The 115343-nt window shown below is 64.2% G+C and carries 91 protein-coding genes and 1 tRNA gene (2 of these 92 only partly in view); 49 read left to right on the plus strand and 43 right to left on the minus strand.

Going from position 1 to position 115343, the window contains the following annotated elements:
- Positions 1-1082, minus strand: partial view of a tyrosine-type recombinase/integrase gene (locus B9N93_RS13430; RefSeq protein ID WP_176225255.1) — the 5' portion only. 289 nt of this gene lie to the left of the window's left edge; only the first 1082 of its 1371 coding nucleotides appear in the window; it begins with the start codon at positions 1080-1082; its stop codon lies off the left edge, out of view.
- 1034 nt (positions 1083-2116) lie between these two features.
- Here B9N93_RS13430 and B9N93_RS13435 point away from each other — a divergent pair.
- From B9N93_RS13435 to B9N93_RS13445, 3 genes are read left to right on the plus strand one after another with little or no spacing between them, the layout of a single operon-like run.
- Positions 2117-4747 carry a chemotaxis protein CheB gene (locus B9N93_RS13435; RefSeq protein ID WP_085214471.1) on the plus strand — a complete coding sequence of 877 codons (2631 nt, stop codon included), beginning with the start codon at positions 2117-2119 and terminating at the stop codon, positions 4745-4747.
- A gap of 56 nt (positions 4748-4803) precedes the next feature.
- The gene (locus B9N93_RS13440; RefSeq protein WP_085214473.1) at positions 4804-6453 is read left to right on the plus strand and encodes an ATP-binding response regulator; all 1650 of its coding nucleotides are present in this window, start codon (positions 4804-4806) and stop codon (positions 6451-6453) included.
- A gap of 44 nt (positions 6454-6497) precedes the next feature.
- Positions 6498-6692 carry a hypothetical protein gene (locus B9N93_RS13445; protein WP_085214475.1) on the plus strand — a complete coding sequence of 65 codons (195 nt, stop codon included), beginning with the start codon at positions 6498-6500 and terminating at the stop codon, positions 6690-6692.
- 31 nt (positions 6693-6723) lie between these two features.
- Here the strand turns inward: B9N93_RS13445 and B9N93_RS13450 are convergent, their stop codons facing one another.
- Positions 6724-7923 carry a class I SAM-dependent rRNA methyltransferase gene (locus B9N93_RS13450; RefSeq protein ID WP_085214477.1) on the minus strand — a complete coding sequence of 400 codons (1200 nt, stop codon included), beginning with the start codon at positions 7921-7923 and terminating at the stop codon, positions 6724-6726.
- A gap of 118 nt (positions 7924-8041) precedes the next feature.
- Between B9N93_RS13450 and B9N93_RS13455 the strand changes: the two genes are divergently transcribed.
- The 7 genes from B9N93_RS13455 to B9N93_RS13485 are packed head-to-tail and all read left to right on the plus strand — an operon-like array spanning position 8042 to position 12761.
- The gene (locus B9N93_RS13455) at positions 8042-8440 is read left to right on the plus strand and encodes a F0F1 ATP synthase subunit delta/epsilon (RefSeq protein WP_085214479.1); all 399 of its coding nucleotides are present in this window, start codon (positions 8042-8044) and stop codon (positions 8438-8440) included.
- A 3-nt stretch (positions 8441-8443) separates the two neighbouring features.
- Positions 8444-8716 carry an AtpZ/AtpI family protein gene (locus B9N93_RS13460; RefSeq protein ID WP_085214481.1) on the plus strand — a complete coding sequence of 91 codons (273 nt, stop codon included), beginning with the start codon at positions 8444-8446 and terminating at the stop codon, positions 8714-8716.
- Positions 8717-8719: 3 nt separating this feature from the next.
- Positions 8720-9415 (plus strand): F0F1 ATP synthase subunit A, encoded by a 696-nt coding sequence (locus B9N93_RS13465; RefSeq protein ID WP_085214482.1) that lies wholly within the window; start codon positions 8720-8722, stop codon positions 9413-9415.
- On the plus strand, positions 9416-9682 hold the full coding sequence (locus tag B9N93_RS13470) for a F0F1 ATP synthase subunit C (RefSeq protein WP_085214484.1): 267 nt from the start codon (positions 9416-9418) through the stop codon (positions 9680-9682). It abuts the gene before it with no gap.
- Between the two features lie 16 nt (positions 9683-9698).
- Positions 9699-10451, plus strand: coding sequence for a F0F1 ATP synthase subunit delta (locus tag B9N93_RS13475; RefSeq protein ID WP_085214486.1), 753 nt, complete (start codon positions 9699-9701; stop codon positions 10449-10451).
- Positions 10438-11925, plus strand: a complete 1488-nt coding sequence (locus B9N93_RS13480; protein WP_085214488.1) for a F0F1 ATP synthase subunit alpha — start codon at positions 10438-10440, stop codon at positions 11923-11925. The genes B9N93_RS13475 and B9N93_RS13480 overlap by 14 nt, the downstream gene beginning before the upstream one ends.
- On the plus strand, positions 11922-12761 hold the full coding sequence (locus tag B9N93_RS13485) for a F0F1 ATP synthase subunit gamma (protein WP_085214490.1): 840 nt from the start codon (positions 11922-11924) through the stop codon (positions 12759-12761). The genes B9N93_RS13480 and B9N93_RS13485 overlap by 4 nt, the downstream gene beginning before the upstream one ends.
- Here the strand turns inward: B9N93_RS13485 and B9N93_RS13490 are convergent.
- Together B9N93_RS13490 and B9N93_RS13495 are read right to left on the minus strand one after the other, a co-directional pair.
- Positions 12754-13269, minus strand: a complete 516-nt coding sequence (locus tag B9N93_RS13490) for an EF-hand domain-containing protein (protein WP_085214492.1) — start codon at positions 13267-13269, stop codon at positions 12754-12756. The two genes, B9N93_RS13485 and B9N93_RS13490, sit on opposite strands and share 8 nt — an antisense overlap.
- Positions 13270-13480: 211 nt before the next feature.
- Positions 13481-15061 carry a GMC oxidoreductase gene (locus B9N93_RS13495; RefSeq protein WP_085214494.1) on the minus strand — a complete coding sequence of 527 codons (1581 nt, stop codon included), beginning with the start codon at positions 15059-15061 and terminating at the stop codon, positions 13481-13483.
- A 536-nt stretch (positions 15062-15597) separates the two neighbouring features.
- On the opposite strand from B9N93_RS13495, the gene B9N93_RS13500 reads away from it, so the two are divergent.
- The 5 genes from B9N93_RS13500 (at position 15598) to B9N93_RS13520 (ending at position 24230) form a co-directional block, all read left to right on the plus strand.
- The gene (locus B9N93_RS13500; protein ID WP_085214496.1) at positions 15598-16158 is read left to right on the plus strand and encodes a protoglobin domain-containing protein; all 561 of its coding nucleotides are present in this window, start codon (positions 15598-15600) and stop codon (positions 16156-16158) included.
- A gap of 93 nt (positions 16159-16251) precedes the next feature.
- A complete protein-coding gene (locus B9N93_RS13505) occupies positions 16252-17262 on the plus strand; it encodes an efflux RND transporter periplasmic adaptor subunit (protein ID WP_085214498.1) in 1011 nt (336 codons plus the stop codon).
- Positions 17263-17277: 15 nt separating this feature from the next.
- Positions 17278-20379, plus strand: coding sequence for an efflux RND transporter permease subunit (locus B9N93_RS13510; RefSeq protein WP_085214499.1), 3102 nt, complete (start codon positions 17278-17280; stop codon positions 20377-20379).
- 143 nt (positions 20380-20522) lie between these two features.
- The gene (locus B9N93_RS13515) at positions 20523-21431 is read left to right on the plus strand and encodes a restriction endonuclease (protein WP_085214501.1); all 909 of its coding nucleotides are present in this window, start codon (positions 20523-20525) and stop codon (positions 21429-21431) included.
- 21 nt (positions 21432-21452) lie between these two features.
- Complete coding sequence (locus tag B9N93_RS13520) at positions 21453-24230, plus strand: Hsp70 family protein (protein ID WP_085214503.1); 2778 nt, start codon at positions 21453-21455, stop codon at positions 24228-24230.
- A 119-nt stretch (positions 24231-24349) separates the two neighbouring features.
- Here B9N93_RS13520 and B9N93_RS13525 read toward each other — a convergent pair whose 3' ends face one another.
- The gene (locus B9N93_RS13525) at positions 24350-25585 is read right to left on the minus strand and encodes an amidohydrolase family protein (protein ID WP_085214504.1); all 1236 of its coding nucleotides are present in this window, start codon (positions 25583-25585) and stop codon (positions 24350-24352) included.
- A gap of 287 nt (positions 25586-25872) precedes the next feature.
- Here B9N93_RS13525 and B9N93_RS13530 point away from each other — a divergent pair, with 287 nt between their 5' ends.
- Positions 25873-26313, plus strand: coding sequence for a glycine zipper 2TM domain-containing protein (locus B9N93_RS13530; protein ID WP_085214506.1), 441 nt, complete (start codon positions 25873-25875; stop codon positions 26311-26313).
- A gap of 11 nt (positions 26314-26324) precedes the next feature.
- On the opposite strand, the gene B9N93_RS13535 is transcribed toward B9N93_RS13530, so the two are convergent.
- Positions 26325-27932, minus strand: a complete 1608-nt coding sequence (locus B9N93_RS13535; protein ID WP_085214508.1) for a glycosyltransferase family 2 protein — start codon at positions 27930-27932, stop codon at positions 26325-26327.
- Between the two features lie 173 nt (positions 27933-28105).
- Between B9N93_RS13535 and B9N93_RS13540 the strand changes: the two genes are divergently transcribed.
- Entirely contained in the window at positions 28106-28783 is a 678-nt protein-coding gene (locus B9N93_RS13540) for a response regulator transcription factor (protein WP_085214510.1), read from the plus strand.
- The gene (locus B9N93_RS13545) at positions 28783-30138 is read left to right on the plus strand and encodes an ATP-binding protein (RefSeq protein WP_085214512.1); all 1356 of its coding nucleotides are present in this window, start codon (positions 28783-28785) and stop codon (positions 30136-30138) included. Before B9N93_RS13540 ends, B9N93_RS13545 begins: the two co-directional genes overlap by 1 nt.
- Positions 30139-30186: 48 nt before the next feature.
- Here B9N93_RS13545 and B9N93_RS13550 read toward each other — a convergent pair whose 3' ends face one another.
- The 3 genes from B9N93_RS13550 to B9N93_RS13560 all read right to left on the minus strand — a co-directional run bounded on the left by B9N93_RS13550 (position 30187) and on the right by B9N93_RS13560 (position 33170).
- Positions 30187-30441, minus strand: a complete 255-nt coding sequence (locus tag B9N93_RS13550) for a cysteine rich repeat-containing protein (protein ID WP_085214514.1) — start codon at positions 30439-30441, stop codon at positions 30187-30189.
- 191 nt (positions 30442-30632) lie between these two features.
- A complete protein-coding gene (locus tag B9N93_RS13555; RefSeq protein ID WP_085214516.1) occupies positions 30633-31862 on the minus strand; it encodes a DUF5610 domain-containing protein in 1230 nt (409 codons plus the stop codon).
- A gap of 114 nt (positions 31863-31976) precedes the next feature.
- Positions 31977-33170, minus strand: a complete 1194-nt coding sequence (locus B9N93_RS13560) for a pyridoxal-phosphate-dependent aminotransferase family protein (protein WP_085214518.1) — start codon at positions 33168-33170, stop codon at positions 31977-31979.
- A 273-nt stretch (positions 33171-33443) separates the two neighbouring features.
- Here B9N93_RS13560 and B9N93_RS13565 point away from each other — a divergent pair, with 273 nt between their 5' ends.
- The 7 genes from B9N93_RS13565 to B9N93_RS13605 all read left to right on the plus strand — a co-directional run bounded on the left by B9N93_RS13565 (position 33444) and on the right by B9N93_RS13605 (position 47813).
- A complete protein-coding gene (locus tag B9N93_RS13565; protein WP_125468981.1) occupies positions 33444-33905 on the plus strand; it encodes a DnaJ domain-containing protein in 462 nt (153 codons plus the stop codon).
- Between the two features lie 131 nt (positions 33906-34036).
- Complete coding sequence (locus B9N93_RS13570) at positions 34037-35677, plus strand: NAD(P)-binding protein (protein WP_085214519.1); 1641 nt, start codon at positions 34037-34039, stop codon at positions 35675-35677.
- 207 nt (positions 35678-35884) lie between these two features.
- Entirely contained in the window at positions 35885-36664 is a 780-nt protein-coding gene (locus B9N93_RS13575; protein WP_085214521.1) for a bestrophin-like domain, read from the plus strand.
- Positions 36665-36969: 305 nt separating this feature from the next.
- Positions 36970-40200, plus strand: coding sequence for a hypothetical protein (locus B9N93_RS24755; RefSeq protein WP_125468982.1), 3231 nt, complete (start codon positions 36970-36972; stop codon positions 40198-40200).
- 196 nt (positions 40201-40396) lie between these two features.
- Positions 40397-43750: a transglutaminase family protein gene (locus tag B9N93_RS13595; protein WP_085214528.1), complete on the plus strand. Its 3354-nt coding sequence runs from the start codon at positions 40397-40399 to the stop codon at positions 43748-43750.
- Entirely contained in the window at positions 43747-47121 is a 3375-nt protein-coding gene (locus tag B9N93_RS13600; RefSeq protein WP_085214530.1) for a transglutaminase family protein, read from the plus strand. The genes B9N93_RS13595 and B9N93_RS13600 overlap by 4 nt, the downstream gene beginning before the upstream one ends.
- Positions 47122-47411: 290 nt before the next feature.
- Positions 47412-47813, plus strand: a complete 402-nt coding sequence (locus B9N93_RS13605) for a transcriptional regulator (RefSeq protein ID WP_085214532.1) — start codon at positions 47412-47414, stop codon at positions 47811-47813.
- 11 nt (positions 47814-47824) lie between these two features.
- On the opposite strand, the gene B9N93_RS13610 is transcribed toward B9N93_RS13605, so the two are convergent.
- Genes B9N93_RS13610 through B9N93_RS13630 form a run of 5 tightly spaced genes read right to left on the minus strand, consistent with a single transcriptional unit; the run spans position 47825 to position 53977 of the window.
- Positions 47825-49858 (minus strand): methyl-accepting chemotaxis protein, encoded by a 2034-nt coding sequence (locus B9N93_RS13610; RefSeq protein WP_085214533.1) that lies wholly within the window; start codon positions 49856-49858, stop codon positions 47825-47827.
- Positions 49845-51158: an ABC transporter substrate-binding protein gene (locus tag B9N93_RS13615; RefSeq protein ID WP_085214535.1), complete on the minus strand. Its 1314-nt coding sequence runs from the start codon at positions 51156-51158 to the stop codon at positions 49845-49847. The genes B9N93_RS13610 and B9N93_RS13615 overlap by 14 nt, the downstream gene beginning before the upstream one ends.
- Positions 51158-51481, minus strand: a complete 324-nt coding sequence (locus tag B9N93_RS13620; protein WP_085214537.1) for an STAS domain-containing protein — start codon at positions 51479-51481, stop codon at positions 51158-51160. The genes B9N93_RS13615 and B9N93_RS13620 overlap by 1 nt, the downstream gene beginning before the upstream one ends.
- 55 nt (positions 51482-51536) lie before the next feature.
- Positions 51537-53276, minus strand: a complete 1740-nt coding sequence (locus tag B9N93_RS13625) for a uracil-xanthine permease family protein (RefSeq protein WP_085214539.1) — start codon at positions 53274-53276, stop codon at positions 51537-51539.
- The gene (locus B9N93_RS13630) at positions 53276-53977 is read right to left on the minus strand and encodes a carbonic anhydrase (RefSeq protein ID WP_085214541.1); all 702 of its coding nucleotides are present in this window, start codon (positions 53975-53977) and stop codon (positions 53276-53278) included. The genes B9N93_RS13625 and B9N93_RS13630 overlap by 1 nt, the downstream gene beginning before the upstream one ends.
- A 141-nt stretch (positions 53978-54118) precedes the next feature.
- Here B9N93_RS13630 and B9N93_RS13635 point away from each other — a divergent pair, with 141 nt between their 5' ends.
- The 8 genes from B9N93_RS13635 to B9N93_RS26720 are packed head-to-tail and all read left to right on the plus strand — an operon-like array spanning position 54119 to position 61452.
- Positions 54119-54583 carry an ATP-binding protein gene (locus tag B9N93_RS13635; protein WP_085214543.1) on the plus strand — a complete coding sequence of 155 codons (465 nt, stop codon included), beginning with the start codon at positions 54119-54121 and terminating at the stop codon, positions 54581-54583.
- A 5-nt stretch (positions 54584-54588) separates the two neighbouring features.
- The gene (locus B9N93_RS13640) at positions 54589-55038 is read left to right on the plus strand and encodes a chemotaxis protein CheW (protein WP_085214545.1); all 450 of its coding nucleotides are present in this window, start codon (positions 54589-54591) and stop codon (positions 55036-55038) included.
- Positions 55035-56267, plus strand: coding sequence for a CheR family methyltransferase (locus tag B9N93_RS13645; RefSeq protein ID WP_085214547.1), 1233 nt, complete (start codon positions 55035-55037; stop codon positions 56265-56267). The genes B9N93_RS13640 and B9N93_RS13645 overlap by 4 nt, the downstream gene beginning before the upstream one ends.
- Entirely contained in the window at positions 56264-56950 is a 687-nt protein-coding gene (locus B9N93_RS13650) for a chemotaxis protein CheW (RefSeq protein WP_085214549.1), read from the plus strand. Before B9N93_RS13645 ends, B9N93_RS13650 begins: the two co-directional genes overlap by 4 nt.
- Entirely contained in the window at positions 56947-57510 is a 564-nt protein-coding gene (locus B9N93_RS26340; RefSeq protein WP_254899393.1) for an Hpt domain-containing protein, read from the plus strand. Before B9N93_RS13650 ends, B9N93_RS26340 begins: the two co-directional genes overlap by 4 nt.
- Positions 57507-59186: a hybrid sensor histidine kinase/response regulator gene (locus B9N93_RS13655; protein WP_254899394.1), complete on the plus strand. Its 1680-nt coding sequence runs from the start codon at positions 57507-57509 to the stop codon at positions 59184-59186. Before B9N93_RS26340 ends, B9N93_RS13655 begins: the two co-directional genes overlap by 4 nt.
- Entirely contained in the window at positions 59183-60229 is a 1047-nt protein-coding gene (cheB, locus tag B9N93_RS13660; protein WP_085214550.1) for a chemotaxis-specific protein-glutamate methyltransferase CheB, read from the plus strand. The genes B9N93_RS13655 and cheB overlap by 4 nt, the downstream gene beginning before the upstream one ends.
- A 41-nt stretch (positions 60230-60270) precedes the next feature.
- Complete coding sequence (locus tag B9N93_RS26720) at positions 60271-61452, plus strand: SpoIIE family protein phosphatase (protein WP_085214552.1); 1182 nt, start codon at positions 60271-60273, stop codon at positions 61450-61452.
- A gap of 4 nt (positions 61453-61456) precedes the next feature.
- On the opposite strand, the gene B9N93_RS13670 is transcribed toward B9N93_RS26720, so the two are convergent.
- The 3 genes from B9N93_RS13670 to B9N93_RS13680 all read right to left on the minus strand — a co-directional run bounded on the left by B9N93_RS13670 (position 61457) and on the right by B9N93_RS13680 (position 66381).
- Positions 61457-62893 (minus strand): malic enzyme-like NAD(P)-binding protein, encoded by a 1437-nt coding sequence (locus B9N93_RS13670; protein ID WP_085214554.1) that lies wholly within the window; start codon positions 62891-62893, stop codon positions 61457-61459.
- 128 nt (positions 62894-63021) lie between these two features.
- A complete protein-coding gene (locus tag B9N93_RS13675; RefSeq protein WP_085214555.1) occupies positions 63022-64059 on the minus strand; it encodes an Rpn family recombination-promoting nuclease/putative transposase in 1038 nt (345 codons plus the stop codon).
- 3 nt (positions 64060-64062) lie between these two features.
- Positions 64063-66381: a Tex family protein gene (locus B9N93_RS13680; RefSeq protein WP_085214557.1), complete on the minus strand. Its 2319-nt coding sequence runs from the start codon at positions 66379-66381 to the stop codon at positions 64063-64065.
- Positions 66382-66537: 156 nt separating this feature from the next.
- Between B9N93_RS13680 and B9N93_RS13685 the strand changes: the two genes are divergently transcribed.
- Positions 66538-67431, plus strand: a complete 894-nt coding sequence (locus B9N93_RS13685; RefSeq protein ID WP_085214558.1) for an OBAP family protein — start codon at positions 66538-66540, stop codon at positions 67429-67431.
- Positions 67432-67532: 101 nt separating this feature from the next.
- Here B9N93_RS13685 and nhaD read toward each other — a convergent pair whose 3' ends face one another.
- The 8 genes from nhaD to tpiA all read right to left on the minus strand — a co-directional run bounded on the left by nhaD (position 67533) and on the right by tpiA (position 74892).
- Positions 67533-68963: a sodium:proton antiporter NhaD gene (nhaD, locus tag B9N93_RS13690; RefSeq protein ID WP_085214560.1), complete on the minus strand. Its 1431-nt coding sequence runs from the start codon at positions 68961-68963 to the stop codon at positions 67533-67535.
- Positions 68964-69151: 188 nt separating this feature from the next.
- A complete protein-coding gene (gene secF, locus B9N93_RS13695) occupies positions 69152-70084 on the minus strand; it encodes a protein translocase subunit SecF (protein ID WP_085214561.1) in 933 nt (310 codons plus the stop codon).
- Between the two features lie 12 nt (positions 70085-70096).
- A complete protein-coding gene (gene secD, locus B9N93_RS13700; protein ID WP_085214563.1) occupies positions 70097-71941 on the minus strand; it encodes a protein translocase subunit SecD in 1845 nt (614 codons plus the stop codon).
- A 63-nt stretch (positions 71942-72004) separates the two neighbouring features.
- Complete coding sequence (yajC, locus tag B9N93_RS13705) at positions 72005-72352, minus strand: preprotein translocase subunit YajC (RefSeq protein ID WP_085214564.1); 348 nt, start codon at positions 72350-72352, stop codon at positions 72005-72007.
- A 101-nt stretch (positions 72353-72453) separates the two neighbouring features.
- A complete protein-coding gene (gene tgt, locus B9N93_RS13710) occupies positions 72454-73560 on the minus strand; it encodes a tRNA guanosine(34) transglycosylase Tgt (RefSeq protein ID WP_085214566.1) in 1107 nt (368 codons plus the stop codon).
- Positions 73561-73635: 75 nt separating this feature from the next.
- Positions 73636-73720 (minus strand) — tRNA-Leu (locus tag B9N93_RS13715).
- Positions 73721-73749: 29 nt separating this feature from the next.
- Positions 73750-74121, minus strand: a complete 372-nt coding sequence (gene secG, locus B9N93_RS13720; protein ID WP_085214567.1) for a preprotein translocase subunit SecG — start codon at positions 74119-74121, stop codon at positions 73750-73752.
- An 18-nt stretch (positions 74122-74139) separates the two neighbouring features.
- The gene (tpiA, locus tag B9N93_RS13725; protein ID WP_085214569.1) at positions 74140-74892 is read right to left on the minus strand and encodes a triose-phosphate isomerase; all 753 of its coding nucleotides are present in this window, start codon (positions 74890-74892) and stop codon (positions 74140-74142) included.
- Positions 74893-75405: 513 nt separating this feature from the next.
- Here tpiA and B9N93_RS13730 point away from each other — a divergent pair.
- Both B9N93_RS13730 and queG read left to right on the plus strand, forming a co-directional pair.
- Positions 75406-75804, plus strand: a complete 399-nt coding sequence (locus tag B9N93_RS13730) for a hypothetical protein (protein ID WP_085214570.1) — start codon at positions 75406-75408, stop codon at positions 75802-75804.
- 87 nt (positions 75805-75891) lie between these two features.
- On the plus strand, positions 75892-76953 hold the full coding sequence (gene queG, locus B9N93_RS13735) for a tRNA epoxyqueuosine(34) reductase QueG (protein WP_085214572.1): 1062 nt from the start codon (positions 75892-75894) through the stop codon (positions 76951-76953).
- 8 nt (positions 76954-76961) lie between these two features.
- On the opposite strand, the gene B9N93_RS13740 is transcribed toward queG, so the two are convergent.
- Positions 76962-77378 carry a DUF2845 domain-containing protein gene (locus tag B9N93_RS13740; RefSeq protein ID WP_085214573.1) on the minus strand — a complete coding sequence of 139 codons (417 nt, stop codon included), beginning with the start codon at positions 77376-77378 and terminating at the stop codon, positions 76962-76964.
- A 106-nt stretch (positions 77379-77484) separates the two neighbouring features.
- On the opposite strand from B9N93_RS13740, the gene soxZ reads away from it, so the two are divergent.
- From soxZ to B9N93_RS13760, 4 genes are all read left to right on the plus strand, one after another.
- The gene (gene soxZ, locus B9N93_RS13745; protein ID WP_085214575.1) at positions 77485-77796 is read left to right on the plus strand and encodes a thiosulfate oxidation carrier complex protein SoxZ; all 312 of its coding nucleotides are present in this window, start codon (positions 77485-77487) and stop codon (positions 77794-77796) included.
- 85 nt (positions 77797-77881) lie between these two features.
- A complete protein-coding gene (locus B9N93_RS13750; RefSeq protein WP_085214577.1) occupies positions 77882-78271 on the plus strand; it encodes a hypothetical protein in 390 nt (129 codons plus the stop codon).
- A gap of 162 nt (positions 78272-78433) precedes the next feature.
- Entirely contained in the window at positions 78434-79141 is a 708-nt protein-coding gene (locus tag B9N93_RS13755; protein ID WP_085214579.1) for a DUF2760 domain-containing protein, read from the plus strand.
- A complete protein-coding gene (locus tag B9N93_RS13760; RefSeq protein WP_085214581.1) occupies positions 79138-81192 on the plus strand; it encodes an Hsp70 family protein in 2055 nt (684 codons plus the stop codon). The genes B9N93_RS13755 and B9N93_RS13760 overlap by 4 nt, the downstream gene beginning before the upstream one ends.
- 38 nt (positions 81193-81230) lie before the next feature.
- On the opposite strand, the gene B9N93_RS13765 is transcribed toward B9N93_RS13760, so the two are convergent.
- The 4 genes from B9N93_RS13765 to B9N93_RS13780 form a co-directional block, all read right to left on the minus strand.
- Positions 81231-82616: an FAD-binding oxidoreductase gene (locus B9N93_RS13765; RefSeq protein WP_085214584.1), complete on the minus strand. Its 1386-nt coding sequence runs from the start codon at positions 82614-82616 to the stop codon at positions 81231-81233.
- Between the two features lie 5 nt (positions 82617-82621).
- The gene (locus tag B9N93_RS13770; protein ID WP_085214586.1) at positions 82622-83212 is read right to left on the minus strand and encodes a phosphoheptose isomerase; all 591 of its coding nucleotides are present in this window, start codon (positions 83210-83212) and stop codon (positions 82622-82624) included.
- 90 nt (positions 83213-83302) lie between these two features.
- A complete protein-coding gene (locus tag B9N93_RS13775) occupies positions 83303-83671 on the minus strand; it encodes a YraN family protein (protein WP_254899395.1) in 369 nt (122 codons plus the stop codon).
- On the minus strand, positions 83668-85581 hold the full coding sequence (locus B9N93_RS13780; protein ID WP_085214590.1) for a penicillin-binding protein activator: 1914 nt from the start codon (positions 85579-85581) through the stop codon (positions 83668-83670). The genes B9N93_RS13775 and B9N93_RS13780 overlap by 4 nt, the downstream gene beginning before the upstream one ends.
- Before the next feature lie 86 nt (positions 85582-85667).
- On the opposite strand from B9N93_RS13780, the gene rsmI reads away from it, so the two are divergent.
- Positions 85668-86525: a 16S rRNA (cytidine(1402)-2'-O)-methyltransferase gene (gene rsmI, locus B9N93_RS13785; protein ID WP_254899396.1), complete on the plus strand. Its 858-nt coding sequence runs from the start codon at positions 85668-85670 to the stop codon at positions 86523-86525.
- A 16-nt stretch (positions 86526-86541) separates the two neighbouring features.
- Here rsmI and B9N93_RS13790 read toward each other — a convergent pair whose 3' ends face one another.
- Entirely contained in the window at positions 86542-86985 is a 444-nt protein-coding gene (locus B9N93_RS13790; RefSeq protein ID WP_085214594.1) for a hypothetical protein, read from the minus strand.
- A gap of 399 nt (positions 86986-87384) precedes the next feature.
- Between B9N93_RS13790 and B9N93_RS13795 the strand changes: the two genes are divergently transcribed.
- Entirely contained in the window at positions 87385-91992 is a 4608-nt protein-coding gene (locus B9N93_RS13795; RefSeq protein WP_085214596.1) for an ABC transporter substrate-binding protein, read from the plus strand.
- Positions 91993-92011: 19 nt separating this feature from the next.
- Here the strand turns inward: B9N93_RS13795 and B9N93_RS24760 are convergent, their stop codons facing one another.
- The 4 genes from B9N93_RS24760 to B9N93_RS13870 all read right to left on the minus strand — a co-directional run bounded on the left by B9N93_RS24760 (position 92012) and on the right by B9N93_RS13870 (position 102505).
- Positions 92012-100441 (minus strand): PAS domain S-box protein, encoded by an 8430-nt coding sequence (locus B9N93_RS24760; protein WP_176225256.1) that lies wholly within the window; start codon positions 100439-100441, stop codon positions 92012-92014.
- Between the two features lie 43 nt (positions 100442-100484).
- Entirely contained in the window at positions 100485-101618 is a 1134-nt protein-coding gene (locus B9N93_RS13860; protein ID WP_254899397.1) for a response regulator, read from the minus strand.
- 291 nt (positions 101619-101909) lie between these two features.
- Positions 101910-102125 (minus strand): hypothetical protein, encoded by a 216-nt coding sequence (locus B9N93_RS13865; RefSeq protein ID WP_085214598.1) that lies wholly within the window; start codon positions 102123-102125, stop codon positions 101910-101912.
- Between the two features lie 8 nt (positions 102126-102133).
- On the minus strand, positions 102134-102505 hold the full coding sequence (locus tag B9N93_RS13870) for a hypothetical protein (protein ID WP_085214600.1): 372 nt from the start codon (positions 102503-102505) through the stop codon (positions 102134-102136).
- A 168-nt stretch (positions 102506-102673) separates the two neighbouring features.
- Here B9N93_RS13870 and B9N93_RS13875 point away from each other — a divergent pair, with 168 nt between their 5' ends.
- Positions 102674-104032, plus strand: a complete 1359-nt coding sequence (locus tag B9N93_RS13875; protein ID WP_085214602.1) for an HDOD domain-containing protein — start codon at positions 102674-102676, stop codon at positions 104030-104032.
- On the opposite strand, the gene B9N93_RS13880 is transcribed toward B9N93_RS13875, so the two are convergent.
- The 4 genes from B9N93_RS13880 to B9N93_RS13895 all read right to left on the minus strand — a co-directional run bounded on the left by B9N93_RS13880 (position 104029) and on the right by B9N93_RS13895 (position 108040).
- On the minus strand, positions 104029-105570 hold the full coding sequence (locus B9N93_RS13880; RefSeq protein WP_085214604.1) for a long-chain-fatty-acid--CoA ligase: 1542 nt from the start codon (positions 105568-105570) through the stop codon (positions 104029-104031). The two genes, B9N93_RS13875 and B9N93_RS13880, sit on opposite strands and share 4 nt — an antisense overlap.
- Before the next feature lie 101 nt (positions 105571-105671).
- Complete coding sequence (locus tag B9N93_RS25510; RefSeq protein ID WP_085214606.1) at positions 105672-106067, minus strand: glycine zipper family protein; 396 nt, start codon at positions 106065-106067, stop codon at positions 105672-105674.
- A gap of 143 nt (positions 106068-106210) precedes the next feature.
- The gene (locus B9N93_RS13890; RefSeq protein WP_085214608.1) at positions 106211-107428 is read right to left on the minus strand and encodes an FAD-dependent monooxygenase; all 1218 of its coding nucleotides are present in this window, start codon (positions 107426-107428) and stop codon (positions 106211-106213) included.
- A 138-nt stretch (positions 107429-107566) separates the two neighbouring features.
- Entirely contained in the window at positions 107567-108040 is a 474-nt protein-coding gene (locus B9N93_RS13895) for a Spy/CpxP family protein refolding chaperone (RefSeq protein ID WP_176225257.1), read from the minus strand.
- Between the two features lie 177 nt (positions 108041-108217).
- Between B9N93_RS13895 and B9N93_RS13900 the strand changes: the two genes are divergently transcribed.
- From B9N93_RS13900 to B9N93_RS13920, 5 genes are all read left to right on the plus strand, one after another.
- A complete protein-coding gene (locus B9N93_RS13900) occupies positions 108218-108934 on the plus strand; it encodes a response regulator (RefSeq protein ID WP_085214610.1) in 717 nt (238 codons plus the stop codon).
- Positions 108931-110289: an ATP-binding protein gene (locus B9N93_RS13905; RefSeq protein WP_085214612.1), complete on the plus strand. Its 1359-nt coding sequence runs from the start codon at positions 108931-108933 to the stop codon at positions 110287-110289. Before B9N93_RS13900 ends, B9N93_RS13905 begins: the two co-directional genes overlap by 4 nt.
- 107 nt (positions 110290-110396) lie before the next feature.
- On the plus strand, positions 110397-110837 hold the full coding sequence (locus B9N93_RS13910; protein ID WP_125468984.1) for a hypothetical protein: 441 nt from the start codon (positions 110397-110399) through the stop codon (positions 110835-110837).
- A gap of 66 nt (positions 110838-110903) precedes the next feature.
- Positions 110904-111356: a bis(5'-nucleosyl)-tetraphosphatase gene (locus B9N93_RS13915; protein WP_085214616.1), complete on the plus strand. Its 453-nt coding sequence runs from the start codon at positions 110904-110906 to the stop codon at positions 111354-111356.
- An 81-nt stretch (positions 111357-111437) separates the two neighbouring features.
- A complete protein-coding gene (locus B9N93_RS13920; protein ID WP_085214618.1) occupies positions 111438-111665 on the plus strand; it encodes a sulfurtransferase TusA family protein in 228 nt (75 codons plus the stop codon).
- Positions 111666-111674: 9 nt separating this feature from the next.
- Here the strand turns inward: B9N93_RS13920 and B9N93_RS13925 are convergent, their stop codons facing one another.
- Positions 111675-112331, minus strand: coding sequence for a histidinol-phosphatase (locus tag B9N93_RS13925; RefSeq protein WP_085214620.1), 657 nt, complete (start codon positions 112329-112331; stop codon positions 111675-111677).
- A gap of 176 nt (positions 112332-112507) precedes the next feature.
- Between B9N93_RS13925 and B9N93_RS13930 the strand changes: the two genes are divergently transcribed.
- Positions 112508-113047: an RNA pyrophosphohydrolase gene (locus B9N93_RS13930; RefSeq protein ID WP_085214622.1), complete on the plus strand. Its 540-nt coding sequence runs from the start codon at positions 112508-112510 to the stop codon at positions 113045-113047.
- Positions 113048-113056: 9 nt separating this feature from the next.
- Here the strand turns inward: B9N93_RS13930 and cpdA are convergent, their stop codons facing one another.
- The 3 genes from cpdA to dxs form a co-directional block, all read right to left on the minus strand.
- Complete coding sequence (gene cpdA / locus B9N93_RS13935; RefSeq protein WP_085214624.1) at positions 113057-113896, minus strand: 3',5'-cyclic-AMP phosphodiesterase; 840 nt, start codon at positions 113894-113896, stop codon at positions 113057-113059.
- A gap of 131 nt (positions 113897-114027) precedes the next feature.
- A complete protein-coding gene (locus B9N93_RS13940) occupies positions 114028-114552 on the minus strand; it encodes an adenine phosphoribosyltransferase (protein ID WP_085214625.1) in 525 nt (174 codons plus the stop codon).
- Positions 114549-115343, minus strand: the final stretch of a protein-coding gene (gene dxs, locus B9N93_RS13945) for a 1-deoxy-D-xylulose-5-phosphate synthase (RefSeq protein ID WP_085214627.1). Its footprint extends 1125 nt past the window's final position; the window shows 795 of its 1920 coding nt (coding positions 1126-1920); the start codon falls outside the window, past its right edge; its stop codon occupies positions 114549-114551. The genes B9N93_RS13940 and dxs overlap by 4 nt, the downstream gene beginning before the upstream one ends.

A 115343-nucleotide genomic window follows, 5' to 3' on the forward strand; every position in this document is an offset into this window, starting at 1 on the left:
AGGTCGTCCCATGGCTTTTGGAAGTCGGTGATATGCCCACACGCCGCCCGCGAAGGGAAAACCCACTCCCCACCGTTGCCGCGCCTTGCGGCCAAGACTTCCCGCGCTATCGAGGTCAAGGGGATAACCATCGGGTCGCCGCTCTTGGACTTCTCGCCGGGGATCGTCCACAGGCCCGCCGTAAAATCCAGATCGGCCCAGCGCATCGCCAGGACGTTCCCCTTACGTGCGCCGGTCGCCAGGGACAGCAGGATGTAATGCCGGAAGTTATCGCTCTCGCACCGGCCCAGCGCCTCAAAGAACGCGGGCAATTCATGACCTTGCAGGAACCGGGACCGCTCCCGCTCAGGGAACTTGGGGATGCCTTCACAGGGATCATCGCCCACGTAGAGCCGCCATTCCCCCGCCTTCCGGTAGATCGCCCGCAGCAGCGCAAAAGCCTTGTTCGCGGTGCGCGGGCCGATGCCGTCCTTGAGACCCACCATCCAGCGCCGGACTTCCTCGGGCTGGATGCTCGAAAGCTTCCGCCGTTCCCAATCGACCGCGCACTCCGGTTTCTTCGGGGTCGGTCCCATTCCGCCGGGCGGACGGGTCGGCACGATGCCCAGGTAGCGGGCAAAGTCGCCGCGCAGCTCCTCCGCCGTGCGTTTGCCATGGGGAATCAGATGGTCGCGGTAGTAGCGTTCAAAGGCTTGGCGCAAGGTCGGCTCCGCTTCCTTGGCTTGGCGGTTGCGCTTCCGCTCGGTGGCCGGATTGATGCCCCGGTCAAGCTGGACGTTCACGGCGGAAGCCAGCGCCCGCGCCATCCTGATATTCAGGGACGCGGCGTTGCCCACCAAGTCAAGCGGATCGGTGTCGGCGGGTATCTCCCGGTTTCCCGGCGTTCCAGGATCGAAGCGCCCCAGCATGACGCGAACGGGCTTCCCTCCCACCTTGCGGACCACGTAGAAGGTTTTTTCCCCGGAAGGGTGGACGGACACGAACAGGTGCCGCTGTGTGGTGTCGCCGTAGTAGGTCCGGCGCTCGGGTGCGGCCAGGGCGGTTAGGCTGGCTTGGGTGAAGTTGAATTTTGGATCGGACATGGCCCCCATTCCTTCGGGTCGCGCCGGGTTCTCGTGCAACCGTGGTGCAACCTTTTTGCGGTAAACGGGGGTAATTTAGCACTATTTCAGGGTACGGTGTCGAGTCGGAAAGTCCTTTTAAATCAATAACTAGGTATATAGCGGTAAGACACGGTAACACCTAAGTGTCTGATTCCCAAGCCGATAGCGTGGGTTCGATTCCCATCACCCGCTCCACCTCGTCTCCTTCCCATCTAAAGCCTCCTTAAGCTTGAATCAGTGAGCCTGACTAATTTGGGCTCTTGAGGATATCCCCTCCTAAAGGGAAAGACCGTAAGTTCGAATCGTGATCGGAACCCCAGCTTATCAAAGGCGTATCCCTCACCGATGTGGGCTTTTTGTCCGCATGCTCTGATCGCTTGTGTTCGGCCAAGGCTGCTGCTCGCGATTGTTTTCCCATCCCTTTGAATGGCGGTTTCCGGGATTTCTGTACCCACCGGGCGATATCGATGACAGAGCAAAAAATCGAACAAGAATTGATCGAAAAACTGGCCGACCTCTCTCCAAAGGCTTCTCCCTTTCACAAAGGGGGGGCCTTTTTCGTTTGCGGGGCGTTTTCACCCTCCGGCTTACCCTCGTTTGGCTTGAAGGAGGCTGAGGCCGTGGGGGGTGTTGGGTGGGAAAGTTAGTCGCTAAGGTTGCCCAAGGACTCTGCTGACTGGTGTTCGGCCAATCCAGCCATTCGCATTCCGCTTTCATTTGCTTCGAATAGCGGCTTTCAGAAACAGCTTTCGATATTGCGCCGTCCGCCGATAGCGGAGGAAGCGGTCGTTTACCCCATCACGGCGTCAGCCAGACAATCAAAATCCCCCAATTCGGCACAAGGCGGCCCTCGTCGCCACCATAGAATGCGCGCTCAGCATTAAAGTCGCGGGCGCAGGTGAATGGCCGGCACCTGGGCGGCCTCAAGCCATCGGCAGCGAATCGTCCGTGGCTTTATGGAGAAATGCTGATAGCCTGTCGCAATAAACCCAATTGAGCTAGGGACAGCAACCATGGCAAAGCGCAAAAACCCCGATAAGGCAAACCCCCAAGCGGCGATCGAGGACGGAGGCGAAACCCTTCCCGCAGCGGGCGGGGATGCCCAGGATTTCCCCATCGTCGGCATCGGCGCCTCGGCGGGCGGGCTGGAGGCGCTTGAGCAATTCCTGAGCCATGTGCCCGCCGGTAGCGGCATGGCCTACATCATCATCCAACACCTCGACCCGACCCGCCAGGGCATCATGCCGGAGTTGCTGGGGCGGATGACCCCCATGCGGGCGACACAGGCCGAGGACGGCATGGAGGTGGCACCGGATTGCGTCTACGTGATTCCGCCCAACAAGGACCTATCCATCCTGGGCAACGTGCTGTGCTTGCTCGACCCGGTGGAGGCGCGGGGCCTGCGGCTGCCCATCGACTTCTTCCTCCGCGCCCTGGCCGCCGAGCGGCGGGAGCGGGCCGCCGCGGTGATCCTCTCCGGCATGGGCTCCGACGGCACCCTGGGCCTCAAGGCCGTCAAGGAAAAAGCCGGGTTGGTGCTGGTCCAGGACCCGGCCGACGCCAAGTTCGACGGCATGCCCAGGAGCGCCATCGACACCGGCCTGGCCGATATCGTCGCGCCCGCCGAGGCTTTGCCCGCCCGTCTGATCGCCGCCCTCCACCATCCCCCGCCCCTGCCCCTGCCCATCCAGGGCAACCTCACGCCCTTGGAAAGCGCCACCCGCAGCGCCCTGGACCAGGTGGTCATCCTGCTGCGCGTCCGCACCGGCCAGGATTTCTCGCTCTACAAGAAAAGCACGGTGTACCGGCGCATCGAGCGGCGCATGGGCGTCCACCAAATCGACAGGATCGCCACCTATGTGCGTTTCCTGCAAGAAAACCCCGGCGAGGTCAACCTGTTGTTCAAAGAACTCCTGATCGGCGTCACCAGTTTCTTCCGCGACAAGGCGGCCTGGGCCTATCTCCGGGAAGAGGCCTTGCCAACCCTTTTGGTGGAACATCCCGAAGGACGGACGCTGCGCGCCTGGGTGCCGGCCTGCTCCACCGGCGAGGAGGCCTATTCGCTGGCCATCACCTTCCGCGAGGCGCAGGAACAGGCCGATCCCAAGGGCCGCCACAGGCTCCAGGTGTTCGCCACCGACCTGGACCAGGACGCCATCACCAAGGCGCGGCAGGGCTTTTACCCGTCCAACATCGTCGCCGACGTCGAAACGGAGCGGCTGGAACGCTTTTTCACCTCAGACCAGGGTGGCTACCGCGTGGACAAGGAAATCCGCGACATGGTGATATTCGCCCCCCAGAACCTCCTGTCCGACCCGCCCTTCACCAAGCTGGATTTCCTGTCCTGCCGCAACCTGCTGATCTACCTGGAAGCGGAACTGCAAAAGAAGCTGTTCCCCCTGTTCCATTACAGCCTGAACCCCGGCGGCATCCTCTTCCTGGGCAGCGCCGAGACCATCGGCGGCTTCACCGACCTGTTCGCGCCGCTGGATGGCAAGCACCGGTGCTACCGGAGCCTCGGCGGCACCCGGGTGGCGGCGGCGTTCCCGCCCACATCCCTATCCGTTTTGCCCGGCAGGGGCGTGGGCGAACCCGGCCCCAAGGAGGTGGTCAACATCCAGGAACTCATGGATCGCCTGATCCTGCGGCAGTTCGCCCCGGCCGCCGTGCTGGTCAACGAGAAGGGCGATATCACCTATGTCAGTGGCCGCACCGGCAAGTACCTGGAACCCGCCGCCGGCAAGGCCAACTGGAACATCCACGCCATGGCGCGGGAAGGGGTGCGCCACGCGGTGGCGACGGCCTTGCCGCAGGCGCTGCGCCAAGGCCGCAATGTCGATATCGACCACCTCGTGGTGGCCACCGAAGGCGGACCCCGGCATTTCGCCCTCGGCGTGCAGCCCATCGACGCCCCCCCGGAATTGCGCGGCATGGCGCTGGTCGTCTTCCAGGACACGCCCACATCCCTCCCGGCCCCACCGGCGGAAGCCGGGCCGCCGCCCCGGGCGCGCAACAAGCGCATGGCGGAACTGGAAGCCGAAACGACCAGGCTACTGGAAGAGAACCGCGCCCTGCGCGAAAGCATGCAGGCGTCGCACGAGGAGTTGCATTCGGCCAACGAGGAACTGCAATCCATGAACGAGGAAATGCAATCGACCAACGAGGAATTGACCACCTCCAAGGAAGAATTGCAGTCGCTCAACGAGGAATTGCAGACCGTCAACGCCGAGTTGCAAGCCAAGGTGGACGACCTCTCCCATGCCAACAACGACCTGAAGAACCTCTTGAACAGTACGGATATCGCCACCCTGTTCCTCGACGGCCGATTGCGGATCCGGCGCTTCGCCACCCCCGCCACCCGCCTGTTCAAACTGATTCCCGGCGACGTGGGCCGCCCCTTGTCCGACATCGTGTCGGAACTGGACTATCCGGAATTCCATACCGATATCCAGGAGGTGCTGCGCACCCTGGTCTTCTCCGAGAAGGCCATCCCGACCCGTGATGGCCGCTGGCATACGGTGCGGATCATGCCCTACCGCACGCTGGACAACGTGATCGACGGGGTGGTCATCACCTTCGTCGATATCACCGCCAGCAAAGTATTGGAAGCGGAATTGCGGCAGAGTAGAACCCAGGCGTCATAATCGTACCAAACCTTTGGTAGCCGGATATTTGACCACCCCAGGGATGGAGTAGCGGCATGACCCAGCAATCCGGACCCGACCAGCCCCTATCGGACCGCGCCCAAGCCCTTTGGTGCCAGCGGCCACGCGAATCCCGCTCCGACGCGGATGGGCGCAAGCTCCTTCAGGAACTTGAAATCCACCAGATCGAACTGGAGCTCCAGAACGAGGAATTGCGCCTGGCCCGCGCCGAGGCCGAGGCGGCCTTGGCGCGTTACACCGACCTATACGACTTCGCACCCATCGCCTATTTCACCCTCGACCCCACGGGGGCCATCCTGCGGGCCAACTTCGCCGGCGCCCGCCTCCTCGGCACGGAACGCGCCCACTTGATGGGGAAACGCTTCGGGCTGTGGGTGGAAAGCCCCGACCGCCCCGCCTTGGCCGACTTCCTAACACGGGCCTTCGCCACCCCCGGCACAGCCGCTTGCGAGGTGGCGCTGATCTCCCGTGGGGCCGGCCCCACCCTGATCCGTCTCGGGACCAGCCGGGATGGACCGAACCGGGAGTGCCGCGTGGTGGCCGAGGACATCACCGCCCGCGAACTGGCGCGGCAAGCGCTAGAGGCGGCCCATGCCGCAGCCCACGAGGCGAACCAGGCCAAATCCCGCTTCCTGGCGGCGGCCAGCCACGATTTGCGGCAACCGCTGCTGGCCCTGGGCCTGTATATCGATGGCTTGGCGGCGAAGCTCGGCCCCCGCGAGGCCGCCAACCTCGACAAAATGAAATCCTGCCTTTCCGGCCTGGGCGATTTGCTTTCCAGCCTGCTGGAACTGGGCAAGCTGGAAGCAGGCGCCGTCCGCACCCAATGTGGGGATTTTTCGCTGGACGACATGCTCCGGCAGTCTGTCATGGCCCAAGCGCCCAACGCGGACGCGAAAGGGATAGCCCTGCGCCATCGCCCCACCCGCCTGACCGGCCACACCGATGCCGCGCTGTTCAGGCGGATGCTCGGCAACCTGATCGCCAATGCCGTGCGGTATACCGCGCGGGGCGGTGTGCTGGTGGGCTGCCGGCGGCGGCGGGACAAGGTTTGGGTCGAGGTCTGGGATACCGGCGTGGGCCTGTCCCAAGATCAAATCCCCGCCGTTTTCGAGGAGTTCAGGCAACTCGGGAACCCCGGGCGCAACCCGGAGAAGGGCCATGGACTGGGCCTGTCCATCGTCGCCAAAACGGCCGCCTTGCTGGGAGTGCGGGTCCGGGTGCAGTCCCGGCCCGGCGTGGGCTCGCTGTTCGCGCTGGAACTGCCCCTGGGCGGCACCCTCCAACCGGCCAAGGAATCCGCGCCCGCTTGCCGGGCGCTGCGCATCGCCCTGGTCGATGACAATGCCGATGTCAGGGAATCCTTCACCTTCGCGCTGGAGGCCGAAGGGCACCGGGTGGTGGCGGCGGCCGACGGGGCGGAACTCCTCGCCAGGCTCGCGAATGGCCCGCCCGAGGTGCTGGTCGCGGACTACCAACTCGCCGGCGAAGAAACCGGGGTCGACGTGATCCGGTCGGTCAGGGCCGCTTTCGGCGTCCAAGTGCCGGCGCTGATCCTGACCGGCGATACCGATCCCCGTTCCATCCTTGGCCTGGGCGAAATGGGAATCCCCATCCAGCACAAACCCATCGAGTTGGATGATTTGATGGTGCGCATCGCCGAATTGGTGGCCGGAACCGGCTAGCCACCCCCCTTCCCAACCGAGGATCGATCATGCGGAAGAAAGGTATGACGAGCCAACCCTCCCAGCCGGTCATGGATGAATACCTGCGGGAAATCGGGCTGCCGGGCACAGGCATGCTGGTCGAGATCGCCGAAGGCCTGTTGCTGGCGGACAAGCCCGCCATCGCGGAAAAGCTCGGCCAGTTCCACGCCATGGGCATCCAGATCGCCATCGACGGAGAGGTGGCTTATGGATCATAAGCACACACAAGCTATTGATTATAAAAATAAACTAAAGCGCCTGTCCCACCGCGCAGAAGTACGCCTTGAGATAATCGGTCTCCGGGATGGCCGGATGCACCGGATGGTCCGCCGCCTGCCCGCCCCGCCCGAACAATACCAAGTGCCGGTCCAGATGCCGCGCCGTGGCCCGCAACAGATCGTGCAAGACCTCGCGCTGTAAATGGAAGGAGCAGGACGCCGACACCAGCACCCCACCATAGGCCAACACCTGCATCGCGCCCTGGTTCAAGCGCCGGTAGGCTTCGAGACCGGGGTTCATGTCCTTCTTGCGCTTGATGAAGGCGGGCGGGTCCAGCACCACCACATCGTAATGCCGCCGTTCCTCGCGGGCCTGCTTCAGGAACTCGAAGGCATCGGCGGCGATGAAATCCATCCGCTCCGCCACCCCGTTGAGCCGAGCGTTGTCCGCCGCCAGCGCCAAGGCCGCCGCCGAGGCGTCCACGCAATCCACCCGCGCCGCCCCGGCCACAGCCGCCTGCACGCCCCAAGCCCCGGCATAGGCGAACACATCCAACACCCGTTTGCCCCGGCATAATTCCGCCAGCTTGGCCCGGTTGTCGCGGTGGTCGAAGAACCAGCCGGTCTTCTGCCCCTCGACGGGATCGACCCGGAAGCGGGCACCGTTCTCGACGATCTCGACCGGCCCGTCCAGCGTCCCCGCCAGAATGCGGGTTTCGTTCCCCAAACCTTCCAGCGCCCGCAGGCTGGAGGTGTTCTTCAACACCACGGCGCGGGGCGAGAACAGCGTTTCCAGCGCCGCCAGCAAGGGTGCTTGCAGCTTTTCCATCCCGGCGGTATTGGTCTGCACCACGAACACCTCGCCGAAGCGGTCGATCACCACGCCCGGCAAGCCGTCGCTCTCGCCATAGGCCAGCCGGTAGTACGGCCCCGGATAGACCCGTTCGCGCCAATCCCGCGCCCGTTCCAGCCGCTTGACGAAAAACCGCGAATCGATGGACGTGTGGGTGTCGCGGCACAGCAGCCGGGCGGAAATCAGCGAATCGGGATTGACATAGGCCAGTCCCAGGGATTCGCCCTTGGCGTTCTCCACCACCGCCAAATCCCCCGCCGCCAAGGCTTTGAGCGGGGTCGCGGCGATATCGACCTCGTTGCTGAAAATCCAGGCGTGGCCGGCCCTAAGGCGGCGGTCTTCGTTCTTCTTGAGGCGCAAACGGGGATAATCGGTCATGGCGATCCTGATGCGAATAAACGGAAACCGGGGATTATCGCACCGCCCGGCATTTCCCGGTTGTCCGAAACCGGCGCAGCGGCCATGATGATGGCCTCGCCCAGCACCCAGGTAGCCGATGGACACCTTCACCCTGCACCTCCACAGCGCCCTGCGCTCCGAAACCCTCGAAGGCGTGGCAAGCTTCGTGGGCGAGGACGCCTCCGGCAGCTTCGGCCTCCAGGCCCGGCACGAGCGCTTCATGACCGTGCTGGTGTTCGGGCTGGCCCGCTACCGCCCGCGGGGCCAACCCTGGCAATATCTGGCCCTGCCGGGCGGCGTGCTGCGCTTCGCCGACAACCGGCTGACCATCGCCGCCCGCCACTATCTGCGCGGCACCGATTACGCCGGGATCAGCGCCGAACTGACCGGGCAGATGCTCAGGGAAGAACAAGCCCTGGCCGGGCTCAAACGCAACCTGGAACGGCTGGAAACGGCCTTGTTACGGCAGCTTTTAGAATTGAACCGTGGGAGCTGAAGCATGGACGAATCCGACCAACTCCGCCGCGCCATCGAAACCCAAGCCCGGCGCATGGCCCAGGCCGAGCGCGAGCGCCCCACCCTCTTGGCCCAGACCGTGTTCCTGGGCGTTTTGGCCTTGCTGCTGGTGGTGCCGGTGGTGCTGGGGGCTTATCTCGGGCGCTGGCTGGACACCTTGAGCGCGGGCTATTCGGTGCGCTGGACCGTGGGCTTAATCCTCGCGGGGCTGGGGATCGGCCTGTTCAATGTGTATTGGTACATCCGGGAGCATTGAGCCATGGAATCACTGGATTTCGCCCCCTTCCTGGCCTTCGACCTCGGCCCTTGGCATATCGGCCCCACCGTCTTGACCACCTGGCTCATCATGGTCCTGCTCGGCGGCGGGGCTTGGCTCTCGACCCGTAACCTCAGCGTGGACACGCCTTCCCGCTGGCAAACGCTGCTGGAAGGCGCGGTGGGTTCGATGGAAGCCGCCATCGCCGCCGTCGCGCCCAGCGCCTCCGGGCGGCTGCTGCCCTTCATCGGCACGCTGTGGGTCTACACCGTCGCCGCCAACCTCATCGGCTTGATACCGGGCCTGGGTTCGCCCACCGCCGATCTCTCGGAAACCGCCGCCCTCGCCCTCTTGGTGTTTCTCTCGGTGCATTGGTATGGCATCCGCGAGGGCGGCCTCGGCTATTTCCGCCATTACCTCGCGCCCAGCCCGCTCCTCCTGCCCTTCCATCTGCTGAGCGAAATATCCCGCACCCTGGCCCTCGCCATGCGCTTGTTCGGCAATATGATGAGCCTGGAATTGGCGGTGCTGCTGGTACTGTTGGTGGCGGGCTTCCTGGCCCCGGTGCCACTGTTATTGCTGCATATCGTGGAAGCCTTGGTGCAGGCGTATATTTTCGGCATGTTGGCCTTGATCTATATCGCGGGCGGCTTGCAATCGCAGGCCCGGCCCGCCCCTCCATCCGCTAAGGAGCCTTGAATGAGCGATATGCATTGGTTCGTCATCCTGTCCACGGTGGGCGCGGCGCTCGCCATCGCCATCGGCGTCCTGGCCCCAGGGCTCGCCATGGGCAAGGCCATCGCCCAGGCGCTCGACGCCCTGGCCCGCCAACCCGAGGCCGAGAAAGCCATCACCCGCACCTTGTTCATCGGCCTCGCCATGATCGAATCCCTAGCGATCTATGTGCTGGTGGTGGTGTTGATTATCTTGTTCAGGAATCCCTTGATCGAGTATTTGTTGAAATAGGTCCGGTACCCCGCCCATGAACTTCGACTGGACCACCTTCGCCCTGGAATTCCTCAATTTCCTCATCCTGCTGTGGCTACTGCGCCGCTTCCTGTATCAGCCGGTGCTGGAAGTCATCGCCGCCCGCCAGCGCAAGATCGAGGATCAACTCCACGACGCCGAGCGCAGCCGCGCCGAAGCCCAAACCGCCCGCGAAGCTTGCGAACACCAGCAAGCGGCTTGGGCCGATGAACAACTCCAGGCCCGCGCCGAATTGGCGAAGTCCATCGCCGCCGAGCGCGAACGCCTGCTGCGCGGCGTGGCCGACGAGGTCGCCGAGGCCCGCGCCAAATTCCAAGCCCAGGAAGAACGGGAGCGGCAAGATTGGGCGCGGGCCACCGAACAGCGGGCCTTGGCACTCGGCGGACGCTTCGTGGCGAAGCTATTGGAACGCGCCGCCGGGCCGGAACTCGAAGCCCGCTTGGTCAACTGGGCGCTGGCCGATTTGGCGGAATCACCCGCCGGGCAGGCCGAAACCCTCCGCGCCGCCCTGGCCGGGGACGGGCCGGAGGTGGTCAGCGCCTTTCCCCTGGCCGATGGGCAACGCGCCGCGATTAGCGCCGCGCTCGCGCAACTGGCGGGACAGCCGATCCAGGTCACGTTCCGGGAAGACGCCGAGGTGCTGGCCGGGTTGCGCATCCACGCCGGAGCCTGGGTATTGGCGGCCAATTTACGGGACGAGTTGCAATTCTTCCAGGCCGCCGGGGAATCCGAACATGGACCGGATTGATCCGCCCACGCCCCGGTTGGACCGGGTCGCGGAACACGTGGAGCGCTACCGCCCCGCGCCGCGCCTGTCGGAACAGGGCCGGGTGTTGTCGGTGGGCGATGGCATCGCCTGGGTCGGGGGTTTGCCTTCGGCGGCGATGGACGAACTCTTGCGCTTCGGGGACGGCAGCCAAGGTTTGGTGTTCCATCTGGGCCGGGATGCGCTGGGCGCGATTGTGCTGGGGGCGGATGCCCGGCTGGCCGCGGGTGCGCCGGTTTACACCACCGGGCGGCGGCTCGAACTGGGCGTGGGCGATGGCTTGCTGGGACGGGTCGTCGATCCCTTGGGCCGTCCCCTGGACGGCCTGCCCGCCCCGGACCCGGACCAGCGCCGCGAACTGGACCCGTTGTCCCCGCCCCTCGTGGCGCGGGATTTCGTGAACCGTCCCCTGCACAGCGGCATCAAGATCGTCGATGCCCTGATTCCCCTGGGGCGCGGCCAGCGCCAGCTCATCATCGGCGACAACGGCACCGGCAAAAGCGCCCTGGCCCTCGATATGGTGCTGAACCAAAAAGGCCAGGGCGTCTTATGCGTCTACGTCCTCATCGGCCAGAAGCGTTCCGCCACGGTCGGCGTCATCGACCTCCTGCGCCGCCAAGGAGCCTTGGACTACAGCACCGTGGTCGTGGCCGAGGGGAGCGACAGCCCCGGCTTGAAATACCTCGCGCCGTTCGCGGGTTGCGCGGTGGCCGAGCATTGGCTGTGGCGGGGCCGGGATACCCTGGTAGTCTACGACGATCTTTCCACCCACGCCCGCGCCTACCGCGAACTCTCCTTGCTGCTGCGGCGTCCGCCGGGCCGGGAAGCCTATCCCGGCGATATTTTCTATCTGCACTCGCGCCTGCTGGAACGCTCCACCCGCCTCGCCCCCGGCCACGGCGGCGGCAGCTTGACCGCCCTGCCCCTGGTCGAAACCGAACAGGGCGAAATCGCCGCCTACATCCCCACCAACCTGATTTCCATCACCGACGGCCAGATTTACCTGGACCGCCACCTGTTCAGCGCCGGCTTCCTGCCCGCCATCGATATCACCCGTTCGGTCTCGCGCATCGGGGGGCAAGCCCAACATCCCCGCATCAAGCAGGAAGCCGGGCGCATGAAGCTGGATTATCTGCAATTCCTGGAGTTGGAAACCTTCACCCGCTTCGGCTCCAAGCTCGACGCCGGGATGGAGGACAAAATCCGCAAGGGCCGCATCCTCCGGGAAATCCTCAAGCAGGAACGCCTGGCCCCGGTCGCCGCCGAGTCGCAACTGGCCTGGATGATGGCCTATCAGGCCGGCCTGTTCGGGACACCCGACCCCGCCGCCATCCGCCGCACCCTGGACCGGCTGGCACTCGCCCTGCGCGACACGCCGCTGCGCCTGGACGACGACCATACGGCCTGGAACCGCTGGCTGGCGAACCTGTTCCCCGGCGGCAAGGACAGCGCATGAGCCGCCGCGCCCAGGTCGAGGAACACATGGCGCGGCTCGCGGAAATCTCCGGCATCCTGGCCGCAATGAAAACCCTGGCCTCCATCGAAACCCACAAATTCGCCCGTTATATGGCCCAGCAAGCGGCCCTGGTCGAAAATATCGAAACCGCCGCCGCCGATTTCCTGGCTTTCCATCCCGATTTCCGGGACGACGCCACCGCAGCCGACGACGCACGGCGGCTGTGGCTTGTGATCGGTTCGGAACGGGGATTTTGCGGGGATTTCAACGAGGCGGTGGCGGCGGCGCTGGAAGCTTCGCCGGAACCGGGGCCGCGCCTGCTGGTGGTGGGCCGCCGCCTGGCCGGGAAGCTGGAACGGCACCCGCGCCTCGTCGGTTGGCTGGACGGTCCCAATACCGCCGAGGAAGTCCGGCCCGTGCTGGACCGTTTGTTGAATCAATTGCACGCCTTGCGGGAAACACCGCCCGCCTGGACCCGGCTCGGCGTCCTGGCCCACGCCGCGGAGGGCGGTGTCGTCCCGCACACGGTGTTGCCGATGCAGCCGCCGCAGTCCACCCGGCCCGCCTATCCGCCCCGGCTCAACCTCGACCCGGCGGAATTCTTCGCCGGATTGACCGGGCATTACCTCGCCGCCAAGCTGCCCTGCCTATTCCACGGCTCGCTGCTGGCCGAGAACCGCCGCCGCCTGGAACACATGGAACGGGCGCTCCACCGGATGCAAGCCAAGCTCGAAGACCTGGGCCGCGCGCGCAACGCCCTGCGGCAGGAGGAAATCACCGAGGAAATCGAGATGATCCTATTGAGCGCGGAGGCGCGGCTGGGCGGGATCAATTAGCCTTCCGCGCCGATACCGCCTGCAAATATTCGGATTGGGAAATCTGGTCGTCGTCGTCGAGGTCGAGGACGCTGAACAGCCGGATCAGGTCCAGGTTCACCGGCTTCAGCACGTTATATTCGGGCAGCGACAACGCCCCGTCGGTATTGGTGTCGGTGAACTTGAAGGTCTTCTTGGCGATACGCAAGGCCCGGCCCGTGCGGGCATCGACGAATTCCTCGGGACTCAGCAATCCGCTATGGTCGATATCCAATTGGTCGAACTGCTTGCTTTGCTGCTGTTCCAGCCAGGCCTGGACCTCCTCCACACCGAGATAGCCGCTGGCATCGGTGTCTATCCCCATGAACTCCAAAGCCCGGCCGGCCTGGACTTCGTCCTGGGTGATGGTGCCATCGCGGTTGGTGTCGTAATCGGCGGGGAAGAAAGTGTCCGGCGGATGCTTGGCGCAGACGGTGCCGACCGACAGCAGCAAGATCAGCCCGGCGGATAAGCGTTGATGGAGGTTCATGGCGGTTTCTCGGATCGCTGGGGCGCGATGGTGGTGGATGCGGAGGGCCGGCCCGGCGGGATGAGTGTAAAGGCCGATTGTGGCGGAATCATGGAGGCTGGCGGGGCTGCCATCCTGGTGCATGATTGTGGGGGATTCTAACCGGATGGTCCGGTGCCCGCCAGTTCGCGCCACCAATGGCGGCGCAGTCCAAGCTCCGATCCATGGGCTATCACCGCCGCGCCACGCCCTTCAAATGATCCGCCAACCGTAGCGCCAGCGCGATAATGGTCAAGGTGGGATTGGCGAAACCACTGGTCGGAAACACCGAGGAACCCGCGATATAAATATTATCCAAACCATGGATACGGCAGTTTTCATCCACCACGCCCCAGCGCGGATTCACATTCATGCGCGTGGTGCCCATATGATGGCCGGCACCGCTCGCGCCATAGAGTATCTCCGGTTCGTTCTCGGGCATTTCCACCGCCATCCGGCCAAACCCGGAACGCTCCACTTCGGCGGCGATCAAGCGGTGGGCCACGCCGATTCCCTGTTTATCCAAGGCCGAAATCCGCCAATCGATGGTGGCTTTGGGCAAATCCAAGGCATCCCGTTGTTCCGAAAGCCGTATCCGGCTATCCGGGTTGGGCACCTGCTCCACGAAATTGGATAAGCGATAGATCACCGGATATTTTGTCGGTGCATGGGCCTGCACGAATTGCTTGAATATTTTCCGGTATTTCTGGAAGGCCATCAGCGCCACGGTATCGAGGGCGTCGATATCCATGATGTTCTTGCGGGCGTCATGGGCCAATTCAACCAGCTTATCGAACGCCGACGGGGTATTGATGGTGATTTCCGCGCGGAAATCGGGAATCCGATATTGCCTCACCACGGCTTCGGGCAAGGCCAAATGGCATTGCACCCAACCGGCGCGGGATTGCTGCGGCGCTCCGTAGATACGCAAGGGCTGATGCCCGTTATGGGGCAATATCTTCCCGCTGCGATACCAGATATGCTCCATGAAAAACCGTCCGACCAAATCATGATCGTTCCCCAACCCATTCCCCTGGATTTGATTCGACAGCAGCAATAGCCGGGCATTTTCCACGCCCCCCGCCGCCAGCACATAATGCTTGGCCTTCACCGCGAAACGCCTGCCGGTCAAGGTCCGCACCGCGACATCCCGGACATGGGGAGTATCCTTATCGCGATTGATGGCGGCCACATTGGCGTAAATATAAGCGGTAATATTGGCGGCATCCGCGATTTGCCCGCGATAATGGCTACCGAAGCGCCGGGCATCGAACTTGGTCTGGCCCATATAGCGCGACATGACGGTTTCGACCTTATCCGTCGAAAACGGGAACAAACCCAAACCCAACTCCGCAGCCACCTGGGCCGGATCGCAGTCGTTATCGCCCAAGTCCAAGTGTTGCTGGGCACGGGCATAATAAGGCCGCAGGGTCTCGATCCCGAACGGCCAGCCACTATAGGGAATCCAGGACACGCGCTCGAAATTGAGCGCCCGCAACGGCACGCAATGCCCACCCCAAAGATTGGTCGCCCCACCGAAATACCGGGGCCGCAGGAATCTCAAGCCATTATATTTACGCCCCACATTATGGATGGCCTGCAACCGCTGGGTACGCCTGTCCACTTGTAGACCGCCGCTTTCCAAGAGACAGATATCCATGCCACTATGGGCGAATTCCAGGGCGATCATAATTCCAGCCGCCCCCGCCCCGATAATACAGATATCCGTTTCCACCAGCCTATCGTCATCCATATCCCTGGCATCGATCATCATGGGTGTTATTCTGCTCGTTTGGATGTGTTATCGACTATTTCCGGTGAACACGCGCCGCATGGACCCGGAATCCCGCGCCATGTTATCGCAGCCTCCGCATCGCGCGTCGATAGGAAATATCACTGACTTTGGCGGCCTATCCGCCTTCTTTACCGGGAAAACATCCCTCCGCAGGTCCGGCGTCCGCCCCGGTAAGGGATCAAGGCCGCGAGGCCACATCGCCGGACTCCATGCCAGGCCGGAATCGTGGCATCTTTGTCTGTAAGCCGACACACCATCACGCTTCAACAGCATCCACCGTAAAGTCGAAAACGCTTGATCTATCAATGCCCCACCCCGTCAACGGCATGGATGGCACCGAATGTGCTTGAACCTCGGCAACAATCCCACCGATATCGCTTGGAAAGCCACCCGCGCTGGCCACCCCGCCCCGACAACCCCTCGTTGACCCCAGGATAGACCCGCTGGATTCACCCAGCTTCCCGCGCTTGCCAAAAGCCGGGCTGGATTAAACCCATAAGACATGAGTAAGAGCTATGCAAAATTTGAATTATTCCGAACTGACCCAATACGCGAAAGCGCTGGCGAATTTCACCCCGGAACAGGAGCGCGTGGTCATGGAAGCGGGTGCCTTGCTGAAACCCCATTTGGTCGAAGTCACCGAATCCTTCTACGACAAACTGCTGGCCATCCCGGAAACCCGTAGATTCCTGCAAGGGCGTACCGAACGCCTCAAAAACACCCATTTGTCCTGGCTGGATAAAATATTTACCGGACCTTATGACAATGAATATACCGCCTATATGTACATGGTGGGCGTCATCCATGTCCGGGTGGATTTGCCGGTGGAATTCATGGCGGCGGGGATGACTTTGATCGCGGACGCCATCTCCACCAAGCTGAACGCCCTCTACGGCGGCGACCATCGCCAATCCCGCGACACCATGGCGGCGATCAATGGGGTCTTGGGGTATTCCCTCATCGTGATGCAAAAATCCTATCAATCCTCGATGGAGGAACAATTGCAGAAGTTCTTGAAAATCACCGGCATCACCCGTGCGCTGTATCAAAACATGGCCCTGGCTTATAAAGGTTGACCGGGCGGGATCGCCCCGCCCATCCCGTTTCCCCCTGTCCCCGCGCCGGGGGCTGGGTTATAGTGCGCGGCCCTTCCCTGACGCCGCCCGACCGTGCCCGCCGATTCCCACCCGAAAATTCTGTACCGCATCGCGTGGTTGGCCTTGGCGCTGGCCGTCGGCCCCGCCCAAGCCACCGCCCCAGCGGGCGGCGCGACGCCCACGACCGGCGGGGTGGACCTGGATGCCGGGCCAATCCAAGCCGCAGGGCTGGTGGTCGAGCCACTGCGGGCCGTGGCCTTCCAGCCGGAAACCACCGCCTATGGCAAGGTACTGGATATCCAGCCCTTGCTGGAACTCCGGGTTCGCCACCGGGCGGCGCGGGCCGAGGCCGAAGTCGCCGCCGCCGCGCTGGAACTGGCCCAGCGCAACCGCGAGCGCCTGGGCACCTTGCACCGGGAGGACATCGTCGCCGAGCGCGAGTTGATCCACGCCGAGGCGCAATGGCAATCCGACCGCGCCAAAGCCGGGGCCGCCCGCCGCCTGTTGGACGAAATCCGCCACCAAGCCGAGCAAGCCTGGGGGGCCGCCGTGGCGCGGCTGGCTCTGGACGAGGGTTCGGCGCTGTTCGACGAGTTGTTGAGCCACCGCCGGGTATTGCTCCTGGTCGCCCTGCCGCAGGGCTACGCCTTGCCGCAGCGGGAAACGCCGCTGTTCATCGCCAAGGACGCTGAGCGGGCCCAGGCGGTGCGGGCCGAAGCCATCGCCCCCGCCACCCAGACCGATGACTTGGTGCAGGGCGAGACTTGGTTCTACCACGCCGCCGAGCCGGGTTTGCGGTCGGGGATGCGGGTCCAGGTCTGGGCCCCCTTGGCCGGCACCCGACTCAACGGGGTGGCGCTTCCGCTAGCGGCGGTGGTGTGGCAGGGCGGGAAACCTTGGGTTTATCGCCAGACCGGGCCGGGCCATTTTGGCCGGGTGGAAGTCGCGGGCTACCGGGACTATGGCGGGGCGTGGTTCGTCGAGCGGGGCTTCGCGGCGGGCGACAAAATCGTCGTGACCGGGGCGCAGACCTTGCTATCGGAGGAATTCCGCAGCGGCATCCCGGACGAGGACGACGACTGAGGCCCGGCCCACGAGATGCTCTCCGCCATCGTCCGCTTTTCCGTGCATCGGCGCGGGCTGGTGCTGGCCCTGGCCCTGGTGTTGCTGGCCTATGGCGGCTTCGTCCTCAACCGGGCCGGGCTGGATATCTTCCCGGAATTCTCCGCCCCCCGCGTGGTGGTCCAGACCGAAACCCCCGGACTCACCGCCGAACAGACCGAAACCCTGGTCACCCAGCGTATCGAAAAGCATCTGGCCGGGTTGATCGGCCTCGAAACCCTGCACTCCGAATCCATCCAAGGCTTGTCCGTGGTCACGGCCATCTTCCAAGATGGCAGCGATATCTATCGCGACCGGCAGTGGGTGGGCGAACGCCTCGCCGCCCTGGCCGGGGAATTGCCCATCGGCACCGGGCCGCCGGTGGCCGTGCCGCTATCGTCGTCCTCGGCCACGGTGTTGACCCTCGGCCTCAAATCCAAAACCCACAGCCTGACGGAATTGCGCGACCTGGTGGACTGGACCCTGGCTCCCAGGCTGCTGGCGGTGCCGGGCGTGGCCGATGTCAACGTGTTCGGTGGCGAAGTCCGCCAATTGCAAATCCAGCCCGACCCCGACCAGTTACGCCGTTTCGGCCTGGGCATCGAAGATGTCGCGCTCGCGGCGCGGCAGGCCACCGGCATGCCCGGCGCGGGCTTCGTCGAGAACGGCAACCAGCGCATCGCCCTGGCCGTGACCGGATTGCCCAGTGACGCCACCGCGCTCGGGCAGGTGGTCTTGGCCCGCAAGGACGGCGGCAACCTGACCCTGGCCGATGTCGCCAGCGTCAAAACCGCCGCCAAGCCGCCCATCGGTGCCGCCGCCATCGACGGCGAACCCGCCATCGTCCTCATGATCATCGGCCAGTACGGGGCCAACACCCTGAGCGTGTCGCGGAACGTGGAAAGCGTACTGGCGGCTGTCGCCCCGCTGCTCGCCCGGCAAGGAATCGATTTCCACCCCAAGCTGTTCCGGCCGGCGGATTACATCGAACGCTCGTTAAGCAACCTGTCCGGGCATCTGCTAATCGGCGGGGCGCTGGTGGTCCTGGTGCTGTACGCCTTTTTGTTCGATGCCCGCACCGCCTTCATTTCCGCCGTGGCGATCCCGCTGTCCTTGCTCGCCGCCGTGGTGCTGCTGCTGGCCCTGGGCGTGAACCTCAACATCATGGTGCTGGGCGGGCTGGCCATCGCCCTGGGCGAGGTGGTGGACGACGCCATCATCGACACCGAGAACATCTTCCGCCGCCTCCGCGAAAACCGCCTGCGCAACCCGCCCAAACCCGCCTTCCGGGTGGTCTACGCCGCGTCGATGGAAGTGCGGGGTTCGGTGGTCTATGCCAGTTTCATCGTGGCCTTGGTGTTCCTGCCGCTGCTGAGTTTGGGCGGCGTGGCGGGACGGCTGTTCGCGCCCCTGGGCTATGCCTATATCCTCGCCATCTTGATGTCGCTGCTGACGGCACTCACGGTGACGCCCGCACTGTGCTATTCCCTGTTGGAACACCGCGCCGGGGGCGGCCATCCGCCCTTGATCGGCTGGCTACAACCGCGCTACGGCGCTTTGCTCGGCGGGGTGGCGCGGCATCCGGCCTGGGCTTTATGGGGAGGCTTGGCGGTGTGTGGGCTGGCTTTGGCGCTGTTGCCGACGCTGAGCGGCGAATTCCTGCCCGAGTTGCGCGAAGGCCATTACATCGTCCACACCGCTAGCCTGCCGGGCACCGCGCTTACCGAATCCCTGCGCATCGGCGGGCAACTGCGGCGGCAGTTCGCCGAATTGCCGGAAGTGGTGTCGGTCTCGCAATGGGCTGGGCGGGCCGAACGCGGGGCCGATACCTATGGCAGCCATTACAGCGAATACGAAGTCCATCTGAAGCCCTTGTCCGGCAGTGAACAAGGCGCGGTGCTGGAGCGGCTGCGGCGGATATTGAAGAATTTCCCCGGCATCCTGTTCGAGGCCAACACCTTCCTCGCCGAGCGGGTGGACGAGACCATTTCCGGCTATACCTCGCCCGTGGTGGTGAACCTATACGGCCACGACCTGGACCCACTGGACGCAGCGGCCCGCCGCCTCGCCGCCCTAATCCAAACCTTGCCCGGTGCCACCGACGTGCAGGTGCGTTCGCCGCCCGGCACGCCGATGCTGCAAGTCCGCCTGGACCGGGACAAGTTGGCCGCCCATGGCCTGCGTCCCTTGGACGCCGCCGACGCCGTGCAGACGGCCATGCAGGGCCGGACAGTCGGCAGCTATTACCTGGACCACCGAGCCTACGACGTGAGCGTCATCCTGCCACCGGAGGCGCGGGCGCGGGTCGAAAGCGTGGCACGCATCCCCTTGCGCAATCCCGAGGGCGTGCTGGTGGAATTGGGACAGGTCGCCGATATCCGGCAGGTCGGCGGGCGCTACAACATCCTGCACCGGGGCGGACAGCGGGTACAGACCGTGACCGCCCAGGTCGAAGGCCGCGACGTGGTATCGTTCATGGAGGAATTGCGGGCGAAAGTCTTGGGTGATTTGGACCTGCCGCCGGAGATTTACCCGGAATTCACCGGGGCCGCCATCGAGCAGGCCCAGGCGCGGGACGAACTGGTGTTGCATGCGTTGTTGGCGGGCGTGGGCGTGTTGCTGCTGATCCAGGCTGCCCTCGGGAGTGTGCGGCTGATGCTGCTGACCCTCGCCAACCTACCGTTCTCGCTGGCGGGCGGGGTGGCGGCGGCGCTGTGGGCGGGCGGCACCTTGTCGGTGGGGTCGATGGTGGGTTTTGTCACCTTGTTCGGGATCACGGTGCGGAACGCCATCATGCTGATTTCGCATTACCGGCATCTGGTGGAGGTGGAAGGCCATCCCTGGACTACCGCCACCGCCATTTTGGGCGCGCAGGAACGCCTGCCCTCGATCCTGATGACGGCCCTGGTCACGGCCCTCGCCATGTTGCCCATCGCGGTGAACAGCGATAATCCGGGGCGCGAGATCATGGGGCCGATGGCGGCGGTGATTATCGGCGGGCTGGCGTCCTCGACGGTGTTGAATCTGGTGTTGTTGCCGGCGGTGTTGGCGAGGTTCGGGCGGTTCGGGGAGGCGGGGAGCGGGCGGCGGCGTGTGTAAAATGGCGGATAGTGGATGGTTTTGCGAATATGGGAAGCAACAGCAAAGCTGTTATCACCGCATCGCCATCACAACGGAGATGGAAATCCTATTCCGTGAAACAAGGCAACCCATAACCCAATATCAAATAATAAAACCTCATCATGTCAATCCCCGACTTCCAATCCATCATGTTGCCCCTTCTAAAACTCGCGGAAGACGGGCAAGAACACGCCAACAAAGAAGCCAAGGAAAAACTGGCGCTGCATTTTTCCCTATCGGAAGCAGAACGGGAAGAGCTCTTACCCAGCGGGCGACAAACCACTTTTGATAACCGGGTAGCCTGGGCGCGTTCTTACTTGAAGATGGCTTTATTATTAGAAGTGCCGCGCCGTGGCTTTTTCCGTATCACACAACGTGGCAAAAGCGTCATCCAAAAAAATCCAGAGAAAATAAATATAAAATTCCTTGAGCAGTTCCCGGAATTCAGCGCTTTTAAAACACCCGACAAGCCGAATATTAAAGAAGCACTCATTGAACAACCATCAGAAACACAAACCCCCGAAGAAACCTTGGATGCCGCGCATATCAAGCTCAAACAAACCCTTGCCGAGGAATTGATCCAAACCATCAAAGCATGTAGTCCGGCATTCTTTGAAAAACTGGTGGTCGATCTGCTTGTCAGGATGGGCTATGGCGGTACCCGCAAAGATGCCGGGAAAGCGGTGGGTAAATCCGGTGACGGTGGGATTGATGGAATTATCAAGGAAGACCGTTTAGGGCTAGATGCGATATATATTCAAGCCAAAAAATGGGAAGGCACTGTAGGACGCCCCGAAATTCAAAAGTTTGCGGGCGCGTTGATGGGACATGGCGCTCATAAAGGGGTTTTCATTACAACATCCAATTTTAGTAAGGAAGCTATCGACTTCGCTTCCAGCGTCAATTTGAAAATCGTCCTGATCGATGGACAAACCCTAGCCACACTCATGATCGACCACAATGTCGGAGTATCGCCAATCGTCTCTTATGAGATCAAAAAGCTCGATCTCGATTATTTCATCGAAGCCTAATCCACACCGGAAATCAGCGATATGACGACCGCCCCCCACTACCTCATCGGCATCGACCTAGGCACCACCCACACCGTGGCCGCCTACGCGGAGCTGGCCCACGGCACCGCCCACAAGCTCGAACTCTTCCCCATCGAACAATCCATCAAGCCCGGCCAAGTCGCCGCCCGCCCGCTGCTGCCCTCGGCCCGCTACCACGCCGCGCCCGCCGAACTGTCGGACACCGACACCGCCCTGCCCTGGCCCCCCACCGAACCCCCCCAAGACCACCGCCCCGTGGTCGGCGAACTGGCGCGGCTCTTGGGAGCCAAAAGCCGCGGCCGCCTCATCATGAGCGCCAAAAGCTGGCTCTCCCACGCCGGGGCCGACCGCACCGCCGCCATCCTGCCCTGGGGCGCACCGGAAGACGTGCCCAAGATTTCCCCGGTGGACGCCAGCGCCAGCTATCTGCGCCATGTGCGTTCGGCCTGGAACGCCCAACACCCCGAAGCCCCCTTGGAACGGCAAGACCTGGTCGTCACCGTCCCCGCCTCCTTCGACGAAGCCGCCCGCGCCCTGACCCTGGAAGCCGCCCGGCTGGCGGGACTCCCCAAACTGCGCCTGCTCGAAGAACCCCAGGCCGTCTGCTACGACTGGCTGTGGCAACACCGCAAGACCCTGCAAAAGGAACTCGACGGCGTGCGGCTGCTGCTGGTCTGCGACGTGGGCGGCGGCACCACCGACCTGACCCTCATCAAGGTCGAACCCGGCGCGGACGAACCCAAACTGACCCGTATCGCGGTCGGCAACCATCTCATGCTAGGCGGCGACAACATCGACCTGACCCTCGCCCATCTCGCCGAACAGCGGATGCTGGGCGGCGATAAACGCCTGTCCTCCGCCGAGCTCTCGCAACTGGTGGAGCAATGCCGCCTCGCCAAGGAACGCCTCCTGGCCGACGTCGCCCCCGACACCGCCACCGTCACCCTGCTCGGCGCGGGTTCCCGTTTGATCGGCGCGGCGCGTTCGGTCGAACTCGACCGCGACGAAGTCCACCGCATGGTGCTGGACGGTTTTTTCCCCCGTGTGGGACTGCACGAACATCCCGACCGCAAGCGCAGCGGCGTGGTGGAATTCGGCCTGCCCTATGCTGCCGACCCCGCCATCAGCAAGCACCTCGCCGCCTTCCTCAGCCAGCACCGGACCACGGCGGCGGAAGCCCTCGGTTCCAACAGCGAAACGCCGGTGCCCGACGCCCTGTTGCTGAATGGCGGCGTGTTCCGTAGCCCGGTCATCGTGCGGCGCATCGTCGAGCAAATGGCTGAATGGGGCGGCCAAGCGCCCAAAGTCCTACGCAATGAGCGGCCCGACCAAGCCGTGGCCTATGGCGCGGTGGCTTACGGTTTAGCCCGGCGCGGCCACGCCATCCAGCGCATCGGCGGCGGCTCGGCCCGGAGCTATTTCTTGTTGGTGGATACCGGCGCGGACCAAGCCCAGCGCGGCGTGTGCATCCTGCCGCGCGGCACCGAGGAAGGCCGCGAAGTGGTGTTGGCCGAGCGCACCTTCTCGTTGCGGCTAGGCCAGCCGGTGCGGTTCCATCTGGCCTCGTCATCCGGGGATATGCGCTACCAGCCGGGCGAATTGGCCGAGATCGACGAGGAACGCTTCCAGAACCTGCCGCCACTGGCCGTGGCCTTCGACCGCGACAGCGCCCAGGGCGGCCAGGAACAAGCCGTCCGCATCGCCGCCGCGCTGACCGAAATCGGCACCCTCGACCTGCAATGCGTGGCGGTGGACGACCCCGAAAAGCGCTGGAACATCGAATTCCAATTGCGCCGGGGCGCGGCCCAGCCAGTATTGGAAGCCCGCCGCCATCCGCGCTTGGACGAGGCTTTGGAAAAAATCCGGCTGGTGTTCGGCAAGAAGACCAAGACCGCCGATCCCAAGGCCATCAAGGGCTTGCGCAGCGAACTGGAAAAAAGCCTGGGCGGGCGCGGCGATTGGGAGACACCTTTGCTGCGGGAATTGTTCGGTGCCCTGCTGGAAGGCTTGCCGCACCGCCGCCGCAGCGCCGACCACGAGCGGGTCTGGCTCAGCCTGGTGGGCTATTGCCTGCGGCCCGGCTTCGGCTATCCGCTGGACGATTGGCGGGTGGAACAGGTGTTCGCCGTCTACGGGCAGGGCTTGCAGTTCGTCAACGAGCCGCAGAATTGGGCCGAATGGTGGACCCTGTGGCGGCGCATCGCGGGCGGCCTGGACGCGGCGGCGCAGACTGCGGTGTTCCACGACCTGGCCGAGATCATCAACCCGGACACCGCCAAGCGCGGCAACAACGTCACCCTGGCGAAAAAGCGCGGCTACGAGGACATGGTGCGGCTGGCGGCGGTGTTGGAACGCCTGCCCGCTGCGAACAAGGCCGAACTCGGCGGCTGGCTGCTGCACCGGCTGGAAAAATCCAGCGAACCCATGGAAAGCTGGTGGGCCTTGGGCCGCATCGGAGCCCGCGTGCCTTTCCACGGCAGCGCCCACAACGTGGTGCCGGTGGCGACGGTGGAGCGTTGGCTGGAAACGGTCATGGGGCGGGATTTCAGGAAGGAGCCGCATCCCGGCTTCGCCGCCGCGCTCTTGGGCCGGATGAGCGGCGACCGCGAGCGCGATCTGGAACCCGCCACCCGGCACCGGCTGATCGACAAACTCCGCGCCGCCAAGGCACCGGAATCCTGGATTTCGATGGTGTCCGAGGTGAAGGAATTGACCGAGGCCGACGAGCAGCGGATTTTCGGCGAAGCCTTGCCACCCGGTTTGAAGCTGATCGGCTAGGGCATTTTCATATTTTCCGTAGGGTGGGCACGGAATACGTGTCCACCCTACGGAATCCGATCGCCCACAAAAAACGCCCGCGGTTTCCCGGCGGGCGTCGCGTTCCGGTCGGGGCCGGATCACTTCTTGAAGTTGTTCACCACCACCGTGCCCCCGGAAACCACCAAATCCGGGTATTCCAGAATTTTGAAGCGCTCGAAGGCGTTACCGCGCACGGCGATCATATCGGCGGGCGCATCGGGCGTCAGGGTGCCCAGCTTGGCAATCCCGAGATGCTCGCCAGCCCTGGAGGTCGCCGCCTTGAACACGTTCAGCACGTCGGCGAAGTCGATGCCATCGCCGCTGGTCAGGTGCAGCATGAGATGCATTTCCTCGCCGTTCACTCCCCACGGCACGTTGTCGTGGCCGATCTCGGAACCATAGAGATAGCGGTCGTACAGCCCGTGTTCCTCCATGGCGTGGGTCAGGGTGTGGGCATTGGCGAAGATGCCCACGCAGGAAGCAAGCGTGTCGAGGGTGGTCACGAACCGCATATCGGCATGGACGGCGTCGTGCAGGGTGGTTTCGTCGATGGCCGCGCAGGGGATGTGGGCCAATTCATCGACCCCGCCATCGATGGCGGTCCTGAGTCCCGCCGCCTCGCCGACATGGGCCGTCACCCGTTTGCCGAGCCTATGGGCCTCGCTGGTGATCGCCCGCACGGTCGCCAGGTCCAGCACCGGCCAAGGGGTCGCCGGAATGCCGCCGCCATGGTCGTTCATCCAGGGCGCTCCCGGCTCGCCGCCCGGTTCCAGCGCGATCTTGATGACCACCGCGCCGCCCGCCACCAATTGCCGGACCACCGTCCGGGCCTGCTTGGCGGAAGCCACCTCGATACCGATCTTGTCCAGCCCGCCGGTCCCGCCGAAGATGTTCAGCGGATAGCCGCCCGGTGCCTGGATGATGGGACCGGCGCTGACCAGCCGGAGCGCACCATCCCCGCCCTGTGGCGGCAACAGCGGCCCGCCCACGTCGCGCACGGTGGTGACGCCATGCTTCAGCACCACCAGCGGATCGACGTTTTGATAGGTCAGATGCGCGTGCGATTCGATGATGCCGGGCAACAAGGTGGCATCGCCCAGCCTGATCCGTTTCGCGCACTGGGATTTGAGGCTATTGAAAGCGCCAACCTGGGCGACTTTCCCATCCTTGGTCAGCACCGCCGTATCCGTCAGCACATCGTAGCCATCGAACACCCGGTCGGCGGTCACAATCATGCAGCTTTCCGCCGCCACCGCCCCGCCGCCCAATCCCTGCCACAGCAGCGCCGCCACCGCCCAACGCTTGAAACCGCGCCCCCAATGCTTGGAACCCATTGAATCCTCCTAAGACTCGTGTATTTGATGTATCGACGATGTAACACCGGGCCAATCATAGGGACCGCCCGGCGGAACACGGGTCTAAGCACACGCCAAGCCAAACCCCGGAGGCCGGGATTCAACGGCCATCCGTTCCGTCCCGGCCTCCGATATAACGGATATCGCGGGAGGGCATGCGCGATAAGACACACCCCGACGTTCCCCTGCCCAGCCCCCGGATTCAGCCGTCATTCAGCCAGTTCCGCCTAAGCTAGGCCCCGTCCATCCACCCAAGGAGCAAGCCCATGCGCGAACTCATCGTCCTGGCCACCCTCGCCGTCCTGGCCATGGCCCCCACAGCCCATGCCGACGGCGACGGCTGGCGCTGGGAACACGAGCATCATCATCACCATCACGGCGGATATCGACCCGGTTGGGGACCGGGTGGCTGGGGCCGGGCCTACTACCCGCCGCCGCCGGTTTACTATCGACCACCCCCGGTGATCGTCGAACGCTATTACGCGCCCCCGCCACCGCCCCCCCGCGTCATCTACCGGGAAGTGCCGGTCTACCGCCAGCCCATGGCCTATCCGCGCCATCATGGCCGGGCCTCCGAAACCGTGCCCATGGTCGCGGGCGGCATCCTTGGCGGCGCCATCGGCAATCAAGCGGGGCGTGGCGACCCGGTGGCGACCATCGGCGGCGCGGTCTTGGGCACGGTCATCGGTCATGAGGTCGCCGAGTGAGCAGGCCGGGGCTAGCCCGGACGGGGATGGGTAGGTGGATAAGGCATGGGATCGCACACCATGCCTTCCCGCGCCTGGAAACAGGATTGGAATAATCCGGCAAAAAACCCCTCCCCTTTCTGCAAATAGCCTTGATACCAACCCATCCAATGGCTACCGCCCACTTCTTGTTTGCCCAACGCCTCGGCGGCCAGAATCGCCTTGCCACCATTGATGGTTTTCTTCCGCAAATGCTCGGCGGACCGGATTCGGAATTCCCGATAATGCCCGCCCAAACCATAACCGCTCAAATAAGCCACCGCCCCGCTCCCCGCCACGGAGAGATTATGATTACCTTGGGAAATAAGATATTTCGGATCGGCCCTGAGCGCCACCTTGGCCGATACCGGATTGATCGGCGTGCGATATTCCATCCAGTCGAACAATGGGGTTCCTTCCGCCGCCGGTTCCCCCCGGACCGGCATATAGAAACTCTTGGGGAAAATCACGGCATCGACCGCTTCCGGCACACCGGCCAGCATAGCCTCCAAAGGCCGTTCCAGGCAAAGGAACTCATCGGCATCCACCGGAAATACCCAGCGCAATTCCGGCCAGATCGCGCAGGCCAAGCGGAAAGCCCCGGTGGTGAATTCCGACTGCAAATGCGCGACCACCGGGTCTTCGATGATAATCACCGCCGCATCGGCGAATCGCTGTTTAAATACCTCGACCGCCGCCCGGCTGCCATCGGTAGAGCCATTATCGATCAGCACGAATTTCCGAAATCCCAGCGCATAATGCCAATCCAGGTTCAAGCCAATGATATCCTCTTCGTCCTTGATCATGGATACCCAGGCGATATAGGGAATCGGTTCCGCCGTGAATAGCAACTCGTGCTTCCGTTGCAAATCCTTGCCGCGCAAATCGACCTGTAAAGTACGGTACCAATCCAGGCGGTTGGCGTCCTCCTGCTTGAGTACCAGGGGGCTGGTGCCCAATTCGTATCGGCGTTCCCGGTCGAAATAGGCATGGAGGGCCAACCCTTCGCGGACGGCGATGGCAGGGGGCCAAGCCCATTCCTGGTAGGAAAAACCATGTTTCCCATTCCCGATCTTGGTCTTGCGCAAATCCTCGCGGAATATATCGGCATCGACCTTGCCCAAAAGCTGGTTACCGACATAGAAATATACCGGCACGGGTTTATCGAGTTCTTCCGGGTCCATCGCCCAGCCGCAGATTTTACCGTCGAGGGAAATACCATCCAGCCGCCCTGCCAAACGCCGATAGCGCAAATCATGGGCATTGCCCAGCAAGGCATCGATAGCCGCCTGATCCAAGCAAGCCGGGCTATTTTGCAACTCGCGGGTTCCCTGTTCATCGAAATAGGCATGGACCTTATCGCCGGGCCGCCACTGGGCCAATACTTTAAGCGGGGGAATCCACCCAAACCCCAAGGCTTGCCGGGACAAACCGGTGCTTTCTATATCGGGCCTGGGATGGACCGCCGGGACACTCGCCAGCAAGCGTTGCCCGGCGTAGAGATAGATCGATCTTTGCGCCTTGGCATCCCCAGAACCCTCCACCCAACCATAAATCACCCCTTGGGAATGTATCCCCTCGAATACCCCTTTCTCCAACACAACCCCCTATTCTGATGGCAACTATCCAACCGGCCAGAGATAGGTCCGCCGACTACATCATCGAAGCCTGGACCAAACCTCCGCCGCCGGGTTTTCATTTATAACAACAGCCGGGATAATCTATCATATCTCGGCCCACCGGGTTTTTCCTTCCCCATTGCCGACCACCGCCCATGCGCCTCCTCATCATCGAAGACGAAACCGAACTCCGCACCCAACTCCGCTCCGGGCTGCAAGCCCAGGGCTACGCCGTGGACGCCGCCGCCGACGGCCAGGAGGGCCATTATCTCGGCACCGAATATCCCTTCGATCTCGCCATCGTCGATCTGGGCCTGCCGATCTTGCCGGGAATCGAAGTGGTCCGGCGCTGGCGGGCGCGGGGCATCGCCTTCCCGGTCCTGATCCTCACCGCCCAAGGCCGTTGGCAGGACAAGGTCGAAGGTTTGAACGCCGGGGCCGACGATTATCTGGTCAAGCCGTTCCAGTTCGAGGAACTCCTGGCACGGATCAAGGCGCTGCTGCGGCGGGCGGCGGGCGTGGCCCAGTCCAGCCTGCGCTGCGGTCCCGTCGTGCTGGATTTGGCGAGCCAGCGGGTCGAGTCAGAAGGCCGTCCGGTCGAACTCACCGCCCAGGAATACAAGCTGCTGGAATATCTGATGCTGCACACCGGCGAAGTGGTGTCCAAAACCACCCTGACCGAGCATCTCTACGACCAGGATTTCGATCTCGATAGCAATGTGATCGAAGTGTTCGTGGCCCGGCTGCGCAAGAAGCTCGACCCCGACAACCGCCTCAAGCCCATCGAAACCCTCAGGGGCCGGGGCTACCGCTTCACCCTGGCCCGCGGCTGATGGGCTATTCGCTGCAAGCACGGGCCTTGCTGTTCGCCAGCCTGGCCCTGGCGGCGTTCTTGGGACTGACCGGCTTGGTGCTGGACGAAGCTTTCAGCGATAGCGCCGAGGCGGTCATGCGCGACCGGCTGCGCGGCTATGGCGAACCGCTCAAGGCCAGCATCGAAAAAGACCACCTCGACGCCCTCAAAACCCTGCCGCAAACCCTCAACGACCGCTTCGGCCAGCCCGGTTCCGGCCTGTACGCCACCCTGGTCCGGCAAACCGACCAGAAGCGCGAATGGGTATCGGATTCGGCCCAGAACCTCGACATTCCCTGGCCGCCGCTGCCCGGCTATTGGACCGCCCGGCTCGATCCCATCCAACTCGCCAACGGCACCCAACTCCACGTGCTGAGCCTCCGGCTGGATTACGCCACCGCCAAAAACCGCGCCCCCGTCGCCCACATCCTCCAGGTCGCCGAAACCCTGGACGACAAGGAAAGCTACTACTATGGGCGGATGAACCACGTCCGGCGCGACCTGTGGCGCTGGTTCGGCGGCGCGGCCTTGCTGTTGCTGCTGCTACAGGCCTTGATCCTGCGGCGCTGTTTCGCGCCCTTGCGGCGGGTGGCGGCGGATATCCGCAAGATCGAGGCGGGCCGGGCCGAACGGCTGACCGGCTTCTACCCCAGGGAATTACACGGCCTCACCGGCAACCTCAACGCCCTGTTGGACCAGGCCGAATCGCACCTCGCCCGCTACCGCGACGCGCTGGGCGACCTGGCCCACAGCCTAAAAACCCCGCTGGCCGTGCTGCGCGGCAGCTTCGACGCGCCCCAGGAAGACGGCAAAACGGTGGCCCTGGAGCAGATCGAGCGCATGAACCGCATCGTCGAATACCAGTTGAAACGCGCCGCCGCCGCCGGGCGCAGCCACCTGGCCCCGCCGGTTGTCGTGGCCGACAAGGCCCGGCAATTGGTCGCCGCCTTGAACAAGGTCTATGCCGACAAGGGCGTGGTTTGCGAAAGCCGGATCGATCCCGATTTGATGTTCCGGGGCGACGAGGGGGATTTGCTGGAAATCCTCGGCAACCTGACCGAGAACGCCTACAAATGGGCGCGGAACCGGGTGGCGCTGGGTGCCCGCCACGGCGAGGCCGGCCTGGAAATCACGGTCGAGGACGACGGCCCCGGCATCCCGCCCGCGGTGGCCGAGCGCCTCTTGAAGCGCGGCGAGCGGGCCGATCCTTCGGTGCCGGGGCACGGGTTGGGGCTGGCCATCGTCCATTCCATCGTGCGGACCTATGGCGGGCGGCTGGAACTGGGACGCAGCCCCTTGGGCGGGGCCGCCATCGTGGTGAAGGCGCTGGGCTGAACCGGACACGGGGGCGAGCGTCCAGGATTCCCCGCCCCGCGATACGGGCTATTTCTGCTTCATTTCCTTCTTCAATTCCTGCAAAGCCTTGGCGCAGCCGACCGACATCGATTCCTTCTGCGCCATCAGGCATTCCTTGATGCGCCCGCCGCCCGGTTCGACATTGGGACAAAGCCGCTCCACATCGGCCTTGCAATAGGTGCGCAGGGTTTGGGCCTCGTGGGGGTCCAAACCCTGGGCGACGGCCAGCGCTGGCAGCACCAGCAGGGCGGCGGACAGGAACGATACAGCGCGTAGGATCATAGCTTGCCTCCTGGGGATGATGGATGGGGTCGGCCCCGGCGCATCGGCCAGGGCGGCGGGCATGTTGCGCCGGGGACGCGGGACCGTCAAGCGCGGGAGGATGAAACCTCCAGGCAAAAACAAGGCCGCCCGCGGTATCGGGCGGCCTCTCTTCCGGCGCATCTTCCATACGCCCAGTCTCAGGAGGAAACTCATTGTCCCTGGGACAAAGCGTAGTCGCCCCCGGCGAATTGGCCCAATAAATCTTTCACGCGCTGTAAAGCCGGGTCGGTCTCCGGCTGTTGGGTCAGCCCTTGGGCCTGAGCGATGCCGCCGAACAAATCGGACAAGGCCTGGCCGGGATCGGCGAACACCTGCGACGCCTGGGCCGATTGGAACAGCTTGCGCAGGTCGGCGGTGGCGTTCACGGCGTCCTGGATCGACGGGGCCGGGGCAGTGGCGGTCGCGGCGGTGGACTGGTAAGCGGCCACGGCGCGGGTTTCCACGGTCTGGGTCAGCTTGAGCGAGAAACCGGCCAGTTCTTGGTGATCGAAACCCATCTTCGCCGCTTGCTGGAACGCGGCCTGCACATCGCCGTTGAAGAACCGTCCGGCCAAGCCCTGCACATCCTTGACCAAGGCGGCGATGGCCTTTTGCTCGCCCGCGTCCAGATCGCCCTCGACACTGAAATCCAGGCGGCTCGATTGGTATTGGACGAGGCTGGCGCCGGATTCCGCGCCATCCCGGCCCTGGCTGGCGAAGGCGGTGAGGGCCGCGCCTTGTTCGCCCCGGAATTTGAAGTTGATCCGGTCGCCGTCGGCGGTTTGGATCGAGAGGCTGACGGCGTTGGTCTCGACCTGTGCGAAGCTGGCCGCCGCGGCTTGGCTCAGGGAGGTGGCCGTGGCCGGGTCCGTCACGGTCGGGACCGTGTCGGCGGAGCCGCCCCGGCCAAGATGGTCCAGGCCGTCCATCACCCGGCCATAGGTGTCGTCGATGTTCTGCGCCACCCCGCCTTGCAACATCCCCATGCCCTTCAGCACATCACGGGCATCGGCGAAACCCTGCTCGATGCCCTGCCGGGCCTGGTCCAGCAGCGCCGCCCGCTTATCGGCGTCCTCGACCTTGGCGAGGCGCTGGCCGACGAAATCGACGATGCGGCCCGCCACGGCGGCGGGCGAGAAATCCTCGAACCGGGCCGGTTTCGCGGAGGAAGCCGCCTGGGCGTCCTGCCCGTCCAAGGCGGAACGCAGGCGCTGGCCGACATAGGATTCCAGCAGGTCGGGGGTTTTATTGGCGGTCGATGTCGGGGTTCCGGGGCTGTGGCTGGCCTGGGCGGCACCGGAAGCGGACGGGTCCGCGTTGACCACGGTCGCGCCTTGGCGGCGCAAGGTCTGGAATAGGTCCAAGCGCGGCGAGGCGGAATTCTGGGGGAGGATATTCATGGCGGCTTACCCTGGGAACGGGGACGACTCGCCAAGATAACGGCTGGGATGGGGTTTCCTTTAACCCTGGGGCGGGCATCCCTGCCCGCACCCCGATACCAAGACCGCGAAGGCTCAATAACCCTTCGCCGCCAACACCGCCTGCGCGGCGGGCACCGCGACTCCGGCGGCAATAGGAGCCTTCATTTCGCTCAACACGGCTTCCAGCGCGGTCAGGCAGAACACCACGTTCTTGGCCGAAGCGCCGTGGCCCATGAGGCCCACGCGCCAAATCTTCCCGGCCAGATCGCCCAAGCCCGCGCCGATTTCCAGGCCGTAGCGCTTGAGCAGCAAGCCGCGCACCGCCGCGTCGTCCACGCCCTGGGGGATGGTGACGGAATTCAACTGCGGCAGGCGCGAACCTTCCGGCACCACGAAGCTAAGGCCCAAAGCCTCGAAACCGGCCTTCAGGGCTTCGTGCATGTCGGTGTGGCGCTTCCAGGAATGCTCGACGCCTTCTTCCTGCAACATCACCAAGGCTTCGTGCAGGCCATAGAGCCCATTGATCGGCGCGGTATGGTGATAGGCCCGCTTGGTGCCGCCGCCCCAATAATTCATGACCAGGCTCAAGTCGAGGAACCAGCTTTGGCACGGGGTCTTGCGGGCCTTGATCTTCTCCACGGCGCGCGGCCCGAAACTGACCGGCGACAAGCCGGGCGCGCAGGACAGGCATTTCTGCGAACCGGAATAGATGGCGTCGATGCCCCAAGCATCCACTTCCAGCGGCGAACCGCCCAGCGAAGTCACCGCGTCCACGATCACGAGACAGCCCTGGTCATGGGCCAACCGGGTGATGGTTTCGGCATCGGACAGGGCGCCGGTGGAGGTCTCGGCCTGGACGAAGGCCACGATCTTGGCGTCTGGATGCGCGGCCAGGGCTTCGGCCACCTTGTTCGGGTCCACCGGCTTGCCCCATTCGTCCTTGACCATGATGGCGGTCGCGCCGGAGCGCTCGACGTTCTCCTTCATGCGCCCGCCGAACACGCCGTTCTGGCAGACGATGACCTTGTCGCCCGGTTCGACCAGGTTGACGAAGCAGGTTTCCATCCCGGCGGAACCCGGCGCGGATACCGGCAGGGTCAGTTCGTTCCGGGTGCGGAAGGCGTAGTGCAGGAGGCTCTTCATCTCGTCCATCATGCCCACGAACACGGGATCGAGATGGCCGATGGTCGGCCTCGCCATGGCTTCCAGGATGCGGGGATGGACATCGGACGGACCCGGCCCCATCAGCGTGCGGATCGGCGGGTTGAAAGATCGGATAGTCGTCATAGTGGTTTTCTAATGCGGTGGTTGATGGAATCTTCGGGGATATCGGCGAGCCGCCGCCAAGCGACAAAAAAGCCTCCAGGTCCGGCCAGCCGGTGCGATGCCAACGGTTTCCATGGGATTCAAAGGAGGCGGGGCGGTCTCTGCGGGGAGGGCCATCATGCCATAGCGGCGAATCGGCCAGCAAGCCACGCCCCAAAACCCACGGCGCTCCCCTACCCGGCCCGCCGCCGGAGGATTAGACTCCACACCCTTCTTGCCCTATTGGGAAACACCATGCTCCTGCTTGTCCTCGCCTTCCTGGTCCTGGCCCTCGCGTTCTGGGCGGGGCGGCGCTTCCTCGACCCCGCGGCGAACCCCGCCGCCCAAAGACTCCGCGGCGGCCTACCCTGGCTCCTGGTCTTGTTGATGGTGGCGCTCCTCAGCCTGGGCCGGGGCAATCCGCTGGGCGGGTTCCTGTTGCTGGGGACGCTGTTCGGGTTGCCCGCGTTGCGGCTTTATTGGCAACGGCTGGGCCGGGCGTCGCCCGCCTCCGAACCCGGACGCCCCGCCCGGCCGGGAGGGCGGATGGATGTCGAGGAAGCCCGGCAAATCCTGGGCGTCCCGCCCGGTGCCAGCCGCGAGGACATCATCGCCGCCCACCGCCGTTTGATGCAGCGCCTGCACCCGGACCGGGGCGGTTCGGATTATCTGGCGGCGCAAATCAACCAGGCCAAGGCCGTGCTGCTGGGGTCTTGAAGATCGGAAACCCGCCGTCACGCCGATTTCCCCATAAATCCTCCATAATTTCTATATTTCCATCGCACCCCGCCCGAAGCCCACGAACGGGCCTAATCTCAAAGCGATACGATAGCCAAGGAACCACATCCATGAGCAGTATTCCCAAACGCGCCGACCTGACCCGCCCCGCCGATCTGCTAAAGCACGACCACGGCACCGGCCCTTTCCGCACCCAACGCCCCGTCTATCTCGACCTGCTGCCGCCTTGTAACAACGCCTGCCCCGCCGGGGAAAACATCCAGGCTTGGCTGGCCCAGGTGCAAGCCGGTCGCTATCACCTAGCCTGGCAAACCCTGATGCGCGACAACCCCATGCCCGCCGTGCATGGCCGGGTCTGCTACCACCCGTGCGAAAGCGGCTGCAACCGCGCCGGGGTCGATTCCCCGGTCAGCATCCACGCGGTGGAACGCTTCCTGGGCGATATGGCTTTGAAAGAAGCTTGGAAGATCGAACCCGACGCCCCGCCCAGCGGCCAGCGGGTGTTGGTGGTCGGGGCGGGACCGAGCGGCTTGTCCGCCGCCTACCATCTGGCCCGCCTGGGCCACCAGGTGGAAATCCGCGAGGCCGGGCCGGTCGCGGGCGGCATGATGCATTTCGGCATCCCGGCCTATCGGCTCCCACGGGCGGAGCTGATGGCCGAAATCCACCGCATCGAGTCGCTGGGCGTCAAGATCGTGCTGAACCACAAGGTCGAGAACCTCCTGGCCGAGATGCAAGCGGGTGGCTTCGACGCCGCCTTCACCGCCGTCGGGGCGCATCTGAGCAAGCGGGTGGAGATTCCGGCCCGCGACGCCGGGAAGATTCTGGACGCGGTCAGCTTCCTACGCGAGGCCAACCTGGGCGAGGCTCCGTTGCTCGGACGCCGGGTGGCCATATACGGCGGCGGCAACACCGCCATGGACGCGGCCCGCACCGCCAAACGCCTGGGCGCGGAACAAGCCCTCATCATCTACCGCCGCGACCGCGCGCATATGCCGGCCCATTCGTTCGAGGCCGACGAAGCGATCTCGGAAGGCGTCAAGATCAACTGGCTGCGCACCATCAAGGAAATCACCGAGGACCGCATCACGGTCGAAATCATGCAGATCAACGCCGAGGGCTACCCAGAATCGACCGGCGAATTCGAGACCCTGGAAGCCGACGCCCTGATCCTGGCCTTGGGCCAGGACACCGACACGGGGTTCCTCAAGGAGATTCCCGGCATCGCCTTCAAGAAGGACGGCACGGTAGTGGTGGATCAAAACATGATGACTGGGCACGCCGGGATTTTCGCGGGCGGCGACATGGTGCCGAGCGAGCGCACCGTGACCGTGGCCGTGGGCCATGGCAAGCAAGCCGCCCGTTGCATCGACGCCTATTTGCGCGACGCCGTTTATGTGAAAGTACCCAAGCACGAGGTGGTCGGCTTCGACAAGTTGCACCTGTGGTATTTCACCGAGGCCGAGCAGCGCCAGCAGGATGAGTTGGCACTGGAAAAACGCCGCTATGGTTTCAAGGAAGTGGTGGCGGGTTTGGCGGAGGGCGAGGCGGTGTTCGAGGCCAAGCGCTGTTTTTCCTGCGGCAATTGCTTCGAGTGCGACGGCTGCTACGGCGCTTGCCCGGAACAGGCCATCCTCAAACTGGGACCGGGCAAGCGCTACCGCTACGACTATGAGCGTTGCACCGGCTGCATGGCCTGCTTCGAGCAATGCCCTTGCCATGCCATCGAGGTGGAGGCGGAACCGGCCTGAACCTTTTCCCTTCCCGCAACGCGCCCGGTGGTCACACGCCGCCGGGCATAGCCCAAAACCCAAGGTGCGGCGGACCTACGATCCCCTGCGCCTGACCTCCAAGCCCCGTACCCACACCTTCCCACCGATGCTAAGCTGACCCAAAGCCTAGACGTCGCGCCCACTCAACACCCCAAATTTTCAGCATCCCACACGGAGGAATCTGCCATGGGCTATGCCTTTTTCGCCTTCACCCTCACCCTCCTGCTGTTCCTGGGAATGCTGTCCTTGCTGGAAATCGGCAGGCGCATCGGCAACCGGCGGCAGGCGGTGGACCCCGAAGGGGCCAGGGCCGGCACCGGCACGGTCGAAAACGCGGTGTTCGCCCTGCTCGGCCTCTTGATCGCCTTCACCTTCTCCGGCGCGACCCACCGCTTCGACGACCGGCGCGACTTGATCGTCGAGGAAGCCAACGACATCGGCACCGCCTATCTGCGGCTGGACCTCCTGCCGGAAGCGGCGCGGCCCCGCCTGAAGGAATTGCTCCGGCACTATGTGGACACCCGGATCGAGGTCTACCGCAAAATCAGGGACACCACTGCCTTCCAGACGGAACTGTCCCGGTCCAACGCCCTGCAAGGGGAAATCTGGCGGGAAGCGGTCGCGGCCTCCGCAGCCCAAGGCGCGGCGACGGACGCCACCAAATTGCTGCTGCCCGCCCTGAACACCATGTTCGACATCACCACCACCCGGACCATGGCCAACCTGCTACATCCACCCTTCGTCATCTACCTGATGCTGTTCGGCGTGGCCTTGGTCAGCGCCTTGCTGGCGGGTTACGGCATGGCAGGCAGTCGTTCACGCAACTGGCTGCACATGATCGGTTTTGCCCTGGTCCTGGCGGCGGCGGTTTATGTCACCCTCGACCTCGAATTCCCACGCCGGGGCTTGGTCCGGGTGGACGACTTCGACCAAGCCTTGATCGGCCTGCGCAATGGGATGAAATAACCCGCCCGCATCCGGCCTGGATGGCCACGCCCCAACCCCACCGCACACTGTCACCCGGATTGGGCCAAGCTTCCGCCCGCTATGGCCGATCTCATCGCGCCCTATCGATACCCCGCCCTCTTGCTTGACAGCCCCGCCAATTTAATTTGACGGCTATACTTGGAGTGACCCGCCGCGCTCGCCGCCTATCTGATTTTGCAACGCATCAGTGTCGGATCAATACCGACACATCCCCACCCAACCGAGCGGTCATCGGCTCCGGTCACGCCCTTGGAATCCATCCAACCTCAAGGGGGAAACAAGCCATGGCCGAAAACAACCAAAACGATGGCAAATTCGGGTTTCCATTCGCCAATTTGGGCAGCGTATTAGCGCTGGTGCTAGCGGGCACGTTATTCATCGGACAAACCCCCTATAACCAAAGCCGACCCAACGGACCCGATATTCAATCCAAGCCTTCGGAGCCACTGCACGAAGTCGAGGCCCGGCTTTGGCAAGACCCGTTCGAGGCGGCAGAGGCGCATGAGGTGCGGGATAAGGATAAGGATAAAGACGGACATGACGACCACTTTGGCCATGACCTAAAGGCCCTTACCCAGGAAATCCAAAATAAACTCGATGCCAGAGAACAACCACAGGGGGAGCAAAAAGTTATCGCGGTGATGCTGCCGGATGGGCACTATTTCGAGGAAGCAGAGACCCGGCGGCGCTTGCGCTATGCGGTTTTATCTGGTTTCGACGCGGCGAAGCGCTATCAATCCGACGAACCCGAGCATATCCATTACGTTTATTTTTCCCTAGGCAAGGATAAAGAATCCAAAGCCATCTACGAGTGGATGACTTATAAGCCGGTCGGGGAGCATGAAAACCGCCCTCCGGCAAAAAACGAAGAGCTTAAAGAAATATCCAAACCAGATCACCCATCAATTTTAGTTCTATGGCTCAACCAAAAAGACTTCAAAATCACGCCCTATCAAAATTTGATAAGTCTTTTTGAGAAAATTGTTCAATCAGATTTATTCACGCTTAATATCGCGGTACTCGGCCCCAAAGATTCAGAGGGCCTACAGGATTTAACCAATGAAGTATTAACTAGCGCTAACCTTGATAGAAAAAGCTCTTTCGATAATTTATCATGCAAAAAACCCAACCACAATAATCGCCTCGCATTCAGCTTTTATTCCCCCGCAGCAACCGCGCAAGAAAACATTTTGCTAAAAGCCATCGGCGATAATCACAACCTATCTGAATACTTTGAAAATTGCGAAGACAAAATACGCTTTATCAGAACCACCCCGACAGACGAGGCGTTGGGCAGAACACTCAAAATGGAGCTAGCTTTACGCGGCGTACAATCAAACCCGAGAAATCATATAGTATTACTATCGGAATGGGATACTTTGTATTCTTGGCATTTACCACGGACATTCGCGCAACTACTCAATAATAAAGACTCCGGCTGCACGAAAGCTTTAAATTTAGAGCAAATGGCCGGGAGCGATTGCATCCATTTATTCAGATACTTACGCGGCCTGGACGGCGAAAAACGTCAAGATAAAAGCGACGGCAAACCCGATAAAGCCAAAGACAAGAAAAACAGCGGCACAACCAGCGCGGAAAGCCGGGAAAACATGGAGGATGCCGACGGGAACAGCCAATTCGACTATGTGCGACGACTCGCCCAAAAAATTAAAATCTTGGATGGGCACTGGCGTTCGGAAGGCAAAGGCTCGTTGCAAGCGGTAGGAATCCTCGGCAGCGATGTCTATGACAAGCTGTTGATTTTGGAAGCCATGCATGACCTTTTCCCCGATGTGTTGTTCTTCACCAACGACATGGATGCCCGCTATCTCCATCCCAGCCAAAATCAATGGGCACGGAACCTGATCGTGGTCTCCGGGTTTGGATTGGAACTAGAGGCTGGCTTACAGAAGGATATACCGCCGTTTCGGAGCAGTTTGCAGACGGCATATTTCTTGGCGACACAAGCCGCCTTGAACGATCCAGGAATTTCCCAGAAAGCAATTTCAAAGGCGCTAAGCGACAAAGGGGCGAGGATATTCGAAATCGGTAGAACCATGGAATTCCATCTGAATGAACCGCAAAAAATCGGGGAGCCCTGTCAAGACATAAAAAACTGCGATAACATCCATGCCACACCTAAAAACCTCGGGCTACATCTTGCTTGGCAAACTTGGCTGTTAGAATTTTTAAGCTTTACAATACCACTGACTTTTCTTTATACGCTCCCCACCGCTAGAAATTTCATGGGGCAGTTAATTGGCGTTCTGTTTTCAATACACATTGCGATCTACATTTTGCTTTGTCTACTTCTAGCCGAATCAATCCCACTGATCGCCATCGTGTTAACAGCTAGCCTAGCGATCTCGATACTCTCATCCATCAACAGAAATACACCACCAAAGACCAACAAACGCTTTACACATATCACAACATTTATATTTAGTTATTTGATAATATATTCAGCCATCATATTAGTCTTTGTCCAAGCCGGAAGGATCACAGAAGAACCCTTCGCATTTACTGAAGGCGTCAGCATGTGGCCTACAGAGTTACTACGTCTTATCGCATGGATTTTGGCAAGTTATTCCATTATCGATTCATGCCAATTTTCGGAAAGAATGAAAACATGGATAATCAACAAGGCGGGCAAAAGAAATTATGAACACCATCTGAACCCAGACGATCAAGGAGCGTGCTCCGCAAACAATCCCAAAAAAGATCCGCTAGTCAATTGGCTACAGTGGAATACCTCGAAGTGCCGCCTATCCCGCGCATTTTTATTTGCCGCTTTATTTTATTTTGTCTGCTATCTAATCATCCAAATTCACGAACCCAATATTCCATATCGTGGCGAAAACATAAAGACCATCGACCAAACGCTACTGCTAGGATTATTGGTACCCAGCTTCAGTCTATTATTATTCCTCGTGACCGACGCCGCGCAGACCGCGACCCAGTTGATAGAAGCCATCGCCAAATCGGAACACCTGACACAATGGCCACCCTTCGCTTGGAAAGCCTTCGTGGAGGAAATCAAAATCCCCCAGGACAACTTGCACGAATGGATCAGCGTCCATTTCGTCGGGAAACTGACCGAGGAAATCAATACAATCATGGCCTACCCATTTTTGGTCTTGGTCCTCATGGTATTGGCCCGGTCCAGTTATTTCGACCACTGGGTCACGCCCTTGGGTTTGAAATTGGTCATCGGCGCGAGCGCCGCCTATCTACTGTATTGCGATTATCGACTCAAAAAAGCCGCGGACGCGGCCTGCAAGAACGCCCTGAAATGCTTGAACCGGCGGATCATCCAATATAAGGGCGAGAAAAACGACCCCCTGGTCGGCCAGCTCGAATACCTCGTCCCCCTGATCCAGCAATGCAACCAAGGCGCGTTCCGTCCTTTCACCCAAAGGCCGATCTTCCTGAGCAGCCTGCCGCTCCTAGCCGCCATGGCGGTGGACTTCACCGACAACCTGCCGCTGTTGATCAAGCTGTTCGGCTTCGGTTAAAGCGCAGGGGCGGCCAGCGCTCCGCGAGCGCACCACTCCGGTGCAGACCCCGCCCATCCAGTGCGCGCCGCCCCATCTTTTACACCGCCGTCCCCATCCAGCGCGTGATTCCGCCCTGTCTGGCATGTATTCTGCGTTCCGGCATTGCAACGGCCCCCTCTACGCCCCTGGCGCGCCAACCACAAGGAGAACCCCCTTGGCGATACTCGTAGGCATCGAACACAGCACCCATTATCGGTACGACCGACCCATCTCGCTTTCGCCGCATGTGATCCGCCTGCGGCCCGCGCCGCATACCCGGACCCCGGTGCATGAATACCATCTCGACATCGAGCCGCAAAACCACCGCGTCTATTGGCAACAAGACCCGTTCGGCAACACCGTGGCCCGCGTGGTGTTCCCGGAACAGGTGACGGAACTCAAGATCGGCGTGCGGCTGGTGGCGGAAATGACCGTCATCAATCCCTTCGACTTCTTCGTCGAACAATACGCCGAGCATTATCCCTTCCAATACGATCCGCTGTTGCGCCACGAATTGGAGCCTTATTTCGAAGTGACCGAGCGCGGCCCCCTATTGATGGAATGGCTGGGCGGGGTCGAACGCCGCAAAATCCATATCAACGATTTCCTGGTCGCCATCAACCAGAAGCTACAACAGCACATCGGCTACACCATCCGCCTCGATCCTGGCATCCAGGCCTGCGAGGAAACCCTGGGGCTGCGTACCGGCTCCTGCCGCGACACCGGCTGGCTGTTGGTGCAAATCCTCCGGCACCTGGGACTCGCGGCCCGCTTCGTATCGGGCTACTTGATCCAGTTGACCGCCGACCAAAAAAGCCTGGACGGCCCGTCCGGCCCGGAACAGGATTTCACCGACCTGCACGCCTGGACCGAGGTCTACATTCCCGGCGCGGGCTGGATCGGGCTGGACCCGACTTCCGGCTTGTTCGCGGGCGAGGGGCATATTCCTTTGGCCTGCACACCCGACGCGGTCAGCGCCGCGCCCGTGACCGGCTATACCGACAAGTGCGAAGTCATCGATTTCCGATTCGCCAACATCGTCAAGCGGGTGCATGAAGACCCCCGCGTCACCAAGCCCTATACCGAGGCGCAATGGGAAGATATCCGCCTCCTAGGTCGCCGGGTCGATGAGGAATTGCGGGAGTTGGGCGTGCGCCTGACCATGGGCGGCGAGCCGACCTTCGTGTCGATCGACGATATGGAAGGCCCGGAATGGAACACCGAAGCCTTGGGTTCCCATAAGCGCGAGCGGGCCGGGGTACTACTGAAAGCCCTGCGCGAGCGCTTCGCGCCGGGGGGCTTGCTGCATTACGGCCAGGGCAAATGGTATCCGGGCGAACCCTTGCCGCGCTGGGCCTTGGGGTGTTTCTGGCGGGCGGATGGAGCGCCGTTGTGGCGCGATGCCAGCCTGATCGCCGATGAAAAGCGCGATTATGGCTTCGGCCCGGTCGAAGCCCGCCGCTTCGCCGAGCGCCTGGCCGAGCGGCTGGGCGTGAACCCGGATCATCTCACCCCCGGCTTCGAGGACTGGATTTATTACCTGTGGCGGGAAGCCAATCAACCGGCCAACTACGACGCCATCGCCCTGCCCGCCTCTCCGCGCTACAGCGACGACCTGGGTTTGGCCTTGTCGCGGGGTCTGGATCGCACCGTGGGCTATGCCCTGCCGATCCTATGGGATTGGAGCCGCAATGGCTGGCATTCCGCGCCCTGGCAATTCCCTTGCAACGCCATGTATTTGATGCCGGGCAATTCGCCCATGGGTTTGCGCCTGCCGATAGCCCGCCTGCCCTGGGCGGCGGAGGTCGAGGCGGAAACCTGGATCGAACCCCCCCCCCAGCCGCGCCCGCCCGAGCCTTTCCACCTGGGCACGGGCCAAGCGCCGGAACCGCCGAAACATCCCAAGCCCCTGGCCGCCGATGCCGCACCCGAAGCCATCCGCCAGCGTTTCAAACACTGGGTGGGCGTGCCGCACACCGCCTTGTGCATCGAACCGCGCCATGGACGGCTGCATATCTTCATGCCGCCTTTGAACCTGCCGGACCATTATGCCGCCCTGCTCACCGCCATCGAGAACACCGCCGCCGAATTCAGGATGCCGGTCATCATCGAGGGCTACGAGCCGCCCAACTCGTCCGCGCTCAAGTTCCTGAAGGTGACGCCCGACCCCGGCGTGATCGAGGTGAATATCCACCCGGCCGCCGATTGGGAAGCCTTGGAAGCCAATACCGTGGCCTTGTACGAGGAAGCCCGGCTGACCCGGCTCGGCACCGAGAAATTCATGCTCGATGGTCGCCATACCGGCACCGGCGGCGGCAACCATGTCACCCTGGGCAGCGTGACGCCCCTCGACAGCCCGTTCCTGCGCCGTCCCGATGTGCTGCGCTCGCTGCTGACCTTCTGGCAACACCATCCTTCGCTGTCCTATCTGTTCTCGGGCACCTTCATCGGGCCGACCTCGCAAGCGCCACGGGTGGACGAGCGGGGCTCGCACCTCCTGGACGAACTGGAAATCAGCCTGGACGAGATCGACAACGCCCTGCCCTGGGTGGTGGACCGGGCTTTGCGCAATTTCCTGTCCGACCTCACCGGCAACACCCACCGCGCCGAGTTCTGCATCGACAAGCTGCACTCGCCGGATAGCGCGTCCGGGCGACAGGGCTTGCTCGAATTCCGCGGTTTCGAGATGCCGCCCCACGCCCAGATGAGTTTGGCGCAAATGCTGTTGCTCCGGGCCATGATGGCGCATTTCTGGAAGACGCCCTACCGCCATCCCCTGATCCGCTGGGGTACCCGGCTGCACGACCGTTTCTTGTTGCCGCATTATGTCTGGGCCGATTTCCGCTCGGCCATCGCCGATCTGAACACGGGCGGGCACGGCTTCGATGCCGCGTGGTACGAACCCTTCCTGGAATTCCGCTTCCCGCATTACGGGCTGGTGCGCTACGAGGGCGTGACCCTCGAACTCCGCATGGCGCTGGAACCCTGGCTGGTGCTGGGCGAGGAAGCCGGGGCGCAACGCCAGGCGCGGGTGGTGGATTCGGCGGTGGAGCGGCTGCAAGTCAAATGCTCGGGATTGGATACGGAACGCTACTTCGTCACCTGCAATGGCCGCCGCCTGCCGCTGCAAGCCACCGGACCCGACGGCGAATACGTGGCCGGGGTGCGCTACAAAGCCTGGAAAGCCGCCTTCGGCCTGCATCCCGCCATCGAAATGCACGCGCCCTTGGTGTTCGACCTGTTCGACCGCCGCCTCGGGCGCTCGGTCGGCGGCTGCGTCTACCATGTGGCCCATCCCGGCGGACGTTCCTACGACAGCTTCCCCATCAACGCCTACGAGGCGGAATCGCGCCGCATCTCGCGGTTTTGGTCCTGGGGCCACACGGCGGGCGAGGCCGGGCCACCCGGCTGGGCACGCCAGCTCGCCAGCCATTACGGCGCGGTGCCGGGCAGCTTCGCCCGCGAGCCGCAAGCCGAAGCCCCCAACCCCGATTTCCCCTGCACCCTGGATTTGCGTAGGCCGCTATGACTACCCGCATCGCCCTGACCCATACCCTGACCCAGCGTTTCGAGCGCCGCGTCCTATTGCCCACCCATTGGCTAAGGCTGCGCCCGGCCCCGCATACCCAAGCGCCGATCACCGCCTATTCGCTGAAGATCGACACCGACCCGCATTTCATCAACTGGGTGCGCGACCCTTTCGAGAACTATCTGGCCCGGCTGGACCTGCCGGAGCCGGTGTTCGGACTCAAGATCGTCCTGGACCTGATCGCCGACCTCAAACCGCTCAACCCCTTCGATTTCCTGGTGGAAGCGGCCTATTCGCAATTCCCGTTCGAGTATCCCGAGCAATTGCTGAAAGAGCTGACGCCTTATCTCCACCTGCCGGAGCCGGGGATGTTGCTGGCCGATTGGCTGGGGGCGCTCGCGCCCAAGCCCGGCTATATCCTAGAAGCGCTGGCCGAGGTGACCACCGCCGTGCATCGCCATCTGGCGATAGCGGGCCATGCCAGCCCCGGCGCGGTGGATGTGGAAACCGTGCTGGCCAAGGCCAAGGGTTCGCCTTGGGAAGCCGCGTGGTTGTTGGTGTTGAGCTTCCGGCATCTGGGACTGGCGGCGCGGTTCACCTCGGGTTACCGGGTATCGTTGGCCCCGGAGCCGGTGACGGTCCATGCCTGGGGCCAGGATGCCCCTGCCACCACCAGCCGTTGGCTGGATAGCGCCGGACTCCATGCCTGGTGCGAAGTGTTCCTGCCCGGCGCGGGTTGGGTCGGACTCGATCCCGCTGCCGGGCTCTTCATCCACGAGGGCTATCTGCCACTGGCGTCCACGCCCGATCCCTTGCGGGCCTTGCCCTGGTCTGCCGACGAAGCCGGATGGCTGGCCAGCGCCGGGACCGAAAGCGCGGGACTCTCGGGCGAAATCCGGGTCCGCCGCCTAGCGCCGGAAGCCGGGCCCGCGCCCTACAGCGCCGCGCAATGGGCCGATCTCCGCGCCGTGGCCCGGCAGGTGGACGCGCAATTAGCGGAGGACGGCATCGGCCTCGCCCTGGGTCCGGGCCTGTGCCTCACCAAGACCGATTGCTACGCGCCGGAGTGGTCCATCCTGGCCCTGGGTCCGTCCAAACGCGCCACCGCCGAGGATTTGGCCCTGCGCCTAGGGCGCAAGCTCAACACCGGCCCGGTATTCCATGAAGGCCAAGGCGAATGGTTCGGCGGGGAACCCCTGCCGCGTTGGCGCTTGAACTGCTTCTATCGCGCCGACGGCCATCCGATCTGGCGTAACCCGGCCATCCTGGTCGGCGCGGCCTCGCCGGAAAGCGGAGTGGAAGCGCCCGACGCCGAATATTTCGCCCAAACCCTGGCGAAAAAGCTGGGCGTGCCGCAGGAACACCTGATGCCGGCCTACGAGGACCAGTTGCACGAACTCTGGCAGAACCGCGCCCATCTGGACTTCGAGCCGCCGACTTCGGCCCTGCGCGACCCACTGCAACGCAAGGCGCTGGCGGCCAAGCTGTCGCAGACCCGGCGCGAGCCGGTGGGCTATGTGCTGCCCTTGCGCCGGGACCCGGTGACGGAACGCTGGACCAGCGGCACCTGGGAATTCCGCCGGGGCGCTTTGTATCTGGTGCCGGGCGCTTCGCCGCTGGGCTATCGCCTGCCCTTGGATAGCCTCCCCGTCGGCGAGGACCACATCACCGGCCACGACCCGGAGCGCTGCCATTTCGAGGAGCGGCCCTTGTTGCCCGAAGTCTATGGCGAACTCAGCGCCCGGCTGACCACCTATATCGCCGTGCCGCCGTCCCCGGAACAGGCCGATCCCGACCGGATCGACAGCCGCGCACCGCGCACCGCGCTGTGCGTGCAAGTCCGCGACGGGCGCTTGTCGGTGTTCCTGCCGCCCTTGACCCATCTCGAACATTGGCTGGATTTGATCCACGCCATCGAAGCCACCGCCTTCGGCACCGGCATCCCGGTACGGTTGGAAGGCTACGAACCGCCGGAGGATTACCGCCTGCGCCGCTTGGTGCTGGAACCCGAGGCCGGCCTGCTGCGGGCGGTGCTGCCCATGGCCGATTCGCTGGAGCAAACCCGTAGCCTGTTGGAACTGGCCTACCGCGAAGCCGCCGCGCTGGGACTTTACGCCGGCCGCCACGACGGCGGCGGACGCCTGCAAGCCCCCGGCGGCAACGCCGAAATCACCCTGGGCGGAACCCAGCCGCCCGCCAGCCCGTTCCTGTTGCGGCCGCAATTGCTGCATTCGCTGGTGGCCTATTGGCAGCGGCATCCTTGCCTTTCGTATTTCTTCGCGGGACGGCTGATCGGGCCTTCGGGCACGGCCCCGCGCCCGGACGAAGGCCGCGACGACGCGCTGTACGAACTGGATATCGCCTTGTCGCGGATGCCGCTGGATGACAGTCCCGGCCCCTGGATTCCCGACCGGGTGTTACGGCATTTGCTGGCGGACCCGGCGGGTGAAATGAAACGGGCGGAAATCCGGGTGGACCAGCTTTACAGCCCCGACCGCAGCAGCCAACGGCTGGGGCGCATCGCCATCCGCAGTTTCGAGACCGCGCCGGATGCCGCGCTGGCCACGGCACAGGCGCTGTTGCTCGCCGCCTTGCTGGCGCATCTGGCCCGGAACCCCGCCGACCCGCGGTTGGAGGATTGGGGACCGCGGCTGCAAGACCAATTCATGTTGCCCGCCGTGCTGTGGGAGGATTTGCGCGAGGTGATCCGCGATATCGGGCGGGGCGGGATTCCGCTCCAGACCGAATGGTTCGCGCCCTTCCTGGAGCAGCGTTTCCCGGCGCTGGGCCGGACCCGCTTCGACAATCTCACCCTGGATTTGCGGATGGCGCACGAGCCTTGGCCCTTGCTGTCGGAAGAAGTCACCGCCGGGGGCGTGTCGCGGTTCGTGGATTCGGCCAACCAGCGGGTGCAGATCGAGATCGAGGGTTTCACGCCGACCCTGCATGTATTGGTGTGCAACGGCCAGCGCGTGCCTTTGCAAGCGACCCGCGAGCGGGGCCGGTTCGTGGCCGGGGTGCGCTACAAGGCTTGGAATCCACCGTCGAGCCTGCATCCGACCGTGCCGCCGGTGGCCGCGCTGGTGTTCGATTTGCTCGATGCCCGTACCGGGGAAGTGATTTGCGGCTGTACCTATGTGCCGGCCCGGCCCGATATCGCCGGGGCGGTCGCCGTGCCGCAGCCGCCGCCCGAGGCCGAGCCGGGCGGCAGGAGCGGGCCTTACCGGCGGCGGCCGCAGGAAGTGGCACAACCGCCTTTGACTCCGGGCGGGCGCTTCCTCGATTTCGGGTCGGGGACACGGTATCTGGCGGTACCGCCGGAGCGGTCGCATCCGCGGTTTCCGTATTTGTTGGATTTGGTGCGGGGATAGGGCGGATTGGATTATGACGAAAAAAGCCGGGACGACCCGGCTTTTTTTGTGCTTGGTAGTTAGGGCCGTAGGCTGGGATTAAACCCGCGGCCGCCATCCCACAAACAACGGACAGCCCCACAAAACCCATGGTTGTTCCGCCGACCGACACGGCGTAAAGTCCACCCATCCCCCGCGGCAACCCGCGCCATCCCCACCCAAATAAAAATAGCGGGATTCCGCCCGATCCCGCTCCACCCCATTCCGTCGGCCCTGGCCCCCGCCCCGGAAACCACACATCGAGCTTCATTATGGAATCCCCAGGCTGGACCACGGCGCGTCCCGGACAACTGCCCTACACCTACGAGAATTTCGCCCGCGCCAAGGTGTTTTTATTCGAGAAATGGCGCGAAAGGGCGCTGGAACTGCGCCTCGACACCCCGGTCGACCTGTCGGGATCGTGCAAATATGGCTCCTTGTTCATGCAGGCGGTGTTCGGCGGGACCATCCGCGGGCATTTCCAGCATCAATACAACTTCATCGACGGGCGCTTGGTGGACCTCAGCCACGACGCCGCCGATGTCGGGCGCATGTGCAATCCCTATCTGCACGAACCCGAATACTTCGCGATCCCCGAACTCCAGGCTTCCCTGGCCCGCTGCCTGCCACGGGTGGAGTGTTGGACCGCCGAATTCCTGGCCGACCCTCCTTGACCGCCCCCCGCTCAGCGCAGCTTGAAAATCGCGATTTCCTTGCGTAGTTCGCCTATCGCGCCTTCCAAGCGCTGGGTGGCGGCATTGGTTTCCTCCAAGGCCTGGGCTGAAATCCGGGCGCTCTCGGTCAAGGACACCATGGCGTCGCGGATTTGCCGGGCACCCGCCGATTGCGAGCGCATCCCCTCGTGGACCGCCTCGAACCTGGGCATCAAAGCCTGCACTTCCTGGATGATTTGCGAGAAGCGCTGGCCGATGCGGCGGGTCTCGGCCACGCTGGTTTGCACCTGTTCGTTGAACTTGTCCATCTCCATCACCCCACTGCCCACGGCGTCGTGCATCTCCCGCACCATATGCTCGATGTCCAGGGTGGCGACGGCGGTTTGATCGGCGAGGCGGCGGATTTCCCGCGCCAACACCGCGAAACCCAGGCCGTATTCGCCCGCCTTCTCGGCTTCGATGGAGGCGTTCAAGGACAAGAGGTTGGTCTGGTCGGCGATCTTGGTGATGGTGGTGGTGATGCTGCCAATGGAATTGGCCTTGTCGTTGATGACGCCGAACCGCCCAGCTATCGACTGAGTGGCACCGGCCAGATGGTGCATGGCCTGTTCCATATCGCCCAGCGCGGATTGCCCGGAATCCGCCAAATCCCGCGCATGACCCGCCCCCTGGGTCACACCGGCCATGGTGTTGACCAGTTCCTCCGAGGTGGCGGAAATTTCCTTGGCGGCGGCGGCGATTTGCAGCGTGGTCGCGCCCAGCCCGGCGGCTTCGTCGCCCTGGGCGCGGGTCATGGCGCTCAGGGTGTTGGTGGCGGACACCAGGTCGATGGTGGACTTCCTGACCTGCCCGATCAGCGAATTGAGATAGCTCACCATCCGCCCCAAGGCATTCAGCAGTTTGCCGGTTTCGTCCTCGCGCTTGGTATCCAGGGCCACGCTGAGGTCGCCTTCCGCCACCCGCTCGGCGGTCGCCACCGCCATCTGGATAGGCCATGAAATCGACCGCGCCACCCACAAGGCCAGCAACACCACCGGAATCAGGATCAAGGTCAACAAGGTGACCATGGCCTTGGTCTGTTCTTCCAGCATTTCCAAGGCTTCTTCGATATCCTGCTGGACCACGATGCCCCAGCGGAACGAGGGGATATAGGTCCAGGCCGCCAACACCCGCCGACCTTCGATACTGATTAATTCGCCGCTGCCCTGCCCGCCCAGCACCGCCAGTTGTATGCCCTGGCCGTTCTCCACGCCCAATTTAACGCTCAAGCTGAAGGCGGCGTCGGGCCGGTGCCGGATCGGTGCCACGATCCGCGCCAAATCGCCCGTGTCCTCCAAAGCCCCCACCACCACATAGCCGTTCTTGCCCAGGCCGGAATAATCGGCGAACGCCTCGAACACCTCGGTGGTATTCAGTTGCAACACCAGGAAACCGACCACCCGGCCCTCCTGGTCGTAGACCGGCGCCGCCATGAACCCCAAGGGCGTTTCTATCCCCGGATACAGCGCGAAATCGGAAATATCGGTGTCGAGCAAGGTCATGGTGCGGCGCAGCACATTCGCCATGGGCGTATCGCGCTGCGGCCCGTACAGCAGGTTGTCGCCCAGGGCGAGGTTGGTCTGGGTCTGCATCAAGACGATGCCCCTCGGGTCCACCAACACCACTTCGGAAAACCCCAGGTTGGGCGTGAAATAGTAGAGCAGCGAACGCACATCGGCCTCGGCGGCGGCCCATTCCGGCGAACCCTTGATGGCTTTGCGCATGGCCACCGTGGCGACCGCCAGCCGCTTGAGCCGTCCGAACACGCCGGCCGCGCGGGTGCGCTCGTAGGCATAATCCTCGATGCCATCGGCCTTGGCGGTAACGATCACGCTCATTTGCTCCTGCACCTTCTCGCGCAGCAAGCGCCGGGTCAGGCGGTCGTTGATATAGACCGAGAGCAAGGCCGGCACCAGCAGCAGCAGCATGAACCAAAACACCAGCCGCCGGGCCAAGCTGAGTCCGATGCGCGAACGCAGCGCGGAGAGCCAATCAATGGGTTTCATGGGAAGTGCGCCCTTCCGCCGTGGCGGCGTTGAACCAGTGGTTTTTCCAACCGCGGTATAAATCCTTGAGGAAATCATCCCATTGCTTGACCGAGCGGGTGCGGGGATAGGGCACCGGGCGGATGGGGTGTTGGCCGGACCAGACGATCTCGATGCGGCCATCCTCGCGGATCAGGCCCATGTTGAAGGAGCGCCAAGTGTGGCGGGTGGTGGAATCCACGGTGACGATGCCCTCGGGCGCGTTGAAGCTTTGCCCCAGCAAATCGTCGTTGACCGCGTTGACCTCGGTGGTGCCCGCCTGCGCCACCGCCCGCGCCCACAGATGCACGCTGAAATAGGCGGTTTCCATCACATCGCTCAACACCCGCTTTTCACCATAGCGCTGGCGGAAGCGCTGGACGAACTCGGTGTTCTCCTTGCGCTCGACGCCTTGGAAATAAGGCCAGGCGGCATAATGGCCGCTGACATCGACGGCGGGCAGCTTTTGTAGCTCCGGGTCGGAAATCGAGAACGACACCACCGGGGATTTCTGGGCCTGGAGTCCCACCTCGCGCAGGGCGCGGTAGAACGGCGCGTTGGAATCGCCGACCAGGGTACTGAAGATCACATCGGGCCGGGCGGCCTGGATTTGGGCCACGACCGCCCCGGCATCGAGTCCGCCATAGGGCATATAGCCCTCGCCCACGACCTCCCCGCCCAAGGCTATCATCTGGTCGCGGATGATGGCGTTCACCGCATGTGGCCAGACATAGTCCGAACCCACCAGGAAGAAGCGCTTGCCGAGATGTTCGTAGGACCAGTTGACGGCGGGCAGGATTTGCTGATTGGGTGCCGCGCCGGTGTAAATGATATTGGGCGAGATTTCCAAGCCCTCGTAGGCCATGGGATAGATCATCAGGGCGTGGTGGCGCTCGATCACCGGCCCCAGGGTCTTGCGGCAGGCCGAAGTCCAGCAGGCGATGAGGGCGGCGACCTTGTTCTGGCCGATGAGCTTTTCCGCCTGGCGGGCATAGGTGTCGGGATCGGACGCGCCGTCCATGACCACGGCCTCGACCGGCCGGCCCAACAAGCCGCCCTGGGCGTTGATCTCCTCCACCGCCAACAATTCCGCGTCCACCATCGGCTTTTCGCTGATGGCCATGGCCCCGGTGAGCGCGTGGATGATGCCGAGCCGGATCGGTCCGTCCTCCCCGGCGGGATGCCAGAACCACCACGCCTCCGAGGCCAGCACGCCGCCGAATAGGACCAGGCCGGCCCATTTGAGGAGCGCCCCGGCCCACCCGGCGCGGCGTTCCGCCATCAGAGCGCGTCCCCGACGCCGGGGAGGATTTGGAACAGGGTACTGAAGCCACTGATCTCGAACACATCGCGCAAGGTGGAATTCAAGGCGCACAGCTTCAGGGAGCCTTCGGGCGGGAGCCGCTTGGCCGCGACCAGGAACACCCGCAACCCCGCGCTGCTGATGTATACGACCTGCCCCAGATCGAAGACCAGACGCGATGCGCCGCCTTCGATCAAGTCCAGGCATTGCTGCTCCAGGTGCTTGGCGCTGGCGGCGTCGATGCGGCCTTCCAAGGCGATGACCAGGGTTTCGCCCGTTTGGGACGTGGCAATGTTCAACATGTTGTCCTCGTGATGGGTAGATGATGGAACGCGCCCGGCAGGTCCGGGACACGGCTTAATCGTTGAAAATCAACCTCAGTTCGCAATCCCCATGGCCGTGGCCTTCCATGCCGCGCACCCGGACGCCATCGGCCAAGCGCCGCAGCATATAGCCCGCCATACGTAGGACCGCGTCGTTCTCGTCGTCGAGCATGTCCTCGTGGCTGGGCGGATGCATGGACAAGGGCACCAGCGAACCGTGGTAATACAGCACCACCGCGAAGCTGTACTCGTTGAAGATGGTTTCCATTTCAATCAGGGCGGGCCGGTCGCCACCGCCGGACATCACAGCGTGTTCGGTGAGGATTTCGAACGCCTGCCAAGTGGCGTATTCGGCCCGGCGCACCACCTCGGCCCGCGCCCCCCAGCTTTTGCCCTGGCGTTCGAGGAAGGCCACCACCTCGTCCAGCGAACCCTGGTGGGCGTCGATGACCAAGCGCCTGCAGGTGTGGTCGCCGATGCGGAATATGGCCGACAGCAACACCGCGCCCAGCACGCCCAGCCCCACGCCGGAGAACAACAAGGATCGCATGGATTCGGGCACCAGATTTAAAAACAGGGATTTCAAGGGATCGAAGCTGAAACCCAGGATCAAGGCGATGCCCACGGTGAGGATTTTGCGGTTATCCAGCAGGCGCGAGGCGATGACTTGCAACCCCGCCATGATGGTGAAGGACGCCAGGAAGATCAGCGCCGCCCCCATCACCGGCTCGGGCAGGATTTCCCAGAACAGGATGGCCTTGGGCATGAAAGCCAAACCAACCATGATACCCGCCAGCCAGAACGCCAGATAGCGGCTGGTGCAACCGGTCGCCGCCGCCAAGCCCACCGCCCCGCCGCTGGAGGTGAGCGGCAGGCCGTTCAAGAAGGAATTGATGATATTGGTCAGGCCCTCGGCGTAGATGCCTTGCTTGAGCAATTCCGGGTCGGGGCGCTTCCAATCGGCGTCGTTGAAGCGCTGCGCCGCCACCAAGGCACCGAAGCCATGCAAAGCCAGGAACAAGCCGGTCAGAAGGGCGGGCAGCACCGCGCCGCCGTCGAGCTGCCAGCCGATATTCATGGGCCGGGGCAGATAGAACAAAGGCGCATCGATGAACTTCTCCCAGGCTTCCATGGGAATCGCCCCGCTGAACCAGGAACCCAGGAAGCCGGCCGACAAGCCCAAAAACGCCGAAACCAAGCGCAGGAAACCGCTGGACCAAACGTTGCATAGGATCATGGTGCCCAGGGTCAAGAGGAACAACAGGCCGTCGCGGGGACCGGGGGTGGCGTCGGTGCCGGTTTCCAGCAAGAGTTTCATGCCATTCGAGCCTAGGCCCAGCCCGATCAGCATCACCGCGACCCCGGCCACCTGCACCGTGAATACCCCGCGCATCCTAGCGAACAACAGGGCGAACGCCATCTGGAACAAGCCCACCATGCACACCGCCCCGAACACCGCCCCCAAACCGCCGCTGGACTTGGCGACCAGCAAGGCGGCGAAGGTGGAGGAAGTCGCCTGCACCGGACAGAACAAGCCGGAGCCGATGCCCCACAACTTGGCCGCTTGCAGCGCCACCCCGATGCCCGAACCCAGCAAGGTGGCGGAAATCAATTGCAGGGATTGCTCGTGGTCCAGGTCCAGCACCCGCCCGAACAAGGGCGACACCACCAGATAAACAGCCAGGAACGAAATCTGCTGCAAAGCCAGCATCAAGGCCAGCCGGGGCGGTGGCCGGTCTTGGGTCCAGTAGACGATATTGTCGGGCTTACGCATCAATCCAACACGGGCAGGAAGGTCGTATTGGCGGCGTCGGTGGCCCAAAGGTCGCCGGTTTCGAGATCGAACCACCAGCCCCACAGGCTCAACTCCCCGGCGTCGATGCGCTCCTTGAGCCAAGGATAGGTGGCGAGATTGGCCAGCGAACCGCGAATGGCGGCGCGTTCCACCAGATGCTGATGTTCGCGCAGGCTTCCGATATCCAATTCGCGGACTTCTTCACCCCCGCTGTCCTCGCCGCCGCTCAAAGGCTTCATCACATAATTGCAGCAGGCATCCATGGCGATGGAAACCCAGCCGCCGATGAAATCACGCGGCAGCGGCTGGCCCGCGAAGCCGCTCAGAAAGGCTTTGATGCCGCCGCAATGGGCATGGCCCAGCACCACGATATGCTTGACCTTGAGGTCGCGCACCGCGTATTCGATGGCCGAACGCGCCCCGTCGTACTTGCCTTCCAGGCTGTAGGGCGGCACCAGGTTGGCGACATTGCGCACCACGAACAATTCACCTGGCGCGGCCCCGGTCAACAAGGCCGGATCGACGCGGGAATCGCTGCACGCGATCAACAGCACCTCGGGATGCTGGCCGTATTCGACCAAACCCCGCATCTTGTCCGGTTCCTGCCGGTAAAAGCGCTGCTGGAATCCCTGAATGCCCTCGAAAAGCTTGGCTAATGCCGGATCGGTGAATTCTTGCATGACGGCCTGATTATGGGTTTACTGTTGACGAGCGGCGGGCGGGAACCCCGCCGGATACGGCTGCTGCCGACATTGTGCCTGTACGACCGCCTGGGAGACAATCTCCCGTCGCGATAGACTCCACCCACCCTAGCGCCCAACATGCCCAACACCCCCAACGGCAGCGCCGCCCCCGCCCAACTCAAGCTCAACCTGCGCCCGGACACGGCGGAACTGGAACCCCTGGCGCTGGCGGTGGAAGCCTTCGGCGCGGACCGGGATTGGTCCCCCGCCCTCATCATGCAAATCAATCTGGTGCTGGAAGAAATCATCGTCAACACCATCGATTACGGCTATCCCGATGGCCGGGCCGGCCAGATCGAGGTCGTGCTAGAGGCCGACGCCACCGCCATCCATATCCAGATCGAGGACGACGCCGATGCCTTCGACCCCTTCGCCGAAGCGCCCCGCCCCGATATCGCGGCGGTGTTGGCCGACCGGCCCATCGGCGGCCTGGGCGTGCATTTGGTCCGCCATTACATGGACGTTTGCGCCTATCGCCGCGCCCCTGGCCGCAACCTGATTTCCCTGGTCAAGCGGCTGCCTTCCCCAGCCTCCGCGGCCTAATTCCGATGTTGCTGCTGTTATTCAAACTCGGGGCACGGCGCTACGCCCTGGACGCCATGGCCGTGGCCCAAGTCCTGCCGGTGCCGACCCTGGAACCCGCCCCGCCCGGTCCCCACGGCTTGGCCGGCCTGCTGCGCTACCGGGGAGGACTGGTGCCGGTGCTGGACCTCCGGCAAATCGCGGAGGGCGAACCTTGCGCCCCGGCCCTGAGCAGCCGGGTGATCCTGGTGGGCGGACGTGATGGTTTGCTGGGACTCCTGGCCGAACACGTCACCGATACCGCGCATCTGGACGCCGCCCATCAATTGGCGGCCATCGCCCGCCAATCCAGCCCGGATTGGCTGGACCCCACCCTTTACGAAGACGAGGAAGGCTTGGCACAGCGGGTGCATTGGGCCGCGCTGCTGACGCCGGAACTGCGGGCCTTGGCCGGCCCGGAGCCCGACCCGCCATGACACCGAACGACCGTGCTTGCCTACGCGCTTGGCTGGAACGGGAGTTCGGCCTGGACGCCGACACCCTGGGACCGGACGCGCCGGACTTGGCGCTAGCCGCCCGCCGCGCCGCCACCGGCCTGGACAGGGATGCGGATTATCTCCGGCTGTGGCGGCGCGACCCGCTGGAACGGCAGGCTTGGTTGGAACAATTGCTGGTGGGCGAAACCTGGTTTTTCCGGGAACGGGGCGCATTCGGCCTGTTACGCCAACACGCCGGGGCGCTGGCGCGGACGGAGCGCCCGCTGCGCGTCCTCTGCCTGCCCTGCGCCAGCGGCGAAGAGGCTTGGTCCATCGCCATCACCCTGCGCCAAGCCGGGCTGGATGCGGACAGCGCCCGCGTCGTCGCCATGGACGCGAGCCATGCCGCCCTGGACGCCGCCCGCCGCGGCCATTACGGCCTCCGCGCCTTGCGTGGACTCGATCCGCGGCAATGGACGGAATATCTCCTACCCGCAGCGGAAGGCCGTTTCCGGGTGGCGGAATCCTTGCGCGGCATGGTGGATTTCGTGGCGGGCAACGCCCTGGACGCCGCGACTCTGCGGCAATACGCCCCGTTCGACCTGATATTCTGCCGCAACATGATGATTTATATGAGCGTGGCGGGCCGGGTCCAATTGTGCCGGTCACTGGCGGACTGCCTAGCGGCGGACGGGCTGTTGTTCCTGGGCCATGCCGAAACGCCACCGGAACCCGCCGCCTGGGTCCGCCATGGCGACAGCGGGGCGTTCGCTTGGCGCAAAGCCACGACCCAGCCCCGCAGCCCGGATGCGGCGCGGCGGAATCCGGGGCAACCGCCCGTCGATCCCCCCCCCGGTTTCCGTTCCACGCCCGCCGGGCTACACGACACCTCCCCAGCCCCAAGGATCGCGCCACCCAATCCACCCCCTCCCCTCCTGCACACGGCCCGCAGCCTCGCCAACCAAGGCGCTTACCAGGACGCCCTGCGCCTCCTGGAACAAGCCGTCGCGCAATCCCCGCTCGATCCCGACATACACGCCCTGCTCGGCATCCTCCACGACCAGCAGAACCAGCCGGAACGGGCAGCGCTGCATTTCCGCCGCGCCCTCTACCTCGCCCCCGGCCACACCGAAAGTCTCGCCCACCTCGCCCTGCTGCAAGAACGCCGCGGCCAGCGGGCGGAGGCCGAACGGCTACGGCAACGCCTACGCCAGGCGGTCGGGCCATGACCCACCGCCTGGCCCTGGCCGAAAGCCAATGCTGGAAACGCATCGGCATCCACGGCGACCGCAGCTGCGAGGAATTGGAATATTGCGTCCATTGCCGTTCCTGCCCGGTCTACCATCTGGCCGGACGCCGCCTGCTGGACCGCCCCATCCCGGCGGAATACCGGGAGGAATGGCGGCGGCGCCTGGCCGAAATCCCGGAAACCCCGGACCCCGATAGCCTGGGCTTGATGGTGTTCCGGGTGGCGGGCCATTGGCTGGCCCTGCCCTCGTCCTGCCTGGACGCGACCTTGAATCCCGCCCCGGTCCGCAAAATCCCGCATCGCGGCCACCGCCATTTCCTGGGATTGGTCAACGCCCAGGGCGAATTGCAATTGTGCTTCACCCTGGAACACCTGCTCGATCCCCATGGTGCCGAAACCACCGGAAACCCAGCCCCGACCGGCACGGGCCGGGCTTTTCCCCGCTTGCTGGTCATCAAGGTCCGGGGCCAGCGCTGGGCCTTCCCCGCCGACGAGGTGCTGGGCATCGAACGCCAGCCCCGCGCCCGCCTGCAACCCCCGCCCGCCCATCTGCGCCTCGCGCCCGACCACCCGGTCACGGCCCTGTGCGAGTTGGAAGGGCTCAGGGTCAGCCTGCTGGACCCGGAACGCTTGGCAGCCCGCTTCGCCGAGGCGGTGCGGTGAGCGCCCCGGACGCCTTCCTGCTGGAATTGTTCCGCGAGGAAATGGCGGCCCACACGGCGGCACTGACCGAAGGCCTGCTCACCCTGGAACGCGGCGCGGGCGCGACGACCGAGCCTTTGATGCGGGCCGCCCATTCGATCAAGGGCGCGGCGCGGGTGGTGGACCTGCTCCCGGCGGAGCGCATCGCCCACCATATGGAAGACGTGTTCGTGGCGCTGGAGGAGCGACGTTTAACGCTGGACGCCGGGGCCATCGATACCTTGTTGCAAGCGGTGGATTGGTTGCTGGGACTCAGCCTGGTGGACGGCGGCGAACTGCCGGACTGGCTGGACCACCACGCCGAGGCGGCGGAAGCCTGGAGCGGGCGCATCGCGGCCCTGCTCAATCCCCCCGAGACCCCGGCCCCACCGCCGGACGCCGACCCGCCGCAAGCCGCCAACCTCGCGCCGGAAGCCGAAGCGCCACCGCCCACCGCCGCCCCCGGCCCAGCCCTACCGAACCCACCCCACCGGCCCAACCACCCAACGACGGCACCGCGCCCGACCGGGCCGTCAAGGTGACGGCGGACACCCTGAGCCAACTGCTGGGCTACGCCGCCGAAGCCCTGCTGGAAGCCCAGCGCCTCGAACCCCTGGTCCGCGCCGGGCAAAACCTGAAAAAACTCAGCCAATGCTTGGCCGGGACGCTGGACTCGGACCCGGCCAGCGCCAAACACCTCCTCCGCGAACTGGACAATGCCTTGGACCGGCAGGACGCGGCCCTACGCGAAATCTCCAGCCGCGGCATCCATCTGGCCGAACAACTGCACCGCACCGTGCTGAGCAGCCGGATGCGGCCTTTCGCCGACGGCGTCCAAGGTTTTCCCCGCTTGGTGCGCGATCTGGCCCGCCAACTCGGTAAGCAAGCCCGCCTCGACCTGATGGGGCTGGGCACGCGGGTGGACCGCGACGTACTGGACAAGCTGGACGCCCCGCTCAACCACCTGCTACGCAACGCCCTGGACCACGGCCTGGAATCCCCGGAAGAGCGGGAAGCCCAGGGTAAACCCACCGAAGGCCGCATCGTCCTGGAAGCCCACCACCGTGCCGGGCGCCTGGTGGTCTCAGTGCGGGACGATGGCCGCGGCGTCGATCTCGCCCAACTCCGCGCCCGCATCGTCGAGCGCGGCCTGGTGACCCAGGATATGGCGGCGCGGCTCAGCCCGGCTGAACTCTACGATTTCCTGTTCCTGCCGGGACTCAGCACCCGCGACAGCGTGACCGAAATCTCCGGGCGCGGCGTCGGCCTGGACGTGGTGCAGACCATGGTGCATGGCTTCGGCGGCTCCTTGAAAGTCGGTTCGGAACCGGGCCGGGGCACCCGCTTCGAGTTGGTCCTGCCCGCCACCCGCTCGGTGTCGCGAGTGCTGCGGGTGGATATCGCGGGCGAGGCCTTCGCCCTGCCCCTGGCCCGCATCGACCAAGCCTTGCGCCTGTCCAGCCAGCAGTTGTATTGCCTGGGCGGCTATTATTTCTTTCCGGGCGCGGGCGAAAACATCGCCCTGGTCTCGGCCCGCGCCTTGCTCGCCCTGGATGAAGCACCCCTGCCCGAAGGTGAGTTGTCCTTGGTCCTAATCGGCGACGGCGAGCAGCGCTATGCTTTGGAGGTCGATGCGCTGCGCGGCGAATGCGAACTGGTGGCCCGGCCCTTGGACCCGCGCCTGGGCAAGGTTCCCAACCTGGGGGCCGCCGCCGTGGATGAACAAGGCGTCCCGGTGTTGATCCTGGACGTGGACGATTTACTGCGCTCGGCGGAACGGCTGGCGGGCCAGGCCCAGCGCCCGCGCCGCCAAGGGACCAGAACCCAGCCGCGCCGGACCCGGCGGGTCTTGGTGGTGGACGATTCCCTCACCGTGCGGGAATTGGAACGGAAGCTATTGGAAAATCGCGGCTACGGAGTGGAGGTGGCGGTGGACGGGATGGAAGGCTGGAACGCGCTGGGCCTTGCGGATTACGACCTGGTGGTCAGCGATGTGGATATGCCGCGCATGAACGGCATCGACCTGGTGCGGAAGATCAAATCCCATCCACGCTTCGCCGCCCTGCCGGTGATCATCGTGTCCTACAAGGACCGGCCCGAGGACCGCCTGCGCGGCATGGAGGCGGGAGCCGATTATTACCTGACCAAGAGCAGTTTCCACGATTCCAGCCTGATCGACGCCGTACACGACCTCATCGGCGCGGCGGACGCCCCATGAAGATCGCCATCGCCTACGCCGGACCCGACACGCTGGCTTTGCGGCAACTGCTGGCCGCGACGCCGGGCTTGGAATTCTACTGGTCCAGCACCCAGGGCCGGGAAACGGCGGGGCTGTGCCTGGAATACCCGCCCGACTTGCTGCTGATGGGGTTATCCCTCGCCGATATGGATTGCGCCCAGGCCACCCGCCTGATCCTGTCCACCCAGCCCTGTCCCATCCTGCTGATTTGCGCCGATCCCCAGGCCGATTACCCACGGGTGTACGAGGCCTTGGCCCTGGGCGCCATGGACGCCGCCAGCCTGCCCGGCCTGGGCGCGGCGGGCGGAGCGCTGGACGGCGGCGACTTGCTGAACCGTATCGATACCCTGGGCACCCTGTGCGGCCATGAACCGCCCTCGCGGCGGCGGCGTCCGGTTCCGCCCGCCGCCGCGCCCGTGGAACCCAAGCCACCGCCCATGATCGCCATCGGCGCTTCGACCGGCGGCCCCAAGGCGCTGGCAACCCTGCTCGAAGGCTTGCCTGCCGATTTCCCCGCCGCCATCGTCATCGTGCAACACCTCGACCCGCCGCTCGCCGCCGGGTTGGCAACGTTGCTGGATAGGCATTCGCCCTTGCCGGTCGCGGCCTTGTCGCAGAGGACGCGCCCGCAAGCGGGCCGGGTGTGGCTGGCGGCGGGAGCCGAGCATGTGGTCCTGGACGAGCGTTTCCACCTGGATTTCAGCGCCGAACCGCATGGGCTGGCCTGCCGCCCCTCGGTGGATGTGTTCTTCCACAGCCTCGCCCGCCATGCGGAAGCGCGGGGCTGCGGGGTATTGCTGACCGGGATGGGGCGGGACGGCGCGGCGGGACTCTTGGCCTTGCGCGGGGCGGGCTTCTACACCATCGCCCAGGACGAGGCCAGCAGCGTGGTGTTCGGAATGCCCAAGGCGGCCCTGGAATTGGACGGAACCTGCGCGGTGCTGCCGCTGGCGGAAATCGCGGGACGCTTGGTCGAACGGGTACACGCGCTCATGGCGGACCCTGCCCGTCCGGCGCTTTAGGCGCTATCATCCCCGCCGCCGAACCGACCCTAACGAAGCCCATGAATCCCGAATCCCCAAACCTGCCCGCCCACCACAGCGTAGTGCTGTTGATCGACGACCAGCGCATCATCTGCGAAGCGGTGAAGCGCATGTTGCTCACCGAGCCCGATATCGAATTCCACTACACCTGCGATCCCGGCCAAGCCCTGGCCCTGGCGCGGCAACTCTGTCCCACCCTGATCCTCCAGGACTTGGTGATGCCGGACACGGACGGGCTGGACCTGGTCCGGGCCTTCCGCGCCGACGCCGACACCGCCCAGGTGCCCTTGATCGTGCTATCCAGCAAGGAAGAGGCCGTGGTCAAGGCCGAGGCGTTCCGGGCCGGGGCCAACGATTATCTGGTGAAGCTGCCCGACCGCATCGAACTCATCGCCCGCATCCGCTACCACTGCAAGGCCTATATCGCCCTGCTGGAACGCAACGAAGCCTTCGCCGCCCTGGAAAAAAGCCAAAAAACCCTGGCCACCGAATTGGCCGAAGCCGCCGCCTATGTGCGCTCCCTGCTGCCGCCGCCCCTGGAGCGGCCGGGACTCGCCACCGCCTGGGAATTCCTGCCTTCGAGTTCGCTGGGCGGGGATGCCTTCGGCTATTTCGATATCGACGCCGAGCATTTCGCGGTGTTCCTGCTCGATGTCTGCGGCCATGGCGTCGGCTCGGCCCTGCTCTCGGTCAGCGCCATGAACGGGCTGATGGGCCAAAGCCTCGGGGCCGTGGATTTCCGCGAGCCCGCCGCCGTGCTGGCGGCGCTGAACGGCTTGTTCCCGATGGAGAAGCACAACAACCTGTATTTCACCCTGTGGTACGGCGTGGCGCACCGCCCCAGCCGGACCCTGCGCTATGCCAGCGCCGGCCATCCCCCGGCGGTGCTACTGGGCGGGGCGGAACCGGAGTTGCTGCGCTGCCGGGCCATGCCCATCGGCACGCTGGCGGAAGCCCGCTTCGCAACCAGCGCGGCCAAGCTGCCGCAACCAGCCCGGCTGTATCTGTTCAGCGATGGGCTATACGAAATCGACGCTCCCGACGGCGCGGCGGTGGAATTCGAGGATTTCGTGCGCGTCCTGGCCGAACCCGAAAGCCAGCCGGGACGCAAAATCGCCGAGGTGGTGGCGGCGATGCGGGCCTGGCAGGGGCGGGCGGATTTCGACGACGATGTTTCCTTGCTGGAAGTACGGATCGCGTAACCCGCTACATCGCCGCCCGCCGCGCCACACCGCTATGGTACGCCGCCTCCTCCACCTCGCGGGCCACGGCCTCCGCCACCCGCCTATCGAACACCGAGGGCACGATGTATTCGCGGTGCAATTCATGCTCGCCGATCAGCCCGGCGATGGCATGGGCGGCGGCCAGTTTCATCTCCTCGGTGATGCGGGTGGCGCGGCAGGCCAAAGCGCCCCGGAAGATGCCGGGAAAACACAGCACGTTGTTGATCTGGTTGGGATAATCGGAACGCCCGGTCGCCATCACCGCGACATGGGGTTCGGCCTCCTCGGGCATGATCTCGGGTGTGGGATTGGCCATGGCGAACACGATGGGCCGCGCATCCATTTTCCTGAGATCGGCGGCGGTGATGGCCCCCGGCACCGATAGCCCCAAGAACACATCGGCCCCCTCGATCACCTCGTGGACCGTGCCGCGCTCGCCGTCGGGATTGGTCATTTCGGCATAGGCGAGCTTGGCCGGGTTCATGTGTTCTGCGCGGCCCCGGTACAAAGCGCCGAGTTGGTCGCAACCCACCACGTTGCGCACCCCCGCCGCCATGATGATCTTGGTGCAGGCCACGCCCGCCGCTCCCACGCCATTGACCACCACCTTGATATCCTCCATGCGCTTGCCGACCAGCTTGAGCGCGTTCAGCAAGGCCGCCAGCACCACCACCGCCGTGCCGTGCTGGTCATCGTGGAACACCGGGATATCCAGTTCCTCCTGCAAACGCCGCTCGATATCGAAACAGCGCGGCGAGGCGATATCCTCCAGGTTGATGCCGCCGAACACCGGGGCGATGGTCTTGACCACGCGCACGATCTCGTCCGGGTCTTGGGTATCCAGGCAGATCGGGAAGGCGTCCACCCCGGCGAATTCCTTGAACAACATGGCTTTGCCCTCCATCACCGGCAAAGCCGCCGCCGGTCCTATATCGCCCAAGCCCAGCACGGCGGTGCCATCGGTGACCACGGCCACGGTGTTCTTCTTGATGGTCAGGGTGAACAGCTTATCGGGGTCGCGGTGGATGGCCTCGCACACCCGCGCCACGCCGGGGGTGTAGGCCATGGACAAATCGGCGCGGGTTTTGAGCGGGGTTTTCGACACCACTTCGATTTTGCCGCCCAAGTGCATGAGGAAGGTGCGGTCGGACACATTGACCACCTCGACGCCTTCGAGGACGCGGACGGCCTCGACGATGGCCTCGCCATGGTCGCTGGAACCGGCATCGACCGAGATATCGCGCAGCACGTAATCCTGGCCGACCCCGACGATATCGATGGCCCCGATATCGCCGCCCGCCCGGCCTATGGCGGTGGTGACCTTGCCGAGGGTGCCGGTTTTGTTGGAGAGGCGGACGCGCAGGGTGAGGCTGTAACTGGCGCTGGGGGTATGGACGGAAACTGGGGAGGGAGCGTTCATGGGATTCCTGGGGTTGGGGCATTGGAATCCAGGATCATAGCCTATCGGGGAAGCGGGCTGTTCCATCCCGGCGGGAGATGGTGCGCTTCCCGGTTCCACGGGAAGCGCCCATGCCGGGACCGGCCCGGTCAGCGCAAAGCCTCCTCCACCGTGGCCGCGAACAACACCTGATCGATCCAGCGCAGCAAGGTCTCGGGGTCGGCTTGGTGGATGCGCTCCAAATCCTGTGCGGCCAAGGGACCGAACTTACGGCCCAACTGCCGGACCAGCAATTCCACACGCTCTTCCTGGCGTCCCTCTTGGCGCCCTTCTTGGCGCCCTTCTTGGCGCCCTTCTTGGCGCCCTTCTTGGAGTCCCTCTTGCCATCCCTCCTCGTGCCCCTTTTGCCGCCCTTCCTCCAAGCCCTGCTGCTTCCAATCCCGGGTCCATTCCACCACTCTTTCGGCTAGCATACTCTTCACCTCGCTCAGTTCGTTCAGGTTCTCGAAATCCACCCCCGGCATCCGGCCTGGTAAGAACACCCGTTTCAGCCACGCCGTGAAGGCCCGCCGTAGCGAGCTTTGCTCCGGTGCCTTGAGCCAATCGACCAAGGCCGCGACCACCCGGCCCACGTCTTCCGGCGCACGGCTGTTTTCCAGGCGGAACAAAGCCGCCGCCAGGTTCCGCAGTTCCAGTTCGCTCCCGGACAGCCGCCCCTCGTCCAGCAGGAAATAGCGGAGTTGGGGCCGGTAGCGTTCCAGACCGCCGGGCACCTGGGCGATCAAATCCCCGATGTCCTGCGCCGCGTCCCAAGCTTTACCACCGTTGTACAGCACCAGCGGCAGGACCGGCGGCAGCTTCCCCGCAGGGGTCAATTGCCCGGCACGGATCAAGTCTTGATAGAGCAAGCCCAGATAGGTCAGGACACGCACCGCCATGAAACCGTCCACCCTGGATTGGAATTCCAGCAGCAGGTACACGTACAGCCATTCCCGCCCCCAGCGTACCTTCCACACCACATCGTCCGAGCGGTCGCGGAGATCGTCGCTCACATAATGGCCATTGACTTTTTCCAGGCTGGAGAAATCGAGTTCCCGCACCCAATCTTCATGCACGAAGCCGCGCAAGAGGTCCGCCACCATCTCGGCGTGGGAGAACAGCAGCTTGTAGCCGTGGTCGTGGTCCACGGCCTAATTGCCCCGTTTCAAGGCGCGGGCCAAGGCATCCGCCATCGCTCCTTGCAGCTTGGGTTCTTCCGGGCGCGGCTTGTGGCGGGGTTTGTCGCCGCCCTTGCCCGCCGTGGGCGCGGGACGCGGATTGGGCTTGCCCGCCGCGCCCGCTTCCGGCTTGGCCTCGCTCTTCATGGTCAGGGAAATGCGCTTGCGGGCCACGTCCACTTCCAGCACCCGGACCTTGACCACGGCACCGGTCTTCACCACCTCGGCGGGGTCTTTCACGAATTTATCGGCCAGATGCGAGATATGCACCAGCCCGTCCTGATGCACGCCGATGTCCACGAACGCCCCGAAATTGGTGACATTGGTCACCACGCCTTCCAGGGTCAGGCCGGGTTTCAGGTCTTCCAGCTTATCGACGCCGTCCATGAAGCGGGCGGTCTTGAATTCGGGGCGCGGGTCGCGACCCGGTTTTTCCAGTTCCTTGAGGATATCGGTGACGGTGGGCAGGCCGAAGCGCTGGTCGGTGTAATTCTCGGCGTTGACGCTCCGCAAGAACTCGACGTTGCCGATCAATTCGCCGATGCCCTTGCCGGTGCGCTCGATCAAACGCTCGACCACAGGATAGGCTTCCGGGTGGACGGCGGAGGCGTCGAGCGGATCATCGCCGCCCATGATGCGGAGGAAACCCGCCGCCTGCTCGAAGGTTTTTTCGCCCAAGCGGGTGACTTTCTTCAAATCGGTCCGGCATTTGAACGGCCCGTTCTGGTTGCGGAACTCGACGATATTGCGGCTCAAGGTCGGCGACAGGCCGGAAACATAGCGCAAGAGCGACGCCGACGCGGTGTTCACGTCCACCCCGACCGCGTTCACGCAATCCTCGACCACAGCGTCGAGGCTCCGCGCCAGATGGGTCTGGTTGACATCGTGCTGGTATTGGCCCACGCCGATAGCCTTGGGTTCGATCTTAACCAATTCGGCCAAGGGGTCTTGCAGGCGGCGGGCGATGGACACGGCCCCGCGCAGCGAAACATCGAGCTTGGGGAATTCCTGCGCCCCCAGTTCCGAGGCCGAATACACCGACGCCCCGGCTTCCGACACCATGATCTTGGTCACGGCCACGAGGTTGTGGCGCTTGATGAGATCGGCGGCGAGTTGGTCGGTTTCGCGGGAGGCGGTGCCGTTGCCGATGGCGATCAGGCTGACGCGGTGTTTGGCGACCAGGGCGGCCAGGGTGGCGATGGCTTCATCCCATTGGTTCTTGGGGACGTGGGGATAAATGGTCGTGGTTTCCAATAGCTTGCCGGTCTTGTCCACCACCGCCACCTTGACGCCGGTGCGGAGTCCCGGATCGAGCCCCAGGGTGACGCGGGGACCAGCGGGCGCGGCCAGCAGCAAATCCTTGAGGTTCTTGGCGAACACCCGGATGGCCTCCTCCTCGGCGGCTTCCTTGAGGCGCTGGCGCAAATCGGTGTCGATGCGGGTCAGCAGCTTGATTTTCCAGGCGTGGCGCACGGTATCGAGCAGCCAGCGGTCGGCGGGACGGCCCCGGTCGGCGATGCCGAAGGCCCGGCTGATCGCGCCCTCGGCGGCTTGGTGGCCGGCCTCCTCGTCCTCGGCGACTTTCAGGGTGAGGTTCAACACGTTCTCGTTGCGCCCGCGCAGCAAGGCCAGGATGCGGTGCGACGGCAGTTGGGTCAGCGACTCGCGGTAATCGAAATAATCGCGGAACTTGGCCCCGGCGTCTTCCTTGCCCTCGGCCACGCTCGCCACCAATACGGCTTCGCCCCACACCTTCTCGCGCAATTCGCCGGTCAGCGCGGCGTTTTCGGCGAAGCGCTCCATCAGGATTTGCCGCGCCCCTTCCAGGGCTGCCGCCGCGTCTTCCACGCCGTGTTCGGGGTTGAGGAATTTGGCGGCTTCGGCTTCCGGGTCCAAATCGGGATTGGCCAGGATATCGAGCGCCAAGGGTTCCAAACCGGCTTCGCGGGCGATCTGGGCCTTGCTGCGGCGTTTGGGCTTGTAGGGGAGATAGAGGTCTTCCAGCAGGGTCTTGGTGTCGGCGGCGTGGAGGGCCGCTTCCAGTTCGGGGGTGAGCTTGCCCTGTTCGCGGATGCTGTCCAGCACGGTGCCGCGCCGTTCCTCCAGTTCGCGCAAATAGCCGAGGCGGGTTTCCAGCGTCCGCAATTGACCGTCGTCCAACCCATCCGTGGCCTCCTTGCGATAGCGGGCGATGAAGGGCACGGTCGCGCCCTCGTCCAGCAAATCCACCGTGGCTTTGACCTGTTGCGCTCTGACGCCGAGTTCCTCGGCGAGGCGGGCGATGATATCCATCAAGCATCCTCGAACTATGAAACAAAAGAGGAACGATTTTATCAGCAAACCCAGGGCGGTTCGGCCTTGGGTATGGGGTAGGCAGATTCCCCAATTGCCGGGCGGAAAGGCCGGATCGAGAATGCAGACCCAAGGAATTCTCGACAAGGAGGCATCATGGACTATTCCGGCAATCCCGCCCGCCGCATCGACCGTCGCGCCGGCACCTGGACCGTGTTGCTGTGGGCCGCGCTGCTATCCGGCTGCGGACAACGCAACCCCGCGCCGCCGCCACCAACCGCCGGGCAACCGCCGGGCCAGGAAAAATCCGCCCAGACCCATGCCTTGGAAACCGGGGCCGACGCCTTGCCCACCCGCCCGCCCTTGCGCGGCTTGGATGTCTATATGGCCGGTTTCCACGCCGCCAAGGACAATCCGGCCCTGCAAACCGAAGCGCATCATTACTGCCATCGGGTGAACGAGGAATTCTCCCAGTGCGTACTGTTCGATGGCGATGGCGACCAGGCCAATCTGATCGGCATCGAGTACATCATTTCCGAGCGCCTGTTCGACACCCTGCCCGAAACCGAGCAAGGCTATTGGCATCCGCACAATTACGAAATCCTGTCGGGCCAACTCATGGTGCCGGGGATGCCGGAAATCGCCGAGATGGCTTTATTAAGCGGCAAGCTGAACAGCTATGGGAAAACCTGGCATGTGTGGAACGCGGCCCCGTTCGGCCGTCCGCCCGATGCCCTGCCCGTCGGCCCGCCCATGCTGGAATGGTCGTTCAACCACGATGGCGAGGCCTTGCCGGGCTTGGTGGAACAGCGCGACCGGCGCATGGGACTCGATAGCGGGCAGGAACGCGGCCAGCGGGCGCAACTGGTGTCTTCGGCCCGGCCCCAGGCCGGGGTGGAAGCGCTCAAAGGGAAGTTTGTCGGCACCACCCACCCCATTCCCGGCGTGAGCGAGCGCAAGCCGGTGTCGGAAGCGCCCAAGCCGCCCCCGCCGGAACCGCCGCCCAAAACCATCCCCCCCAAGGCCGCGCCATCGAAACATCGTCTTTAAGCAGGCCGGCCCCCGTGGCCGCGGGTTTGGAAGGGAACCTCCGGCTATGGTGTCAGGCCGGGGCATGGGCTTCCTGGCGCAGCCCGCAAAGCCAGTATCCTTTAGAAATACCGCGCATTCACCCAGAAATGCGCGGCGACGCTGGCGAAATAACCCAGCAAAATCACCGGGAACCAGCGCAGGTGGAAGCCGAAGGTATAAACGCCCTTGAGTTGCCCCAACAAACCCACGCCGGGCGCCGAACCGATGGCGAGCAGGCTACCGCCCACGCCCAGGGTCAAGGTCAGGAGCAACCACTGGCCCTCGGAAATATCCGGGTGCATCGCCAACACCGCGAACATCAAGGTGCCGTTGTCCACGAAAGCCGAGGACAGCCCGATCAAGATATTCGCCAGGGTCGGGCTGATCTGGCCGAACAGGAATTGGGCGATGGCGTCGAGATAGCCGATGAAGCCCAAGGCCCCGATCAACATCATCGCGCCATAGAAGAACAACAGGGTATCCCACTCCAGGTTGCCGATCTTCTGGAAAATATCGTATTCGCGGTCGTCCAACCAGTTGACGGCCTTGGGATCGCCCAGGCGTTCGGAGCCGTCCGGTTCGTGGGCGGTACGCAGCAGATAGAAACTGAAGAACTGCAACAAACCCAAACCCGCCATCATCCCGGCGGCGGGCGGCAGTTTCAGGAACACATCCGAAGCCACGGTGATCGCCAGGGTCAGCACAAACAAGGCGATGATCCGCCGGGCCCCCCGCCGCAACACCACCTGCCGCCGCGATACCACCGGGCATTCCCTGGGCACGAAAAAGTGCATGATTAGGGCGGGCACCAGGAAATTCACCAAGCAAGGCACCGCCAGCCGGAAGAATTCGGCGAACTCGACGATGCCGCTCTGCCAGACGAACAAGGTGGAAATGCCGCCCAAGGGACAGAACGAACCCCCGGCATTGGTCGCCACCACGATATTGACGCAGGCCAGCGCCACGAATTTGGGTTCGTGCTTGCCGACCGCCGCCGCCACCGCGCCCATCAACAGCCCCACCGCCAAACCGCTGACGGCGGTGGAAATCACGAAGGCCAAGCCGCCGGTGATCCAGAACAACTGCCGATAGCTGAATTCGCGGTTGAGCAGCCAGACCCGGAGCGCGTCGAAGATGCCCCGGTCCTCCATGGCGTTGAGATAGGTCATGGACACCAAGATGAACAGCAGCAATTCGGCATAGGCCAGCAGGTTGCTCTCGAAGGCGGTCACCGCCGGTTTGGGATCGCCGACCAGGGCGTATTGGATGCAGATGGCGAACCAGACCAGGGCCGCGCCCATCACCATGGGCTTGGACTTTCTCAGGTCGGTGGTTTCCTCGGTCATGGCGAGGATATAGGCCAGGACCGTGATGGCGATGGCGAGATAGCCGATGAAATGGTGGGTCAGGTCGAGGTGGGGGAGGACTGGCGGGGGTTCTTGGATTTCGCCGGAGACAGCAATCAAGGGGATGGATAATAGGGAACACAAAGCCAGCGCGCGCTTGGCCATACTGAAAGCTCCTGATTCACGAACCGAAATCGATGGATTCCGCGCATTAAATACGAAATGCGGTAAATTTTGCGTAAAAACACCATCGCCCCCCAATACACTCGGGAATACCCGCCCGTCGGCCGGGCTTGGGCGCGGGCAAAGAAAAAGGCCGCTGATGCGGCCTTTTCCATGGATATCGAACCGGCTCAAGGACGGTTATCGATGGGCTGCCCCTTCTCCGGCAATAGCAAATCGGCCCGGCTCACGCCCAGGGCCAAGGCCACGGGGCATGCCACCAGCACCGACGAATAGATACCGAACACGATGCCGATGGTCAGGGCCAGGGCGAAATTGTGCAGCGCCTCGCCGCCGAAGAAGAACATCGCCAGCACCATCAACTGGGTCATGCTGTGGGTGATGACGGTACGCGACATGGTGGCGGTGATGGCGTTGTCGATGACCTCGGTCACGCTGGCGCGGCGCATCTTGCGGAAGTTCTCGCGCACCCGGTCGAACACCACCACCGATTCGTTCACCGAATAGCCCAGGATGGCGAGGATGCCGGCCAGGACGCTGAGGGTGAATTCCCATTGGAAGAAGGCGAACATGCCGAGGATGATCACGATATCGTGCATGTTGGCGATGATCGCCGCCACCGAGAAGCGCCAGGCGAACCGCAGCGACAAATAGGCCATGATGCCGAACGCCACCAGGAGCAGGGCCAATACCCCGCTCTCGTAGAGTTCCTGGCCGACCTGCGGACCCACGAATTCGACCCGGCGCAAGGTCGCCGAAGCGTCCTGGGCCTTGAGGCTGGACAGCACCTGCTCGCTCAGTTGCGGACCCTTCACGCCTTCTTTCAGCGGCAGGCGGATCAGCACTTCCTTGGAGGTACCGAAGTTCTGCACCGCCACCTCGCTCATTTCCTGTTGTTCCAGGGCGGTGCGGATGGCCTCGATATTGGCGGGCTGCGAATAACTGACCTCGATCAACATGCCGCCGGTGAAATCGATCCCTAGGTTCAAGCCCCGGAAGACCAAGGCCAATACCGCCAGGATGAACGTCACCAAGGAGATGGTGGTGGTGATCTTCCCATAGCGCATGAACGGGATGTCATGCTTGATTTTGAAAAGCTCCATGAAACCGCCCCCTTAGATGGCTAGCTGGGTCAGCTTGCGGCGCTGACCATAGGTGAGATTGACCAGCGCCCGCGAAACCACCACGGCGCTGAAGATCGAGGTCAGGATGCCGATGCACAAGACCGCCGCGAACCCGCGCACCGGACCCGAACCCAGCATGAACAAGGCGACACCAGCCACGAAGGTGGTCACGTTGGAGTCGAGGATGGTGGCGAAGGCGCGTTCATAGCCAGCGTAGATGGCGAGCTGCGGCGAGATGCCCATGCGCAGTTCCTCGCGGATACGCTCGTTGATGAGGACGTTGGCGTCGATGGCCATACCCACCGTGAGCGCGATACCGGCGAGGCCCGGCAAGGTCAAGGTCGCCTGCATCACCGATAACACCGCGACCAGGAGCAGCACGTTGGAACCCAAGGCCAGGATCGAGAACAAGCCGAACACGCGGTAATACACGATCATGAATATCGCGATGGCAACGAAGCCGTAGCCGTTGGAACTCACGCCGCGCTCGATGTTCTCCTTGCCCATGCTGGGACCGATGGTGCGTTCCTCGACGATATCGACCGGCGCGGCCAGGGCGCCGGCCCGCAGCAACAGGGCGAGGTTGCGGGCTTCCTCGGTGCTGTCCAGCCCGGAAATCTGGAAGCGCTTGCCCAGGCGGTCGCGGATGGTCGCCACGTTGATGACTTCCTCCACCTTGCGGTGTGTCGTCACCTTCTGGCCATCGACTTCCTTGGTTTCGGCCTTGTTCTCGATGTAGACCACGGCCATGGGCTTGCCGATGTTGTCGCGGCTGACATCGGCCATTTTGCGGGAGCCGGGACCGTTCAAGGTCACGAATACCGCCGCCGAACCGGATTGCTGTTCCAGGCCGGAAGAGGAATCGACGATCTGGTCGCCGGTGACGATGATCTTGCGTTGCAGCAGGAGGGGCCTGCCGTTGCGGTCCTTGTAGAGGCGGGAACCGATGGGGGTCTTGCTTTCTTCGGTGGGGGTCGGGTGTTCGGTATCGACCAGCCGGAATTCCAAAGTCGCGGTCGCGCCCAGGATTTCCTTGGCGCGGGCGGTATCCTGCACGCCGGGCAATTGCACCACGATGCGGTCCTCGCCCTGCTGCTGGATCAAGGGTTCGGCCACGCCCAGTTCGTTGACGCGGTTGCGCAGGGTGGTGATGTTCTGGGCCACGGCGAGGCGGCGGATTTCGCGCTGCTCGGGTTCGGTGAGGTTGCCGCGGATCACGGTGTCCTGGATGTCCAGGGCCAGGCCGCGCACTTCGCGCTTGATGATGTCCTTGGCTTGGCCCAGGGTGGCGAGGTCGGCGAATTTCACCACCACGGTCTTGCCGTCGCGGTCCACCGATTGATAGCGGATTTTGCTTTCCCGCAGCAGGGAGCGGATGTCCTCGGCGTAGCGTTCCTCGGCCTGGGTCAGGGCGGCATCGGTATCGACCTGCATCAGGAAATGCACGCCGCCCCTGAGGTCGAGACCCAGGTACATCGGCTTGGCCCCCAAGGCGCGGAGCCAATCCGGGGTCGCGGGGGCGAGGTTGAGCGCCACCACATAGTTCTCGCCCATGCCGGTTTGCAGGGCATCGGCGGCTTTGATCTGGTTATCGGTCTGGGCATAGCGGATCAACAAGCGCTTGTCCGCCAATTCGACCGACTTGGGTTTCAGCCCGGCGTCGCCCAGGAGTTTCTCGACCTTCTCGACGGTGGTCTGGTCCAGCTTCGCGCCCCTGGACGGGGAAAGCTGGACCGAAGGGTCTTCGCCGAATAGGTTGGGCAGCGCGTAAATGACCGCGAGCGCCAGCACGGCGAGTATCAAAAGGTTTTTCCAAAGTGGAAAGCTGTTTCGCATGGTTGCTGCCTAATAGCGGGCGATGCCGGGGAAAGGCATCCGCGATGGAAGGACTCCCGTGTGTTATTTTTCGGCCTTCTTCCTGGCCTTGTAGGTGCCCTTGGGAACCAGGGACGCGATGGCGTGGCGCTGCACGTAGATATGGACGTTGTCGGTGAGTTCGAGTTGGACGAAACTGTCGTCTAGGTCGGAAACCTTGCCCAGGATACCGCCAGTGGTGACGACCTCGGCCCCTTTGCCCAGGCTGTCGAGCATCTTTTTCTGTTCCTTGTTGCGCTTCTGCTGGGGCATCACGAACAGGAAGTAAAACACCGCCAGGATACCCAGCGGCAAAATCAAACCGGCCAGACCCGGTGCTTGCGCCGCTGGTGCCGCAGCTTCGGCCATTGCGTCGGAAATGAAGAAACCCATGATCGATCCTTTACTTAGCGTTGGATAAAGCGCGGCATTATGGCACAAAATCCGCAACGATTTCTCTCCGCCGACGAAGCCGGGACCGGGAAATCGCGACGCTAAGCTCCGCCATTCCGCTGCCGGGCGTAGAAATCGGCGACAAAGCCATCCAGGTTCCCCGCCTCGATGGCCGCCCGCAGCCCGGCCATCAGTTCCTGGTAATAGAACAGGTTGTGGATGGTATTGAGCCGGGCGCCCAAAATTTCCCCGCATTTGTCCAGGTGCCGCAGATAGGACCGGCTGTAATGGCGGCAGGTATAGCAGCCGCATTCCTCGTCCAAGGGCCGGGTATCGCGCTGGTATGGGCTATTGCGGATACGGATCGCGCCATTGCGGGTGAAGAGATGGCCGTTGCGGGCGTTGCGGGTGGGCATGACGCAATCGAACATGTCGATACCGACCCGCACCGCCTCGACGATATCCTCGGGCGTGCCCACGCCCATCAGATAGCGCGGCCTGCCCTGGGGCATCCTGGGCATCAGGGCGTCCAGCACCCGCGCCCGGTCTTCCTTGGGCTCGCCCACCGACAAGCCGCCGATGGCATAGCCGTCGAAACCGATGGCTTGCAAACCCTCGACCGATTCCAGCCGCAATTCTTCGTATACCCCGCCTTGCACGATGCCGAACAAAGCCGCCGGGTTGTCGCCATGAGCCTCGCGGCTGCGCCTGGCCCAGCGCAAGGACAAGCGCATCGATTGCGCCGCCTGCTCGTAGGTGGCGGGATACGGCGTGCATTCGTCGAAGATCATCACGATATCGGAACCCAGTTCGCGCTGCACCGCCATGGATTCTTCCGGTCCCAGGAACACCTCGCTCCCATCCACCGGCGAACGGAAGCGCACGCCCGCCTCGCCGATCTTGCGCATGGCCCCGAGGCTGAACACCTGGAAACCGCCGGAATCGGTGAGGATCGGCCCCTGCCAGTGCATGAAACCGTGCAGATCGCCGTGCAGCCGGATGATTTCGGTGCCGGGCCTGAGCATCAGATGGAAAGTGTTGCCGAGGATGATATCGGCCCCGAGGCCGGCGAGTTCCTCCGGCGTCATCGCCTTGACGGTGCCATAGGTGCCCACCGGCATGAAGGCCGGGGTGCGCACCCGGCCCCTGGGAAACACCAGTTCCCCCCGGCGGGCCGCGCCGCAAGTGCTGCTTATGTTGAATTCCATGGGATTTTTCCGGGGTCGGAAACGAAATCGGCCCACCGGAGGGGTGGGCCGAATCGTAAGCGGATCGCTTAATGTTGGTGCCGATGGTCGGATTTGAACCGACACGACTTGCGTCACCACCCCCTCAAGATGGCGTGTCTACCAATTTCACCACATCGGCAGCTGGACTGGGTTCGCTAAGAACCGGGATCAAGGCACCGACGGCGTTTGAGGGGTGTCGGTGGGTGCCGGTACATCGGATTTCTTAGCGGGTTCCTCGATGATGGGAGGAAGGTCGCGCTGGGCTGGATTTTCCGTTTGGGGAGCATCCATGAGGTCATGCCCTTTATTATCGAGGTTCCCGGCCATGTATGCAAGGCTTAAGCTGGTCAGGAAGAAAATGGTTCCCAGGATCGCCGTGGTGCGCGACAGGAACGAGGCCGCGCCACGGGCACCGAACAGCGTGTTGGAACCGCCGCCGAAACCGACACCCGCGTCGGCACCGCGCCCTTGCTGCAACATCACCAAGCCGATGACCGCCGCCGCCACCAAGACATGAAGAATCGTTAAGACCTGATACATAACCGGAAATCTACCTAATTAAGCCGCGAGGCAAATTGCGAGGAAGGATTTGGCATCCAAGGAAGCGCCGCCGACCAGACCGCCATCCACATCGGGCATCCCGAACAGCGCCGCCGCGTTGTCGGCCTTGACGCTGCCACCGTAGAGGATTTGCAGACCTTCCGCCACTTCCGCATCGAGTTTGGCGATTTGGGCGCGGATATAAGCGTGGACTTCCTGGGCTTGCTCGGTGGTGGCGGTGCGCCCGGTGCCGATGGCCCACACGGGCTCGTAGGCGATGACGGCTTGGGACAGGGAAGCCACGCCGCACAGGTCGAGGACGGCCTGCAATTGTTCGTCGATCACGGCGAAGGTTTTGTCCTGCTCGCGTTCTTCGAGGGTTTCGCCGACGCAGAAGATGGGGGTGATGCCGTGTTCGATGGCTTTGGCGTAGCGGGCGGCGACCAGGGCGTTGGTTTCGCCGTAAACCAGGCGGCGTTCGGAATGGCCGACGATGGCGTAGGCGCAGCCGAACTCCTTGAGCATGGGCGCGGAAATTTCGCCGGTGAAAGCGCCTTGGTCTTGGTCGGCCACGTTCTGGGCACCGAGGGCGATGGTCTTACCGGCCAGCATGGCTCCGAGTTCGGGGATGAACACGTAGGCGGGGCAGACGCCCACCTGGGCCTTGGCATCGGTGGGCAAGCCCGCGAGCAGGTCCGCCAACAACTGTTGCGCGGTCGCGCGGGTGCAGTTCATTTTCCAGTTTCCAACCACCAAGGGACGGCGCGCCATAGCTAGCTCCTGAGTTGAGTAAATCGCGGAAGCTTACTGAGTTAAACAGCGCATTTCAAGCTAAGAGCGCATTGGGCCGGGCAGCTGGGCGTGAAACCCCGTTTTCCCCACATCCAATCCACCCGCAGCGGGCCTAGATCGCATCCCAAGCGGATGGGATCGCCGTTAATCCAGATTTATGATGAGGTAAAGCCATGCCCACCGTGGTTTGATCTGGGCAAGCCCGGCTCGATTAGCGCTATCAAGGACCAAGATCGCCACAATAAAGCCATACATTCTAGCCAATCCACAAGCAGGATTTCAACGTAAATAAGTCACTGAATTTTGCCGCTATCGGGCCTAGGCTTGATGGCGACGTATTGGGGTTGTTTTCCGACCGGAACCGCCAACAGCCCGCAGGCCAAGCCACGGCCCGCCCCATAAGATACCTCTCATCAACCCCCAACCAATACACGAATCCATAAACTCCACAGCCACAGGTGAAACAGACTTCCAGAAAACCAGGAATCCCACATGATCCCCTACTACCTCGCCATCTACGCCATCGGCACCGCGATCATCCTCTACTTCGCCCGCGAAACCAAAAGCTTCCTGGCCAGCCATGCCAGCATCGACCACCCGGACGGGCTCGAAGCCTTCAAACGCCTCGCCCGGCGCAATATGACCATGGCCCTGCCCTATGGCTTGTTCATGATCATCGGCGTCGCGCTCGGCCTGCATATCGTGCAACAGGACAACCTCGCCGGATTCAGCCTGTTCGCCGCCGCCAATATCCCGTTCATGACGGCGGCCTTGGCCCTGCGCAGGCTGGAAATCCAAGCGCGGGAACTCCCCTGCACCGATCCCGTTTTCATCGTCGAATACAACCGGGTTTCGCGCTCCTGGCTGCAAGACCTCTGGCCCAAGTTCTAAAATACCCAGCCAGGGCGGCTTTCCCACCCTGGCTCCCCGTCCCGCCGCGGCATAATAGGGACCATCCGCCCATCCACCACGCCGCCCATGTCCCCGATTCCAGAATCCCGCATCACCCGCGCCCGCATCCTCGCCCTGGCCCAGGCACTCGGCTTCCAGAACATCGGCATCGCCGACATCGAACTCGCCCAGGCCGAACAACGGTTGGCGGATTGGCTCAGGGCTGGTTTCCACGGCGCGATGGACTATATGGAGCGCCACGGCAGCAAGCGCGGCCGCCCCGCCGAACTGGTGCCCGGCACCGTGAGCGTCATCAGCGCCCGCATGGACTACCTGCCGGAATCCCGCGCCCGGATGTGGCAACGGCTGGAAGACCCGGACAGCGCCTACATCTCACGCTACGCCCTGGGCCGTGACTACCACAAACTCCTGCGGAAACGCCTGCAACAACTGGCCGAACGCATCGCCGACGATATCGGCCCCTACGGCTACCGCGTCTTCACCGACAGCGCCCCCGTGCTGGAAAAGCCCCTGGCCGCCCAGGCCGGACTCGGTTGGATCGGCAAGCACACCAATCTCATCGACCGCAAGGCCGGTTCCTTCTTCTTCCTGGGGGAAATCTACACCGACCTGCGCCTGCCGCCCGACGCGGAGGCCACGGCCCATTGCGGCAGTTGCACGGCCTGCCTGGATATCTGCCCCACAACAGCCATCGTCGCGCCCTACCGGCTGGACGCCCGCCGCTGCATTTCCTATCTCACCATCGAATGGCGCGGCTCCATCCCCTTGGAATTCCGGGAAGCCCTGGGCAACCGCGTCTACGGCTGCGACGATTGCCAATTGGTCTGCCCCTGGAACCGCTATGCCCAACCGACCCAGGAACCCGGTTTCCTGCCCCGGCACGGGCTGGACACGGCGGGCTTGATCGAATTGTTCGGCTGGGACGAGGCAGAATTCCTGCGCAAGACCGAAGGCTCGGCGATCCGCCGCATCGGCCACGAATGCTGGCTGAGGAATCTCGCGGTGGGATTGGGCAACGCGCCCACGGGACCGGAAGTCCGCGCCGCGCTAGCGGCACGGGCGGGGCATCCTTCGGCCTTGGTGCGGGAACATGTGGCCTGGGCCTTGGAACGGCAGGGTGGTTTTTAGCCCGCCCTTCAATTCATATTCCGCTGGCCCCACAAATTCTCGATGAACACCAACCGGCCATTCTCGAAGCGCAGCAGTTTGGGCACGTTGCCATGCCCGGCGTCGGAGTAGTACCACTCCTCGACCTCGACCGGCACCGTGCTTTGCACCGGCACCTGCACGCAGAACGTCCGGGGCTGGTTCACCACCCTCATGCCGCCGTGGCCATCCGGCATCCTGATCGACTCGAACTGGGTCTGGCAATTGGGCACGAAGTTGGTGACCAGCCGCCATTCGGTGCGGCGGTCGCCGGATTGCGGGTCGCCGCATTTCTGATCGACATCGAACTTGGTCTGGCCTTCCTCGATGATCCAGCCGTTGCAGCGCCAAGCCCAAGCCTGGGCGCTCATCCCCAACAGCAGCAAGCACAGGAACAAACGTCGCATGGGAAACCTCCACGGAATAGGGACGGCCAAAAGTTCGTATTAAAATGGGCGGCGGCGAAAACCCACCCCCCGGAACCGGCGATCACACTGTCATCATAAAGCGGCGATGTCCACGTTAAAACTACGCAGCAGACAACAGGACGGCTTCACCCTGGTCCACGTCCTCATCGAGCATCCGATGGAAACCGGACGCCGCCGCGACGAAACCACCGGCGCCCTGGTCCCGGCCCATTTCATCGAACAAGTCCGGTTCGAACATAACGGCCAGCGGGTCGCCACCTGCGCCCTCAGCACGGCGGTCTCGCAAAACCCCTATCTTTCGATCCGCTTCCGGGGCGGGAAATCCGGGGACAAAATCCGGGTGAGTTGGTCCGACAACCAGGGCCAACACGACAGCGCCGAAACCACCGTGGCCTGATGCCTCAAGTTCCGCCCATCCCGGACATGGCGTAGAATCCGGGGTTCGCCCCCCTATCACCTTAGCATTCAGGAGCTTACCATCCATGACCCCTCCGGCCCGCGCCGCCCTCATCGGAGCCTTGCTCGCCTTCGCCGCCGCCATCCAGGCCGAAGAAGGCTCATGGGAACCCTCGACCCTGAGTCCCGCCACCCTGGACAAGGTCCGGGACACCTTGAAGGTCTACCAGCAATGCGCCAACGACGAAACCCGCGCCCATCTCGACGACAAGATGGATTCGCGCCAGGTCGCCGACTTGATCCTGCGCAATTGCGAGGACAAGCTGAACGGCATCAAAACCGCCTTCGACGCCGAGAAAGTCCCGGCCTCGATTTCCGAGCGCTACATGCGCAGCAAACGCTCCATGGCCGCCCAACAAATCCTCCGCGTGGTCATGGCCCATCAGGCCATGCAATCCGCCCAGGCCGCCCATTGAACCGGGCGAGCTTAATTTTCCCCATCTGAACGCCCGCTGAACCACCGCCCACAGTTGAATTAGGGCGCGGAAAGACCCATTTCCGGGGACTGGCGGGCAGCCCGGCCCAGCCATCGCCATCCCGAAACGAACGGAATCCACACAAGAACCCAGAGGTCCAGAATGCCGCCTATCGATCCCAACCTACTGCCAACCACCCTAGACGCCGTCCATCTCGGACTGGCCGCCCTGGTGCTGGTGCAATTTATCCTCATCCTGGTCCTGCTGACGGCGGGCATCGCCGCCCTGCTGCGGCGCGACAAACCCGTCACCGTGATGCTGGAGCGCGTCCCCGCCGAAATGCTGCCCGCGCCCTACCCCGAACCCATCCGCATCGCCATTGAGCGCGTGCCGCAGGAAATGATCCCCAAGGCCGCCCCGGTCCCCGCGCCCACGCCCGCGCCCAAGCCGGTGGAAATCCAAAAGCCCGAGCCGGTCATCGTCAAGGAAGCCACCCCGGAAGCCGCCCTGCAACTGCTCGGCCTCCTGCAAAAGGAAGCCCGCTTCCTGGATTTCGTGCAGGAGGAAGTCGCGGGCTATAGCGATGCCGAGATCGGCGCGGCCTCCCGCGTGGTCCACGAAGGCTGCCGCCGGGTATTGCGCCAGCATTTCGACCTGGAGCCGGTGCGCAAGGAACAAGAAGGCCAGCGCATCACCCTGCCCAAGGGCTTCGACGCCGCCGCCGTGCGCCCGACCGGCAATATCGTCGGCGAACCGCCCTTCAACGGTACCCTGGTCCACCGCGGCTGGCGCGCGGCCCAGGTGAAACTGCCGAAGATCGCCGAAGGCCATAATGTCAACATCATCGCCCCCGCCGAGGTGGAACTGTGAGCAAGTATTCTGTCGGTATCGACCTGGGCACGACCAACAGCGTCGTGTCGTTCGTGGACCTGAGCCAAACCGATGGCGAAAAAGCCCCGCTCGAAGTCTTGGAAATCCCGCAATTGACCTCGCCCGGCAGCGTGGGCGACAAGAAGCAATTGCCCTCCTTCATCTACCAAGCCCACGAGGCCGAACTCGCCCCCGGCGATATCGTGCTGCCCTGGAACGCCCAGCCCGAGGCCATCGTCGGCGAAATCGCCCGCCAACTCGGCGGCAAAAGCCCGATCCGCCTGGTCGCCAGCGGCAAAAGCTGGCTCTCGCACAGCGGCGTGGACCGGCGTTCGGCCTTGCTGCCGCTGCAATCGCCGGAGGAGGTCAAGCGGGTTTCGCCCTTGCAAACCGCCATCGAATACCTGCGGCATATGCGCGACGCCTGGAACGCCCGGTTCCCGGACCAGCCCTTGGAACAGCAGGATTTGGTCATCACCGTGCCGGCCTCGTTCGACCCGGCGGCGCGGGAACTCACGGTCGAAGCCGCCCACGCCGTGGGACTCAAACAGGCGGTACTGTTGGAAGAACCGCAATCGGCGCTCTATAGCTGGATTCAGCAAAGCGAAGGCAAGTGGCGCGAACAGGTCAAGCCCGGCGATATCATCCTGGTGGTGGACGTGGGCGGCGGCACCACCGACCTGTCCTTGATCGCGGTCACCGAGGACCAGGGCAATCTGGTCCTGAACCGCGTCGCCATCGGCGACCATATCCTCTTGGGCGGCGACAATATGGACCTGGCCCTGGCCTATGTGCTGAAGGCCAAGCTGCAAAGCGAGGGCAAGCGCCTGGAACCCTGGCAAATCCAAGCCCTCACCCACGGCTGCCGTGACGCCAAGGAAAAGCTCCTGACCAGCGACGACACCCAGGAAGCCGCCGTGGTGGTGCCGAGCCGGGGTTCGTCCCTGATCAGCGGCACCCTCCGCACCAGCCTGACCCGCGCCGAGGTGGACCGCACCCTGGTCGAAGGCTTCTTCCCCAAGGTCGATCTCACCGAACGCCCGCTGGCCCAGGCCCGCGCCGGCTTGACCACGCTGGGCCTGCCCTACGCCAAGGACGCCCGCATCACCTGCCATCTGGCGGCCTTCCTGGGCCGGCAGATCGGGGCCACCAGCGAGCTGCAAGGCTTCACGCCCAAGGACGGTGCCCGGATGCTGCATCCCACCGCCCTGCTGCTCAACGGCGGCGTGTTCAAGGCCACGGCCCTGGAACAGCGCCTGCTGGACGTGCTGAATAGCTGGCTGGAAGCCGACGGCGCTCCGTCCGCCCGTTTGCTGCACGGGGCCGATTTGGATTTGGCGGTGGCGCGGGGCGCGGCCTATTACGGCTATGTCCGCAAGGGCAAGGGCGTCAGGATCAAGGGCGGCACCGGCGCGGCCTATTATGTCGGCGTCGAGAGCGCCATGCCCGCCGTGCCCGGTTTCGAGCCGCCCATCGAAGCCCTGTGCATCGCGCCCTTCGGCATGGAGGAAGGCACCGAAGCCGATTTGCCGCCGTATGAATTCGGTGTGGTGGTGGGCGAGCCGGTGCATTTCCGGTTTTTCTCGTCCAATGTACGGCGCGACGACGGGGTCGGCATCCGCTTGGATTGGTGGCCCGAGGGCGAGATCGAGGAGTTGGAAGCCATCGAAATCACCCTGACCGCCGAGAAACACCGTCCCGGCGAAGTCGTGCCGGTGCATCTGGCGGCGCGGGTGACGGAAGTCGGCACGCTGCAACTCGAAGCCGTGGCACGGGACGGTGGCGAACGCTGGAAAGTGGAATTCGACGTGAGGGCCAGCGGCCAGCCCGCGCCCAAGGAAGACGCCGACGCCGCGCCGGAAGCGCCGATCCTGGGGATCGAGGCCGAGCCCGTCGCCGAACCCACAGCGGAGACAGCGCAGGAAGCGGCATCCGCCGAGGAAGCCCCGGCTGCCGAAACCGAAGCTTCCGGGGAATCCGGCGAGGAGGAATCCGCCTCGGACAAGCAGAAGGGCGGCAAAAAGAACTTCTGGGCTTCGTTCAAGGTGTGAGGGAGAGGCGGGATGGGGTCGGCAGGCCGCGTCCCGCCCTACGCCATCGGAAACCCCTTATGCCAATTCAAAATCCCCTCCGGGTCGAATTGGCGCTTGATGGCGTGCATCAGCTTCAAGGAAGCCGCGTCGAGTTCCCGGTCCACATAATCCCGCTTCTCGATGCCGACGCCATGCTCCCCCGAGAGCGTGCCGCGCAGACGCAACACCAAGCCGAACATCTCGTCCAAACAGGCATGGGCCTTGTCGTCCTCGCCCGGCTTGCCCGGATCGTAGAGCAGGTTGACATGGATATTGCCGTTGCCCGCATGGCCGAAATTGACGATGGGCAGGCCATACCGCGCCGATAGCTCGTTCAGCCCGGCGATCAACACCGGCAATTCGGTCACCGGCACCACCACGTCTTCGTTGATCTTCTTGGGCGCGATTTTGCGCAAGGTGGGCGACAGCGCCTTGCGGGTCTGCCACAGGGCTTCGACTTCCTCCTGGGTCTCGGCCACGCGGAATTCCAATAGCCCGGCGTTGTCCGCTGCGGCGCGGATGCTGTCGATCTGCGGGGCCATGGCCTGCTTGAAACCATCCACCTCGATCATCAGCAACGCCCCGGCCTGTTCCGGCAAACCCGCCGTCGAATAACGCCGCACCATGTCGATGGCGTTGCCGTCGATGAATTCCAGGGCACAGGGCACGGCAGGCTGGGCCATGATCTTGGCGATGGCCTGGGCCGCCGCGCCCACATCGCGATAAACCGCCCGCAAGGTGCGCCGGGTTTCCGGCAGGGGCGTGAGTTTCAGCGTGGCTTCGGTGATGAGCGCCAACGTTCCTTCGGAGCCGATCAGCAAGCGGGTCAGGTCGTAGCCGACCACGCCCTTGGTGGTGTAAACCCCGGTGCGGATTTCTTCGCCCGCGCCGGTGATGGCGCGGAGCCCCAGGGTGTTGTCGCGGGGCGTACCGTATTTGACGGCGCGGGGACCGGCGGAGTTATAAGCCAGATTGCCGCCCACGCTGCAAAACGCCGCGCTGGTGGGATCGGGCGGCCAGAAGAAACCATGCGGTTTCACATAATCCTGGAGGGCCTGGTTGGTGATGCCCGGCTCGACCACGATGTAGCGGTTGTCCGGCGAGAACTCCAACACCCGGTCCATGCGCTCGAACGAAGCCACCACCCCGCCGAACAAGGGTACGGTCGCGCCGGTGGTGCCGGTGCCACGGCCGCGGGCGGTCAACGGGATTTTGTATTCATGGCAGGCGCGGACCAGGGCGGCGGCTTGCTCGTGACGGGTGGGAAACACCACGGCCTCGGGCAGGACTTGCCGCTTGCTGTTGTCGTAGCCATAGACCCAGCAATCGGCGGGGTCGGTGAACAGGGCACCGGCAGGAAAAACTTCCTTGAGCCGGGCCAGGAAAGGAGCGGGCAGGGCCATGGGGTTTACTCCTCGCCGAACAGTTGTTGATCGATCAAATCGCACAGGCAATGGGTAATGAGCAGATGCGCCTCCTGGATGCGGGCGGTGACTTCGGCGGGCACCCGCAGTTCCAGGTCGGTTTCCCGCAACAAGGGAGCCAGCGCCCCGCCGTCGCGCCCGTTCAAGGCCAGGACGCTCATATCGCGGTCGTGGGCGGCGGTCACGGCACCCAGGATGCTGGCGGAATTGCCGCTGGTGGTATAGACCACCAGGATATCGTCGGCATGGCCCAGCGCCCGGATTTGCTTGGCGAAGACCTCGTCGAAGCGGTAATCGTTGGCAATCGAGGTCAGGGCGCTGCTATCGGTGGTCAAGGAAATCGCGGGCAGGCCGGGCCGGTCGCGCTCGTAGCGGTTGATGAGTTCGGAGGTGAAATGCTGCGCTTGCGCCGCCGAGCCGCCATTGCCGCAGGCCAGGATTTTGCCGTCGTTGAGCAGGCAATGGGCCAGCCGCGAACCGGCGGCTTCGATCAAATCGCCGAGCCGCATGAGGGTGTCGTGGTTGGTTGCGGCATTGGCGGTGAATTGGAAGAGAACGCGGTCTTGAAGGGTCATGATGGTTTGCTTGGATAGGGAACGATGCCGCTGGGCGCGGCCAAAGAGGATTGGTTTGGAAGAAAATCACGCTGGCGGGATGCGGGTCGCCTACCCCGCTTGGAAAGCATCTTTGACCCATAGCACCGCGAAGCCTCCCGCCGCGGGCGACAAGGCCGCCACATCGAACCGGGCGGGCCGGTCGTAGCGCCGCTCCCGCAGGAAACAGGTCGCCGTATTCCACAGCTTGGCCTGCTTGCGGCGGTCCACGCTTTCCAGGGCACCACCGAACTTCTGGCTGGCGCGATAGCGGACCTCCACGAACACCAAGGTCTCGCCCTCCTCCATGATGAGATCGACCTCGCCATACCGGCAACGGTAATTGCGTTCGACCAAGCGCAAGCCTTGTTCTTGCAAAAAGCCCAGCGCCCGGTCTTCCGCCATCCGGCCCCGAACCTGGGCGGGCGTCCTCGCGGTCACGGACTGACCGGCACCGCCGCGCCCGGCTGCATCACCGGGGCGATGCCACGGGGTTCCGGGTTGCCGTTCTGGAATTGGGCGCATTCCAATTGGCGTTGGAGCTTGTTGCCCGTGCCCAGCGACAACACGCCCGTGGCTCCGGCATAGCGATATTGCGGATCGAGCTTGAGCCGGTCCAGTTCGGGCAGCAAACGGTAGGCGTCCAGCCCCAGCGCGATCAGTTTGGTGTAATCCGGCGGGGTCTTGTCGATCTGGGATTGCAAGGCCTGGGCCGACAAGGCATCGCCCTGGTCCGGGTTCAGTAGCCAAGGCACGTCGCAGAAGATGAGGCCGTTCAAATCCTGGTCGGCCTGGGGATCGGGCTTGCCGCTATGCACATGCGAAGTCGAATAAACCCCGATCCCCGCGCCCTGTCCGGTGACGAGTTGGGGCAGGATCGAGCGGGCATCGGCGGCATCGGCGATCAAGAAGACGAAATCCGCCGTGGCTGTCTCCGGCGGGACCGCCGCCAGCAAATCCTTGACGGCGGCGGCGGAATCCTGGCCGTGCTGGGTGTATTTCTTGGTCGCCCCGATCTTGCCGCCCAGGCCGCGCCAATAGCGGGTGAAATGGTTGACCATGCGCTGCCCGAACGGCGTCGAAGGGGCCAGCACCCAGGCATTCTGCTTGCCGTCGAACCAAGCGCTGCCCGCCGCCTGCTCGACTTCCTGTTCGGGCGACAGGCCGAACTGGTACAGCCGGTCGTTGGCCGCGTCGCCCGCTTGGTTCAGTCCTAGCACCGGCACCGGCAATTCGCCGCCGCGGGCGAGGGTGGCGACCTGTTCCTTGATCAAAGGGCCGACCACACGGGTCGCACCCTCGTCCACCAGTTTGCGATAGGCCGCGCCGATATCGCCGGTTTCGGAATTGACGAAGCGCAGCGGCAGCTTGGCGGGATTGGGATCGGCGAAATGGGCGGCGATCATCCCGGCGCGGATGGCCTCGGCGGCGGGTGCGTAAGGCCCGGTCAAGGGCAGCAGCACGCCGACGAAAGGACCGCTCGGCGGCGGGGCCGCTGGCGCTTCCGGGACCGGCGCGGGTTCGGCGCCAGGCGCCGGGGGCGGATTCAGCGACACCGCCGGTTTCTGGCCCAGGGGCGTGACCCGCACACTGCGTCCGGCATCGCCCGTCATCTTTTGCAGGAACGCCCCGGCGGCGGGATGGTCGGGATAACGGGTTTCCCATTCGCTCAAGGCGGTACTAAGCCCGCTGGGCGGGATGCTTTTAAGGATACGGGTCAAGGCCATCCACCCGCCCAATACATCCGGCCAGGGCGGTTGCCTCTGGGCCAGGACGCTATCCGGCAAGCGCGATAGCGCGTCGTAGATGGCTTCGTTGTTCTTGTCGATGGCATCGGATTGGCTGAGCATCGGCCCGAGTTCCACCCGTTCGCGGGCGCTCGCCAGCATATCGCCTAGTTGGTTGTAAGCCGAAGCCCGCAGTGTGTGATAATTCTGCGCCTGGCCGCTGGTGAGCTGGCCGGGCGCGACCGTGTCCAGCTTGGCCATGGCTTCCCTGGCCCGGCCCGCGTTGAGATCCAAACGGCTTTGCAGCAATAGGAATTGGTTGCGGTCCACCGGCTCCAGTTCGCGGGGATTGACCAGATTGGCGAGTTGCTGGGCGCTACCGCCATTGCCCGCCCTCAGCGCCGCGTCGGCGGCCCGCATCAAGTAATAATCGGCATCGCCGGAAGTCTGCGCCAGATAGCGGTAGCGCCGCATCGCGCCCTCGTAGTCGCCGGACAGGAACAGGCTCTCGGCTTGCGGGTCGGGTTCGGGGGCGCCGCCCAGGCCGGGCAGCGACCGGCCCGCGCATCCGGCCAGGGCCAGGACGAGCGGCAACACGGCGAACGGGCGGAAGTCTGGGCGCATCGGCGGGATTCCCTGAAGATAAATCAAGACTGGTTTGAAAGAGAGGCGGGCAAGTGGCGGAAAGCGAGCGGGGCATACTATACCTAGTGGCGACACCTATCGGCAATCTGGCGGATTTTGGCTTCCGCGCCGTGGAAATCCTCAAAAAAGCCGACGCCATCGCCTGCGAAGACACCCGCCACAGCCGCCCCCTGCTGGACCGCTACGGCATCGACCGCCCGCTTTTGGCCTTGCACGAACACAACGAATCCACCCAAGCCCCGCAGCTCATCGAACGGCTCGTGCGCGGCGACACCCTCGCCCTCATCTCCGACGCCGGCACGCCCCTCATCAACGATCCGGGTTTCCCCCTGGTACGGCTGGCCCGCGAAGCCGGACTCCGGGTGGTGCCCATCCCTGGTCCCTGCGCCTTGATCGCGGCCTTGTCGGCCTCGGGCTTGCCCGCCGACCGCTTCGCCTTCGAGGGCTTCCCGCCGCGCAAAGGCCCGGCCCGGCTGGCCTGGTTCGGCTCGCTCCGGGACGATCCCCGCACCTTGATCTTCTACGAAGCCTCGCACCGGGTCGAAGCCACCCTGCGCGACCTGGCCCGGACCTTCCCGCCCGGACGCCGCCTCGTCATCGCCCGCGAACTCACCAAGCTCTACGAAACCCTGGCCCTGACCACGGTGGACTCGGCCCCCGCCCTGCTGGAACAAGACCCCGATATGCGGAAGGGCGAATTCGTGCTGGTGCTGGAAGGCGCTCCGCCCGCGCCGCCGGACAGCGACGAACTCGACCCGGAACAAACCCGCATCCTCAAGCTGCTGTTGACGGAATGCTCGGTGAAAACGGCGGTGGGCTTGGCGGTGAAAATCACCGGAGCGCGGCGCGACAAGCTGTACCGGGCGGCGCTCCAATGGTCGGGGGGACAAGCGGGTGGGAAAGGCGCGGATTCAGAAGGATAAACGGTCGGGATAGGCGCTATTCCGGGCGGCCCTCGCGGGAATAATTCCGCAGAGGCGCGTCCTCGGGCTCGCTGGGCTTGGCGGGGGTTTTCTTGTGGCCATCGTCGGTCAGCTTGGCGACCATATCCTCCCAGGAAGCATATTGCTTGAATTCGGGATCACCGGCGGCGATTTTCACATTGACCTCGTGCTTGGCCATTTCGATGACTTCCTCGGGGGTTTTGCCACCCACCGCGTCGGCGAAGGCGTCCGGCCCCTCGCCCGACTTGATTTTGTCGAGCAGCAACATCGAGGTATCGAACAGCACGCGCTGATCGGTCGGCAGGGTGCGCTTAACCTTGACCGCAGACCTGTAGATGGCGGCCCGGTCGCCCCCGCTGAGTTCGTAGGTACGGCTCGTGAAGGCGGGCAGGAAATAGATGACCGCGAACAGCGCCATGACGGCGGCTAGGATTTTCATTGATGTTCTCCGCTGATTTTTGGTATGCGGGCGCATTATAGCCCGGATGTCGCAGGGGCCGGCCAGGAACGCCCGGCACAGTCGAGGCCTCGACGCGCTTGGACAACGCGATACCTCCCCGGTTCGCCGCCCCGGCGATCATCAAGCCCGAGCCTGGATAAAACCCCACTAACTCCCTGGTAATTGGCGGAAAATCCACCCAGCACGATTGCTATAATCAGGTGGTTTCCGAAAACGGACGTACCCCAAACACTGGTTGTAGGCTGTAGGGTGGGCATGTACTCATGCCCACCGATTACCTGTCACAACCAGGGTGGGCCGAAAATACCGCCCCCCCTACGGTAAATTCTTTACCGCAAATCACTAAAATCATTCCCCACCGAAACATCCCATATTATCTTGGCCGATTCCAACCCCACCACCGGGCTGGGCTGTCATCCAGCCCAGCGCTTGGCTTATCCTGCCTGGGCGGTATTTTTATTGCTGCTTTTGTGGTTATTGCCCGCTTTCGCACACACCAGTGATAACCCCTTGGAAAAACTGGTCCTACAGCTCAAGTGGTTCCATCAATTCCAATTCGCTGGGTATTATGCCGCCCAGGAGCAAGGCTATTATGCGGCGGAAGGACTGGACGTGGATATACGGGAGCGCGTACCGGAACAAAGCCCCATCCAGCACGTCATCTCGGGAGCGGCAGACTACGGCATCGGCGATTCCAATGTCATCGCCCAATATGCCAATGGCGCACCCATCACCGCTTTGGCCGCCATTTTCCAGCACGACCCCCTAGTTTTTATCAGCAAGCAAAGCTCTGGGATTATCAGCCCCTATGAAATGATCGGCAAGCGCATCATGCTCGACAATCTCGGCGGGAATGAAGCGCCCCTACGGGCCTTGCTAGAACATAGCGGCATCACCCAGAACCAATATACCCTTGTCAAACACAGTTTCGACAACACAGCACTGCTGTTGGACCAAGTGGACGTGATGCCCGCCTACCTGACCAACGAGGTCTATTATTTCGAGCGGGAAAAAGGCATCAAGCTCAATATTATCAACCCGCAAAGCTATGGACTCGATTTTTACGGCGATATCCTTTTCACCAGCCAGCGGGAAATCGCCCAACACCCAGGCCGCGCCGCCCGCTTCCTCCGCGCCTCGCTCAAGGGTTGGCAATATGCCCTGGCCCATCCCGAGGCGGCGATCCAATCCATTAAAACCCGTTACCACAGTCGGCTTACCCTGGAACAATTACGATTCGAGGCCCGCCAATGCCGCAAACAAATCCTGCCGGATACCCTTCCCCTGGGCCGGCTCGATATCGAACGCCTACGCGGTATCGCCAATATCTTTCATGGACTCGGGCTGGCCCAGCCGATCAACGAGACCAAACTGCGCGGCTTCGTCCACGGCCCTCCCAGCGCCCTGGAATTAAGCGCCGAGGAACACGCCTGGCTAGAGCGGCATCCGGTCATCCGGCTCGGTATCGACCGCGATTTCGCCCCCTACGAATGGATCGACGGCAACAACCAATATACCGGTATGGCGGCCGATTTCATGGCCGAGATAGAAAGACGGTTGGGCGTGAAATTCGCGTTGATCAAGGACAAGCCCTGGCACGAAATCCTGGCAATGGCCCGGCGCGGGGAGGTGGACATGCTCAGCGAGGCAGTCGGCACCCCGGACCGGGAACATTACCTCAGTTTCACCCAGCCCTATGTCACCCACCCGGTCATCATTATCAATGATAACCGCCATGGCTATATCGGCGGCTTGGAGCGCCTCGCCGGAAAACGGGTTTCAGTGCAACAAGGCCATTTCGTGCAGGAGCGCCTGGGCCGGGATTATCCCGCCATCGAATTGGTGGTCGCCAATAACGTCAAGCAAGCCCTGGAATGGGTCTTGGAAGGCAAGGCCGATGCCTATATCGGCGATGCCGCTTCCGCCAGCCATGCTATCAAGCAACAAGGTTTTTTAAACCTGAGTTTCGCCGGACAAACCCCTTATCAAAATGCCAATAGCATCGCGGTGGTAAAGTCCCAGCCGCTCTTGAAATCGATCATGGATAAAACCTTGGCCGATATCTCCCACAGCGACCGGGCCGAAATCATCAACCGCTGGATGGGCCTTCGGATCGAGCAGGGGATCAAGACGGAAACCGTGCTGGAATACGGTATCGCCCTGGCCACGCTGTTCTTGCTATTCGCCTATTGGGTTTCGCGGTTACGCCAGGAAGTGGCGGCGCGGCGGGAAAGCGAATCGCGGTTGGTATCGCTTTATACCCATATGCCGCTGGGTTTCGCCCTGCACGAGATCGTACGCGACGGGCAGGGAGACGTGGTGGATTACCGTTTCCTGGAAGTGAATCCAGCCTTCGAGCGGATTACCGGGATACCCCGCGAACGCTGGATAGGCCACCGGGTCCGGGAAATCTGGCCGGATATCGGGGAAGCCTGGGTCGGGTCTTGCCGGGAAACCGCGGCCTCGGGCCGTTCCCAACACGGGGAAATCTTCATTCCCGGCAACCAGCGCTGGTATTCCGCTTATAGTTATAGTCCGGCCCCCGGACAGTTCGTCGCCCTGCTCCAGGATATCACCGGGCGCATCGAGGCCCAGGCCGCCCTGGAGGAATCCCATAACCTATTGCAAACCGTGCTGGAAACCTTGCCGATGCGGGTGTTCTGGAAAGACCGGCGATCCCGTTTCATCGGCTGCAACACCTTGTTCGCCCAGGACGCCGGGATGGCTTCCCCCGCCGACCTGGCCGGCAAGGACGATACCCAACTGGGATGGCGCGAACAGGCGGAGTGCTATGTCGCCGACGACCGGCAGGTGATGGAGTCCGGCGTGGCCAAACTACTGTACGAGGAATCCCAGCCCAATGGCGAAAGCGGCCTGACCTGGATACGCACCTCGAAAGCCCCACTCCGCAACGCGGCGGGGGAAATCATCGGCGTGTTGGGGGTGTACGAGGATATCACCGAGCGCAAGGAGGCCGAGGACCGCTTGCTCAAGCTGTCGTTGGCGGTGCGGCAAAGCCCCGAAAGCATCGTCATCACCGATCTCGAAGGCCGGATCGAATATGTCAACGCCGGCTTCGAGTCCATGACCGGCTACGCGGCGGTCGAGGTCATGGGCCGCGATATCCGCTTCCTGGACGCGGACCCGGTGCAGGACCACAGCGCCCTGTGGGCCGTCCTCGAGCGCGGCGAGACCTGGAGCGGCATCTTCCACAACCGCCGCAAGGACGGCACGGAATACATCGAATCCGCCCATATCAGCCCGATCCGCCAGCCGGACGGGCGCGTCACCCATTATCTGGGAATCAAGGAGGATATCACCGAGAAGATGCGCGACGCCCAGGAATTGGAACGCCACCGCCACCATCTGGAAGAACTGGTGGCAAGCCGCACCGCCGAGTTGACCGCCGCCCGCAACGCCGCCGAAGCCGCCAGCCGCGCCAAAAGCGCCTTCCTGGCCAATATGAGCCACGAAATCCGCACCCCCATGAACGCGATCCTGGGATTGACCCACCTGATCCGGTACGACCGGCCCACGGCGGAGCAACTGGACCGCCTGGACAAGATCGACGCGGCCTCCCGGCATTTGCTGGCCGTCCTCAATGATATCCTGGACCTCTCCAAGATCGACGCCGGACGCTTGGAACTGGAAGTGGTGGATTTCCCCCTGGCCTCGGTCCTGGAACAGGTCGGGGCGCTGATTTCCAGCCAAGCGGCGGAGAAAAACCTGCGCCTGACGGTGGATGCCGGCGATGTGCCGGACTGGCTGCGGGGCGATCCGACCCGGCTGCGCCAAGCCCTGCTCAACTACGCGGGCAACGCCGTGAAATTCACCGACCGGGGCGACATCGGCCTCGGCGCCCATCTCGTGGCGACACGGCAGGGCGGCGGCCTGCTGGTGCGCTTCGAGGCGCGGGACACCGGCATCGGCATCGCGACCGACCAGCTCGGCCACCTGTTCGAGGACTTCGAGCAGGCCGACAGTTCCACCACCCGGAAATATGGCGGCACCGGGCTGGGGCTGGCGATCACCCGGCGCCTGGCCCGGCTCATGGGCGGCGAGGTGGGCGTGGAGAGCCGTCCCGGCGGGGGCAGCGTGTTTTGGTTCACGGCCTGGCTGGAACAGGGACGGGCATCCAGGCCCGGATTCCGCCATCCCAAGGCGTCCCAGGCCGAAGCCTTGCGCCAACGGCACGGCGGGGCGCGGGTGCTACTGGCGGAAGACCACGATATCAACCGGGAAGTCGCGGTGGAATTGCTGCGCGTGGCGGGGCTCGTCGTGGACACGGCGGCGCATGGCGGCGAGGCCGTGCGGAAAGCCGGGGCCACCGGCTACGACCTGATCCTGATGGATGTGCGGATGCCGGAGATGGACGGCCTGGAGGCCACCCGCTCGATCCGCGCCCTGCCGGGCCGGGCCGGGACGCCGATCCTGGCCATGACCGCCAACGCCTTCGCCGAGGACCGGGAAGCCTGCCGCCTGGCGGGCATGGACGATTTCATCGCCAAGCCGGTGGACCCGGAAACGCTGTACACCGCCTTGCTGTATTGGCTACCGCCCCGCAACGCGCCGGACCCCGCCCCGCCGCCGCCCGGACCGGCCCAGGGCGATATGGAATGGGCACGGCGCTTGGCCACCGTGCCGGGCCTGGACATTGGAGCGGGCCTTGAAAATCTCCTGGGCAACAGGGAACTGTATCTGCACCTGCTAGAGATGTTCCTGGAACAATACGGGCCAGCCCCGGAACGGCTGGCAAGCCATTGGGCGGCGGGGGAATCCGGGGAAATCCAGCATATGGCCCATCGGCTCAAGGGTTCGGTCGGCAGCCTGGGCGCGTTCGGGGCGCAGGCCGCCGCCGAAAGCCTGCTGGCCGCCCTCCGGCAGGGGGAAGGCGCGGAGCGGGTCGCCCCGCTGGTGGAAGCCCTGACCGCCGAGTTGGCGGCGCTGCGGGACGGGTTGAGCGCCGCGCTGAGCCCAACCCCATAAGGGCCGGGCCATCGCGCCCTTATCCGCCCTGGCCGGACCCGGCGTCCCCATCGAGCCATTCGGGGTGCCCGGCGCAGGCCGAGCGCAACAGGGCCAGCACCGCCTCGTAATCGTATAGGGTCAGCAATCGCTTGAGTTCGACCGCCTTCTGGCCCAGCACGGCGTTCAACAATGGCTCCGCCTCCTGAAACACCCCGCCCGCCCGCATATCGTCCTCGGCCAGCAAACGGTACAGCCGGGCGATGACCGGTCCCGCCCGGCTCCAATCCGGGGTCGCCTCCACCATCAGCGCCTGGGATTCGGGTATCGCCCGGATCGCCTCGACCAAGGCCCGCTGTTCCCGTTCCAAGGGGATGGACAAATCCAGGAGGATGTCCATGGACCGGGCTTCGCGCAAAGCGGTTTCCAAGTCCAGGGCCAGGCCGCGCACCCGTTCCGCGCCGATGGTGCCCGCCGCGCCCTTGAGCGAATGCGCCACCAAACGGGCGGCGGTGAATTGGCCGGCTTCGAGCAGGGAGCCAAGCTTGGCGGTATCCCCGGCATGGACCTGGGCGAACAGGCGTAACAGGCGCAGATAGCTGTCGCGCTGGCCCAGGACGCCGCGCAAACCCAGTTGCGGGTCCACGCCGGGCAGGGCGTCCCAAGGCTCGGCGGCGGGATCGCCGGGCTGTTCCGGCCCGGCGGGCGCGGGCGTCGCCCCGCCGGATTCCGGGTCGACGCGGGAAGGCAGCCATTTCGAGACGGTGGCGAACAAGGCCTCGGGCTCCACCGGCTTGCCGATATGGTCGTTCATGCCCGCCGCGAGGCAGCGGGCGCGGTCCTCCTCGAAGGCGTTGGCGGTCATGGCCAGGATCGGCGTCCCGGCCCGGCCCGGCAGGGCGCGGATCGAGCGGGTGGCCTCTAGGCCGTCCATCTCCGGCATTTGCACATCCATCAAGATCAGGTCGTAGGCGTTACGCCCGGCGAGTTCGACCGCCTGCACGCCGTTCCCGGCCAAATCCACCGAGAATCCCAAGCGGCGCAGCAGCTCCAAAGCCACTTCCTGGTTGATGGGGTTGTCCTCGGCCAACAAGAGGCGCGCGCCCCGGAATTTACGCACCATGATATCCCGCTCCTGATGGGGGACGGGGACCGCGCGTTCACGGCCCCCGCCGTTGAAAACCTTCACCAGCACATCATACAGGTTGGATGGCGTGACCGGCTTGGACAACACCGCCTCGAACCCGGCCTCGGCCATTGCGCGCTCCGGCGGGAACTGGGTGAAGGCGGTACACAGCACCGGGGCCGGGGGCCGGGCCAGCGGCATTTCCCGCAGCCGCCGGGCGGTGGCGAGGCCGTCGAGTCCGGGCATCCGCCAATCCAGCACCAGCACTTCGTAAGCCTCGGAGCGCCGGTCAGCCGCGACCACGGCGGCCAGCGCCGCCTCGCCGCCCGCGGCCACGTCCACCCGCATCCCCATCTGGCGCAGCAAGTCGGCCAAGGCCTCGCGGGCCTCCGGCAAATCGTCCACCACCAAGGCCCGCCTGTCCTTGACCCGGCCATTCAAACGCTTGGGCTGGGACGCGCCCTTGCCTAGCCGCACCGTGAACCAGAAGGTGCTGCCCGCGCCGGGCTGGCTGAGGATGCCGACTTCGCCGCCCATCATCTCGACCAAGCGGCGGCTGATCGCCAGCCCCAGCCCGGTGCCGCCATAGCGCCGGGTGGTGGAACCATCGGCCTGCTCGAACGCCTTGAACAAGCGGGCTTGATGCTCGGGCTCGATGCCCACCCCGGTGTCGCGGACCTCGAAGCGCACCTGGATATCGTGGTCGGTCTCCTCGATGGCCTGGGCGCTGACCATGACGAAGCCCTGTTCGGTGAACTTGACCGCGTTGCCGGTGAAGTTCAAGAGGATTTGGCCCAGCCTGAGCGGGTCGCCCTTGAGCAGGCCCGTGAGCCTGGGCGATTCGCGGAAGATGAGTTCCAGACCCTTGGCCTCGGCCTTCTCCCGCACCAAATCGCAGACCTTGTCCAGCACCCGGTCGAGTTCGAAATCGGTGTTTTCCAGCACCAGCCGGTTGGATTCGATCTTGGAGATATCGAGGATGTCGTTGATGATCGCCAGGAGGTGTTGGGCGGCGTCGTTGATCTTGCCGAGATATCCCTGCTGGCGCGGTCCCTGGGCATCGCGCCGGAGCAAATGGGTGAGACCGATGATGGCGTTCATCGGCGTGCGGATTTCATGGCTCATATTGGCGAGGAACACGCTCTTGGCGCGGCTGGCCTGCTCGGCCACGTCCTTGGCGGCGGCCAACTGGGTCTCGGCGCGGCGGCGCAGCAGGATGCGCCAGAGGTCGTCGCCGACCAATTGCAATTCGTGCATATCCGACTCGTCGTAATCGGCGGGCTTGTCACCCACGCCCAACAACAAATGGACCTGGCCATCGCCCATCACCGGCACGGCCATATGGCGCTGGACCGGGCCATCGGCCAGGGTGTCGCCCGGCCCGTCCAGGGGATAGGCGTTGTGGATGCACGGGCGGCGGATACGCACCGGGTCGGCCCAAGGCCCGGCCTGGTCCAGGGAGCGGTCCGCGGCCGGCGGCTCCAAGCCGGTCGCCACCCAGGCCCGCAGCGCGAGACCGGCACCGTCCTCGCCCACGGCGTACAGGTAGCCGAAGGCGCTGCCGGTCAACCGCGCCGCCGCGGCCACGCCCTGCCCGAGCAGGTCGGCCTCGTCCAGCCCGGCGGCTTTCTGGCTCAGGGCGAACATGGCTTTGAGCCGGGCATCGCTGGTCAGGAGGCGGCGGTTGGCGGTCTCCAGTTCGGCGGTGCGCTCCGCCACCAAGTCCTCCAGGTGCCTGCGGTAATGTTCCAGTTCGCGCTCCACCGCCTTGCGCCCGGTGATATCCTCCTTGACCGCGAGGTAATGGGTGACCCGGCCATCGGGCTGGCGGATCGGCGAGATGCGGGCGAACTCGGTATAGAACCCGCCATCCTTGCGGCGGTTGATGAATTCGCCTTCCCAGGGCCGCCCCTGGGCTAGGCTGGCCCACAGCGCTTCGTAGGTGGATGGTGGGGTGAGTTCGGAATTCAAGATGCGGGGATTCTGCCCCAGCGCCTCGGTCCGGCCATAGCCGGTGATACGGGTGAAGGCGTCGTTGACGTATTCGATGCGGGCATCAAGGTCGGTGATGACGATGCTGTTGAGGCTCTGCTCCACCGCCAGCGACAGCTTGCGCAACTCCTCCTCGGCCCGCACCCGCTCGGTCACATCGTGCATGACCGCCAGGGTCGCGGCCTCTTCGCCCTGGCCCGGAATGGCGATGGTGTGGATTTGCACGGTGCGGTACCCGCCGTCCTTGCGGCGGATGGTCCATTCCTCGCCCATCAAGTGATCGCCCTGGCGCATCCGCTCCATGCGCTGGCGGGCCGCTTCCCGGACACCGGCTTCGGCGTAGAGGGTCTGGTACCAACCCAGCTGGTTGATCTCACCCAGGGTGTAGCCGGTCAGGTTGCGCATGGCGCGGTTCCACACGGTGAAGCGGGTGTGGGGCGGCTCGGCCTGGATATGGCAGACCGCGATGCCATCGACCTCGGCGTCGATCACCGATTGGGTGAAGGCCACCTGCCGTTCCAAACGCAGCTGCAGCGCCTTGCGCTCGGTGATATCGCGGACGATGGCCTGTAGATACACCGCGCCGCGCATCTCGACCCGGCCCAGGGCGATCTCGACATCGAACAGGCCGCCATCCACCCGCCTGGAGCGCCATTCGAAGAACTGCGGCCCCTCCTCCAGCGCGGCCTGGGCTTTCTCCTGGGCCGCCTCCAGCGAAAGCCGCCCATCGGGCTGCCGTTCCGGGGAAAAATCAATCGGACCATGGCCGACGACTTCCGACCGGGTCAGCCCATACATCCTGGCCCCCTTCTCGTTGCAGTCCAGGAAGCCGGTCGCGTCCTGTAGGAAGATGCCATCGTTGGCCATCTCGAACAGCAGCCGGTATTTGGCCTCGCTGTCGCGCAGTTCGCGCTCGGCCCGCTTGCGCTCGGTGATATCGCGCACGATGGCGGCGAAATAATAGCGGCCCCTGAGGTTCACCAGCCGGTTGCTGACGTAGACATCGCGGACTTCGCCGTTCTTGTGGCGGTGCTGGTTCTCGAAATCGGCCCCGCCGGTGGCGAAAATCTCCCGCACCTTCCCGGCGACATCGGTGGAGGAATGCCCGCCCTGGAGATCGGGGACGCCGAGCTTGGCGAATTCCTCGCGGGTATAGCCCAGGTCGCGGCAGGCGGCATCGTTGAATTCGACGAAGCGCAGGGTTTCGGCATCCACCAGGAGGATGCCGTCCCCGGCCTGGCTGACGATGGCCCGGTAGAGTTCCTCGCTGTCCCTGAGGGCGCGTTGGCGGGCCTCGCGCTCGATGGCGATCCCGGCCAAGTAGGCGGCGGCGGTGATGCGTCCCAGATCGTCGGCACCGGGCACGCCAGGCACGCCGCGGTAGATGGCGAAAGTCCCCAACACCTGCCCCCTTTCACCCCGGATCGGCTCCGACCAACAAGAGGCGAGACCGGCCGCGGCCGCGGCTTCCCGGAACCCGGCCCAAAATGGATGGGTTTGGAGGTTCTCGGCGACCACCCGCCGGTTTTCGTACGCCGCGGTCCCACAACAACCCACCCCCGGCCCGATTTCGACGCCATCGCAGAAACGGTTGTAGGCTTCCGGCAGGCTGGGTCCGGCTCCATGGCGCAGACGGCGCGATTCCGGGTCCAGCACCAGGATCGAGCAGAGGGTGCCGGGGGATTCGGCCTCGACGGCGCGGGCGATGCCATCCAACACCCCGGCCAGGGGCACGCCCCCGGCGATCCGCTCCAGGATATCCATCCGCGCCCGTTCCCGGCGTTCCAGGCGCTTGCGCCCGGAAATATCGCGGCAGACGCAGAAGGCCAGCATCCGCCCGTCGATCTCCGCACCCGAACAACTGACTTCCACATCGATCTCCGCGCCGTCCTTGCGGCGATGGCGGGTCTCGAAGCGCGCCCCCGCGGCACCGGCCCGCCGCAACATCGCCTCCAGTTCCAGGCGGTCCCACCGCGCGTCCCAATCCCAGACATGCAACGCCAGGATTTCGGCGGCGGAATACCCCAGCATTTCGCAATAACTCCGGTTGGCCTCGCACACCCCGCCCTCCATGTCGAGGACCACGATGCCGTCGGAGGACTGCTCGAACAAGACGCGCCGCCGGACGGCTTCCCCGGCGATGGCCCGCGCCGCCCGCTTTTGTTCGGTGATATCACGCACCACGCCCTGGTACATGACCTTGCCGTCGATCTCGAACGCCGTCAGCCGCACCTCGGCGTCGAACTCGGTGCCGTCCAACCGCCAATGCCGCCATTCGAAGAACTGGGGCTGGCCGCTGGACGCCAGCCCGATCCACTCGGCGGCGGCGGCGGTGGAATCGCGGCCATCCGGCTGCGCGGGCGGCGAAAACCGCTCCGCCGTGGCCCCGATCAGGTCGGCGCGGGCGCAGCCGAAGACTTCCAGCGCCTTGGGATTGCAATCCACGAACACCGGCCCGTCCGAGACCAGGATGGCATCGGCGGCGGTCTCGAACAGGGCGCGGAAACGGGCCTCGCTGTCGCGCAGGGCGTCCTCGGCCCCGCGCAGCGCCGTAATATCGCGGGCGATGCCCAAGACGCCGATCAAACCGCGTCCCGGCTCGAACAAAGGGGTCTTGACGGTCTGGAACAAGCCGCGGTAGCCGTCGGCGGCGAATTCCAGCCATTCCTCGTTGGCGCAGGGCCGGCCCGCCGCCGCCGCCACCCGGTCGTTGTCGCGGAAAAAATCGGCCAGTCCGGCGGGGACGAAATCGTAATCGGTCTTGCCCACGATATCCGGCCCGGCGGTTCCGAAGAGGCGCTCGAAGCTGGGGTTGCAAGCCAGGTAGACGCCTTCCGGGTCTTTGAGCCAAAGCGGGTCGGGGACGGCGTTGAACAAGGTCCGCAGCAGGGCGCGTTCGCTTTCCAATTCGCGCTGCGCCCGCCGGGTCGCGGTGATGTCGCGGAACGACCACAGCCGCGCCCGTTGCCCCGACCACTCGATGGGACGGGTGAAGCGCTCGAATACCCGGCCATCCTTGAAATCCAGCATGTCCCACCGCTCCTCGTCGCTGGCGTAGAGCCGGTCCACCTCGCGCCGGAAGCCTTCGGGGTCCACCAATTGGTCCAACACATAGTCCAGCAAGCGCGGGTCGCGGCCCTCGGCCAGCAGCGCGTCGGGCACGTCCCACAGCGCCTGGAAGCGCTGGTTGCACGCCAGCACCGCGCCGTCCGGCCCGATCACCAACAAACCGTCGGCGGTGGAATCGAGGATGGCCCGCAACATCGCTTCGCCCCGGCGCAGAGCTTGCCTGCTTAGCACCGTCTCGGTGATATCGCGGGAAATCGCGAAGATGGCGGGCTTCCCGTTCCAATGGCCCAGGGAAATGTGGGTATCGGCCTCGATCCAAACCCCATCGGCCCGCACCAGGGGCAAAGGACAATCCTTGCGCTCCCCCGAGATCATTTCGGCCAAAATGTGCCGCGCCTGTTCCCGGACCGGCCCAGGATGAGCCGCCAGGGCCGATTGTCCCAACAAGGACGGCCCATAGCCCAGGCCGTCGGCCACGGCGTGGTTGTAATGCAGGATACGGCCATCGGCGGTGTCCACCACGAACACGAAATCGTCCATCGCCCCGAACAGCCCGTCGAGGTTCTGGCGTTGATGGGTCGCCTGTTCCTGGTCGTGCCAGCGGCGCAGGGCTTGGCCGAACTGATGGACCAGGGTTTCCAGGGCGGCCAGGGTATTGGTGCCAAAGCGTCCGCCCCGCTTGCGGGCCAAGTTGAGGCAGGCCACCGCCTCGCCCCCGACCAGGATCGGCAGCACCAACAGCGCCCTGATGCCTTCCCGCGCCACATCCTCGCCCTGGATCAGGTCGTTGTCGGGGCAGTGCGGGCCGGGATCGGCGCAAGCGCAGCGCATCCGGCCTTCGCGGATGATCCCGGCCCTGGGGGAATCGGCGGGGACCCTTTCCACCCGCGCGACGAAGGCGTCGGACAGGCCGCGATGGACCACGAGTTCATAGTCGCCCGCCGCCTGCCGCCAATAAAGTCCGCCGCCGTCGATTTCCGGCAGGGCCAGGGCGCCGTCCAGGATCGCCGCCAGCAAACTGTCGCGATCCGGCTCGCCGTTCAGGAACCGGGCGAATCCGAGTTGGGTCTTGAGCAGCAGTTCGGCGTGCTTGCGCCCGGAAATATCGGCCAGGGTGCCGACCGTGCGCAAGGCCCGCCCCCCGGTGTCGTATTCCGCCACCCGCGCCCGGTGATGGACCCAGAGCCAAGCGCCATCGGTCCGGCGGATACGGTATTCCATTTCGCACAAGGGATTGGCGATGGACAAAACCAACTCGATCTGGTCCAGGACGCGGGGCCGGTCCTCGGGGTGGATCAACCCCAGCCAATCATTCAGGCCACACGGCGCGGCGGCGGGATCGCCCCCCAACAAAGCCAGGGCCTCGGGGCTCCATTCATGGCGGTCGGCGCGGTGGTCGTATTCCCAGATACCCAGCCCGGTGGCTTCCAGCACTAGGCGCAGGCGGTGTTCGGCCCGGTTTTTCTCTTCGTGCAGGGCTTGGCCGTGGTGCCAGCTCTCGTCGAGCAATTGGATGCCGAGCCTCTCCAGCAAACGGTGTTGGCTGACCACCCCGGCCAAATGTCCGTCCGGCTCGACCACCGGCATTTGCCGCACCCGGTGCCGCGCCATGATTTCCACCGCTTCCGCCACGCCGATCCCCGGTTCCAGGCAATGCAGGGGATGGCTCATGACCTCGCCCAGGCGGATGCGGGCGGGATCGGCATGGCGCACCAGGAGTCCGGGCATATCGCGCTCGGTGAGGATACCGACCGGCCGCCCGTCCTCCACCACCAAGAGATGCTCCCGGCGTTCCCGGATCATCCGCGCCAAGGCCTCGGCCAGGGAAACCTCCGGGGCCATCGTGCCCAGGTCCAGTTCCATGACGCTACGCAAATCTTCGATCTTGCGGAAAATATCCAGGCCCAGGTGGGTGCGGAAATCGGTGCTGGACGCGATACCCACCGCGCGGCCCTGGCCATCCACCGCCACCAGGTGGCGGACGCGGTGGCGTTGCAGCAGGGTGTAGGCGGCGCGGAACTCCAGGTCCGGCGGGGCCGTCACCAAGGGGGCGCTCATGAAGCCGGACACCGGCGTTTCCAGCGGCATCCGCTCGCACAACAACCGCACCATGTCGCGCTCGGTCAGGATGCCCAGGGGCCGGTCGCCCTCGACCACCAGCAGCGACGAAACCCTGGCCTCGCTCATGCGGCGGGCCGCCGCCTCCAAGGAACACTCGGGCGGCACGCCCAGCACCCGTGCGCTCATGATGTCGGATAGTTTGAGATGGGCGATGGCGTTCATGGGGACGTTGGCCGGGCAGGATGGCGGGCGGTGTGGCGGCGGGTCATCCCTCGCCGGACTGCCCGCACAGTTCCGGGTCGGCGTGGCGCTGGGCGATCCGTTGGAATTCGTCGAACACCTCCAGGAAGGCATCGACTATGTCGGGATCGAAATGGCGGCCCCGCTCCCTGGCGATCACTGCGCGGGCCTCGGCGAAGGACAGGCCGGCCTTATAGACCCGTTCGCTGGTCAAGGCGTCGAACACATCGGCCAGGGCGATCAAGCGGGCCGAGACCGGGATCGCTTCCCCGGCCAGCCCGTCGGGATAGCCGCCACCATCCCATTGTTCGTGGTGGTGGCGGGCGATCTCCTGGGCCAAGCCCAGGAACTCCAGCGAGCGCTCGACCCGGCCCAGCACCTCGGCGATGGCATCGCCGCCCAGGTTGCTGTGGGTCCGCATGACGGCCTGCTCCTCCGGGGTCAACCGGCCCGGCTTGAACAGGATGTGGTCGGGGATGCCGACCTTGCCGATATCGTGCAACAGGGCGGATTTCGCCATCACCTCGATGACGCGCTCGTCCAGGATGCCCGCGAACCGGGGATGGCCGAGCAAGCGCCGCGCCAGCACCCGCACATATTCCTGGGTGCGGCGCAGGTGCGCCCCGGTCTCCTGGTCGCGTATTTCCACCAACCGCGCCAAGGCCTGGATGCCGGCCTCCTGGATCGCCTGGTTCTCGCTGAGGCAGCGGGCCACCTGGGCTTCGAGATAGTCCGCCTGGTCGCGCAAGCCGTCCCGCGCCCGCTTGAGTTCCAGATGGGCGCGGACCCGCGCCAGAACCACGGCGGGACGCAGGGGCTTGGTGATATAGTCCACCGCGCCCAGCGCCAGGCCGCGCTCCTCGTCTTCCGGCGTGTCCAGGGCCGTGACGAAGATCACCGGAATATCGTGGAAACTAGGGTGGTCACGGAGTTGGGCCAGCACGGTGTAGCCATCCATGCCGGGCATCATAATATCGAGGAGGATGAGGTCGGGGGTGGGCGGGGTCGCGACCACCGCCAGGGCGCGTTGGCCGGAGTTGGCAACCCTGACGCGGTAGAACGGCCTGAGCAAATCGCCCATCACCGTGAGGTTTTCCGGCCCGTCGTCCACCACGAGGAGGGTGGCATCGAAACAATCTGGCGTGCGCTGCTTATCCAAAATCCAACCTCTCGCGGAGGTCCGACGCCCGGCCGACCCACGCTTTCCGAAACCCGTTACTCCGCTCCCTTGCCGACCCTACCCCGGACCTGGGAGCGCACAATCCCCTCGGCACGGCCGGAAGAATCCTGTCCATTACGCTTGCGACCGCCATGTTAATACAAAAGCGGCTCCAGGCTCATGACCGGGTTGGCACGATCTCAAGAAAAGCCGGGCCGGGCCGCGCGATCCGGCGGGCGGGCTGGGCGGGGAAAACGGGCCGGGGGCCGGAACGGCGGGATTCATCCCGCGTTATTCGGACGCCTCCGCCGTGCCGATCCGCTGTTCGAGCAGGTCGATGGCGATACGCAGCAAGGCGTATTCCAAGGCGGTCTTGGCATTGTAGAGCTGGCTGCGCTCGCCGCGCTGCAATACCGGGAGGCGTTCGGCGTTCTCGATGGCCACGATGGCATCGCGCAGGATGGCGGCCTCCCGGCTCGCTTCCTCGTAGGAGGTTGTCCGCGCCATCGCCCCGGCTACTCCAGAAGCCAAGCCAGCGCCGCGGCCCGGTCGCTGAAGATGCGCACCGCCAGCCCCCGGTTGAGGCAGGCGGTTTCCCAGAATTCCACGCCCTCGAACCATTCCCGCCCCGCGCCCGGCATCAGCAAGGCCTCCTTGAAGTTGGGCGGAATGCCGGACGCCTCAAGGAAATCCACCAGGGCATACAAATCGAATAGCGAGTGCCCGCCTCGCAATTCCAGGCAATCGGCGAGCACCAGGAAATTCGCGTGCCGCCTCGCCGCCTCGAGCGTGGCCTCGACCGCCGTCCTGAGTTCATCCGGGGTCAGTTCCCCGCCGAACACCGCTTCGACGACACCGTTGTCGGAATGGTAGGTGACTCGCCACATCGTGCCGCTGCCCGCTTGACTTATACTTGATCCGGTATCCCGGTCCGTCTGGAACGGGTCCGGGCCGCGATTGTGCTGGAATTCAATGATGCCCGCAATCGCCGGTCCCGGCCAAGGCACGCCGGTACCATCGGACCCCGCCTTTTCCAACCCCGAGGAAACCCGCCCATGAAATCGCTGCTAAGCCGGTTCAAATGGCCGTTCCGAACCCAGGCGACAACCCCACCGGAACCCCTGCCCGAACCCAGGTTCGAGTCCGCCCCGGCGCCGACACCACCGGCCCGCCGGGCGGCCGCCATCGAATTACAGACCTTGCAGCAACTGTTTCCGTTGCGCACCTTGGACGAAGACACCCTCAAAGCCTTCGTGCTGGACCGCGAGGCCGATATTTATCCCGAGGGTTCCATCCTGTTCCGCCAAGGCGAACCGGCGCATTCGGTGCATTACCTGCTGCAAGGCCGCGTGGCCTTGGAAACCGCCGAGGGCACCGGCTATGAAATCCAGGCGGGATCGGCCCAGGCGCGGTTCCCGCTGTACGCGGGTCGGCAGTACAACGCCACCGCCCAGGCCAAGACCGAAATCCAGGTGCTGCGGATCAGCGCCCAAATCATGGCCCAGTGCGAACCCGGCGCGACAACCCTGGGCACCGACACCGACCCGCTCGACCTCGAACTGCCGGACGCCGTGCGCGACAACCCGGTTTTCCAAGCCTTCCATGAACACTATCTCGGCGGCGGCCTGGCATTGCCGACCCTGCCCACGGTGGCGGCCAAGCTCGGGCAGGCCATCGAGCGCGATTGCCATCTGCGGGAGTTGGCGGGGCATGTCCAACTCGATCCGGTCATCGGCTCGCGTTTGGTGAGCGTCGCCAACAGCCCTTTGTACCATGCCGGGGAGCCGGTCAATTCCTGCCACGACGCCATCGCCGTCTTGGGGATGGCCGCCACCCGCAACCTGGTCCTCGGCCTGTGCCTAAAACGGGTGTTCGAGTCCAAGGAACCCAGGGTCAACGCCCTGTTGCACACACAATGGAAGCAGAGCCTCCAGCTTTCGGCGCTGTGCTATGTGTTGGCCGGGGAGAACGGCGGCATCGACCGGGAGGAGGCTTTGCTGGCTGGTTTGATCGCCGATATCGGCGCCCTGCCCTTCCTGTCTTTCCTGGCGCGGACTTCGGGACCGGCTTGGTCGGAGGCGGATGTCCAAGCCATCTTGCCCCTGGTGCGCGGTCCCCTGGGTGCCCATCTGCTGGGCCGCTGGCATTTCCCGGCGGAATTGGCGCGTATCCCGTGCTTGGCGGAAAACTGGTACCACGATGGCGGTCCCCGGCTGGACCTTGCCGATATCGTGATCCTGTCCAAGCTGCACGCCTATATCGGCACGCCGCGCCGGGCCGAACTGCCCGCCATCAACGCCATCCCGGCCTTCTCCAAGCTCAAGGAAGGCAAGTTGTCGCCGGAGCTATCGCTGGACATCCTGGCCAAGGCCAAGCATAAGATCGGCCAGGCGCTCAAGGTGTTCTCGGGCTAATCCAAATCCTTCACGCCGCGCTCGATCTCGCCATGCTTGCGTAATTGGCGCTTGAGGATTTTGCCGGCGGCGTTGCGCGGCAAGGCCTCGACCAACTCGAAGCGCTTGGGCACCTGATGCCGCCCCAGATGTTCGCGGCAGAACGCCCGCAAACCGGCCTGGGTCTCGCCGTCGGCCCCGTCCACCGCGACATAGGCCACCGGCACCTCGCCGTGCAACTCGTTGAGTTCGCCCACCACCGCCGCCTCGCGCAGGCCCGGATAGCGGTGCAGCACTTCCTCGATCATGCGCGGATAAACGTTCATGCCGTTGACGATGATGAGGTCTTTCTTGCGGTCCACGATGCTGAAATAACCGTCCTCGTCGCAGGTGCCGAGATCGCCGGTCAGGAGCCAGCCATCCCGCATCACTTCGCGGGTTTCCTCGGGCCGGTTCCAATAGCCCTTCATGACATTGGCGCCGCGCACGGCGATTTCGCCCACCAGGCCCCGCGGCAACTCGTTGCCCGCGTCGTCCACGATCCGCATCTCCACCCCCGGTATCGGCAGGCCCACCGTGCCGGGCTTGACCAAGCCACCGATGGGATTGACGCAGGTGACGGGCGAGCATTCGGTCGGGCCGTCGCCCTCGTAGATAGCCACGCCGAACTTGGACTCGAAACGGCGCAACACCTCCACCGGCAAAGCCGCCCCGCCCGAGACGCAAAACCGCAATGTGCGGAAGCACGGCACCCGCTCGTCCTTCAGCCGCAACAGCACGCTGTACATGCTGGGCACGCCCAGGAACACCGTGACGGCCTGGGCCGCGATGGCCTCGGCCACGGCCTCCGGCTCGAACCGCGGCAGCGGCACGAAGGCGCAGCCATTGGTCAGCGGCGTCAACATCCCCACGGTGGCGGCGAAGGCATGGAACATCGGCAGCACCACCAACACCCGGTCCTCGCCCGGACGCCAATGCATGGCCTCGCGCACGCTCTGGGTATTGGCGTACAGGTTGCGGTGGGTGAGCATCGCGCCCTTGGGAAAGCCGGTGGTGCCTGAGGTATAGAGGATAGCGGCGACCGCTTCCGCCGGGTCGAGTCCAGGTTCGGGCACCGGCCCGGCCCCGGCCAGGAGATCGTCCCAAGCCACGGCGTCCACCGCCGCGCCGCCGATCAGCACGCTGAATTCCGGCTTAGGCCCGGCCTCCAGCGCCCGTTCCACGGTCGGGGCCAGGACGGCGTGGTAGACCAGCGCCTTGACCCCGGCATCGCCCAGGATATAGGCGATTTCCTCGACATTGACGAGCAGGTTGATCGGCACCACCGTGGCCCCGGCCTTGACGATACCGGCGTAGGCCAGGGCGAATTCCGGCGAGTTGGGACAATACAAGGCCACTCGCTCCCCCGGCGCGATCCCCCGCGCCGCCAACCCCGCCGCGACCCGGTCGGACAGTTCGCCGAAGCGCCGATGGTCCAGCACGGTGGACCCGGCGATGATGGCGGGACGGTCGGGATAGCGGTGGGCGCTTTCGCGCAGGGCGTGGATCAGGGTGGACATAGCAGGCTCCGGGAAGGGGGATTGGCAACGCGCCGCCGGAATGGCGGGCAAAAATAATCCCGCCGGGCAGCGCCACGGCGGGATTATACGGAGGCCGGGGATCAGTTGACGACGTTGTGGCCGCGGTTGCGCATACAGTTGATGAAGGCGCGTTTGTAGGCTTCATCGCCGGACACGCCCTGCTGGGCACCGCCGCCGATACCACCCGCCGCCGCGCCGATGGCCGCGCCCGCGCCAGGATTGCCGGCCACGGCCCCAATCGCCGCGCCCGCCGCCGCGCCCAACAAGCCACCCGCGACCACGCCTTTGGCGGCTTCCGTGCCGGTGCTGCCCGCCTGCTTGGCGAGCATCTTACATTCCTCGGTATCCTGAGGGATCGCCTGCGGGTTGCGGTCGTTATAGCTGTCCACCGTGGGCTGCCAACCGCTATAAGTGGCACAGCCACTGACGACGACCAGTAGGGGGATCACGATCATGCAGACTTTCTTGCTCATCATAAAAACTGCCTTTCTCAATCGATAAAACAAAGCCACTCGCTTCGACGATCCATTATAGAAGCCTTCGTGCGAGCGCTCTAACCGCTATGGACGATAGTCCAGCTCATGGATTCCGCGCCCGTATCCGGTCGAGGCCGGGAAGTTTAGCCGACGATGGCCTCGCCACGGGCCAGCTTGGGCAAGCGTCCGCCCAGGCCCATGGCGTAGCGCATCGCTATCTGCTTGGCCGGCTTGAAACGTTCGGCCAAGCCCAACCCCAGGTTCCGCGCCAGCCGCAAAGGCGGGTTGGCGTTGCCGAACACCCGGTAGAACATATCCATGGTGGTCATCATCAGGAGATTATTGCTGCGGCGCATCTCCTCGTAGCCGTTCAAGACCTGGGCCGAGCCGAGATCGCGGCCTAGCCGGTGAGCGTCCATCAAGGTCTGCGCCAGGGCGGCGGCGTCCAATAGGCCGATATTGACGCCCTGCCCCGCCAGCGGGTGGATCATATGGGCGGCATCGCCGATCAAGGCCACGCCCGCCTTGGTATAGCTGAGCGCGTGCTGGCGTTTGAGCGGGAAACTGCCCCTGGCGCTGATGGATTCGATATCGCCCAGGCAATCGGGGAAGGTCTGGCGCAATTCGCGCATCAAATCGGCATCGGACAGGGTTTTCAGCCGCTTGACCCGCTCCGGGGTCTCGTACCACACCAGGGAAGCATGGGGTCCGTCCAGCGGCAGGAAGGCTTGCGGTCCCGCCGGGACGAAGCGCTGCCAAGTGATATCCTGCTGGCCGTAGGCGGTATCCACCGTCAGCACCAGCGCATGTTGCTCATAATCCCAGCCGCTGACGCCCATCCCCGCCGCCTGCCGCACCCGCGAATAGCCACCATCGGCGGCGATCAGCAAGCGGCCCTTGAGTATCCGGCCATCCTCCAGTTCCACGGTCGAGCCCTGGGGCGCGTAATCGATCTTGCGGGTCTTGACCGGGCACAGCAGTTCGACATTGGCGAAAGCCTTGAGGCGGTCCAGCACCGCCCATTGGATCACTCGGTTCTCGACGATATAGCCCAGCACCGGCTCGTTGATATCCTCGCTGCGGAATTCCACATCGCCCGCGCCTTCCCAGACCCGCATCCTGCGGAACGGGCAGAACCGCCGCCCGGTCACGCCCGGCCAGGCACCAACGGTCTTGAGGATGCTGGCCGAGGCCACGCTGACCGCCGACACCCGGAGATCGTGGGGCTGTTCCGGGGAGAATTCCCGCGGCGGCGAATCTTCCAGCACGGCCACCCGCAAACGGCTTCCGCCCAGGGCGCAGCCCAAGGTCGCCCCGACCATGCCGCCGCCGACTATCAACACATCGTATTCGTCTTTCATCGCTTTCTTGCCTCCCGCGCTGGAACGGCGGATTGTGGATTTTATTACAAGCCGGACAGCATACCGCAAAAACCGCCCAGGCCGGGCGGGCCGTGGATGGGCCGCGCCCCCGCCCATTCACGGCTGCAAAGGTCCGTCCTACTTGGGCGCTCCCGGTCGGCCCGCCCCGCCCCGCCGCCCCCGCGGGGCGCGTTCCCCCATCGGCGTCAGATCGTCGAACGCCTTGCGCTGCTCGGGGCTCAAAGTGGCGTAGAAGGTCCGGGTCGCCGCCAGCACATCCTCCAGCATCGTCTGCCGCGCCTTGTTGAGATCGATCAATTTTTGCAAGCGGTCGGGGGCCGAAAGCTTCTGCATCGCCTCGATATCGGGATGGATTTTCTGCGCCCGCGCCCGTTCGATCTTGTCGGAGAAGGTTTTCCAATCCGCCTCCTGGGCCGGGGTGAGCTTGAGCTCGGTGTGTATCTGGGCCAGCCGCTCGTTGACGTACTGTTCGCGGTGGACGGCCCAGGGTCCGCCGTCCATGCCGTCCGGGCCTTGGGCCGATACGGCCCCGGCCAGTCCCAGGTTGAGCAAGATCGCGCCGATCAGCCATGCTTCGCGATAAATAGTCATCGTAGGTTCCTCTTGCGATGAGAATTGGATAGACGGCGGGATTCGCATCCCGCTGGAGACGCCCTCCGGCCAGGGGCTCAGCCCAGGCTTGGTATCCTTGTGTATGCCTGTGCCACCAAGATACACGGAGATACAAAAGCCGATGACGCCCCTAGTCCGACACGGTAAAACATGCCCATGGACAACGCTCATATCTTAGTCGTCGACGACGACCGCGAAATCCGCCTCCTGGTCGGCGATTACCTCAAAAAAAACGGCTACCGTATCACCCTGGCCGCCGATGGCCGCCAGATGCGGGAAATCCTGGCCACCAGCGGCATCGACCTGGTGATCCTCGACCTCATGCTGCCGGGCGAGGACGGGCTGGTTTTATGCCGCGACCTGCGTGCCCGCTCCGACCTGCCGGTGCTGATGCTCACCGCCCGCGGCGACCCCATCGACCGGGTGCTGGGCCTGGAAATGGGCGCGGACGATTATCTCGCCAAGCCCTTCGAACCCCGCGAACTGCTGGCCCGGCTCCGCAACATCCTGCGCCGACTCCACGCGCTGCCGAGCCGGGGCGTCGCCCACCAAGCGGGCCGCTGGCGCTTCGCGGGCTGGCGGCTGGACGGGCGCACCCGCCAGCTCACCTCGCCCCAGGGCGTGGTGGTGGCGCTGTCGGGCGCGGAGTACCGCCTGTTGCAAGTGTTCCTGGCCCATCCCAACCGGGTGCTGAGCCGCGACCAACTCATGGACCTCGCCCGCGGCAAGGAAGCCGACCCCTTCGACCGTTCCATCGACCTCCGGGTCAGCCGCCTGCGCCAAAAACTCGGCGACAACGCCCGCGCCCCCGACCTCATCAAGACCCAGCGCAACGAAGGCTATGTGCTGGCGGCAGCGGTGGAGGCGGAATGATGCCGGGGTTCCCGCCGCGCTCCCTGGCGGTCCGGCTGTTCCTGCTGTTGCTGGGCGGGGTGTTGGCGGCGGTATCGACCACTACCGCGCTGGCGATCCACGAGCGCGAGCGTATCGTGCAAAGCTTCCGCGACCAGGCCACGGCGGACCGGGTCGCCGATTTCCTGCATTTGCTGGTCGCGCTGCCGCCGGGGGAACGCTTCGCCACGGTGCGGGCCTTGCCCTCGGGGCTGTGGCGCATCGACCCCGGCGACCGGCCCCATGCCGAACCGCAACCGTTTTCGCCCGCCTTCACCCTGGCGCTGGAAGAAGCCGTGGGCACCGGCATCCAAATCGAGGACGCCTGGCGCGTCATCCGCCAGGATTGCGAGGACGACGGTGGCCCTTGCCTGCCCAAACGGGTGATCGGTGCCTGGGTACGCTTTCCCGACGGCCAGCGGGTCCATGTCGAAGGCATCCGCGATTATTCCCCACCCTATCTGCCGCAAGGTGCCCAGTTCGCCATCAATCTCTCGTTGCTGGCGGGTTTCCTGGCGGTGATGGCGTGGTTCGCGGGGCGCTTGGTGCTGGAACCCCTGCTCAGCCTGTCCCAAGCCGCCGAAGCCTTTGGCCGCGACCCCGACCACCCACCGATGGACGAATCCGGCCCCAGCGAGGTGCGCCAAGCCGCCCACACCTTCAACCAGATGCGCGAACGCCTCCGCGCCCACATCCAGGAGCGCACCCACATCCTGGCCGCCATCACCCACGACCTGAAAACCCCCCTCACCCGGATGCGCCTACGGTTGGAGCAATGCGAGGACGAACCCTTGCGGACGCGGTTGGTGGAGGATGTCGAGGCCATGCGGACCCTGGTCGCCGAAGGACTGGAATTGGCCCGCAGCCTGGATACCGGGCAAGCGCCCCAAGCGGTCGATCTCGCCGCCCTGCTGGGCAGCCTGTGCGAAGATGCCCAGGACGCGGGCGACGACACCCGCTACCTCGGACCGGAAACCGCCCTGGTCGCGGGCCGGCCCGAAGCCCTGCGCCGGGTGTTCCTCAACTTGATCGACAACGCCTTGAAATATGGCGGCGTGGCCAGCGTGGGCCTGGAACGGGCGGGCGCGGACTGGCTGGTGCGGATCAAGGACGCCGGGAGCGGCATCCCGGAACGCCATCTGGCCGAGGTCATGCAGCCGTTCTTCCGGCTGGAAACCTCGCGCTCGCGCGAAACTGGCGGCACCGGGCTGGGCCTGTCCATCGCCGCCAACCTGCTCGCGGCCCAGAGCGGGATTTTGACCTTGCACAACCGCCCCGAGGGCGGCTTGGAGGCGCGGGTGCGCCTGCCCGCGCTCAAGGGCAACGGCAAGCCATGAAGACCGCCGCGGTTAGCCCGCCACGCCGGTCCGGGCGGATTTCACGGAGAACCTATGGCATTCGGACGCCGTATCGCCCAAACTTCCCCTATTTAAGAGGGAAACCGATGATGCGCTTCGCACGCTTGGGAGGGATGGCGGGACTGGCCTGGCTACTGGCGGCCTGCGCCCAGTTCAGGGATTCGGACACGCGCCTGACCGAAAACCACCTGTTCACCGCCGGCTTCAAGATCATGGAAGCCAACACCCCGGAACGGCAAGGCATGTTAAACGGGCTGGCTCCTGAAACCCTCACCCGCGTGCCGCGGCCCGAGGCAGTCTATTACATCTACGCCGACCCGGATATCTGTAGCTGCCTGTACGTGGGGCGGGAAACCGAGTTCGACAAACTGCAAGCCCTGTTGCGGGAACGGCAGGATTCCGACCGGCGGATGGTCGCCAGGGAACTGGAACAAGACCAACGCCTGGGCTGGGGACCGGGCGGACCCTGGGGCAATTGGGGCGCGGGCGGCAACAACGCCGGCAGGCCGGATTGGGACCCCCACTGAGTGGCGGGACACCCCACCTTATTTCGTTTGCGCGGGACCGGCGCGTCCCGCCCGTTTGGAGTTACGATGCGCAATGAATTGATCGGCGATGGCAGCAAAAGCTATATCCTCTCCGCCGGGGTGATTATCGTGCGGGGCTTGCAAAGCCCGCATTACCTATTGCTGCGGGCTTTCCAATATTGGGATTTCCCCAAGGGCGTGGTGGAACCGGGCGAAGACCCGTTCATGGGCGCCCAACGCGAGGTGGAGGAGGAAACCGGGCTGACCGGCTTGCTGTTCCATTGGGGCAAGACCTTCCAGGAAACCCGTCCCTACGGCATCGGCAAGATCGCCCGCTATTACCTGGCCGAATCCCCCGAGGGCGAGGTGTTCCTGCCGGTGAACCCGGCGCTGGGACGGGCCGAACACGAGGAGTTCCGCTGGGTGGATTTCAAGGCGGCGCGGAGCCTGGTCGGCCCCCGGTTGAAGCCGATCCTGAACTGGGCCGATTGGCTGGTGACCCATGGCCGGAATGGTTGAGGCCCGAGCGGCGGCAACCCCGGTGGAACCGGCCCCGATTTGCTAAAATCGCCGCCCTCGTTCCACCGACCGGACCCCGCGATGCAGATTCACCTGGAATTGGATACCACCGGGCTGATGTGCCCCCTGCCCTTGCTCAAGCTCAAGAAAGCCCTGCAAACCCTACAGGGCGGCCAGACCGTGTTGGTTTTGGCGACCGACCCGGCCTCGGTGCTGGATTTCGGCGTGTTCCTGGAACAGGCCGGGCACGAACTGCTGGAGCGCAGCGAGGACACCGGGGTGTTCCGCTATCTGATACGCAAAGGCTGAAGCCGGGATTCAGCCACGCAGGCCGATGACCGGCCAGCCCCGTTCCTGGGCATGGCGGGCCAAGTTCGGATCCGGGTCCACCGCCACCGGATGCTCAACCCGTTCCAATAGCGGCAAATCGTTGTGGGAATCGCTATAGAACCAGCTTCCCGCCCAATCCCGCCCCGTTTCCGCCAGCCATTCCTCCAACCGCGCCACCTTGCCCGCCTGGAAACAGGGCGTGCCCTCGAAACGCCCGGTATAGCGCCCATCCCGGAATTCCGGCGTGGTGGCGATCAGGTGTTCGATGCCGTACAAACGGGCGATGGGCTCGGTTACGAAGCGGTTGGTGGCGGTGACGATCATGGGCAGGTCGCCCGCCGCCCGGTGCTTTTCGACCAAGGCCCGCGCCGCCGGCAACAGGATCGGCCCGATTTTAGCCTCGACGAATTCCTCCCGCCAGCGATACAGGGTCGAAGGCTCGTGCCGGGCCAAGGGGGCCAGCGCGAACGCCAAAAACCGGGCGATATCCAAACACCCTTGTTTATAGTCCTCATAGAAACGGGCGTTGGCGGTTTCGTATTCCTGGGCATCGACGATGCCGCGCTCAACCAGGAACTGGCCCCACAGATAATCGCTGTCACCCGCGATCAAGGTGTTATCGAGATCGAATATTGCCAGACTCACGAGATTCCTTTAAATTCCAAGATGACGGTAAGAAGAAAACCGTCAGCGGCCCGCCCCGATGGCCTGGGTGGCCGCAGCCGGATCCAACCGGCGCTAACGCCGGACCGAAACCGTAACACCGCCGGACAAAACAGGCGGATTATACACCAGCCACCAACCAGGATGCGCCCCCTGTCATGATCGACCCGGATGGCTACCGCCTCAACGTAGGCATCATCTTATGCAACGACGAGGGCCGTGTATTCTGGGCGCGGCGGTTGGGGATGCGTTCCTGGCAATTTCCCCAGGGCGGCATCAAATTCAACGAAGACCCGCAATCCGCCATGTATCGGGAATTGTACGAGGAAGTCGGACTGCGCTACCGCGACGTGAAGATCATCGCCCGCACCCGCGATTGGCTGCGCTACGACCTCCCCGAGCGCTATATCCGCAAGCATTCCTATCCGCTGTGCATCGGCCAGAAGCAACTCTGGTTCATGCTCCGCCTCCGTGCCAGCGAATCCCGCATCCGCCTCAACCGCACCGCCAAGCCCGAATTCGACCATTGGTGCTGGGTCGATTATTGGTATCCGGTCAGCGATGTGGTCTATTTCAAACGGCAGGTCTACCGCCAAGCGCTGACCGAACTCGGCAACCATCTGGCCCCCGGCAAACCCGCCCGCGCCCCCGCCGCGCCCCTGCCCACCGGTCCCCGGATCGTGGTCCAGGAAGGCTGAGCCGTCCCTTCAATAGCCCCGCGACGAGAAGTCCAAACCCTCGGGAATGTCCCGGCCCCGCCCCAGCGTGGTCTCGATGCCGCCATCGGGACGGAGTTCGATCCAGCGATAGCCGGGCGGCAGCGCGTCCAGCGCGAAATCCACTTGCAGCGGCTTGAACTGGAAACAGGTCGAAGGCGTGGCGATCATGCGGATGCCTTGGTGCATCCGGTCGATGGCTTGGTGGACATGGCCGCATACCACCACCCGCACCCGTGGATGCGCCGCCAACAGCCCGAACAAGCGGTCGGCGTCCTCCAACACCATGGTGTCCATCCAAGCGCTGCCACTGGGCACGGCGTGATGATGCAGGGCGATCAAGGCATGGCGCTCCGGGTACTGCCCGAGCAGGCTTTCCAGGAGGCGCAATTGCTTCCCGCCGAGACGGCCAAAGGGCAAGCGCGGGATGGTGCTGTCCAGGCAGATGATTTGCCAGCCGCCCACGACGAAGCTGGATTGGAACAACACCCGGTCGCCGACCAGATGTTCCTCGATGAGTTCGGGATCGTCATGGTTGCCGGGCAGGCAATAGGCCGGGCAAGGCAAGGCCCGCAAACGCTCCCGCAAGCGCCGGTAGGCCGAGGGCACCGGGTCTTGCACCAAATCGCCGGTCAGCAGGACCACGTCCGGGGATGGACCCGACGCCAAGGCGGCGCGGAGGGTATCGACGAAACTTTGGTCGGTATCCACGCCCAGCATACGCTCCCCGGCCCCGGCCAGGAAATGCAGGTCGGTGAGATGCAACAGGCGGAGGTTCCCCGGCGGTTTCGGGGCGCTGGCCGGGGCGGCAGGCGGCGAAAGGTCGGTCATCGGACTGGTCCCGTTAGGGTGGCTCGTGGGTAATTGTCGCCGCCGCGCCCTGAAGGAAGCGCCGCGCCGCCGCTATTGTATCTGGTTTGTATCCGGCCTTGCCGCGGCGGCCCGGAACCCGCGCCGCCCGCCTAGAACCTCAGGAGGGAATGCACCGGATACCCCGCCAGCTTCTCCCGCCCGCCCAAAGCCTCTAGTTCGACCACGAACCCCAGGGCCACGACCTCGGCCCCCAGGGATTCGATCAATCCGCAACTGGCCTGGGCAGTGCCGCCGGTGGCGAGCAAGTCGTCGATCAACAACACCTTGTCGCCCGGCCCCACGGCGTCGATGTGGGCTTCCAGGGAGGCCGAGCCATATTCGAGGTCGTAGCTGACGCTCTGGACGTTATAAGGCAACTTGCCGGGCTTGCGCAAAGGCACGAAACCCACGCCCAGTTCCCAGGCCGCCAAGGCACCGAAGATGAAACCCCGCGCCTCCATCCCGGCCACCGCCGTGATGTCCCGCCCCAGGAAGGGATGCAGCAGATGATGCACCGCCAAACGCAGGCTGGCCGGGTCTTTCACCAAGGGCGTGATGTCTTTGAACAGGATGCCGGGTTTGGGAAAATCCGGGATATCCCGGACCTTGGCCTTGAGCGATTCGACCGGGTTCATGCGCGTTGCTTCCCGGCGGCGATACGCGGTATGGCCTGCGCTTCGGGCATGGCTTTTTGGCGGAAGCCGTCGATGGCCGCGAAGATTCCGGCGGCGTCGAGGCCGCATTCGGCCAGGAGTTCCTCGCGGGTGCCCTGCTCGACGAAGTAATCGGGCAATCCCAGGTTCAATACTGGGTTGCGGCGTAGCCGGGCGTTCAGTAATTCGTTGACGCCACTGCCCGCCCCACCCGCGATGACGTTCTCCTCGACCGTGACGATAAGCTCGTGGCTGTCGGCCAGCTTGAGGATCAAGTCCTCGTCCAGGGGTTTGGCGAAACGCATATTGACCACGGTCGCGCCCAGCTTTTCGCCCGCCTCGACCGCCGGGGCCACCAGGCTGCCGAACGCCAGGACGGCGATGCGGGAGCCTTCGCGGCGGACCTCGGCCTTGCCGATGGGCAGGGCGGTCATCTCCTCGCGCACCTCGACCCCGCCACCCTTGCCGCGCGGGTAGCGCACCGCCGCCGGGCCGTTATGCTTGAAGCCGGTGTAGAGCATTTGCCGGCATTCGTTCTCGTCGGCGGGGGCCATCACCACCATGCCGGGCAAACAGCGCAGATAGCTCAGGTCGAAACTGCCCGCGTGGGTGGGACCATCGGGGCCGACCAAACCGGCCCGGTCGATGGCGAACAGCACCGGCAGTTTTTGCAACACCACATCGTGGATCAACTGGTCGTAGGCGCGTTGCAGGAAGGTGGAATAAATCGCCACCACCGGCTTATACCCCTCGCACGCCTGTCCCGCCGCCAA

The sequence above is a fragment of the Methylomagnum ishizawai genome (assembly GCF_900155475.1).
Classification (GTDB): domain Bacteria; phylum Pseudomonadota; class Gammaproteobacteria; order Methylococcales; family Methylococcaceae; genus Methylomagnum; species Methylomagnum ishizawai_A.

Bases quoted from the DNA above. Each gene is read 5' to 3' on its own strand.
- B9N93_RS13435 (WP_085214471.1), top strand. From the start codon at position 2,117: ATGGCAAAGCGCAAAAACCCCGATAAGGCAAACCCCCAAGCGGCGATC.
- B9N93_RS13440 (WP_085214473.1), top strand. From the start codon at position 4,804: ATGACCCAGCAATCCGGACCCGACCAGCCCCTATCGGACCGCGCCCAA.
- B9N93_RS13445 (WP_085214475.1), top strand. From the start codon at position 6,498: ATGACGAGCCAACCCTCCCAGCCGGTCATGGATGAATACCTGCGGGAA.
- B9N93_RS13450 (WP_085214477.1), bottom strand. From the start codon at position 7,923: ATGACCGATTATCCCCGTTTGCGCCTCAAGAAGAACGAAGACCGCCGC.
- B9N93_RS13455 (WP_085214479.1), top strand. From the start codon at position 8,042: ATGGACACCTTCACCCTGCACCTCCACAGCGCCCTGCGCTCCGAAACC.
- B9N93_RS13460 (WP_085214481.1), top strand. From the start codon at position 8,444: ATGGACGAATCCGACCAACTCCGCCGCGCCATCGAAACCCAAGCCCGG.
- B9N93_RS13465 (WP_085214482.1), top strand. From the start codon at position 8,720: ATGGAATCACTGGATTTCGCCCCCTTCCTGGCCTTCGACCTCGGCCCT.
- B9N93_RS13470 (WP_085214484.1), top strand. From the start codon at position 9,416: ATGAGCGATATGCATTGGTTCGTCATCCTGTCCACGGTGGGCGCGGCG.
- B9N93_RS13475 (WP_085214486.1), top strand. From the start codon at position 9,699: ATGAACTTCGACTGGACCACCTTCGCCCTGGAATTCCTCAATTTCCTC.
- B9N93_RS13480 (WP_085214488.1), top strand. From the start codon at position 10,438: ATGGACCGGATTGATCCGCCCACGCCCCGGTTGGACCGGGTCGCGGAA.
- B9N93_RS13485 (WP_085214490.1), top strand. From the start codon at position 11,922: ATGAGCCGCCGCGCCCAGGTCGAGGAACACATGGCGCGGCTCGCGGAA.
- B9N93_RS13490 (WP_085214492.1), bottom strand. From the start codon at position 13,269: ATGAACCTCCATCAACGCTTATCCGCCGGGCTGATCTTGCTGCTGTCG.
- B9N93_RS13495 (WP_085214494.1), bottom strand. From the start codon at position 15,061: ATGATGATCGATGCCAGGGATATGGATGACGATAGGCTGGTGGAAACG.
- B9N93_RS13500 (WP_085214496.1), top strand. From the start codon at position 15,598: ATGCAAAATTTGAATTATTCCGAACTGACCCAATACGCGAAAGCGCTG.
- B9N93_RS13510 (WP_085214499.1), top strand. From the start codon at position 17,278: ATGCTCTCCGCCATCGTCCGCTTTTCCGTGCATCGGCGCGGGCTGGTG.
- B9N93_RS13515 (WP_085214501.1), top strand. From the start codon at position 20,523: ATGTCAATCCCCGACTTCCAATCCATCATGTTGCCCCTTCTAAAACTC.
- B9N93_RS13520 (WP_085214503.1), top strand. From the start codon at position 21,453: ATGACGACCGCCCCCCACTACCTCATCGGCATCGACCTAGGCACCACC.
- B9N93_RS13525 (WP_085214504.1), bottom strand. From the start codon at position 25,585: ATGGGTTCCAAGCATTGGGGGCGCGGTTTCAAGCGTTGGGCGGTGGCG.
- B9N93_RS13530 (WP_085214506.1), top strand. From the start codon at position 25,873: ATGCGCGAACTCATCGTCCTGGCCACCCTCGCCGTCCTGGCCATGGCC.
- B9N93_RS13540 (WP_085214510.1), top strand. From the start codon at position 28,106: ATGCGCCTCCTCATCATCGAAGACGAAACCGAACTCCGCACCCAACTC.
- B9N93_RS13545 (WP_085214512.1), top strand. From the start codon at position 28,783: ATGGGCTATTCGCTGCAAGCACGGGCCTTGCTGTTCGCCAGCCTGGCC.
- B9N93_RS13550 (WP_085214514.1), bottom strand. From the start codon at position 30,441: ATGATCCTACGCGCTGTATCGTTCCTGTCCGCCGCCCTGCTGGTGCTG.
- B9N93_RS13555 (WP_085214516.1), bottom strand. From the start codon at position 31,862: ATGAATATCCTCCCCCAGAATTCCGCCTCGCCGCGCTTGGACCTATTC.
- B9N93_RS13560 (WP_085214518.1), bottom strand. From the start codon at position 33,170: ATGACGACTATCCGATCTTTCAACCCGCCGATCCGCACGCTGATGGGG.
- B9N93_RS13565 (WP_125468981.1), top strand. From the start codon at position 33,444: ATGCTCCTGCTTGTCCTCGCCTTCCTGGTCCTGGCCCTCGCGTTCTGG.
- B9N93_RS13570 (WP_085214519.1), top strand. From the start codon at position 34,037: ATGAGCAGTATTCCCAAACGCGCCGACCTGACCCGCCCCGCCGATCTG.
- B9N93_RS13575 (WP_085214521.1), top strand. From the start codon at position 35,885: ATGGGCTATGCCTTTTTCGCCTTCACCCTCACCCTCCTGCTGTTCCTG.
- B9N93_RS24755 (WP_125468982.1), top strand. From the start codon at position 36,970: ATGGCCGAAAACAACCAAAACGATGGCAAATTCGGGTTTCCATTCGCC.
- B9N93_RS13600 (WP_085214530.1), top strand. From the start codon at position 43,747: ATGACTACCCGCATCGCCCTGACCCATACCCTGACCCAGCGTTTCGAG.
- B9N93_RS13605 (WP_085214532.1), top strand. From the start codon at position 47,412: ATGGAATCCCCAGGCTGGACCACGGCGCGTCCCGGACAACTGCCCTAC.
- B9N93_RS13610 (WP_085214533.1), bottom strand. From the start codon at position 49,858: ATGAAACCCATTGATTGGCTCTCCGCGCTGCGTTCGCGCATCGGACTC.
- B9N93_RS13615 (WP_085214535.1), bottom strand. From the start codon at position 51,158: ATGGCGGAACGCCGCGCCGGGTGGGCCGGGGCGCTCCTCAAATGGGCC.
- B9N93_RS13620 (WP_085214537.1), bottom strand. From the start codon at position 51,481: ATGTTGAACATTGCCACGTCCCAAACGGGCGAAACCCTGGTCATCGCC.
- B9N93_RS13625 (WP_085214539.1), bottom strand. From the start codon at position 53,276: ATGCGTAAGCCCGACAATATCGTCTACTGGACCCAAGACCGGCCACCG.
- B9N93_RS13630 (WP_085214541.1), bottom strand. From the start codon at position 53,977: ATGCAAGAATTCACCGATCCGGCATTAGCCAAGCTTTTCGAGGGCATT.
- B9N93_RS13635 (WP_085214543.1), top strand. From the start codon at position 54,119: ATGCCCAACACCCCCAACGGCAGCGCCGCCCCCGCCCAACTCAAGCTC.
- B9N93_RS13640 (WP_085214545.1), top strand. From the start codon at position 54,589: ATGTTGCTGCTGTTATTCAAACTCGGGGCACGGCGCTACGCCCTGGAC.
- B9N93_RS13645 (WP_085214547.1), top strand. From the start codon at position 55,035: ATGACACCGAACGACCGTGCTTGCCTACGCGCTTGGCTGGAACGGGAG.
- B9N93_RS13650 (WP_085214549.1), top strand. From the start codon at position 56,264: ATGACCCACCGCCTGGCCCTGGCCGAAAGCCAATGCTGGAAACGCATC.
- cheB (WP_085214550.1), top strand. From the start codon at position 59,183: ATGAAGATCGCCATCGCCTACGCCGGACCCGACACGCTGGCTTTGCGG.
- B9N93_RS26720 (WP_085214552.1), top strand. From the start codon at position 60,271: ATGAATCCCGAATCCCCAAACCTGCCCGCCCACCACAGCGTAGTGCTG.
- B9N93_RS13670 (WP_085214554.1), bottom strand. From the start codon at position 62,893: ATGAACGCTCCCTCCCCAGTTTCCGTCCATACCCCCAGCGCCAGTTAC.
- B9N93_RS13680 (WP_085214557.1), bottom strand. From the start codon at position 66,381: ATGGATATCATCGCCCGCCTCGCCGAGGAACTCGGCGTCAGAGCGCAA.
- B9N93_RS13685 (WP_085214558.1), top strand. From the start codon at position 66,538: ATGGACTATTCCGGCAATCCCGCCCGCCGCATCGACCGTCGCGCCGGC.
- nhaD (WP_085214560.1), bottom strand. From the start codon at position 68,963: ATGGCCAAGCGCGCGCTGGCTTTGTGTTCCCTATTATCCATCCCCTTG.
- secF (WP_085214561.1), bottom strand. From the start codon at position 70,084: ATGGAGCTTTTCAAAATCAAGCATGACATCCCGTTCATGCGCTATGGG.
- secD (WP_085214563.1), bottom strand. From the start codon at position 71,941: ATGCGAAACAGCTTTCCACTTTGGAAAAACCTTTTGATACTCGCCGTG.
- yajC (WP_085214564.1), bottom strand. From the start codon at position 72,352: ATGGGTTTCTTCATTTCCGACGCAATGGCCGAAGCTGCGGCACCAGCG.
- tgt (WP_085214566.1), bottom strand. From the start codon at position 73,560: ATGGAATTCAACATAAGCAGCACTTGCGGCGCGGCCCGCCGGGGGGAA.
- secG (WP_085214567.1), bottom strand. From the start codon at position 74,121: ATGTATCAGGTCTTAACGATTCTTCATGTCTTGGTGGCGGCGGCGGTC.
- tpiA (WP_085214569.1), bottom strand. From the start codon at position 74,892: ATGGCGCGCCGTCCCTTGGTGGTTGGAAACTGGAAAATGAACTGCACC.
- B9N93_RS13730 (WP_085214570.1), top strand. From the start codon at position 75,406: ATGATCCCCTACTACCTCGCCATCTACGCCATCGGCACCGCGATCATC.
- queG (WP_085214572.1), top strand. From the start codon at position 75,892: ATGTCCCCGATTCCAGAATCCCGCATCACCCGCGCCCGCATCCTCGCC.
- B9N93_RS13740 (WP_085214573.1), bottom strand. From the start codon at position 77,378: ATGCGACGTTTGTTCCTGTGCTTGCTGCTGTTGGGGATGAGCGCCCAG.
- soxZ (WP_085214575.1), top strand. From the start codon at position 77,485: ATGTCCACGTTAAAACTACGCAGCAGACAACAGGACGGCTTCACCCTG.
- B9N93_RS13750 (WP_085214577.1), top strand. From the start codon at position 77,882: ATGACCCCTCCGGCCCGCGCCGCCCTCATCGGAGCCTTGCTCGCCTTC.
- B9N93_RS13755 (WP_085214579.1), top strand. From the start codon at position 78,434: ATGCCGCCTATCGATCCCAACCTACTGCCAACCACCCTAGACGCCGTC.
- B9N93_RS13765 (WP_085214584.1), bottom strand. From the start codon at position 82,616: ATGGCCCTGCCCGCTCCTTTCCTGGCCCGGCTCAAGGAAGTTTTTCCT.
- B9N93_RS13770 (WP_085214586.1), bottom strand. From the start codon at position 83,212: ATGACCCTTCAAGACCGCGTTCTCTTCCAATTCACCGCCAATGCCGCA.
- B9N93_RS13780 (WP_085214590.1), bottom strand. From the start codon at position 85,581: ATGCGCCCAGACTTCCGCCCGTTCGCCGTGTTGCCGCTCGTCCTGGCC.
- B9N93_RS13790 (WP_085214594.1), bottom strand. From the start codon at position 86,985: ATGAAAATCCTAGCCGCCGTCATGGCGCTGTTCGCGGTCATCTATTTC.
- B9N93_RS24760 (WP_176225256.1), bottom strand. From the start codon at position 100,441: ATGAACGCCATCGCCCATCTCAAACTATCCGACATCATGAGCGCACGG.
- B9N93_RS13865 (WP_085214598.1), bottom strand. From the start codon at position 102,125: ATGGCGCGGACAACCTCCTACGAGGAAGCGAGCCGGGAGGCCGCCATC.
- B9N93_RS13870 (WP_085214600.1), bottom strand. From the start codon at position 102,505: ATGTGGCGAGTCACCTACCATTCCGACAACGGTGTCGTCGAAGCGGTG.
- B9N93_RS13875 (WP_085214602.1), top strand. From the start codon at position 102,674: ATGAAATCGCTGCTAAGCCGGTTCAAATGGCCGTTCCGAACCCAGGCG.
- B9N93_RS13880 (WP_085214604.1), bottom strand. From the start codon at position 105,570: ATGTCCACCCTGATCCACGCCCTGCGCGAAAGCGCCCACCGCTATCCC.
- B9N93_RS25510 (WP_085214606.1), bottom strand. From the start codon at position 106,067: ATGATGAGCAAGAAAGTCTGCATGATCGTGATCCCCCTACTGGTCGTC.
- B9N93_RS13890 (WP_085214608.1), bottom strand. From the start codon at position 107,428: ATGAAAGACGAATACGATGTGTTGATAGTCGGCGGCGGCATGGTCGGG.
- B9N93_RS13895 (WP_176225257.1), bottom strand. From the start codon at position 108,040: ATGACTATTTATCGCGAAGCATGGCTGATCGGCGCGATCTTGCTCAAC.
- B9N93_RS13900 (WP_085214610.1), top strand. From the start codon at position 108,218: ATGGACAACGCTCATATCTTAGTCGTCGACGACGACCGCGAAATCCGC.
- B9N93_RS13905 (WP_085214612.1), top strand. From the start codon at position 108,931: ATGATGCCGGGGTTCCCGCCGCGCTCCCTGGCGGTCCGGCTGTTCCTG.
- B9N93_RS13910 (WP_125468984.1), top strand. From the start codon at position 110,397: ATGATGCGCTTCGCACGCTTGGGAGGGATGGCGGGACTGGCCTGGCTA.
- B9N93_RS13915 (WP_085214616.1), top strand. From the start codon at position 110,904: ATGCGCAATGAATTGATCGGCGATGGCAGCAAAAGCTATATCCTCTCC.
- B9N93_RS13920 (WP_085214618.1), top strand. From the start codon at position 111,438: ATGCAGATTCACCTGGAATTGGATACCACCGGGCTGATGTGCCCCCTG.
- B9N93_RS13930 (WP_085214622.1), top strand. From the start codon at position 112,508: ATGATCGACCCGGATGGCTACCGCCTCAACGTAGGCATCATCTTATGC.
- cpdA (WP_085214624.1), bottom strand. From the start codon at position 113,896: ATGACCGACCTTTCGCCGCCTGCCGCCCCGGCCAGCGCCCCGAAACCG.
- B9N93_RS13940 (WP_085214625.1), bottom strand. From the start codon at position 114,552: ATGAACCCGGTCGAATCGCTCAAGGCCAAGGTCCGGGATATCCCGGAT.